This window comes from Granulosicoccus antarcticus IMCC3135 (assembly GCF_002215215.1).
GTDB classification, from domain to species: Bacteria; Pseudomonadota; Gammaproteobacteria; order Granulosicoccales; family Granulosicoccaceae; genus Granulosicoccus; species Granulosicoccus antarcticus.
In genome coordinates, this window is sequence record NZ_CP018632.1 from 7,302,217 (window position 1) to 7,417,559 (window position 115,343).

The following is a 115,343-nucleotide window of genomic DNA, read 5'->3' on the forward strand; positions in this document are numbered from 1 at the left end:
TCGGACGATCAATCCAGAACTGGACTGGAACAGATGGAATTATCGAGATCTACGCAGGCGAAAGACTGGTCAAGCGGTTCATGGAAATCGACAAGATCTCTACTGCCGCAGGCACCGGCAACAATGCGGATCGCCCGTACCGATTTGGCTACGGCGTCATGGATGCGAACTTGAACAACAAGGTGGATAGCGACGAAAAGAAAGTCTATTTCGAATTCAGTGACTACTCAACTTCTTATGTGTTCTTTGAAAATCCCGGTTGAGCAGAAAAACAATGCGTGAAGAAGATCACATTATCGCCTGTTATTTCATGTATTTATTTGACTAATCTCCAGTGACTACTAAAGTCTTCGCACGTGCCCCAATCAACAGTTGGTGTTACGTTCTCACCCCTGAATCGGGCCCGCTTGTCGGGCCCTTTTTTTTGCCTGCACTTCCCGCGCTATACTGCGCACCATAACTGAGGCGAACACTATGCGGATGGACTTTTTCAGCGACCTGGTAGAACAGTCAATTGCTGATTCACAGGCAGAAATTACGGGTGATGGCAGCAAATTCGAGGCAAGAGTCGTCAGCGACTCTTTCGAAGGACTGTCTACATTAAAGCGACACAAGCTCGTCTACGCGATTTTGGATGAACACATCAAATCAGGTGCCATTCATGCACTGAGCATCAAGACATTCACCAAGAAAGAATGGTCTGAATCCAGCCAGGCGAGTTAACAGGGTGCTGGTCCTCACTTGTGAGTGCCAGTACTTATTTGCACCGGTAAATTATGCAATATAAATCATACTAACTCTTGCTGCTCATAAAGTCTGAGCAGTTAGTATTTTATTGCATAACTCCTCCCATTGCAGATGAGAGGATTGAACAACACTCCCCATGCAACTCCGTCGAAGTTTGGCCCGAATATCGCTTTGTTACGGCACATGCAGGCATGGCCCGGTAACCCAGAGCGGCCAACCGATAGCCACAAGGGGAAGCACTCTAAAATATAGCCTCCTCGAGCTAACCAAGAGCTCAGCCTGACGCACAACACGGGAGGCTGAACATCATGACAAGCATTGCGGAGACAAAGCCGGGTACACCCGTCGACGAGCCCCCCTCTCTGGCGACCTCAGACGAGGCAAAACCTGATCGAGCATGGGTTCAAACCTTGGCAGACATCGTCAGTGCATCTGACCTTTCGTTGGAATCACGATTACGGACCAGTTTGTCGTGCGACATCACCGCCCGCCAACCAACGTTTTATTTCCCTCCCAAGATGGCCGAGCTTCAGCCTCGAAACTTTCGCTACCTTCAATGCTTTGCCAAGAAAAATGGTTTCAAGCTACTTGAAGACAGACGAAACAAGGATATTCAGCCGATTCTGGAAAGGCGTGACCGCAAACCCGCCATGGTCGCACTGGGATTAAGTCTGTTGATGAAACAAACCGGCATACCGGGAGCTGCACGAATTCCGTCGGTACCACACCGCTTGAACCCAGATAGCCAGTACATTGGACTTGGAAAGCTCATCAAGATGGCTGCATTTGCGACCCCCAATTCCAAACGCGTCGTAGTGCTCCCCAACCGTATTCTGGTCAATGCTCTCAAGGATACACAGCCCATCTCCGGACATGCCTGCAATATGACTTATGCAGGCAAAACCACGATTCTCAGCCATTTCGACTCGCAGTACTTCCGATCTATCGGATATTCCACCGGTAGTCAGTACGTTACGCATATTTGCCTGGCCGGTGGCCCTCGGGAACTTGCATCGCTATGGACCCAGCTACCCACGCTAACCAACACCGATTTCAAACTCCAGCTTTTTCCCGCCACCCGTGCCTCTGAGGACTTCGGACTCTTCTATATCACGCTGTATCTCAACATGGCAAAAAATCCTTCCCCTTGGTGGCTGGAATCAGACACCCATAAAGGACTGGAATCAGACACCCACAAAATGAAGGCAAGTAACGATTCGCACACTCACAAGCATCGAAAAACAGGCTGAGCGGTATTCTTTTGACTACCGAGCTCTGGCTGAGATCAGAACTATTTCGCCAGAATCGTCCAAACAGCCACACTCCTCTGAACCTCCACTTGTAAATGGATTAAGAAGCGGAATCATCGGAGTTAGCGCAAAATATGGGTGGCCAATTGCTCAGTACTGCAATGATTACCCGTAGGGCTTGATACACTTGCGTAGTTGATGGCCACAGATCTTCGGCCGAGTAGTCAATGTCGGCGAAACCTGGTACCCATTAACAGACACATTCTGCTGCCCTTTGGCAGGTGCGCCGTCTGATCCCTCACATACCGATTAGTCAAAACCCAATCCCATGTCCCTGATTCGCGTTCAAAACGCTTCTATAGCCTTCGGGCCAACTACCGTACTCGATAAGGTCAATCTGACTATCGAACGCGGTGCCCGCATGGCTCTGGTCGGCAGAAATGGGGAAGGCAAGTCCACCCTGCTGAAGATAATTGCCGGAGAGCTGCTTCCCGATAGCGGTGAAATCGTAGGCACCTCTGGGCTCAAGACAGCTTATCTGCCGCAAGCCGTGCCCACCGACTTCGAAGGTACGGCATATGAAGTTGTCGCCTCGGCACTGAGTAAAGTGGGACGGGTGATTGCGGAGTATCACAAGGAATCCCAACGCCTCGCGCTGGGAGAAACCAAAACAGAGAGCGGGAAGTCACTCGTTGACCACCTGGCCCATCTGCAAGATCAAATTGACTCCAACGATGGCTGGTCGTTAGTGCAAAAGGTCGAACAGACACTGTCGAAGATACAGATTGACCCTGAAGTAGATGTAAGTAGCTTGTCTGGCGGTATGAAGCGACGCGTCGTACTAGCTCGCGCGCTGGTGAGCGAACCCGACATCCTGTTACTGGATGAGCCTACCAACCACCTTGATATTGGAGCTGTAGCCTGGCTGGAGAATTATCTGGCCAACCTGAACTGCGCTCTGGTTTTTGTAACCCACGACCGGAAGTTTCTAGATTCCGTCGCCAATCATATCTGTGAGATCGACCGCGGCCTGCTGACCGAGTGGCCCAGTGGCTTTGCCGAATACCGCATTAACAAACAGATAGCGTTAGATGTGGAAGCTCAGCAAAACGCACTATTCGACAAGAAGCTTGCACAGGAAGAGGTCTGGATTCGCCAGGGAATCAAAGCTCGTCGCACCAGGAACGAAGGTCGTGTCAGAGCTTTGAAGAAACTTCGGGAACAGCATTCCTCTCGTCGCTCTGTTGTCGGACAAGCTCGAATGTCAGTCAACCAGGCAGAGAACTCAGGAAAGATCATCTTCGAAACGGAGTCCATGAGTTTTTCTCATGGCGACAGAGAGATCATTTCTGATTTTTCAACCGTTGTCATGCGCGATGACCGAATTGGCATCATCGGACCCAATGGTTGTGGAAAATCCACACTGGTCAAGCTTCTGGTAGGAGAGCTCACACCAACCACGGGAACCGTGAAAAGCGGCACACAGCTAGAGGTGGCTTACTACGATCAGCTGCGCGCTACACTGGACCCCAAGCTTTCTGCGGCTGACAATGTCAGCGGTGGCCGGGATACCGTTGATGTCAACGGCAGCCCGCGACACATCATGAGCTATATGCAGGATTTCCTGTTTGATCCTTCACGCGCACGCGCTCCCATTACTGCCTTGTCTGGTGGCGAAACCGGGCGCCTCATGCTGGCTAAACTTTTTCTCAAGCCCTCAAACCTGATCGTGCTGGATGAGCCTAGTAATGATCTTGACATCGAGACTCTGGAATTGCTGGAAGCCCTGCTAGGTGAATACAAAGGCACTGTGGTTTTGATCAGTCACGACAGACAGCTACTTGAAAACGTTGTCACTCGCAGCCTCGTTTATCAAGGCGATGGAAACTTTATTGACGTTGCTGGTGGTTACGAAGATTTCGAACGCGAAAGACTAACCTCCAACACCTTGAAGCCTGTTTTTGATCAATCCGACCTGAACCAGACACCCACAAAGTCAAAGAAACAACAGAGCAACAAAAGCAGCACTCAAAAAAAAACTCGAGAAAAAAAGCCAGAGCCAAATAAACTCTCCCATGCGGACAGTAAAGAGCTAAAGCAATTACCCCGCAAGATCAACGAGTTGGAATTGTCGCTGGCTAGCCTGCACCAGCGCATGAACGCTTCAGACTTCTACAACGACAAGGTTCAGGCTGACAAAACAATCAAGGATTCACAGGGCATACAAACCGAGCTGGACCTTGCCTATGCACGCTGGGAAGCACTCGAAGCTCTATCCGGATCGTGACTCTCAGCTAGAACAGCAAAAGAGTATCGCGTATCAAATGACCGGGCCCCTTGACGCCATAGCGCGTCAAGGTTAACGTTGCATTTACTACTGCGCAAAGGAATGCACAGATGGCAACTCCAAGACGGCTTGATGCCGCGCTACAACTGACGCCTTATTTTCACTGCACCAGCCGATGCGTGCGTGGCAGCTTTCTTTGTGGCATTGATCGAACTACCGGTCAGGATTTCACCCATCGGCGTCGCTGGCTTCGTAAGCGACTTCTGCAGCTTGCCACTATATTTTCGATAAAACTCGTCGCTTTTGCCATCATGGAAAATCACTTCCATGTCGTTCTGCGAGTTGATCGAGATATAGCGGAAACGTGGTCAGATGACGAGGTCATCCTTCGCTGGCATCAGCTTTTCAAAGGCACCGAGCTTAGCCGCCGCCATAGTGATTCAGAAACACTCGACTCATCTGAACTGAAAATACTATCCGCCAGTGTCCGTCGCTGGCGTAATGCCCTACACGATATCAGCTGGCTCATGCGCTGCGCGAAAGAACCATTGGCTCGCTTGTCGAACAGAGAGGATGATTGTAAAGGCCGTTTCTGGGAAGGGCGATTCCACAGCCAGACATTACTTGATGCCCGAGCGGTCGTTGCTTGCATGGCATATGTGGATTTGAATCCGACTCGTGCACAGATGTGCAGTGTGCCGGAAGAGGACCCTTTTACCTCTCTTCATTGTCGATTCAAAGCTGCATACAATGACACTGCAGCAACAGAGCCACTCCCTCCGGGTCTAATCAATCTGGACGAACAAAGTGAGAACAAACGGTACCCACAATTGCTCGTCAATACGCTTGAATACATCGAACTTGTAGACTTGACAGCTCGATTACACAGACCAGACAAGAGAGGCGCTCTTTCCTCACAAGCCATGCCTGCACTTCAAAGATTAGGCATTAACAAGGCCTCATGGCAAGAGCTCGAAAAATGTTTCAAGCAGCACTTCCATGTGCTGGTCGGAACTAGCGCTTCATTGAAACAAGCTTGCCAGGCGCTAGGTAAAAGATATGCCTGGGGACAGAAAGAATGTCACGACTTTTTCAATGGAGCTCCAATATGAGCTAATTGTTGCTAGTACGGCCCCAACAACAACGAAGAGCCTGTCATGGACTCTGGCTGATCAAGCCCCATGAGTTGTAGTATTGTCGGAGCGATGGAAGGCAGACCGTTACCATTACCCAACTCCCACATGATGGTATCGTGCACGACGCAGGCAACTGGAAATGTCGTATGTTGTGTATGAGGGTCTCCGCTCACGGGATCAAGCAGCATGTCAGCATTGCCGTGATCGGCAGCAAGAACGATTGAATAATCATTCGCTACCGCGCACTCCCACATTCTCCCAACCATTTTGTCCACAGTCTCGACCGCACTTACAACTGCTTCTCTGACTCCTGTGTGACCCACCATGTCGCCATTCGCCAGGTTAACGACTATCAGCCCTGCACTCTGCTCTTCAAGTGCGCGAACGATTCCATCAGTCACTTCAACCGCACTCATCTCTGGCTTCAGGTCATAGGTCGCTACTTTTGGCGAGGCCACCAACAATCGCTCCTCTCCTGCAAGGGGAGCATCCTGACCACCGTTGAAAAAGAACGTAACGTGAGGATATTTCTCGGTCTCTGCGGAACGAATCTGTTTGATTCCAGCATCGGATACCGCTTGCCCAAGAGTCTTGCCAGGCTCGTCACGTGTGAATGCACATGCAAACGGATAGGAGCTCTCATAGCGCGTCATCGTTGTGAGAGTCACCGGCGTGAAGTCCCCTCTATCAAATCCTTCGAACTCAGCAAGCCCCAATGCTTCACTCAACTCCCTGGGTCGATCGTTGCGGAAGTTGAAGAAGAAAACTTCAGATTGAGCGTCTAGAGGTTTGTGGGTGTCTAGAACAGTGGGTGTGATGAACTCATCAGTCTCGCCAGCATCGTAAGCCTTCTGGATAGCATCGTCGACAGAGGCCGCTTTGCGACCTTGGGCACACGCGATAGCTTGCCAGGCTGATTCGACTCTGTCCCAGCGCGTGTCACGGTCCATTGCGAAATAACGACCTGACACGGTTGCAATGTGACCATCAGCCTTCTCCAACGACTGCAATACCCCACCCATAAACTGCCGCACACTGCTCGGTGCAGTATCTCGCCCATCCGAGATGACATGCAACACAGGCGTGACTTGATTCTTTGCGCACAGTTCTATCAACGCGATTAGATGCTCGGTATGACTATGAACACCGCCATCAGATACCAAGCCAAGCAAATGCAGAGGTACACCCTTGCTTTTTGCTCGCTCCAACGCACCGCACACCGCCTCATTTTCAGCGAAAGTACCATCCGCAATCGCATCACCAATCTTCACCAAATCCTGCCGTAGCACCGTTCCTGCGCCTATTGACAGGTGCCCTACTTCAGAATTTCCCATTTGCCCTTCGGGCAGTCCAACCGCACGCCCGGATGCTTCCAGCAAGCACGTTGGATGGGTCGAGTAGATCCGATCAAGATTCTGGGTGTCTGCCAGAGCCACAGCGTTGTTGAGCTTGCACGGGTTTACACCAATGCCATCCATGATGATTAACAGAACTCGTCTGCGTGGAGGTTGCTGGAAGTCATTCATGAATCGCTATTCCTCAATGTGTCGCGGAGCTTGTTTCTAATACAGCTGTTCAGAACGGCACCTGATGTGCCTATAAAGCACAATCCTAGAACTTCCAATGCCAATTGATCACACTGCAGACCCGGGCAACGGTTTACCGTGCCCGGGGTTTTCGCCTCACTCAGCGCTGATCATCGTCAGGATTGTCATCCGAACTGTCGTCGGTTGAATCGGTCAGGCTATTACGGTACTTACCCTGTGCGTCCGGTTTTTCGACCAGCGACGGGTCTACTACATCTGCAGGGCTTGCTTTCTGGGTATCTGACACGACATCACTTTTGCCTTGGGCCGGATGGCTTGACGGTTTATGGGTGTCTTCTGTTGTGTCTGATGCTTTATGGGTGTCTTCTGTTGTAGACGAGTCATCGTTGTAGCGGCGTTCGCGTTCTACGCCAGCGTCAGTTATGCGCTGCTTGTAGGTCCGGGAGAACACAATGCCTACTTCGTACAGCAGCCACATGGGTATGGCCAGTAGGGTCTGTGAAATGATGTCGGGAGGCGTCAGGAACATCCCAATGATGAAGGCAGCCACAAAGACATAAGGTCGAATCTTGACCAGATTTTCCGGCGTGGTGATTCCGACAGCAACGACAAGAACCGTGGCCACAGGGACTTCGAACGCTATGCCAAATGCAAAGAACAGCGTTATGACAAAGTCCAGGTAACGGCCAATATCGGTACTGACCGTGACCCCCTCCGGAGCAACGCTTGTGAAGAAACCGAACACCAGGGGGAAAACCACGAAGTAGGCAAACGCGACACCGAGATAGAAAAGTCCCGTGCTGGACACAAGTAGCGGCACCACAAGCTTCTTCTCATGGGAGTAGAGTCCTGGCGCAACGAAAGACCAAATCTGATACAGCAGGTAGGGCACTGACAGAAAGACGCACAACATGAGCGTCAGTTTGAACGGTATGAAAAACGGTGCCGCTACATCGATAGCGATCATTTGACTATCAGGCAGATGCTTGAGCAGTGGCGCTGCCAGTGCCGTATATATCTTGTCCGAAAACCAGAAGAGACACAGAAAAAGTATCCCGACAGCGAGCAGCATCTTTAACAATCTGTCGCGCAATTCGACAAGATGAGACAGAAAACCTTGTTCTTCTTCTACCACTGAATCTGACGTTGCCATGGGATCGGATGCGCTACCAGTAGGGGGTGAATCAACTACCAGACTCTGTTCCAGCGCGATTCATATCGTCAGAATCGTCAGTGGAACCGCTTGAGCCGGTGCGCATAGTAGATGTTTCTTGACCACCATTGGTACCCGATGAGATCGGCTTCAATGATTGGGGCGATGTGGAGGCATCAATGCTAACTGCGGTGTCCACCGGGGTAGATCCTGCAGAAGAATCGTTGCTATTCGGAGTCTTTGACAAAGTCACAGTATCTGACTCAGCCCGTACGGAATCAGTTGCCAGCGTTTCCAACGATTTCTCGGTCTTCGAAGCGGTACCATCAAGCTCCTTGACGCTGGTTTCCAGCTCGCCCAGACTTTTCTTGGCGCTTTGCATAACGTCACGCGAGTTGTTTTCGAAATCCTTTTTCGCCGAGCTGACCATGTTCTTCAACTCATTGATTTGCTCGCGCTGATCACCGATCAGTTTTTTCAGATCTCCTGACTGCAACTCAGAAGCCAGATCAGTCTTGACCCCACGAACAAATCGCTGGAGCTTGCCGATCCACTGCCCAGCTGTTTTCGCTACAGCAGGCAGGCGCTCAGGACCAATGACAACCAGTGCCACGATCCCGATCAGAATAATCTCTGTAAAGCCGACGTCAAACACGTGTGCTTGATCCGATTAGAGGGCGCGTTGAATCAAACAGACTTTTGATCATCTGTCTTTTGCATGACAGTTTCATTAGCCTGCTTAGTGCCATCTTCCAGCTCTTCAGTTGGCGCAGTCTCTTCTTCCTTCACAGCCTGTTTAAAACCCTTCACAGCCGAACCCAGATCGCCACCCAGATTTTTAAGCCGTTTGGCCCCGAATATCAGCACGACAATAACCAGGATGATTAACAGCTGAGGAACACTTGGCATACCCATAATTTTCTCTATTGTCTAATCGCTGACGCGAGCAGCTTTCTCGGCATGTCCCGAGACACCTTCGCGACGCTGCAATTCGTTCAAAATATCAGCCGGCCCGAGCCCCTTGGCACTCATGAGGACCAGCATGTGAAACCACACATCGGCCGCCTCAGCCACCAGATCAGCCGAATCGTCTCCCTTGGCTGCCAGAATAAACTCGACAGCCTCTTCTCCTACTTTTTGCAATATGGCGTCTTCACCCCGAGCAAACAAGCTCGCTGTGTAAGATTCTGTCGCATTGCTCTGTCGACGACTGTCGATCTGATCGCCCAGCCGCGCAAGAATGTCGCTCATATTGAAATCTCGTTAAAATCCATACCGCCATAGTGTAAGCCGTACCGACGTCCGGTTCATGTCTACTGCCCACACTTTTTCGACAAATTCTTCGTGCCTGTGGCGCTTGTGGCTTATCGCCCTTCAATCCCAAGATCAGAACAAACTCACCACAGGTGCACGCATATTATTGCATCTGAACGCAATTGTTCATTCTTTACCAGATTTCGGCTTATTGTAGATATCGTCTGGCGACTTGATAACAGGTTCGCAATCCTGCCACTCGCCTTGCTCGTCCAGCTTGCGAAAGAAACAATGCTGACGCCCCGTATGACAAGCGATACCTCCCACTTGTTCCACGCTCAGCAGCAGAACATCCCCATCGCAGTCCAATCGAAGCTCTTTGACGCGCTGCACATGACCGGACTCCTCGCCCTTGCGCCAGAGCCGCTGGCGTGAGCGTGAAAAATAAACGGCTCGACCCGAGGCTATCGTCTCGCGCAGTGCCTCTTCATTCATCCATGCAACCATCAGAACCTGACCAGTCTTCTCATCCTGAGCAATGGCTGGCACTAATCCGGCATCATTGAATACGACCGATTCAATCATTTATTTTTCAACAACTTATAAAGAACCTGAATGGAAATTCTAACATGAAGCAATCGACCATATCCTGCGCCGATATCTCCATTCGAACCAGTCTTCAGAACTTGCCAGGCCGATACAAGGTATTTGTCGAAATCGACCCAGACTATGCCTATATGCGCACTTCGATGGATCGTGATGCCATGTGTGCCTTCGCTTCAGCGATCGTATATTCACCGAAGTGAAAGATGCTGGCTGCCAACACCGCATCAGCACCGCCCTTCAGCACTCCATCACTCAAATGCTCTAGCGTGCCGACACCACCGGAAGCAATCACCGGTATTTCCACGGCATCAGTAATGGCCCGAGTCAGTGCCAGATCAAAACCGATCTTCGTACCATCGCGATCCATACTGGTCAACAATAGCTCCCCAGCACCGTACTCAGCCATCCTGATAGCCCACTCGATGGCGTCAAGCCCTGTACTGGTTCGGCCACCGTGTGTAAAAATTTCCCATCGCGGTGCCTCGCCTGGCTTCGAGACAGATTTGGCGTCCAAGGCGACAACGATGCATTGCGAGCCGACCTTGTCGGTGGCTTCACGCACCAGATCCGGACGGTTAACAGCAGCAGTATTGATACCCACCTTGTCTGCCCCGGCGTTCAGCAACCGACGCACGTCTTCAACCGAGCGGATTCCGCCTCCCACGGTCAGAGGAATGAAAACCTCTGAAGCAACCTCTTCCACGACATGCAGAATCGTATCTCGGTTATCGGAGCTTGCGGTGATGTCCAGAAAGGTGATTTCATCGGCACCGGCTTCGTTGTACCCGCGCGCAACACTGACGGGGTCACCCGCGTCGCGGATCTCCAGAAACTTGACACCTTTCACCACACGACCGCCGTCCACATCAAGACACGGAATGATTCGTTTTGCCAAGCCCATGATCAGATCCCCTAGGCGTTATCGGTGTAGCTATCAGCCAACGCCTGAGCTTGCGCCAGGTCGATGGTTTTCTCATACAGTGCCCGGCCCACTATTGCACCCGCGATGCCGCGATGCCGCTGTTTACCCAGCGCATCGATGTCGTCAATATTGGTGACTCCGCCAGAGGCAATGATGGGAATATTGACCGCGTCCGCCAGTGCGGCCGTCGCTTCCGTGTTAACACCTTGCATCATACCGTCCCGACTTATGTCGGTGTACACGATGGCACTGACACCAACATCCTCGAATCGCTTCGCCAGTGACACAGCGGTAACACTCGACGCTTCAGCCCAGCCTTCCGTTGCCACAAAACCTTCATTGGCATCAAGACCAACAATGACGTGACCGGGAAAGCGTTGGCAGAGTTCATCCACGAATTCTGGCTGCTTGACCGCCAATGTGCCGATGATCAGGTACTGGACACCTGCATTGATATAGGCAGTGGCCGTCTCTATCGAGCGAATTCCACCACCGATCTGCACAGGCACATCACCACAAGCCTTGCAAATCTCACTGACAACGGCCGCATTACGCGGTTCGCCAGCAAAAGCCCCGTCAAGGTCGACCAGATGGATGCGTCGAGCTCCCTCTTTCAACCAACGCCTGGCCACATCAACCGGGTTGTCATCAAACACGGTGTCATCGTCCATACGCCCCTGGCGCAGACGTACACATTTTCCATCTTTCAGATCTATGGCTGGAATTATCAGCATCAAATCGATTCCGTTTTCTTGAACGAGAAAGGGGACATTCCAGCAGCACTGCAAAATGCGCTAGCCAGGAATAAGACACCCATAAAGTGACAGGCTTTCTGAAAGCAACAGAAGACACCCATAATTCTAACGGATGCCGTCTGACTCCCGATCTTCTGGACACCCATTAACTCAGACCATCCCAATACGCAAAATTGCGAAGTAGCTGCAGTCCATCAGCAGCACTTTTTTCAGGATGAAACTGACAGGCAAACAGATTGGGAGCCGCAACGGATACCGCGATGTCGTGCCCGTAATGACAAGAGCCGGTTACAACCGATTCGTCATCAGGCACACAGTAATAACTATGGGCAAAGTAGAAACGGCTGTTATCGTCAATGCCCGCCCACATCGGATGCTTTCGCACCTGGCGCACCTGACTCCACCCCATGTGCGGTACTTTCAAGCGCACACCATCGTCCAGCAGCGGATCATCAAATCTGACGACCTTGCCTGGCACCACATTCAGGCACTCGATGCCATTGTTTTCATCGCTGGCACTCAGTAAAACCTGATAGCCCATGCAGATGCCCAGAAATGGTCGGGTTCCAGCAATGCGGGTAATCGTTTGCGCCAGACCACTTTGTTGCAACGCAGCCATGCAGTCCGCTGCAGCCCCCTGACCTGGGCACACGACACGATCGGCAGATTCGATGACGCTGGCATCGGCACTGACAACCACTTCCATATTTTCAGTGACGTGCTCAATAGCCTTGGAAACCGAGCGAAGGTTACCCATGCCGTAGTCAATGACAGCAATTCTCTGCATGATGTTGCTCTGTAATAAATGTCCCCCGCCAATCGCGGGAAGTTGTCACAAACGATCAGTCGACCTGTAAGGAGCTACAAGACGCCTTTGGTTGACGGCATGGCATTAGCTGCTCTGTCGTCAATGGAACAGGCAACTCTCAGCGCACGACCAAATGCCTTGAACAGAGTTTCGATCTTGTGATGATCGTTGACACCTCGTAGCACATCCATATGAATAGTGGCTCTGGCGTTGTTTGCAAAGCCCTGAAAGAACTCAGAAGTCAGATCAACATCGAAATTACCAACGCGAGCACGCTTGAAGTCGGCATTAAAATGCAGGCCTGGACGACCCGAAAAATCGATGACAACTCGCGACAATGATTCGTCTAGTGGAACATAGGCATGTCCGTAACGCACTATGCCCTTGCGATCGCCAAGTGCCTGAGAGAAAGCTTCGCCCATAGCGATACCAATATCCTCGACAGTATGATGATCATCTATATGAGTGTCGCCATTGCACACAACATTCAGATCAAAAAGACCATGTCGAGAAATCTGATCGAGCATGTGCTCCAGAAATGGCACACCAGTCTGAAAATTACTGTTGCCGTGCCCATCCAGCACAAGCTCTACCGCGATACTCGTTTCCAGAGTTTTTCGCTCTACCTTCGCCGTACGACTAGACACTAAAAAACCTCCAGGAAATGTGCGGGAGCATACACCGTCCAACCACTCCTTGACACCCATAAACGTGCAAGATCCAACCAGCAAGCCCCCACCTCGAGAATTGAAGCAGTTGAGCACAACCAGACACCCATAAAGATTTGAAGTGCCACCGAAGACTTCAAATCACCAAAGCCAGGCTCTTGCAACTTCCCCATGCATCTCATGCTTGCTTGGAATTAGTGTGAAATCATATATTTATCAGAAACTTGAAAGACTACTTCAGTAGAAACCTAATCAGACTGCCGAGTTTGCAACCAGAAAGTCACGGGACCGTCGTTAACGAGGCTGACTTTCATATCTGCGCCGAACGTGCCTTGCCCCACGGGAAGGCTCTCGGTAGAGACCACTGAAACAAGAGCCGAAAACAGCTCACAGGCCTGTGCAGGAGGCGCCGCGGAGGAAAATCCGGGACGGCGACCTTTATGGGTGTCTGCTACCAAGGTGAACTGGGGCACCAAAAGCACGCCTCCACCCGACGCACGCACGTCCAGATTCATCTTCCCCTGCTCGTCGGAGAACAGTCGATAGCTGAGAATTCTCTCTGCCAGCTCCGCGACATTTTTATGGGTGTCTGATTTCTCGATGCCGATAAGCGTCAACATACCGGCACCTATATAGGCGCTGATTTGACCTTCGATAGTCACGGAGGCTTCGGTTACGCGCTGTATCAATGCAATCATAAAAGATCAAATAAAAGCAACATAATGCATATTTTAGTGAAAGTAGGAAAATTCCTACAACAAAATCAGTCATTTCCTACGCAAATACGAGGAATTTCCGATGGCAGTTCATCCTCGATATGCCGATAATATGCCGTGTGGTCAGGGAACTACCACAAACAAGGATGTCACACGGACGATACAAGTAAACAAGGAAGTTCAGCTCATGATGAGCTGCAGTTTTGATGACCACGTCAACCTGAGGGGCCAATGGATGGCTCAGCCCGGCCAACGGATGGCCGGGTTTTTGGTGGTTGAGCATCCTATGCTCCCCCAATGCCCTGTCAGGCGACCCTTCACTCCCAGCCAGACCTACCGCCTAGCATTGCTCCCATGGCAAGTCCTCGAAACGCCAGCCAGCCACCGTATTGCGGTGATGAGCGTCATCCAGCGGCCCTTCAAAGCCTCCTTCAATGACGCTGATATCACTCAGGCCATCACTAGCCAGAGCCTCTGCGGCATCCAGAGAACGGTTGCCGCTCCTGCAAATAAGGAAAACCGGTGAAGAACGGCGCCCTTTTGCAGACACCCGCCCCAATAAGGCTTTTCTGACATTCGCAACGAAGTTGACGTTGACGACCCAGTCAGGTGCATCAATCCACGGAACATTGACCGCGCCCCGCGGATGTCCGATCATCAGAAATTCCATATCCGAGCGAACATCAATCAGAGTCACTCCAGGCTCCGATTGCATGATTGCCCAGGCATCGGTTGGTGAAATGGACTCAATCGCCACAGCGCTGTCGCTCATGCAGTACTCCGTTAAACAATGGATTCACTAGTCGAACCAGATTCTAACGACAAGTCACCCTCATTTGCACCAGCTAAACTATTGCTTCGTCTCACACAGGTTTCTCAGATGTCCGTACTGCTCATCCGCACCTTGAGCCGGGCGCTCAGCTGGCTACCCTTCCATGCCAACCAGTCGCTGGGAGCGACACTTGGCCGCCTTGCCTGGCGACTAAACGGCAAACTGCGAAGAATAACCGAGATAAACATCGACCTGTGCTACTCGCAACTGCCCGAACACGAGCGCCGCGAACTGGTGCGTAACAGCCTGATCGAGACCGGCCGTCAGTTAACTGAAAGCGCTTGGATCTGGCATCGCCCTATCGAACAGAGTGACGAAAAAATCGTCGAAATACGAGGCCAGAACTGGCTGGATGAAGCGCAGCAATCCGGCAAAGGCTGCCTCATGGTGTCCCCACACCTGGGAAATTGGGAACTGTGCTCCTTGCCACTGTCCCGCCAGGAGCCGTTCACCTATTTCTACAGAAAACCCCGTCAAGCAGGTATGGACAAGGTTCTGCTGCGTTGGCGAGCTCACCTGCGAGGCCAACCGGCGACTCTCGATGTCTCAGGCATCAAGCAAGGCCTGAAAATTCTGAAGGCGGGAGGACTGGTAGGAATTCTTCCCGACCAGGAACCAGACCGAAACAACGGACACTTCGCCCCCTTTTTCAACAAGCGAACACTGACCATGACTTTGCTGTCACGGCTAGCCAATCGCAGTGGCGCTGTGGTGCTTTTCTGTGTCGTAGAGAGGTTGCCGCGCGGCAAGGGCTGGATTTTTCACATCATTCCGGCTGACAAGGCTGTCGCCAGCCGTGATATCGATGAAGCCACGATAGCCCTGAACCGGGGCGTCGAACGCTGCATTGAGCTCTGTCCTGCGCAATATCTGTGGAGCTACAAGCGCTTCAATACCCCTGAGGATGGCGCGCGCAGCCCCTATCGCTAAAACAACACACGCAGTCCGCCCTCTTGCAAGCAGATCGAACATGCCGCACACTTGCACCCGCGACAACACTGTCGCCATAACCATGATGACTCAACGGGGTGCCGCAAGGCTGAGAGTCCGGCAGATTAAAGCCGGCACAACCCGCAGAACCTGAACCGGCTAGCACCGGCGTAGGGATTGAGTTGCAGTGCCTTCGTCAGGTCATCATTCACAGATTCAACGATGATTATGACAAGCCTGCTTTCTGCGACTTTTTCCAATCCATTCGCCTTCTCGCGTACCGCGCTCGCATCAATGCTGGCTGCAAGCTGTATCGGCATGATGACTCTGCCAACCAGTGCCACGGCAGCCGAACGCACCTTGACCGTCTACACCTACGAATCCTTCACCTCTGAATGGGGTCCTGGCCCAGCCATCAAAGCAGGATTCGAAGAACAATGCGGTGACTGCTCCATCGATTTTGTGGCGCTGGATAGCTCGGCAGGCATTCTTAATCGAGTGCAACTGGAAGGCGATTCAAGTCGTGCCGATGTCGTTCTCGGCCTGGATACCAACCTGATGGCTATCGCAGAAGACAGCGGGCTACTGGCCGACTCTGAGGTGGACACCAGTTCACTCACATTACCCGTCAAATGGGAGTCCGATATTTTCGTCCCGTTCGACTATGGCTATTTCGCCTTCGTCTACGACACCGAAGCACTGGCAACACCACCTACCAGCTTTGAAGAACTGATCAACGCACCGGATGAGGTCAAGATCATCATTCAGGACCCTCGCACCAGCACACCGGGCCTGGGTCTGCTGATGTGGATGAAATCTGTCTACGGCGACAAGGCTGCTGAAAAATGGCAAGCGCTGCAACCACGCATTCTGACGGTCACCAAAGGCTGGAGTGAGTCCTACTTCTCCCTCTTTCTCAATGGCGAAGCCCCTATGGTGCTCAGCTACAGCACCTCGCCCGGCTATCACATGGAAATAGACAAGACGGAACGCTACCAGGCTGCCTCATTCAGCGACGGCCATTACCTTCAAATAGAAGTCGCCGCCTTGCTCAAACGATCTGAAAACCTTGAGCTGGGTCGTGAATTTCTGAGCTACCTGACCAGTAAAGAGGCACAGACAAGCATTCCGCTGGGCAACGTCATGTACCCGGTAGTTGACCTGGGCGATCAGCTACCTGCCTCTTTTGACAAGCTGATCGAGCCTGTCAAAACTCTGCAATTCTCGCCATTGGAAGTCAAAGACAATCGCAAGCAATGGATCAATGAATGGCTGGAGGCATCCACCGCAGGCTGACCGATGTCTATTCGCTGGCCTTGGTGGTCAAGTGGTGCCATTGCATTACTGCTGATTGCCGGCCTTACGCTGCTGCCCATGGCCGCCATGTTTCTGGAGGCCGGCAGCATTGAATGGCGCAGCATTTTCGCTAATAGCTACCTGCAAAGCGTCGTCCGGTTCAGTGTATCTCAGGCAATCCTGTCGACGCTATTGGCCTTGTTGACGGCAATTCCAGTCGCGTTGGCCTTGTCACACAAACCGGCATTTACAGGCCGCTCTCTGATCATCTCGGTGTTCAGCCTGTCTCTGGTCATACCGACCATCGTAGCGATCTACGGCATTGTTGCGGTATTTGGCCGCAGCGGCTGGTTAAATGAGTTGCTTGCATTTCTCTCAATCCAGCCCGTAGGACTCTACGGCTTGCCTGGCATTCTGATAGCGCATGTATTCTTCAACATGCCGCTGGCTACTCGCATTTTTCTAAACAGCCTGGAGACCATTCCAGAGGATAACTGGCGTTTGTGCAAACAGTTGGGCATGAGCCCCTGGGCCATATTCCGATTTGTTGAATGGGACCGCTTGCGCAATCAACTGCCCGGATTGGCGCTACTGATATTTACTCTGTGCTTCACCAGCTTTGCCATCATCATGACTCTGGGCGGTGGACCTCGCTCAACCACTATCGAAGTCGCCATCTACCAGGCACTGCGTTTCGAATTCGATATTACTCAAGCAGTGGCTCTGGCAAGCATCCAATTGGTAATCTGCCTTGCATTAATGGCGTTGAGTACAGTACTGCGCCACAACAGCAGCATGGACTTTCATGCCTACATACCACTGCGTGAGAAGAAATCCGCGTCACAGGTGTACGCGGTAAAGCAAGGATTGTGGCGAGGCACTGCCTGGAACCTCATCCACTGGGGCGTCATCATCACAGCCAGTTCATTCGTTTTTCTGCCATTACTTGCCCTGACACTGTCTGCGCTCAATGGCAAGACCCTCAGCGTGTTAACCGATGCCTCGACCCTGCAGGCCATGAGCAATACCATTATCGTTTCACTATGCGCTGCCGGGCTTTCTGTGTCCCTTGCCCTGAGCCTGCTGGTCAGTACTCGTCACATGCGTATTCGACTCCATCAGGAGCGGCGTGGCCAGTGGCTGCAACTGACTGGCAACATCATCCTCGTGCTACCACCCCTGGTTCTCGGCACTGGTCTCTTTCTACTACTGCGTCCCTTTGCCGATGTCTTCTCCATCGCCCTGGTGCTTGTGGTCATCATCAACAGCCTGATGGCCTTGCCCTTCGTGCTTCGCATACTCGATGGCCCCATGATGAGCGCAGCCAGCCAGCAGGACAGGCTTCTGCAATCTCTGGGTATACACGGCCTGAATCGCTGGCGTTTCATTGACTGGGTACAACTACGCAAACCACTGGCCTTATCACTGGCACTGGCAACGACACTCTCTGCCGGCGATCTGAGCGCTATCGCCCTGTTCGGATCTGAGCGTGTTCGGACTCTACCTTTGCTACTTTATCAACGCATGGGAAGCTATCGACTGGAAGAGGCTGCAGTGACTGCAGGGCTGCTCCTACTACTATGCCTGACCCTGTTTGCAATAATCCAACGACTACTGGGAGGAGGCAATCATGCTGCAGCTTGACCACACAGGCATCGCCTTTGCAGAGCGCGAATGGGAATTCGATCTGACGCTTGCAACGCACGGGGTGCACGCCTTGCTCGGCCGCAGTGGCTCAGGCAAGAGCACCTTGCTGAATCTGATTGCAGGATTCATGCGACCCGATTCAGGTGACATTCGCTGGCAAGGCCAGTCGCTGTTGCCGATGCAGCCCTCTCTCAGGCCAGTAACATCGCTATTTCAACAACAGAACCTGTTCTCCCACCTCACCGTCCGTCAGAATACAGGACTGGGCATAGACCCGGGACTCAAACTCTCCGCAGCCCAGATTCAGTCAATTCAGTCCGTACTTATTGACGTCGGGCTTGAGGGCATGGAACACAAGCTGCCCGGCATGCTCTCCGGCGGCGAGCAACAACGGGTTGCATTGGCCCGATGCCTGCTCAGACGCCGCCCCCTGTTGCTACTGGATGAGCCATTCAGCGCACTCGATGCCACAACGCGTCAGGAAATGATTACGCTGACGCGAACTGTCATTGCTCAATACAAGCCGTGCGTCATCATGGTCACTCACGATGAAGAAGATGCCGTCGCCATGCAGGCCAGCATTCTGCGCATACAGGATGGACGGATCAACCATGAGGCTGGCTGAAGATTTCAATCAAAATCATCAACCAGTCCGAGTCATCGCGACAAGGCTATATCCACCGAACTGACACACTCCAGATGCCGGGGACTTTACCTCTTATCAAAATTCACTTGGCACATCTCAAGATTCACTTAACGCACCGCAGCGCAGCGATGCCAGAAGCGAATCAAGTGCGTTGAATTCTCAGTGCGCGAAGAGCTGCGAATCATCTGCGAATGCCTTGAACTCAAGCGCGTTCCCAGACGGGTCAAGTAGAAACATGGTGTGCTGCTCACCCACTTCACCAGCAAAACGTACACGAGGCTTGATCACCCACCGTGTATCGGCATTAGCTTCCAGGCGCGTACGTAAATCGGCAAATTGCTCAACGGTCAACACCACACCAAAGTGCGGCACTGGCACCGCATCACCATCGACGGCATTGTTGATGGCAGCACTGGCAGCCTGAGATTCATCCAGGTGTGCCACGATCTGGTGACCGAAGAAGTCGTAGTCAATCCAGTGCGAATCTTCACGCCCCTGCGGACAGGCCAGCACCTGCCCATAAAAGGTACGCGCAGCTTCAAGATCATGAACGGGGAACGCTAAGTGAAAGGGTCTGAGTGCAGTCATGGTGATACCTGGGCTGGAAATCGATAGGATATTAAGTCTTCGGGCAATCCAACGAATCAGGCGGTTTTTCAGACCTGTGAATCATCCTCGAAGAAGTCGCTTATGACACTGATCACACGCTCCAGTTCTCCCCTGCCAACATCACAATGGGTAACCAGCCTGCATGTGTTTCCGTAAGCCGACAACAATATATTGCACTCTTTCGCTTTGGCTGACAATGCGGCACCGCAGTCCTGTTCGAAGTCCAGCCAGACCATGTTCGTCTGGGTCCAGCCAGAACGGACAACAAGCCCTTTCACAGAAGCAAGCTGTGTCGCCAGATAATCGGCATTCTGATGATCCTCGTGCAATCTTGCAACACCATCCGTCAGTGCGATTTTACCCGCCGCCGCCAGTATTCCGGCTTGCCGCATGCCGCCGCCTGTCATCTTGCGCCAACGCAAGGCCTGGGCGATAAAAGCCTTGTCGCCGAACAGCAAAGAACCGACTGGCGCCCCTAGCCCCTTCGACAGGCACAGAGACACGCTGTCAAAATGCTGTGCAATGTCCTTCAATGACACACCCAGCTTAACCGCCGCATTCGCCATACGAGCACCATCCAGATGCAGTTGCAAGCCGTGTTGCTGTGTAAAGGTTCTAGCCGACAGCATGCTTGAAACTGGCTGTACTCGGCCATGTTGCGAATTCTCAAGGCACAACAGGCGACTTCTGGCAAAGTGCACATCATCCTCTTTCAATACCGACTTCACGTCAGCCAGATCAATATTGCCATCGACACCAAACGGCACCGTCTGCGGCTGAATACCACCCAGCGCCGCAGCGCCTCCACCCTCATACTTGTAGGTATGGGCATCAGCACCCACGATATATTCGTCCCCACGCTGACAATGCGTCAGCAGAGCCACCAGATTCGACTGCGTCCCGGTAGGCATGAACAGACAGGCTTCGTGCCCAAGCAGATCCGCTGCAAACTCCTGTAACTCGTTAACCGTTGGATCATCTCCGTAGACGTCATCGCCCACTTCAGCGCCCGCCATGGCCGCCCGCATCTTATCGCTGGGGCGGGTCACCGTATCACTGCGCATATCGATTATCGTACTCATTCCAACTCCACTGTTCAGGCTTGCAGGATCGAGGTCCGGCAGCAGACACGTTGATAGATTAATAATTCAGGGGCACTCGACCAGCACCGCAGAAAACGCAGAAAACGCAGAAAACGCAGAAAACGCAGAAAACGCAGAAAACGCAGAAAACGCAGAAAACGCAGAAAACGCAGAAAACTGCAGGCAATCAGGCAATCAGGCAATCAGGCAATTTTATTCACAAGTACCAGCAGCGTACCACTGCCCTGGCGAACGCAAACCTGCTTGTCTTCAGTCACATTACTCAGACCTAACGTACTACCCACTTCAAGCGTTGCATCCTGTAACGGGTATTGTAGTCCGGACGTGGTGACACCGGTGGAGCCTGTCGGGGCCAGCAAACTGATCGTCTGCCCCGGCCTGACCGATATGACACAGCTAGCACTACCCTGCAGAACGTGGCATTGCGTCGTACCATCAATGAGCATCAAAGTGAATGGCCACGCTCGCAGTGCCGGCAGCATCCAGTTGAACAGCATGTGATCTGTGCGCCCACCGGACACACCCAGAATGACGACACTCTCTGGCGGGTCATCTGCCAGAACCTGCAGGGCAAGCTCCAGATCGCTAGCAGCCTTTTTGGCCGGATAAACAGACCGAGGCACTGCCGATAATGACTCTTGCGCCAATACCTCCTCGCTGGCACTGTCGAAATCACCAATCAGTAGCGTCGGCATCAGTCCGGCGGCCAGGCAATGTTCAATGCCGCGATCAACGCAGATAAACTGATCTCCTGCCCTCACCTCATCAAACGGCACATGGTCTGTAGAGAATTCGCCACCGGCAAATACCCAGGCCCTACCCCCCGTCGTCGTCATGCTTATCAGGCTCGACCAGAGTTGAACAGTTCAGATATGCATTCTGCACAGCCATTCCACCCACCGTTGACGCTCATGCGACAGCTCACGAACTACCGTCGCGGATAAAACCATCAGCAAAGGCCATCGCCTTGGTCAACCCAATGAGAGTACCGGTATAACGCTCTCCGGCATCATCATCTACAGAGGCCAGAACTTCCAGAGAAAAGGCAGTTCCTCGTACCAACTTCGGCAAGATTTCCGCGGCAAGATAACCACTGGCAGGTACCAATTGTCGCGTACCGCTCTGATCGACCCGAATCTCGGAACCAACGATATCGCCAAACAACGATGAATCCACCTGCCAGAGAATGCGTGAGGGGGAATCTATTTCACGACCGTCAAACGTCACCTCAAGCGACGTTCTCTGAGCTTTCTCGCGCACTATCGTCATCGCCGCCTTTGGTGCCTGTAGCGGTCCGACCATACGCACATTCAGCTCACAGTTACGGCCAGCGCTCGTTTGAGTGCAATCCACCAACCAGGCTCCGAAGTAGGCCGTCAACTGTTCTTCTGGAAACTCAGCCGAATCAGGATCCGGTGCCACTGGTGAATCTGTGCTGGCGACAGTCGTCGGTGCACTGATTGCCGGCGCAGTGAAGGCCGTTGAAGCAGTTTCCCCGGGCAAACGACAATCGGACTCAGTAGGCACTCGCAACTCGATAATCGCGGCAAGATCAAAGACACCCTGATGACCCTGGGGCGCTTGCGCTTCTGCGTCAACGGTACCGGCAAAAGCCCCGTACAGCACCTGTAGATCACTACTTACTATGTTCAGGTACTGCTGCTGAGCCTGCCCGACCAGCGACGCTTCACCCTCTAGCCAGTAGCGTTCGTCAGAACCGCAGAGCTGAAATGAATTTCGTTCGGCGCCGTACACGTAAAACCCTCGAAGCACCTGCCCTGTGGTGTCCTCTGTCCTGGCCAGTGACTGAAGCTCCTGTAATCGTTGCTGAGACATATGAGCCAGGCAATTCTTGGCTATTTGCTCAGCCTCTTGACGAGGCGAGGAAAAATTCAGATACCAGAGACAATTCTGCCGCCGATAATCCTTGAAAGCCTGCTGTGAGCTCCCCAGCCCCCCCAGAGCTTCACCTGACAACGATTCGGCCAGAAACTCGGTAATGCGCGACATACTGTCATCCATGAGATCAAGGTAGTTATCCATACAGATATGGATATCATCAATCTCGGCAGATAACGCGGTACATTCGACCAGCGCATCGTAACTTTGAGCCTGTGCATTGCCGCTATTAACCAGTAGCAACACAAACACGACCAGGGTCACCAGTAATCCTCTGCCAGCCATGCAAGTCTCTTGAAATCCCGTTGAAGTACTGATCCTACAGAATCACAGCACGAATTGCCTCGCAAGCTGTGGACAGTGACTGAAATCAAGCCCCGTTCGACAAGTTGCAGTCTGTATAATCAGAATTCGATTTATAGCCAGTATCCCTTAAGGATCAGCCTTGAACACGTGAGCACTCGGATATCTCAATTACCACGTAACGGTTCAGCAATCGTCTGGATATTGGTGTGGCTGACAGGTATGGCCATTGTCGTGTGGGGCGGCACGCTATACGCAATCCCCCGTTTCGAGCAAAAATTACAAAACAATGTTGAGAGTTCGATCGACAATCCCGCGATTGGCGTCGTAGTACAAGGACTCGCAGTCACCCTCACAGGACTAGTGTCCGATGACCAGAACAGGGAAGATTTACTGACAACCGCTCGTAATACACTTGGGGTCCGAACCGTTCATGACCAACTGACCCTCAACGGAGAAACCGATATAACCGACGCCATCGTGTCGGACAACGGCTCAAGCCGGACAGTAGAAGACGAGAAGGCTGCCACACTACCTGAGTCCACACTGCCGCCTGAAGACCTGGGTGACGAACCGGACTCCATTGCCACCGCACGCAACGATCTGCCTGCCGAAAATGAGACGAGCGAACCAGACACAATGCCTGCGGGCAGACTGACTATCTCCGACCCTGGCGCAATTCCACCAGAAACGCAGGCGACTGAATTGCCATCCCTGTCTTTACGGGTTTTAGGAGATGTTCTCGCCCTGGAAGGCAGAATGTCACCCGATGACAACGCCGCCAAGCTCATTCGCGAAACCATGAGCATCTTCAAGCTGGACGTCGTCAGCAATGGCATTGAATTCAATGATGAAGTCATGAAAGCCGAATGGCTGGACTCCCTGCAACACGTACTACCGACCATGCAATCGTTAGAGAAACCACAAATTGATGTACAGGAAAGACAGATTACGCTGTCCGGCCTGGCAGAAAATCTGGAATCTCAAGGTGCTATTGTTGATGAGGCGCTTGCCTCGTTGGGCGAATTCTCACTGATAGAGCGAATCGGCGTCCGCAAAGAGGCCACTCCCGCCCCTACAGCCGTCTCACCGCCTGAGCCTGCTGCACCGCCTGAGCCTGCTGCACCGCCTGAGCCTGCTGCACCGCCTGAGCCTGCTGCACCGCCTGAGCCTGCTGCACCGCCTGAGCCTGCTGCACCGCCTGAGCCTGCTGCACCGCCTGAGCCTGCTGCACCGCCTGAGCCTGCTGCACCGCCTGAGCCTGCTGCACCGCCTGAGCTGATCTCCGGTCAGTCGGATGCGCTGGCACAGGCGCTGGCAGAACTCCCCAGCCTGCGCATACTATTCGAGGCGAAAGATAACGTACTCACTTCAGAAAACCTGAACATTCTGGACCAGATTGCCGCAGTCCTTCTCCGCTTTCCGGATAGCAAGGTTGCCATAGAAGGACACACGGATTGGACCGGTGACATTGAGAACAACCTTCAGCTCAGCCTCTTGCGCGCCACCACCGTGCGGGACTACCTGACAGGTAAAGGTGTTTCCGTTTATAACCTGCGCGCGCTGGGGTATGGTGAAGGCAAGCCTATCGCCGACAATGCGACAGCCGAAGGCCGGGCGGCCAATCGTCGAATTGAGTTTACATTTTGATGCAACAGATTTCGATCTACATGAATCAGATAACCCCATTGCTCAGCTTGTATTCTGAAATCATCGCCTGTCTGATTATCGTCAGTCTGCTGAGCCTGATTGTCGGCTGGATGCTGCGCAGATCAAGAGCAAAAAGACAGATGAACGCATTAACGCAGTTCTGGGAAAAGCGCTACAACGCTCTGGAGGACATGTCGCGTCTGGACATCGAAAATCTGGAAGAGCAATTGCAGGGCATGGCCAATGAAACCAAAATCATTCAGGCCACTAACCGGCTTCAAAGCGATTCATTGAAGGCAAATGACAGCAGCGCACAGAAATACCGTGCTGAGGCCATCGAACTGAATCGTCAGCATGCAGAAGCGCAGGAACGTCTGCAGCGCATCATCCAGCAGAAAGACCGAGACATTGTGGAACTGGGCAACCAGCTCAGCCGCTCCAGATCAACGGCAAGCAAGGCAGGATCGGTTGCCATGAGATCATTCTCCAGCGCTGCAGATGACACCGATGCTCTGGGTGATGGCGAATTGACCTATGCTGATACCGTGGCTATCGGCTCCGCCGACTTGCTCGATTCAACTATCCAGATGTCTCCTCAGGAACTAAGAGTGCGTCGTACTGACAAACAGACGGATGATGAACTCGAATCAACCGTTGTGATCAACCACTCCGACGTGATCGATATGGAAGAGGCAACGGTTGCGCTGGATGAAGAGTCGCTGGCTTTTGCACGACGCTCTTCCAAATCGAACCGCAAAAATTAAAGTACCAGGCAGGAACTCCTTACAATGAACAACACACTCTTCCATATACATGACCCCATGTGCAGCTGGTGCTGGGGGTTCAAACCCACTTTGGAAGAACTACTGGAAAGCCTGCCCGCAACTGTTACCGTAAAAAACATTCTGGGAGGCCTGGCTCCGGATAGTGACGCTCCCATGCCTGAAGCGACGCGGCAAATGCTGCAGCAGACATGGCGCGCTATTCAGACATCCATACCCGGCACTGAATTCAACTTCGACTTCTGGACGAAGAACCAGCCAAAGCGATCAACCTGGCCTTCATGTAGGGCCGTACTGGCTGCCGCCCAGCAAAATCCGGAGCTGGAAGTACCCATGATTACGGCTATTCAGAAGGCGTATTATCTGAATGCTCAAAACCCGTCAGAAACTGCCACATTGATAGAACTGGCAGAATCGATAGGATGCGACGCCACACAATTTGCCGATTACCTTCACAGTGCTGCAGCTCATGCTGAGCTTGAGACCCATCGACATGCAGCACATCAACTGGGTGCTCAGGGATTCCCCAGTCTGGTTTTTGTCAATTCACGCAGTGAGGCTCAACCGATTGCCATTGATTACAATAATTCAAGCTCAATGCTTGAACAAATCGAAAGAGCAAACGTAGGCTGATTCACACCTTGCAGCAAGCTTCGCCAACCGCTTCACAGCACATCAAAAGTAAATTCTGATTTATATCGTTCTGCCGTTACATGCCTCGTAGAGGTTGTAGATCACGAGCATGACGATAATAAAAAGAACAATAAGTCTTGCAGGATTACTGTGCGTCCTGACCGGATGTGGAGGTGGCGGTGATGGAGCCGTCGCCTTGCAAACACGGGAACCTGCCAGTGCGCCGGCGCTACCCGCCACCGAGGTTGCCAACGCAGCCCCGGACACGCCCCTGTCTGACCAGGAAGCCTATCGCTTACTCGAGCAGGGCACATTTGGCCCTCGTATCGAGGATATACAACTGGCCAGTGGTCAAAGCCCCGAATCCTGGATCAACCAGCAAATGCAGCTGCCCGCCATTTATCTGAGCGACGGGTTGCACAATGCCGATAGCGAACGCTGGAACGAATACGTCAATGTCTGGTGGCGGCAAGCCATTCAGGCCGATGATCAGTTACGCCAACGCGTCGCTTTTGCACTAAGCCAGATTCTGGTTGTCTCCGCTCATGATGGCCTGGGTGATGAGCAATTCGGCCTGGCAAATTATTACGACATACTGCTGCGCAACGCATTTGGCAATTATCGCGACTTGCTCAGTGAGGTCACTCGAAACCCTCTCATGGGGGAATACCTCAGCATGAAAGGCAATCGCAAGCCAGATCTTGCCGAGAATATCCAGCCAGACGAGAACTATGCACGAGAGATCCTGCAACTCTTCAGTATCGGCCAGGTATTGCTCAATGAGGACGGCACTCCACAAACCGATGCCGAAGGAGTTCCGCTGCCAGCTTACGATCAGACAACCATCGAGAATTTTGCACGGGTATTTACTGGTTGGCATTTCGCAAACGCAGAAGACTTCCGCTGGCCTAAAAACAAGGACTACCTGTCCCCCATGGAGCCCTGGTCCGAGTATCACGACACCGATGCCAAGACTCTGCTGGGCGGAGTCGAATTAGCAGCGGGACAGAGTGCCGAGGCTGATCTGAACGCGGCACTGGACAACATCTTCAATCATCCCAATGTAGGTCCGTTCATATCAAAGCAGTTGATTCAACGTCTGGTCACAAGCAATCCCAGCGATGGCTATGTCCGTGATGTCACCGCGGTGTTCAATCAGAATGCAATCGGGGAACGCGGCTCTCTGGGCAGCGTCATCAAGGCCATTCTCATGCACACAGAAGCGCGACAGGGACACCTGCAAGAGCCTGACACCTTTGGAAAGATGAAGGAGCCGCTGATACGCATGACTCAGCTATGGCGTGCATTTGAACCCGAGACCATTCACTACAACTTCAATTATGGCTGGGCAGGTCATGAGCTGAGGCAAGCCCCTTTGGGGTCTCCGTCTGTTTTCAATTTCTTTCGACCCGACTTCAGTCAACCGGGTGAGATCCGCAGCAATGGTCTCGTATCTCCTGAATTTGAAATACTCGATGAGTCCTCAGTCATAACCATCACCAGTCGTCTGTTGGCCAGCATCCTCTGGTCCCATAACTTCAAGAACGATGCAGACTCCGAACGGATGATTATCGATATCTCCCGTGAGATGGACCTGGAGCCGGACATCGATGCCCTGCTGGATCATCTTGACCTGTTGTTGCTGGGAGGGCGAATGTCCTTCGAACTACGCGCGGAAGTGGAATATCTGATGAGTGAGCGCAGTTACGACGGAGCGGCTTCACAGCGTGTTGTCGAGGCTATCTTTCTGATAGCGACATCGCCAGAAGCAGCCGTCCAGCGTTGACTGGCAGCAGCTTCGCCAGCCGCTGAACACAAAGCAATCGGCATTCGCCTCATAACAAATATAAACCGCGAGCCATCATGAACAATTTTTCCCGCCGCAGATTTCTTGACCTGGGTACACGCACCATCGCCGGCGCCGGACTTGCACTCGGTGTCAACCCGGCCCTGACTCTGGCCCGAGCCGCTGATTCGGCGACCAGCCAGAGCAGTGACTATCGGGCGCTTGTCTGCGTCTACCTGGAAGGTGGTTGTGACGGGTTCAGCCTGATGGTGCCTACAGGCTCCTATGAACATGCAGAACTTGCACAGGCACGAGGCGAGCTGGCCATTCCACAACACCAGCTTATCTCCCTTCAAGGAGGCAATAGTCCTCTTGGTCTGCATCCCAACGCCGCCTCTCTGCAACCCCTCTTTGACGACGGGCATCTGGCAATGATTGCCAATATCGGAACACTCATCGAGCCGACGACTCAAGAGCAGTATCTCAACAATACCGTCGCCCTGCCCGCCCAGCTGTTCTCTCACAGCGATCAATCCATCCAGTGGCAACAACTACAAGGTCGCGACCGTGCGCAGGAAGGCTGGGGCGCAAGAGCTGCCGATTATCTATCGGATTTTCAGGAACGTGACTACCTGACATCAATATCACTTGCAGGCTCCAACTACTGGCAATCCGGATCGGGCCAGAGACCATTCTCACTGACAGGATCTGGCGTTCTTGAATATCAGGGGCTCGATGGCAACAATAACTGGCAGAGCCCACGCAGGGAGGCCTTCGAACGGGTATTGAACCTGCCCAGAGATCATGTGTTCACCACAGCCTACGCTGACCTGCAAAAACGGGCAATTTCTATAACCAGTGAATTAGGTCAGGTTCTGGAAAGCAACGCCAGCTTGTTCACCGATCAGCCAGAAGATAATAGCTTGGCGCAAAAGCTGAACATGGTAGCCCAGTTGATCGCCGCCCAGGAGCAGCTCGGCCTTCAACGCCAGATCTACTATGTCAGCATGAGCGGCTTTGATGTGCACGATAACCAGAGCCTTGAACTGCCCGAGCTGTTCAAGGAACTTACCGAGGCTTTGGCCTTTTTCCAGAACAAGATCGATATGCTGGGCAAGTCTGCCAATGTAACGACATTTACTGCATCGGATTTCGGTCGCTCACTGCTGTCAAACGGCGATGGAACCGATCATGGCTGGGGCAACCATCTGATGGCCATGGGTGGGGCTGTCATGGGTGGCAGCATCTACGGAGAACTTCCCAGCTTCGCCCTCGATGGTCCGGACTCGGTCCACCGCGGGCGGATTCTGCCGACAACCTCGGCATCCCAATATGCATCCACTTTACTGCGCTGGGTAGGCCTTGATGAGGCAGCCGTGTCAGAAGTGCTACCTGATATCGGGAATTTTCAAACCCGGGATCTGGGCTTCATGATCTGATTCAATTCAGACAGGCGGCATGCCTGCGGCGGGTAGGAATGAGGCGTGTAAAGAAGTGGTAATGCACTTTTGAGTCAGCACTACCATCTTGAAATACAATCAGTTGTTTCGAATAAACTGGCTCGGCTGGGTATACTGCCATGCCTCGACATTACCGCACCCAGCACAGAGCCTTGGCCCTTTTGCATCACGGGCCTATCCGTATAGCCATACTGATAAGATGAAAGGCTCCATTTGAGCTGATGATGAACAGTAGCCTTGGCCCACCAGGTTTTGAGACAGGAGATACACATCCTTCTGCTTTACGTATGAGGAATAGACGTAACATATTTGCCATGAACATTCCTTATCTCATTAGCAAGCAGCGGTTACTCTGTGAACTTGGTGCTATCGACGCTGTCGCATATTGAGATGTACTGCACCTTGAGCCCAGCAGTGACATCAGACCTGTCACTTGACTGGATTCAATACATTGAGGTCACCTGATTTTCCGTCCGGTCAGATTGTCGCTGTTGCCTCATCATTTAAAATTGCGTCATCGGTTATTGCAACACCCGTCGCTCACCCATTGATTTCTGAAAAAAGAAAGCATGACTTCTGAAACCCAGCTTCATTTCGCAAGAACTCGACGACAAGCCTGTCGGCTGGCCACAAGAATCGGGTTCGCCCTGCTCATGCTCCTACCAACACTTTCGCATGCACTTGAGTTCCAGTGTGAATTCAATGGAGATGTCAGGCAGCTACGCGTCGACATGCCTGGCAAGACACATTTGTGCGAAGTCACGGTCGAATACGAAAGCACAGGTGAAAGTAAAGTCATGTGGCATGCAGACAATGACTCCCTGTTCTGCTCTGCCAAGGCCTATGAATTGGTTGGAAAATACGAAAACAACTGGAATTTCACCTGTTCAAAATGGCCTGACAGAGATGGAATCGATCAGCTTTCAGACACGCAGCGAGGCATTCTGGACCTGCAACTCAAAGAACGCGTAGCCACTAGCGAGACAGCCTTGGAACCCGTCGAGATCCTCTCCGTCAAAACGGCAGCCAGCACACCACTGGATCATGAGCCGGGGGCACTTGCATTTCAGTATTTTCTATCAGACGGCAGCGATCATACAGAGATCATCGTCGACAACAATTCCTCCTGGTACGTGTTTGCCACCATTGATAATCTGGCAAGCCGAATCACTGGCGACTCCCCTGTTGATACCGCATTGATTTCAACCATCAGCGACAGTGGCGCCCTGGAGATAGTGACGACAATGACGGAAGAGGCCGGTGCACGTGAATGCCACGGCATGCAGGTGCTCGCAGTTGATGAAAACGCTAAAATCAGTGCACGTACGCCGCACCGGGTGATTTGCCAATCGAATGCACGGCTCGATTCTGCGACAAGTCCCGACCAATAACAGCAATTACCGGTTCAGACCAGGCGAGTGCCGTTTGGAACGGGCTCCATGGGTGCCACCAGAACTATGCTTCCGTCGTCACGTGGCATCCCCGTCACCAGACATTCAGACATAAAAGGCCCAATCTGCTTCTTCGGAAAGTTCACTACGGCCATCACCTGACGCCCCACGAGCATGTCCCGGGAATACAAGTCAGTGATCTGCGCACTGGAACGACGCGTGCCGATTTCCGGACCAAAATCGATTGTCAGCTTCCATGCAGGGCGTCTGGCCTCCGGAAACTCCTCCACTTCGATGACAGTGCCAGCGCATAGCTGCACCCGTTCAAAATCAGCCCACTCAATGTATTCCATCGCTCTTCAGTAATCTGTTGCGTGCCAAGGCACATCACAGGCTGAATGATAGCAAGTGCACACAAGTCAGGCGCGAAGTGAAGATTGGCTCATGTTTCGCGTAACCCCTGTGTTGCTTCGCCTCCAAATGCTGCCCCGGATGCCGACAATCATCTTATACAGCAGAGATCTGCTCAATTCACGAATACATGAATTCATCCGTGCGATAGCCCGCGCGACTGCCAGTGCACACACTGCACGGGATGGATTCAGGAACTGGCAACACCTTGCCAGCAATTGACATTTCCCATCAGAAGCAAACAACGAGAACATGATCATGAAAGCACTCAACGTGTCACTGATAGCGGCCACCGCCACACTACTACTGGTTACTGGTTGCGCTACTGATGACCCGAACCGTCGCGCCAAAACAGGCGCCGCTATCGGCGTTGTAGCCGGCGGTGTCATCGGGCATCAGATCAATGACAAGAACGGCCGATATGCCGGTGCCGTGGTCGGTGCTCTGACAGGGGCCGCTGTTGGCAACTATATGGATAAACAACAACGCCAACTGGAGCAGAGCCTGGCGGAAGAGTTGCAAAACAACCAGATTAAAGTCACCCGTATCGATGATGAGACTCTCAAACTGGAAGTACGAAGCGAGGCATCTTTCGACATCAACAGTGCTCGCGTCAATGATGATTTTCGCGGCAGCCTGAAAAGCCTGGCCAAGGTTATCGGCGAATATGACAAGACAGCCGTACACGTCATCGGGCACACCGATAGCACAGGTTCAGATAGCTACAACCAGTCACTCTCTGAAAAGCGTGCTACCTCAGTCACCCGTTATTTCAGTGCCAATGGTGTCGAGCGTTCACGCATGCGTTTCTCGGGGCGTGGCGAGTCCATGCCAATTGACGCCAATACTACAAGCTCAGGTCGCAGCCATAATCGTCGGGTAGAGGTCTTCCTGAAACCGATCGTAGAAGGTCGTGAAGACGATGCCTATATCTCGCCTGTATGATCCTGCTTTCAGCCTGCAGGATACCCAGAGCACACCCTGGTGTCTGTGGCAGGCTGACATGATTCAGCACGAAAAAGTAGACAGCTAGTGGCGCCTGCCTTCCCTGGCCATTGTTATCCCGACAATGGCCAGGCCCATAGAATGGTGGGCACACTGATAATCGTGATCAGTATTTCCAGCGGCAAACCCATACGCCAGTAATCGCTGAACTTGTACCCACCTGGCCCCATGACCAGTGTGTTGCACTGATGTCCGATCGGCGTCAGAAAAGCACAGGATGCCCCCACGGCAACGGCCATCAGAAAAGGGTCAACACTGACTCCCAGAGAATGGGCCATGGCTATTCCCAAAGGCGCCATGACAAGGGCTGTAGCTGCATTGTTTATCACATCTGACAGCAACATGGTCACGACCAGCAGCAATGTCAGAATCATGGGAATTGATAAACCCTGCGTCGCCTGAATCAGGCTATCTGCCACCAGCTGCGTGGTACCCGAGGTTGTCAGTGCGTTGCCAACCGGAATCATAGCGGCTAGCAGCACGATAACAGGCCAGTCGATGTCATCGTATATTTCACGGGTAGAGAGAATGCCGGTGAGAACATAAGCGCCAACAGCCAGAATGAAGGCGATTGGCAGTGTCACAACACCTGCGATACCCAACACGATTGCCAGTGCGAAAATGCCACTGGCCAGCGCGATCTTGCGAGTTCGATTCAGATTGATCTGTCGTCGCATCAAGGGCCACAAGCCCAGCGCTCCGAACTGTTGATCAACCGACTCACTATCGCCGTGCAGTAGCAAAACATCGCCAGCGCGAAAAACCTGTTGGCGCAGCCGCTGAGTCACGGGCCGTCCTTGCCTGGCCAGACCAACAAGAGCCAGGGTCCGACCGGTTTGGCGGCGTATGAACTCCACACCTCGTCCGATCAAGGGCGAATCGTTCCTGACGATCCCTTCGGCCATGACCTCGTTATCAGGGCTTGGCTGAATAAAAGTGGGGGTCGCCGTACTACGCAGCTCCAGACCGTGCCTGTCCAGAAACGATTTCAGATCATCCGAGCGGGCTCGCAGGATAAGAATGTCTTCCTCGGCTATCTGGTATTCCGCACGCACCGCACGGGCAAATCGTCGCTTTCCAGCGACCCCGATAACCTCAACGCTATCCTCATCCAGGCCATCGATCTCGCCCAGCGTCTTGCCGACCAGGCTTGAAGTGGCGGGCACCAGTGCTTCGGTCAGATAGACTCCGGCCGCCAGCAAACTGGCGTCCTCCTTGAATTCCAATCGGGCTCTGGGTATCAATCGCCAACCGATCAAAGTGACAAAGGCAAAACCTACAATCGCAATCGGCAAACCCACCGGCATGAAATCGAACATACCGAACGGCTCACCCGACTCTTTCGCGCGAATGCTGGCAATAATGATATTGGGTGGTGTACCAATCAGAGTCATCATGCCGCCAAGCAGACTACCAAACGCCAACGGCATCAGAATAAGGCTCGGAGAGCGTTTGCGCTCTTGTGCGGTCGACATGGCAATTGGCAGCATCAGCGCCAGCGCGCCGACATTGTTCATGAAGGCTGAGGCCACCGTCACCACTGCGGTCAATGCTGCAATATGCAACAGGGGAGTTTCTGTCAGGTGACTGATACGGCTGGCCACTTCATCCACCACTCCGGCATTCCTGAGTGCGCTGCTGATGATCAGTACGGCGGCGACCGTTATGACGGCCGGGTGGCCAAAACCTTCGAACGCCTGATTGGGTTCAACGATTCCGGCTAGCACCGAGCTGACCAGTGCGAACATGGCCACCAGGTCGTAGCGCCACCGCCCCCAGACGAACGCCAGCAGCGTCATGAGCAGTATGCCGCTGATCAATATTTGTTGGGTGGTCATGGGCCGAGATTATCAATGATGGTGCGAATTGCACAGCAATTGCATTATTCACGAATCGAACCGTTCGCATACGATTTCCTCCCTATGGTAAATCAACAGCCGCCCTCATGACCCAGCCACAAACCCCCTCTCCCACAAACGGGCTCGATCTGGACCTTTCAGACACCCATGAACCCTACGCTCCAAGCTTGCTCGGTGCACAGGACACTCATATGACTCTTGACCCGGCCATGCCGGGCAAGCAGCACGGCCACCTGATATTGCCTTACACCAATCATGCGGGCGCCGCTCAGCTACGCGTTCCCGTGTGCTCCATCAGGGGCCAGCAGCCAGGGCCGACTGTGGTTCTGATCGCTGGCATACACGGAGATGAATACGAAGGACCATTGACCTTGCACCGTATGGCGCAGGAACTGACAGCCGAGATGGTTCATGGGTGTCTGCTGATTGTGCCTGCTGCCAATGGTCCGGGATTAAAGACCGGGCGGCGCTGTTTGCCTGACGGCACACAGGATCTGGATCAATGTTTTCCAGGCTCGGCAACGGGCTCTCTGGGTGATCGTTTGGCCTATGAATTGTTCGAACGGTTGATTCGAGCGGCTGATCTGGTGTTGGACCTGAGATCCGGAGGTCAGAAACTACAATTCAGTCCTCTGGCTGCCGTGCGCTTTATGGGTGTCTCATTGCACCGGAGCCAGGAACGGCAGCAAGCCAGTGAGGCGGCAATGATTGCGTTCGGAGCCCCTAACAGTGTTCGTTTTCAAGCTAGCCGTGCAGGTAGTTGCCTGCAAGCGGCGGTGGAGGCTGCTGGCAAGGCATACGTTCAGAGCGAGCTGGGCGGCGGGGCTGGCTGCAGTGTCGGAACTCTGCAAGTGGCTGAAATCGGGTGTCTGAACGTGCTGAGCTCTATGGGTGTCTTGAAGCGGGAAGTGGAATTGAGGGCGACGCGGATGCTGGAGGTTCCGGATAGTTCGTTTTATGTCTACGCCGACAGGCACGGAATGCTGGAGCCGCAGGCTCGATTGGGACAGGAAGTCTGGCAGGGCGACGTGCTGCTCAGACTGGTGGAGCTGGAGAACAGCGGCTCCCAAGCCCATGAGGTTGCAGTGCCCCGTAATAGCATCCTGCTGGCCCTGCACCATGGCGGCATGGTCCGACCGGGTGATCTGCTGGCCATTCTGGCAGACGAGGTGCAGCGCTAAGCCCCCCTTGCTCTGATTGACAGAGGCTCTCACAGCGCCTTTGTCTTGTCCCGAACTTGAGGCAGGTGCAGCAAATACCGGTGCAGAGCATTACACTGCTCTCCCGGCAGCGCTGCTGCCCCCAATACCAGAGTCCATGGGTTCAACTGCCTCCTACACCGTATCCGTCATCATTCCTGCATATGACCGCCTGGAACGGCTACCAACGGCAATCGATTCTGTACAGTCTCAGAGCTACGCGGCCCATGAACTGATCGTTGTGGATGACGGCTCCACGGATGGCACGGCAGACTGGTTAGCCGAACATCACCCGGAAATCACCTTGATACGCCAGAATAATCACGGCGTCTCTCATGCCCGCAACCGTGCCATCGAACACGCCAGCGGCAACTGGATCGCACTGCTCGACTCTGATGATCGCTGGTATGAAAACAAACTCGCCGAACAGGTAAACGCCCTGCAGCAGGCCCCGCAGATGCGCCTCTGTCACTGTGATGAACATTGGCTGCGCAATGGCAAGCGTGTCAATCCGCGCCACAAGCACCGTAAATACGGTGGTGACATATTCACCCATTGCCTGCCACTGTGCTGTATCTCACCCTCCGCAGTATTGATCCATCGGACACTGCTGGATGAGGTCGGTCTGTTCGACGAATCTCTGCCTGCCTGTGAAGACTATGATCTGTGGCTACGCATCTGTTCTAGAGAAGAGGTCCTGTACCTCGACCAGGCGCTTCTGGAGAAAACCGGCGGCCACGAAGATCAACTCTCTCAACGATACCCCGCCATGGACCAGTTCCGCCTCCAGGCGCTTGCCAAACTTCTGCGCAGTCACACCCTGACGGTTTCCCAGACACAGCAGGCAAGCGAGCTGTTCATCGAGAAGCTGGTCATCTTCTGTAATGGTGCAAGGAAACGCCACCGTCACGATGCTGTCGACACTCTACAAAGTGAATACCGGGACTTGATCGATCCAACCCTTATACTTTAGCGACCCCCTTGGAGCGAACCAGCGCTCCGGCTACCAGATTCTGACACCATGTCCGCACTTGTTTTTCGTTTACGTAATGTTCCTCAGGATGAAGCCGCCGATGTGCGTGCGCTGCTCGATGAGCATGAGATTGAATGGTACGAGACAACCGCTGGCAACTGGGGTGTGGCCATGCCGGGCATCTGGGCCAGCCATGAAGAAGACCTGCCAAAGGCTCGCAATCTGATCAACGACTATCAGAGCAAACGGGGCGAAAATCAACGTCAGCAATACGCAGAGAACCTGCGTAGCGGAGACACTCCGACGCTGCTGCAGCGTATCCGCACCCAGCCATTGCAGATGGGCGGAATCATCGTTTTCTGTCTCTTTATTCTGTACATCATGATCAACCCGTTTCTGCAACTGATCGGGCACGCGTCCTGAACGATATTTTCAAGCCCCTGATAGCCTCTGCAACAAGTCCCTTTCGGGTCTGTAATGGAACTACTTGAGGGCAACGCCTGTGCATTTGCACATGTTCAATCAAGCGCAGAAGATCAACGATTTAACCCCAGCCACAAGTCGTTTTCAGCCGTATATGCGATTCGACAAACCGGTCTGAAACAAGTCGGAAATCCAGGGCTGGCTAAAAATTCAGTTTCATTTCAGGTTCAATAACTAATCTGACCCCCGTCTTGACCGACTCGTGCATGAAGTTGCATGCATCAGCAGTCGAGAATTTTACGGGCCCGTCGGGACGTCTTGACGAGAAACGATTCTGAAGATGACTGCTCGGCACCTGTTTGTGTGGGCGCGGTTGTTCCTATCAATCTGACACCACAAGAGCGCACATGCGAATTACGTTGACAGCTTTGCTCCTTCTTGGTCTGGGCAGCGCGAATGTGCATGCCGACAACCAACGACCATCCACGGTCACCAATGTTCAGGCCAGCACTGTGTCTTCCAGTGCCATCCGAATCAACTGGAGCCAACCCTGGGATGATGTCGGTGTAGACGGCTACAACATCTACCGCAACGGCTCTTACTACAAGACGGTATTCAATACTACGAACTATATTGATGAGGGCGTTAGCGCGAACTCCAGCTACGAATACTCTCTTGTTGCTTTCGACCGTGCCAGAAACTATTCCTCTCAGTCTTCAAGTTCGGCCGCCAGCACCGGTGGCTCAAGTAGCAGCTCAGACAGTAGCTTCTCAGCCCAACCTGCAGCTCAGGCACGCGATGGCAGCCCTGGTGCGCCTTCCGGATTACGTGCACAGGGTGAAGGCTCGGACAAGATTCATCTGTATTGGACAGCACCTTCTGGCACTGTGACTGGCTACAACATTTACCGCGACGGTGGCTATTACTCCACCATCAAGGGCCGCACCGATTACACCGCCTCTTCCTTGAGCTCAGGCCGCGACTATCGCTGGCAGGTGGTCGCTTTCAACGGTAGTCAATACTCCACCAAATCCAGTGAAGTCGTGGCCCGCACGGACAGCTCTTCCTCTAGCAATGCCGTAGCCGTAGTGGCCGCAGCAGCCCCACCGCCACAACAGACTAGTGTCTCAGGCCATGTCCCGAGCGGCTACCACCAGGTCTTCAACGAAGAGTTTCAGTCGAGCAGCCTGAACGGCTCAAAATGGCAAAGCCGCTATCGCTGGGGGCCACACTGGACTATCAACAACGAACAACAGTTCTATGTTGACAACATCAATGATCCCAACTTCGGTCATTCTCCTTTCGAATTTGATGGTGAGAACATGACCATCACGGCAACACGCACGCCGGATCATTTGCGCAGCAAGGCGAACAACAAGGATTACCTCTCTGGCACTCTGACTACCTATGGCAAATTCAAGATGCGCTATGGCTACGTGGAAATGCGTGCACGCATGCCCAAGGGTAAAGGCCTGTGGCCTGCCTTCTGGTTACTGCACAATCAGGAAAATGACAAGCGACCTGAGATCGATGTTGTGGAAATGCTGGGCGACACCAGCAACAAGGTTTACCAGACCTACCACTATTTTGAAAACTGGAATTTGCGCTCAACACCCAGCTATGAATATTGGGGTTCCGACTTTTCACAGGATTTCCATACTTTTGGCATGAAGTGGGAGCCAGGGCGTATCACCTGGTATGTTGATGGCAACGCCACCAACTCACACTCCAGCGGCAACGTCGCTTCAGAAGAGATGTACCTGCTGGTCAACCTGGCGGTCGGCGGCTCCTGGCCTGGCAACCCTGACGGCAGCACCTCTTTTCCTGCACGATTCACGATCGACTATATTCGAGCTTATAGCCCTGACTGAACTGTAGCTGCAAGTTAGGGGTCGTGAAATAATTAACTATACTTTTCGGTTGGTCCTGCGCCTGCCCGGCAAGGCGTGAGGAGGGCGAATAGCGGGCTATTCAACCGACAAACAACGCAGAAGGGCAGGATGCAGGGGCGACTGAAAAGTATAGTTTATTGTTTCACGATCCCTTAGCTTATGATTTACCAAGCGGCCTACGGGCCGCTTTTCAGTTGCCTTCAGAAAACCAACGCCACTTTGTCCAAACACTGCTCAAAGCTCGACTAAAGGCTTGTATTAGACAGGTTTGTGACTTCCATTCGGCTCTTGAGGTACGGTGACGTTACACTGCAAAGAAAAAGACTTTCAACATGCCGTTGCTGCCTTTGCCACTTTCGCACAAACTGCCGGTTTTATCGGTCAACGGTGCACCTGCCCTGCCGGCTCGTCGCACGCCAGACAGAGCCCTGCGCGCTGCTCTGGGACTCTGTGCGCTGCTGCTTCTGACAAGCTGTCAAGCGACCCGCCCTCCTGCTGCCAATGATGCTCGCGTACCAGCGCAGAACACAGCGGCTACATTCGATTCAGAATCTGTTGACCCGAGCTCCATCGATTCGAGAGTCACACAGCAAGGTGCTACTGAGCGAGCCAGAATAACGGGCTTCCCGTTAGCGCATGACAACCTCAAGTCAGTGCCGAAAATTGTCATTGACGACCGTCCATGGCTCGAAAGCATTCATCCACTCTATATCCATGCCCGATCACTGGTTGAGCAGGAACTGAACGCCGATCTGCGAGACATCCGACTACTGCTGGTCGCCGACACCCCGATCAATTCGGAAGTCAATCATGAGACCCGTCGTTTGGTGAACGAGCAGTTTGGCACTTCCGAATTCGCCGACCAATTTCTCGGCCGTGTCATGAAAACCCAATCTGGCACCTACGCAGCTCTGTTCACATCGCGCTTGAAAGCCGTCATGGTCAGTCGCAGCATGCTGGCAAATTATGAACAGTCATTGCCCGCGAACCCGGAAATCCGTACCGCCGCCCTGCTGACCCTGTTGATCCATGAGCTGGTGCACGCAGCTGATGATCAGCGATATCATATACATGAAAATCGGGCGCTCAATTTTCGCGCCTCTTTCGCACAATCGGCAACCTTTGAAGGGCATGCTCAATGGGTGACTCGCCGCATTTGTGCATACAGTCATTGCAGCATCGGTCTGGACGCTCTCGACAACTTCATGTTCAGCCCTGCCGAACAAAGCAACCACCTGACACAACCGGTCGAGGCGATCAGCCGCAATGTGCTCGAATACTCCTATGTTGAAGGTGAACGTTTCATCGCATCTCTGGCTAAACGCCCTGGTGGCTCAAAACTCATCGATGACTTGCTGAGCAGCCCACCCTTTGACCCGATCCAGATCCTGTCGCCTGACAACTATCCTGACCTTAAGCGCGAGCATCTCAACCAGCGGCTGATTCGAGCCAGCCTGGACATTGATCACCCCTGGGTGCGTGACCAGTGGATTGGCGTTGAGACCTCACCACTCAAGGGCGTTAACCTACGCGCTGATCCCGCACGACGACAGGCTGCCGTAGACGGGTTCACACGTCTCATTGAAAGCATGGTTGCCATGCAACTATATAACCGTGCCAGTCCTGATGCAGGTCCTGTCGAGGTGACGCTATTGCAAGCGGAGTCCGCCACGACTGCCAGTCTGTTCGCCCGAACATTGCATCAAAATACGCTGACTGCCGATACTTACACCGATGAGGAACCCTTGCGCATAGATACAGGTGCAGGCAATTCACAATCGGGAATGAGCATGCATATGTACCGTACATCTCAGGATAACGACACTTCATTTCGCACCGCCATCGGAGTTTCTGGCATCTATGTCGTGCAGATAGCAGGGGTCAGCCCCAATTCCGTACTGCTCGACGATTACGCCATTCGAGTCCTGCTCAACCTGCAATTACCCCTGTAGCAGCCATGATTTCTGCAGGAGCCCTTGGCTGGCTGTCAGCCTGATTCAGGAGCCTGCGCGACAGAAAACTTATCGCCTGCGAGAATTTCTACCGCGCAGGCCCCTAGGCGAACACACTGCCATTGGGTGAAAAACGCGCTTTCAAAAATTCCATCTGATCTGCCAGCACATCACGATTGGACAGATAGAAGAACTCATATCGATTGGGGGCGAACGGAACCGCAAGCAATTGCATATTTGCCAGCTCAGGCGTCCGATCACTCTTGCGATTATTACAACGCCGGCAGGCTGTAACACAGTTGGTCCACCGATCCTGGCCGCCTTTGGAAGTGGGGATGACATGATCCCTCGAAAGCTCCTTGACCGGGAATTCAAGACCGCAATACATACACATTTGCTGGTCGCGCGCAAACAGCAGACCGTTGCTCAGAGCCGGGGTAAAGGCATGATTATCCACCTTTCCATCGCAAGCAATAATGCTGGGCAAATCAAGACTTGATCGCCTACCTGTCTTGCTATATCCCCCCTTGACCGTATAAATCGTGTCCCCGATACTCCAGATAACCAGATCCTTGACGAGCAAGGTGGTTGTCTCCTGCCAACTGAGCCAGGCAATGGGAGTACCGGCCTTGTTCAGGCGCAGTACTTTGCTGTTCATGTCGCGTTCTATAGTGGTTGTCCATTCCTCCGTTCATCTTTGTATAACACAATCGTTGTGAACTGGCGATGACCATATTTCGATCAAATAGAGAAAATTCACCCTTCAATACAGCTGAACAGGCCTACTGGAACGAGCTCTGAGTAACTCTGGACTGGCTCTGGAGGCTCTGTCGCAAATCCTGAAACGAGCTCTGGGACAGATCGAGTCCCTGAATCAATCGTACTGAGAACGCCACGGGCGTTGAGAGTCGTTACACAGATCCGAACAAACCTGCTTGCAATCAGAGATAACCGATCAAACATTAGGTTACTTGAGACTATTCAAATGACAATGACTTGACATCAATGCGCCGATAATTCCGATTCAGAGGTGATTCACTTCCAAACGTCGATAAATATCATGCTTTTCCCACACGTTTAGTCGTTCTTCGCTCATCTCTTGTGCCTGTGTCTAGTATGCTAGGGCATTGGTTTCAGGTATCTGCTTGACCTTCATGCTGCATTCCTGATAAAAACAAGCAACTGTGAATTGTAAGCACAAATAAGTATGGATAAATACACTGAAATGTTGGTGTTCTCGAAAGCTGCCGATATGGGTAGCTTTTCTGCTGCGGCACGAGAACTTGACCTGACTCCTTCTGCGGTCAGCAAACTGATCACTCGGCTTGAAGATCGTCTGGGCGCACGACTATTCCAGCGAACAACCCGCAAATTGAGCATGACGGCTGAGGGACACGCCTTCAATGATCGTTGCGGCGCGATTCTGGACGAAATCAAACAAGCAGAAGATGCCGTCATGGCACTGCATGACAAAGTCAGCGGTACTTTGCGCATCACTACCGTTTCCGCATTTGCACGACTGCAGATGATCAAGATGATGCCAGAATTCATGGCCACTTATCCAGATCTGCGAGTCGAGCTGGAACTCACTGAACGTGAAGTCGATCTGGTTGGTGAAGGTGTGGACGTTGCACTGGTACTCAGTGACGGCCTGACCGACGAGTCCCTGGTTGCACGACGTCTCACCGTCAACAAGCGAATCATTTGTGCATCACCAGAATATCTCGCCAAGCATGGTACTCCGCAAACGCCAGAAGACTTGCTCAATCACAATTGCCTGACTCACTCGGCCATTCATCACTTCAATGACTGGGAATTCTCCAGTGCTGAAGGGGTACGTGTTCAGCGAGTCAAAGGGAATTTTCATACCAACAGCGCCTCGGCTCTGCATGAAGCGGTAAAAGCCGGTATCGGTATTGCGCGTCTGGCTTCTTATGTCGTTCAGTCGTCAATAGAAAAAGGTGTTGTCGTACCACTGCTGCAAGAGCATACCGTTGATAATTCAACGATTCAGCTGGTCTATCCGCATCGTCGTCATTTGAGCAACAAGGTTCGCGTCTTCACAGACTTCATGGTTGGCAAGTTCACACCCAATCCACCCTGGGAACGTAAGGCCAGCTAAGAGCCCTTGAAACAAGCATCCCGTATTCTTCATACAGGAACAGATTTCCAGCTCAAATCAAGCCCCCGCAGCAACAAGGATGGCAGCAGGGGGCCTTGGTAAAACGTTTAGCCGCTCTCTATAGAGCCTGTTCGCCCTCTTCGCTGGTGCGAATACGAATAACTCGCTCAACGGAATCCACAAAGATCTTGCCGTCGCCGATCTTTCCTGTATTGGCCGCACGGATGATGCCTTCGATACAGGCATCCAGAATACTTTCACTAACGACAACTTCGATTTTCATCTTGGGGATGAAGTCGATGACATATTCTGCGCCACGGTAAAGCTCGGTGTGGCCCTTCTGTCGGCCGAAGCCTTTTACTTCCGTAACGGTGATGCCGGCAACGCCTGCCGCAGCCAGTTCTTCACGAACTGCATCCAGTTTGAATGGTTTGATGATCGCAGTAATTCGTTTCATTCTTGAGGCCTTGGTTTGAACAGAAATTAATCCCACCTGACAGTGTACCTATTACCGGCATAAAGAATCACTGAGGATTCGGAGACGAGCCCTGACTTTTACGGGTCAGAATCGCACGCTCCAGAGTGTGCAACAGACTGACCAGACGATCGATTTGACTATCAAAATCGGCGAGGTGTTGATCCAGTGTACCGGTCGACTTGCCCTGTTCCAACTGTTGCAGGAATTCCAGTCCACTCGCATGAACCAGTCGCAACGGTTGTTCGATTTCCCGGAACGCCTCAAAGCCTGCAAGTCGTTGTCCAATACCGAAGTACCAGACACCCAGACGCGACAGTGCAACATCGGGTTGCATACCCGGATCAGCAACCGATTGCAGCGCCACTCCGCCACCAAAACGACTGCAAAATGCCGCATCAAGTAGAGCTTTGCGAAAACGCAGCAAGTTCAGACTTGCCTGGTGTACCCGACCGATCTGGGAGCCTTCAAAATCATGCTCCGCGCAGACAAACCCCTTGAAATCGTGAAGCGACATCGGTCGCCCGAGAAAATACCCCTGCCCCTCTTCACAACCATGGGCAATCAGAAAATTATAGACCGATTCGGTCTCGATACCTTCCGCCACCGATGTCATGCCTAACTCACGGGCCATGGAAATTGCCGATCGCACGACATCCAGATTCTGGCGTGACGTTGCCATGCGTTTGACCACGCCCTGATCCAGCTTCAATGAATCAAAGGGCAATTGACTCAGTCGATCAATGGAAGAATATCCTGTGCCGAAGTCGTCCATGAGAATCTTGATTCCCATATTCTTGAGGCGCACCAGATCGTCATAAACTCGATCCACATTACCCATCACCGCACTTTCGGTGATTTCAATCTGCAACTCCGGAGCGCTGATGGTGCCGGCCTGCAACAGCGCGTGAATTTGATTACTGATAGTGCGTGATGCCAGATCATCAGGCGCCACGTTTATTGACAACGCCAGCGAGCGACGATTTTCAAGAGCACCGGGCAAGTGGGCAACCGCCCCCGCCTGAGTGGCGGCAGGCGCGGTATCGCGTAGTGTCACAATCGCTGCCACCAACTGATCGAGCAGTTGCAGAGTCAGGTCATGCAGCAGACCACTACTTTCAACCAACGGCAGAAACTCATCGGGCGACAGCACCACATTACTATTGTCGGTCCAACGAACCAGTGCCTCGGCACCCAGTACATCGCCCGTGAGCAGACAGACCTTCGGTTGATAGAAAAGCACCAACTCGTCATTGCGCATGGCCTGCTCAAGCGCCTCACGCGTAACCTGCCTGCTCATGCCTGAGCGAGCTGTGCGATCGTCGCCACCAGACTCACCAGGCTGATCGCCCTCCTCACTACCGTCGGTACGCCTTCAAAAATCTGGACTGCAACGCATCGTGAATGGCATTCGCAACGGGCCCCGTAGACAGCCATTCCCGTTCCAGCTGTTCAAGCACCTGTCGACTGTCATCCAGTCCCGATGACTGCATACCCTGCTGAAGGTTCTGCAGCTGATATTGCATGCGTCGCGCCTTATCCTCAGCAGGCGTTTCAACACCGGCTGCCACTTCCATCTTGATCAGCAGATTCCGACGAAGCGTCTCATTGGTGGAATAGTCTGGTGTTGTCTTGTTATTCAAGTGCGCCAGAGCTGCATCACGCCGCTTGTCCAGCAGAGCTGCAATTTCCGGAGACACACGCGCATCACTGCTATCCCAGGCATGAGTGACATCATCAACCAATGTGTCACCAGCAGCATCCGGCTGCTCAACAGCACGTTCCAACTGCTCGCACAACGCCAGCAGGCGCAAGCGCTCTTCAACCTCAGCTTGCGCACGTCGACGAGACGCGTTGTCCTGAACCCGTGAACAGGCGTCCAGTGCCTGACGAAAATCGCGCAGCAGAAATTTCTTGTCGCGTTCCGGAAACTCAGCCAGCGCCTGGAATTCCAGAGTCAGCCCCTGTACCTCGGCTTCATCCAGCGAGTCACCCTTGGCCAGCTGCTTGAGGCGCTTGATGATGTCCTTGGCACGGAAAACATGCTCAAGTCCAGCGCGCTGCTTCTCTCGTTCGACCTGATGCTGATGCTTGAAGATAGTACCCAGATGGCCATTGAAGACTTCCCAAAGGGCCTGGTCTTCCTTGCGGCGCATGATGCCGATCAACTTCCAGGCACTGAGCAGACTCTTGGCCTGATTGGCAGTGTGCTGTGTTATTTCACCTTCTGCCAGCGCAGCTACTTTCTCGACCAGCTCCTGCTTTTCCTTGACGTTCTGGTCGTACTGCTCCGCCAGTGATTTTTCAAACGGCTTCAGTGCAGCAGAAAATCGAGCTTCCAGCGCCTTGTCAGGCTTTCTATCAGGAACTCGGTTACGCGACCAGTCACGCTTGGCATTGTTAACCTGGCGTACGATAGCTTTCCAGTCTGGCTCGGCATCGGGTTCTGCGGCTGCAAGCTCAGCTTGTGTTGCCTCCAGCCCTTCGCACAGCAATGCCTTGGCATCAAGCTTCTCTTGTCGTTCCTGCTGCCGACTGTCGAACCACTCTTTGCAGGGCTCGTAGGCAGAATCGCCAGCCGTCTTGAAACGCGTCCACAAATCGTTGGAGGCACGACTGACCCCCATGCCTTTCCAGGCACTTTGCAGCTCACGAACTTCTTTGGCCAATGCTTCAGGGGAAAGCTCTTTGGTAATCAGTGCTTCCATGGATTCGCACAACGCTTCCAGCTTGGGCCGTGCCGCAAAATCCTGCCAGTCAGCCATTTCAGCCAGTTGCTGTTCGGCACGAGCAAGCTTGTCGTCCAGACTGACACGCTCTTCAGCTTCCATCACGCCCAGCTTTTTCTGGAGTCGGCGCATCATGCTATTCGCCGGACCCCACTTGCCTTCCTTGATGATTCCGGACAGTGCTGCAAACTGCCGATGCGTAGCCTTGATTCGGTCACTGGATTCCTGTCGAGCCTTGGCCATGCGATCATTCAGCACATCCAGATGCGCCTGCAACTCACTGACGTAGGCGTGATCGGACAAATCGATGCCTGGTAGTAACTTCGTGATGTCCAGCAACGCCGATACGCGTTTGATCCGGCTTTGCAGTGCACCGGGACGAGCCTTGTTCACCTCATAAGGCGGATCGAACAGAACCGCAACCGACTGACCATGAGCCAATACGCTCTTGACATGGGTCGAGGCGGACAGCTTTTCATCAGCAGCCACCATCGTCTGTGCACTTTCCAGAACGGCTGGAAGCTCGGCGATGGTTGCTGGAGCCAGCACGCTCTGAACTGGAGGCAGGGCTGGGTCTTCAACCTTGGGAATTTCAACGACAACCTCGGCAACAACTTCTTCCGCCGGTACCGCTACATCGTCCTTGTCGGCAGCCTTGTCCGTATCACCACTGGCATGAGCAGTTTCATCAGTTGCCGCCGGAGCGGCAGCAGGCGCCTCATCGGCAGCGACTGGCGCTTCCTGTGCCTTGGTGTAATCAGCCAAGCGTTGCTCGGCGGCGGTCATGGCTGTCGCAAAAGCAGACTCGTATGAGCTACGTTCACCAGCATCCAGACTCGCCCAGCGTTCACGTGCAGCCTGCAATCGACCACCATCCTGAGGTGTCCAGACACCCTCATTGAGGCTCTCGACCTGTTTGAGCGTAGTAGTGACCGCGTGGCGTCTGGCAATCAGAGCCGCCTCTTCGGCAGCCGCTGTATCCAGCTTCTGCTGAAGCTGTTTGGCAACCAGCTTGTCCCGCGAACGAACAGCAGTCAGTGCTGCGCGCATGGAATCGTGCTGCGACAGGCGCATGGCAGCAGCCAGACGAGCATCATGGAGACGTGATTGCTGCACGACTGTCACCAGCGTGGCTTCATCGTCTATTGCCTGAAGCGCCATTTCTCGCTGTTCGCTGACGGTACTGTGCGCCGCAATTGGCAGAGCGAGCCGTGCTCCGTGACTGGCGAGCAGGCCGCGCACCGCATCATCAGTGACCGTGCCGCTGCTGAATCTTTCGATTAGCCTGGATTCTGCTGCAGAGCTGATGGCACCGGCATCGTCGCCGTTGGCATCAAGTAGCTCTCGAAGCGTGTCCAAGTCGTTCAACTTGCCGATTGCTGCGACACGCACGGCCAGATCAACGTCATTCTTGGCCAATTCCGTCAGCGTTTTTTGCGCCTCCGGAGTCTCTGCATTCACATCGTTGATGAACCCCAGCCGTACTTGAGGGTCTTTATGCTGGTGAGTAGCTGATTTCAGGAAATTTTTCACACTGGATATACGCAAAAAACGAACAAAGCCGGTTGGCAAGCACCAGTATACCAATTGCCTCACCCAATCCAGCATCTGGTATGTCCTGTCGGCAATACATATTGATATTTATACCTCTGACGGGCATTTTTATTCGAATTCGCGCAGTTGACCACTCCAATAACGAGATTATTTGTCCCAATCGAGGACTTTTCTCAAGAATTACATCTCAACAACACAAACTGTACGACAGGATTGCCCCCCTGAAACACAGGCTTGGCGCACATCGGCCGATATGCACCATTCACAGACTGCATCAAGCAATATGAACCAGACAGCCACTGCCAACTCGATCGGACAGATCAGAGCCGACGTCACCTCGCTGGATCGACCCGTCAAAGCCGAACTGGACGAAGTGCTGGCTCAGCTGGAACGTATCCTGATGGGCAAACGGGAACAGACCACGCTGGCTCTGGCCTGCCTTCTGGCTCGTGGTCACCTGCTGATCGAAGATGTGCCTGGTGTTGGCAAGACGACCCTGGCGCAGGCACTGGGCGCCTCACTGGGGCTGGACTGGACGCGAGTTCAATTCACCAGTGATTTACTGCCCGCCGATGTGGTCGGTGTCTCCGTCTTCAACAGTCATGAGCAACGGTTCGACTTCAAACCCGGCCCGGTTTTCACAGCCATCCTGTTGGCAGACGAGATCAACCGGGCACCACCAAAGGCTCAGAGTGCTCTACTGGAAGCCATGGAAGAGCGTCAGGTGACCGTTGATGGTGTTACATATGCCCTGGATGAGGATTTTTTTGTCATCGCCACCCAGAACCCGACAGATCAGCTCGGTGCATTCCCGTTACCAGAGTCACAACTGGACCGTTTTCTGGTGGGCATGCAAATCGGTTACCCCGATGCAGCCACCGAACGGGCGTTGCTGGAGCATGGTGACAAACGCGCAGAAATTGCTACTTTGCGCACCTTGCTCGATAAACAGCAGTTGCACGCCTGGCGCGAACAGTGTGATGCAATTCACATTGGTGCTCCGGTATTCGATTATATCCAGGCCCTGCTGCTGGCGACTCGCAACACCGGCACGGGTCTCAGTCCCAGAGCAGGCCTGAGCCTGGTGCGACTGTGTCGCGCTTACGCCTTCACCCAGAAACGACAACATGTACTGCCGGACGATGTGCGTCATGTCTTTCCGGCACTGGCAGGGCATCGGTTAACCGGCCATGTCGGTAGCGGCCAACAGCGAGCTCGCGAATTATTGCAACAGGTTGTCATGCCCTGACCGAGTGCTCGAGAAAATGGCAACCACCGCTGCGACTGAGACACACCCTGAACATGCGCCCATGAACCCGGAGCGCTCGTGAACCTGTCTGGCAACGCCATCCGTCAACGGATCTTTCGCACCCGTGCCGAAGACAAGCTGCCCCACGGCATCACCCACCAACGGATCTACATTGTTCCGACCCGGCGAGGCCTGGCTTTTCTGATGGCCTTGCTGATCATGCTGCTGGCTTCGGTCAACTATTCACTATCACTGGGATACGCCCTGAGCTTTCTGTTGACCGGCCTGTTTGCGGCAACCTTGCTGCACACTTATCGCAATGTGGCAGGACTGCAAGTACTGCACGCCAGCGGCGATACCTGCTTTGCTGGTCAGCTGCTGGACTTCAACATTCAACTAGGCAATCCAGGTACACAAGTTCGCCACGGAATCTGTATTCACACCCGCAGCATTCGTGGCAACGGCAAACGTCTGGAGGCCGAACAGGACAGCACCTTCACAGTACAGCTGCCGACTCACGAACGCGGCATGCTCGAGCTGGGCAGATTGACAGTACAGAGTGACTGGCCGCTGGGCTTGTGGACGTGCTGGAGCTACCTGCATGTACCGTTACGAGGCCTGGTTTTCCCACGGCCCGAGAGTGATCCCCCTCCCGTACCAGCCAGTGGCGAAGGCGTAGCGGGCAACCAGCAGAAAACATCCCAACAGGGCGATGTGTCCGGGCTTCGCGCCTATGTTCCAGGAGACTCCATTGGCAGCATTGCCTGGAAAAGTGCCGCTCGCGGACAGGGTCTTCAAGTACGTACTTTCGATACGCAAACAGCGCCCGCACAGGCCCTGCTCAACTTACAGCAAACCGGCATTCACTCGCTGGAGGAGCAACTATCGCGTCTGTGCGCCTGGGTGCTGGCGGCTGAACAACAACAGGTCGACTATGCCTTGCAACTTCCCGGCGAACAGCTGGCCGCAGGACAAGGCTCTGACCAGCGTAAACAGGCCTTGACAGCCCTGGCCTTACACGGTCAACCGAGCATTCCAGCAGCATGAACCTGACACTGCATCGATTTGGTCGCTGGCTCCCCGAGCTGGGACAAACGCCACAGCGCAGCATGGATGGCAGAACTCTCTACGCCCTGGCTGTATTGCTGGTGTTGGTGCAATTGCCTCACCTGCTACATTTGCCCGTCTGGGTCAGTCTCTACGGCATAGCACTGGTAGCTCTGCGCTTGACCTTGCTACGTTCCCCGGACAAACGCTGGCTGAAAATTCTTTGCTCGCCAGTCAGCGTAACCTTGTTGGCAGCTGTCAGCACCTTGCTGATCAAGCTTGACTACGGCTACTTTATCGGTCGAGATCCCTGCGTTGCCTTCCTCTTCATTCTTGTCGCCGCCAAATTTGCAGAAGTCCGACGCCCGGGTGATGCCACTCTATTATTATGTCTGGCCGCATTTCTGCTCCTGACTCAGTATTTCTATTCTCAAACCATACTGGCCGCCCTGGTAACCTTGCCAGCAGTTCTGGCACTAGCCCATTGCCTGGCCATACTCAGAGACCCTGCCAACCCCGCACCGGCCGCCGAACAATGGAAGCTGGTAAGCACCCTGCTACTACAAGGTATACCCCTCGCCGCAGTGCTTTTTCTGATATTTCCGCGCCTGCCCGGCCCTCTCTGGTCCTTACCAGAGGATTCGATGGCACGCACCGGCCTATCGGACTCCATGTCCCCGGGCGATATCGGTCAGCTATCCCAATCCGACGCTGTCGCTTTTCGAGTCGAGTTTGACGACCATATACCGATTCCTTCCGAACGTTACTGGCGTGGCCCGGTGCTGAACGAATTTGATGGCCGTGAATGGACTGCCGGACCATTGAGATCAGAGGCCAGCCCTCTGTATCAGGGCGAAGCCGAACACGTCGTCAATTACATCGTGACCCTGCAACCGCACCGTCAACGCTGGATGTTCGCGCTGGACGCCGCCATCTCACTACCGCTACCTGCGCATGCCGATAGCGCATCTGCGGCTCTATCAGCCGCCGCACTCGAACCCGGCAATGTGAACCCCACAGGCAATGTACAAAGTTCCTCGCGCCCACTCGGGCGCTTGATGAGTGATGGTCAGATGATTGCCAACAGCCCGGTCAACCAGGTGCTTCGCTACCGACAAAGTTCTGTTTTACTCGACACTATTCCAGCAGCCCGTCAACCGACTGATAACACTCTATTCCTGCCAGGCACCAACAGTCGGACCATTGCCTTCGCCAATCAACTACGGCAATCGGTCGACAGTCATCTGGACTATGCTAATGCAGTCCTGCAACATTTCAACCGGCAAGCCTACTTCTATACCTTGCAGCCCCAATTACTGGGTGATGCACCAGTGGATGAATTCCTGTTTGATACACGAGCAGGCTTTTGTGAACACTATGCCGCTGCATTTGTGGTTTTGATGCGTGGCGCAGGCATACCGGCACGCGTGGTCACCGGTTATCTGGGTGGGGAGATGAACGAGGACTACATGATAGTTCGCCAGTCCGACGCCCACGCCTGGGCCGAGGCGTTCATCGATGGCGCCTGGCGACGCTACGACCCGACCGGCGCCGTGGCACCCTCACGAGTCGAACAGGGTCTCGCTGCAGCCTTGCCAAATGAATCCTCGGTCCCCCGACTGGCACGCCTGAGTGGCGGCTGGTTACGAAGCACGCAGTTACGCTGGGATGCGCTGAACCACCACTGGCAACGACTTGTCGTGGATTACGGTCAGGATTCTCAGGAGAAGCTTTGGGACAGACTCGGCCTGCCCCGGCCCGACCTGTTGAAAGTAACCCTCATTGTCCTTTTTCTGGCAGCTCTGTGGTGCGCAGCTGTTCTCGGCCTGCCTCGCTTCAATCGCAGTCGATTGCCGCCCACAGAACAACTCTGGCGACGCCTGTGCCACTCACTGAACAAGCGAAACCTGCATCGAGCTCCCGCCGAAACACCCTCCGAATACCTGCAACGAGCCCGTCTTCTCTGGCCGACACAGGCTGCCCGCCTTACCGACTTGCAAGAGCAGTTCGAACAGCTGCGTTTCCAAAGCCTGCCGGATCAGGAGCATCGTGTTCGCCAACGCATCGTTCGCAAGGAACTGTGGCAACTCGAATGGGCACTGCTGCTGCGCCGTGGCACCTCGTGAGCCCGGCTAATCGGCTAACTATATTTCTGCTATTCCGGGTTCTGTTAACAGCAAGGCTGTTTAGCAGGTTAATTGCGTTCAGATCTCCACATTTCTTCCACATTGGGCACACACAATACCCGCTGACCTTCCTGTGAGAATTCAGCGTGAAAACCAACAACAAGAAAACCTTAGCAACGATACCGGCACCACGAAAGTTGCTGCCAATACTTAGCCTTGCAATGCTGGCAGCGCTGAGCGCTTGTTCTGATTCCGATACAGATTCGGACACTGATACAGATAACGACACCACAGACAGTGAAACAGTCACCGACACTGAGACCGTCACGGATACTGAAACAATCACGGGCAGTGTCACAGCCACAGAAGGTGTCAATTGCGATTATGTTATCTCCAGCTACAACGATTCGCCTTCCGTACAGGCTGAAAGCAATTCTGAGTGGAGCTGTTCTGATACCGAACGCCTGCTAACTGCCAACGGCATTCCCGAGCATGCAACAGGTACGTTCCCCAATGAAGGCAATCCCAACACCATCTCTGAACAAAGCGTTTCTGCAAGCTTTACGTTGTTGCCAACGACCACCGATACGGCCACAGAACTGGGCGGCCCTCGTGGTTCCACTGGCTACGTTCTCAATGGTGTAAAAATCGATGCCAGCACCGCCGGCTCTTGTGACGACAGTGCGACCAGCTGCAGCCTGATTGATAACTCCGGCAGTTGGAGTATCGAAGCTTTGGGTCAGACCAGCTTCGATTTCGGCACCGATGACAACAATGCACATGTGCAACCCGATGGTGCTTATCACTATCACGGCATGCCCGAAGGTTTCATAACAACCGCCGAAGGCAACAGCAGCACCATGACCATGATCGGTTGGGCGGCAGATGGCTTTCCTATCTACGCACGCTACGGCTACACCGATGCGATGGATGCCAGCTCCGAGCTGAAAGACATGACAGGCAGCTACCAGCTGTATAGCGACGTTCCCTCCAATCGCCCTTCCACTGACACCTACGCTCTGGGCACTTTCCGTCAGGATTGGGAATTCGTGGCAGACTCCGGCGATCTGGATGAATGCAATGGCCGGACTGGTGTGACGCCCGAATTCCCCGCCGGCATCTATCACTACTTCGCTACTGACTCCTACCCTTACTTCCAACGTTGCGTAAAAGGTGAAGTAGAAGCCGGCGGCGATCTGCCCCCAGAAGGTGAGCTGGTTGAGACCCCTTATGACATCACTGCACAATTGATGTACTGATGCCTCTACTAAGCTCCAGTGCGGTAACACGCGCCGCTTTCGCCTTGCTGCTCATTCTGAGCAGCATAGGCTCTGCCAATGCACATCTCATGGTGGCCCAGCAGGGTACCTTGAATATTGTGGAAGGTGGTGCGTTCATGGTCTTGTCATTGCCGACATCTGCATTCAGCAAATTTGATGATAACGGCGATAACAAACTGTCCAGAGAGGAATTCAGCACCCACCAGGCAAGTCTGAACAGTGCTGTAGAAGACGGCATTAACCTGCGTCAAGGTGGTCAGTCAAAAGAGCTGCAAGGCCTGATGCTGACTCCCGTATTCGATGAACAGAAGCCTCAGGAACCTGCTAGCCAGATGATCGCGATGGGACGATTTGTCCTCTCAGAGACCGCAGCCCCGCTGGAATTTGACCTACAGATTTTCGGCACAGGCAGTACCGAAAGCACACAGCAGGTTACGGTCAGTCGCCCTGCGGATGGCCGCAGACAATTACTGGTCTTTTCTGCCAAGAGCCCAACTCATGCACTGATGGCTTCGGGTTGGTCGACCTTTACCGACTACGTGACTCTGGGTGCCGAGCATATCGTGTTCGGTTTCGACCATCTGCTATTCCTTCTCGTGGTCCTGGTCACTGGCTGGGGTTGGCGTCATATCCTGCTTGCACTGAGTATATTTACACTCGGTCACGCATTGACACTGACAATCACCAGCTTCTACAACCTCTCACTGAACCCGGCCTTGATCGAACCTGCCATTGCGGCAACGATAGTCGGTATGGCGGCCCTTGATCTGTTCAATCGTCATCGAAATCGCAAGGCATCAGCCTGGATTCGACTCTCCGCAGTTTTCATCTGTGCCTTGATACACGGACTGGGCCTGGCCTCAGCGCTGAGCGATCGCGGCCTGAATAGTGAGTATCTGCTGAGCAGCCTGGCAGGCTTCAACCTGGGCATAGAAGCCGGACAGCTTATGGTTGCATCACTTCTGGCGCTTGTTGCCGTTGCCATTGTGCGACTGCGTGGCAATGCCGGACTTGAACTGGCACGCCATTCCGCATCCTTACTGGCGATCGTCATGGGTAGTTTCTGGTTTGTACAACGGGTGATCTGAAGCCGCTCCAGCGATGTTCTTGCTCAAACCGATCAGCCACAGGGCTCGTGAAATCAGCAATTGATTCACGAGCCCTCAGCCATTAAATTGGGTAGACGTGATTATCCCATTGCAGAGTGTGCATCGCCAGACTGGTCATGCCTTCAGCATCCAGTCGCACAATCTCACCGGTACCGCTGGTAACCAGTGCACCATCAAGCCCCGATACCAATCGAGGTGTTACCCCACTACAATCTCTGATCGATATGGTTTCATCGATCTGCGAGGTTCGCCGGTTCACCTGAAAAACCACACCGCCTTTGGATGAAGTAAACAGCGCATAGTCTCCGGCAACCGCCACCGATGAGACGTAGTGGGTCATACGCGCCTGCAAAGCTGCCGGCACCTCCACCAGTGTCAGCCCCTTGCCAGACACGCCAGCGTGAAAACTCTGCATGCTCTGTTCAATCGAGATGGATCCAGCCAGGCCGGCAATAGCCACCTCCTCACCCTCGTACTGAGCTGCAAACCACACCACGCCATCATCGGCACAGGCCAGATGCCGAATCGAGACCTGGTGTAATTCGGCAGGCAAAACATGACGAGCCAGCAGCTTGCCATCACGAGAGTCGATGAGTGCCAGGTTAGGCTCCATGGTCTCGATATTCAGCTTGTCCCGGCCACTGTCCGGATGCGTGTGAATGCCGCCATTGGCCACCAGCAATAGTGAGGTGCCGGGCACACGAAGTACCTCATGCGGCCCCACCCCTGCAGTATCAAGTTCGCCGATACGCTCGTAATGCCGACTGGCATCATAGATCCCCAGCACCCCACGCATGCCATCAAAGTCGTTTTCTGTGGCAAAAAGCAATTTGCCATTTTGCGAGTAGGCACCATGGCCGTAAAAGTGGCGACCACCGACAGGCTCTGTCACCGCATGCACTCCCGGAGTACGACGGTCGAAAGTATTCATGAACATACCCGGACGTCGTGCAAACAGACAGGCTCGCTGACTTTGCAGATGACTGGCGGCACCATGTGCGCGAGCGCCGATAGGTACTGACGCAACAATTTTCGCTTGATCATCAAACACTACAGCCACGTACTCATCAACACCACTGCGTGCGCCACTGCGTGCGCCACTGATAAAGAGCGAGGCTGGTTCGGCTAATCTGGCAGGTTCAATTGAAACCGGCTCACTGGATAATGCAAGTGCTGGCACTGGCAACAAACTTGCCAGTGCAGCTTGCAGCAGAGCACGTCGTGAAAATACAGGCTCACGCGGCATTCTCAATCGCCATCTTCACTATTGAAACCGGCTGTAATACCCAACGCGGCCGTAAAGCGATCATTCAAGGTGTATTTGATACCACCAACCACCGCGCTTAATGAACGCAGTAGTGATTCAGCAGGTTCGGTCAATTTGCCCTGATCCGTACTCAGGCTGGGTAAATCCTGCAGTTTCTGCAGCATTTTGTCGGCACTGCGAAATTCAAATGCCAGCTCATTGTCCAGCTCGCCAACACCGGCCAGCCCTGTATCCACACTCAAGGCTCGCACAGAATCCAGGTTGGCTCGAATCATGGACAGCGTCTGCCCACTACGCCACAACGGAGCTAGCCGCAGCTGACTCTCCTCATCTGTCAATGCCGCTATCTTGCGATCCAGCACAATATCTACAGCCACGATAATCTGAGTCACAAGACTGCGCAATACCTCATCACCCGTACGGAAGTAGTCAGAATTCGGCTCGGGCAAAAGCATGCTTTTCACCAGAGCAGACTCTGCTTGCCACCCCTCATTCAGGGCAAGAGCCATGTTGTGAATATTGTCGACGATCGCCACGACTACCTGACAATCAGGTGTATCACTGACAGCACCCAGATGTTGCTCTGAGTTTTTCGAATACAACAGTCGCTCCAGTGTTGGCAAACCCTGCAGGGCGACGCTCTTGCCAGCGACATCAGCCGCCGTTAACGTCGGTGCAGTGGCATCTGCCAATAGCTCACGTAATTGCCGCTCTCCAACACGCCGCTTGTCCGGCCAGTAGAACAATCGGTTCTGCCGGTTATCTTCCAGCATGGGACCTATCCGGTAGAGCTCTACTGCGGAAAAAGCCACCACTGTCGCAGCAAAACCGTCTCTCAACTCAGCCAGAGATCCAGACGAAGGACTTTGGCAAGCACGTTCTGCATCCGCGACAAATTGCTCGCTGGCCTGCAAAAATTGCTGAAAGCCGGGTTGATAAACCGCCTCTACCGCCTGACTGGCAAATACAGTCTCATCCGGCTCGGCGGCTCGCGCATCATGGCCCGACGCAACAACAGTCAACGACAACACCACTGCCACACTGGCCAGTGTCTTTGCACCCAGCTGCTTACTCTGCATCAACATAAATAGTCTACTTCGCTTGACGAACATCTGGCTGACTGACTTCCTGAACATGAACGTATCTTCCGAATGGAACACCTAGAGTGACTCCAGAAAACTGACCAGCGCATCGCGCTCTGTCTTGCTCATTTCCAGCACCTTATCCAACGAAGACTGTGCTTCGCCACCGTGCCACAACACAGCATCCAGAACTGTCTTGGCACGACCATCATGCAAAAAGCTGGTATTCGGATTGACCGCCTGAGCCAAACCGATCCCCCACAAAGGTGCCGTTCGCCATTCGCGACCATCAGCGTCACCTTCGCTGGCATCATCAGCCAGCTCTTCACCCATGTCATGCAGCAGTAAATCGGTGTAAGGCCAGATCAACTGAAACTGCAGCTCTTCTTGTACCGTATCTCTGGAGGTCACATGTTTGGGCACATGACAGCCACTGCAACCACTGTCATAAAACAACTGTTTACCTTGCAGAACATCAGGCTCTGACACATCGCGTCGTGCAGGAACGGCCAGATTGTGGGTATAGAAGGTAATCAGATCCACGACGTCATCTGTCGCCTCGCCTTTACCCAAACGTAACTGCTCACCGTGCGCCAGCGTTTCGCACACGCTTTGGAAAACGGTACAGTCACCCTGTGGATTACTCAATGAGGCTCCGGCACTGGACAAACCCATGTCGTTGAACATGGCGTGCACGTTCTGTTCTCGAATGCTCGACATGGCAGCCTTGTGAGCAAAGCGCCCCAGAACACGCTGGCCATCATCCAGCACTTGCCAGTTCGGGCGCCCCGAAATACCGTCTCCGTCTTTGTCCTCTGGATCAGCATAGGCCAGAATGTCGCTGGCATCGATCGCCTCCAGCAAGCCTAATCCCGGCATGGAAGGCGCCAGGCGGGGTGAAATTTTTGTATCAGCATGCATATCCCCATAAGCCAGATCTTCAATCGTATAGATCGGTTTTTGCAGAACGTGCTTGCTGCCATCGTTGAATGTGCGGGTCACCGACTCTGTCGTGATACGCACTTGCCCTTCTGCCTCAACACCCGGTACGGCAAAGGCGTGTAACTGCCCCCCATACACCGGATCCGGCCCTCTTTTACCATCCAGCTCGTTCTTCAACAGCAGCAGGAAGGAGGAGGTTTTTTCGCCGGCAACCGGCAGCTGTCCACGACCGTCCTTGATATGGCAGGACTGACAGGCGCGTGCGTTGTAGAAGGGCCCCAGGCCATCAGAGGCCTGTGTCGAAGAGGGTGATGACACCCAGAGTTTGTTGAACAGTGCATTACCCAGCTTGAAGGTCTGCAGGTTCTTGAAACTCAGCGTGCCCGTCTCTTGCGAATAGGCGTTGCGGCCGATGTTAGTGCTTTGAGTACCAGCACCACCCTGCATCACCTCGAACGACTCAGCCTTGCTGAAATCGCTCGTCGGTTGCAATACCTTGCGTACTCTCTCATTACCTGCCCACACCTGGGAGGGTAGTTGGGGGCTAGAAATGTCGCTGGTCGCTGCCACTGAGAGCTGCATGACCATCACCCCAATACTGGCGATGGACAGACAGGCAAGCAGCAGTGGCTTTGCAACCAAGCGGATTACATCGATATTCAGGTACTGCTTTGTCATTTACTGAAACACTGAATTAGGATTGTCCAGACTATCAGAACCTTCAAATTCAATACCACTCACACCCAAAGCCGTTACAGCACGATTGATGTTACTGGTTTGATCAACCAGCGCATCGATAGCCACTTGCACCAAGGCATTACCTTCAGCATTGCCTTCTGAAATCAGCTGATCATAAGCCTGGCCTTCGTTCTGACTGACAACCAGCACCTGCAGCGCATCAACACTGGCTTGCAGGTCAGTAGCGAGCTCCTTGGCCAGAGCCGCATCCTTGGCAGCAACCAGTTCCATCAGAGACGGCCCCGTCACTAACTCACCATTCAGATCCTTGTACTGGCCGGTGTAGACGTTCTGGATTCCCAGACCATCATAGTAATGAGAGACTGACGTGTTATCTGAAAAGCAGTCATGCTCCTCTTCAGGGTCATGCAGCATCAGGCCCAGTTGCATGCGCTCACCGCCCAATTCACCGTAGCTCAGAGAACCCATACCGGTCAGCATGGCCGTCACAGCACCTTCTTCTCCCATAGCTTCCAGTGCCATACGAGCATCACCACCGGTTTCCCAGGCAGCGGCCATATAACCCAGATCGGTAACCAGCAACTCGCTGACAGCCTTCAGGTAGTCGGCACGTCGATCGCAATTGCCATTAGTGCAATTTTCCAGATCGTAGTCGGTATAGGCGCGAGTACCGGCGCCAGCCTCACCACCGTTCAGATCCTGCCCCCATAACAGGAACTCGATGGCGTGATAACCGATCGCCACGTTGGATTCGATACCACCGGCTTCATGCAGCTCTTCGCCGAGCAGCTCCGGAGTAATGGTGCTGGCGTCGATCGTCTGGCCGTTTATTGCAATACTTGGACTACCCACGATATTGGCGGTGTAGAACTCATTCGCCTCCGACTCGTTGCCATAGCTGGCATCCACGTAGTCGATCAGGCCCTCATCCAGAGGCCAGGCATTGACTCGCCCTTCCCAGTCATCAACGATCGGATTGCCAAAGCGATAAACCTCTGTCTGCTGGTAGGGAACACGGGCGGCATGCCAGGCCTCACGAGCATTGTTCAATGCCTGCTCAGAAGGCGCTTCTGTCAGCTGCACAACCGAGTCGTGCAACTTCATGGCCGTGGTCAGTGCATCGGTATAACCAGCCTGGGCGATATTGCCGTAGGTCTCGATTACAGAAGATGGGCTGACCGAATCTGCCTGGGCCACGCTTGCCGCAGCCAGCAAAAATCCGGGAACGATCTGTCTGGAGAAAGACATAGGCTAATTCCTTACAACTTGAGTGGTAATAAGAATGATTCGTATTACGATATGTTATCAGACTTTGACATACCTTTAAACCTGTGGGCTGCGCTAATTTGGCCTGATCCTGACGCACGTCAAAGAAGACGCAGCAAGAAAGCTGCTTCAACCCTGACTTGCTGAACAGACCGTAAGAGGTCGTGAAACAATCAAGTATCCATTTCAGTCGCCCCTTAGACGATTTACCCCAAAATCAAGGCGCAAATGTAGCGGCCGCAGCACTGATAAGCTGCGGATCAACATTGCCTCCCGTTACCACACAGATAACCGCATCACCTTCCACATTGCAGGGCTCCAGTGCGGCTGCCAACGCCACAGCACCACCAGGCTCAACCACCAGTTTGAGGCGCATCAGGGCCTGCCCCATGGCAATCAGCACAGCCTGATCCTCTACCCGCAGGCCAGGACCTGCCAATTGCTGCAAAACCGGAAACGTCAGCTCACCGGGCATCGGCGTCACGATTGCATCGCAGAAAGAATCCGGATTACCCTCATTGGACAGCCGTTTGCCTGCAATCAGCGAACGACAGGTGTCATCGGCAACTGCAGGCTCAACCGGACGCACCCGCAGTCCTGGCGCCACCGAATGCAAGGCAATCGCGACACCGGATGTCAGACCGCCACCACCACAACACACCAGAACGTCTGCCTCTGACACACCTGCAGCCTTGGCCTGTTCAGCAATCTCCAGCCCCACGGTTCCCTGACCGGCCATGACCATAGGTTCATCATAAGGACGTATCAACGTCAGTCCGCGCTCTGCTGCCAGCGCTTCACCTACCGCTTCGCGAGATTCACCACCGGCCCGATCGTAGGTCACCACACTGGCCCCCAGCGCACGTGTGTTGGCAAGCTTCAACGCTGGTGAGTCTTCCGGCATGACAATGATCGAAGGCACCCCGAAGAGACTGGCAGCGTGCGCGATGCCCTGTGCATGGTTACCCGATGAATAGGCAATGACACCCCGCGCCCGCACCTTTTCGTCCAGAGCACTGATGGCCGTCCAGGCCCCTCGGAATTTGAAAGAGCCCGTACGCTGCAGCACTTCAGCCTTGACCAGCACACGCCGCCCTGCAATCTCATTCAGATAGGGGCTTTCCAGCAACGGTGTACGTACCGCCACCGGTGCAAGATATTCAGCGGCTTTACGAATATCGGTAATGCTAATGGGAAAATCTGGAGTATCGCTAATCATTGGATGGAAACTCTGTACCTGTAATTGATGGCCGTGCCACACAGCCGGGCTTTAGCTGAACGATGTACCATGCAGAAATACAGACTCACACAACCAGACCATCATGATCAGGCACATAGTGCTATTCACTGCACGCGAAAAACAACACAGACAAACAATACTCGAAGGTTTGTCACTGCTGAAGAATATACCCGACTGCCTGCACCTGGAGATCGGAGTGAATACCCGCCATGATCCCGTCTCCGAGATAACTCCTGATTTTGTTGTCTACGGAGAATTCGAATCAGATGAACAACTGGCAGCATTCAAACTTCATGACTTGTATCAGAGGTCTATCGATATTGTCCGTCCACTTCGAGACAAGCGTATCGCGGCTGATTTTGATTCACCCACGGACCCTACTGACATCGCGTTAGAAGAACACTGAGATTCATCGATAACACCATGCTTAACCTATCCGAATTTTCGATTCTTGACATTGTGGCACTGGCCTTGTTCTTTGTCGTCTGGATAGGTCACTTTTATATCGTCAATCATTCTCGCTTTCGCCATCACACGATCACCGCCGCCATGGTCACCATGCGTGAGCGCTGGATGCTCAATATGGTCAAGCGCGATCGCTCACCATTTGATGCCCTTATTCAGAATGGATTGCAACAAGGCGTGCTGTTCTTTGGCTCCACCAGTGTGCTGCTGATCGGCGGCCTGGTAGCAGGGCTAGGTGCTGGCGATCAAGCCGTTGCCGTTCTAAAGGAATTGCCACTTTCCACAACACGCTCCAGCTTTCAGTGGGAGATCAAGATCCTGTTGATGATCTTCATATTCGTCTTTGCGTTTTTCAAATTCGCCTGGAGCTACCGGCTCTACAACTACATACTGATCATGATTGGCGCCGCACCTCATCAGGATGAAGAGGAAGAAGTACTGAAGCAATATGCAAAGAAGCTCTCACTGCTGCACGCCCTCGCAGCCATGCATTTTACAACGGGCTTGAATTCCTATTTTTTTGCATTGTCAGCATTCACCTGGTTTCTCAATGCCTGGCTTTTCATTGTCTCGACATTATGGGTCGCCCTGGTGCTTTACCGCCGTGCATTCCGTTCAAATTTTCTGGTAATTTTCAAAACCAAAGTGCATCCACTCAGCCCCGATTGACGGTCTGTTCCTCGTTATCAACACCTCGTCAATAATCTAACCTTCCATCCGTCAGGTTGCAGGAGTAGCTGTCGATAGAGGTTACATGACAGCTGCTTCCCATACAGAATCCCCGATTCGCGCAGGCCCGACCTTCGATCTTGAGTTATTCAAATCGCAGCAAGCCAAATTGCGTCACCACGCAAAGTTGAACTGGATCCACTGGTTTATCCTCGGTTTGTCGCTGGCAATTACTGTATTTGCCTGGAAAACGTCAGAATCAGCATTGATCAAGCGAGATCAGATCCGCTTCGAGCGCGAAGCTGAGCGCGCCGTCAGCATGATGCAAGAACGTATCCGACACTACGAAGATGCCTTGTTGTCGGGGGTGGCTGCCATGCAGACTCACGATGGTGTCATGACTCGTGAAGAGTGGCGCAATTACAGCGAATTCCTGCAACTGAATGAACGCTACCCGGGCATCAACGGTATCGGTGTGATTCATTACGTCGACACTCAGGAGCTGCCGCGATTTATTGCCCGAATCAGGAAAACTGTGCCTGACTTCACGATATTCCCGGAGCACGAATTTGATCTTTCGATGCCCATCACCTTCGTCGAACCAGAGGCTACCAACAAATCAGCCCTCGGTCTGGACGTGGCGTTCGAACTGAACCGGCGTACTGCGGCCTTGAAAGCTCGATTAACCGGCACGACTCAGATCAGTGGCCCCATCACTCTGGTGCAGGATCAGACCAAAACCGCCGGCTTTCTGTTCTATGCACCTTACTACGAAGGCAATGCCACTGAATCCCGGGCATGGAATGCGTTGGAACGAGAAGAGCATTTTAGAGGACTTATTTACGCCCCTCTGATTGTGCGCAACCTGGTGCAAGGCGTATTGAAAACAGAAGATCCGCTCGTCAATATCATTTTGTACGATCAGGAAACGGTCCTTTATAACGACGAGACACTCGCCCGAACCGATAAACCGACTTTCACGATGGAAGAAGAGGTGCGGATGAATGGCCGGATATGGACGTTCAACATCACCAGCACCCCCGCCTTCGAGCTGGGCTCAGTTACAGACCAGCCGGTGCTGGTTCTGCTCAGTGGCTTATGTCTGGACATCATGCTGCTGGGACTGTTCCTGGTCATGAGCAGGTCCAACAGACATGTTCTTGTACTGGCAGAAGAGATGACCGACAATCTTTCCAATCAGACTCGGCAACTTCAGGAAAACAACCGGGATCTGGAAAGCTTTGCCCATATTGTGTCACACGACCTGAAAACACCTATACGCAATATCTACAGCCTGACTCAGATACTCGAAGATGACCTCTCCGAGTACATAGCCAGCAATGATAGCAACACCGATATAAGGCATCGGCTTGACAGTCTGAGAGATCAGGCCACACGCAGTCAGAGCCTCATCACCGGCATTTTGGAATATTCGGTTCTGGATAACCAGGAGGCACCTTCGGCACTGGTGAATACGCGAGAGATGGTCACCACAATCGGCACGCAACTGAGTCTGGGCGACCATCAGTTCACCCTCCAGGGTGACTTCCCGACGCTACATACAAACGGAATTTTGCTCGAACAGGTACTCACCAATCTGGTTGACAATGCTGTCAAGTACAACAATACGCAAAACACGCCAACCGTGGAAATATCGATCACTGAGAACGACGACTTCTATCAGTTTTCAGTAAGCGATAACGGACCGGGGATAGCAGAACGCTTCCACCAACGAATATTCAAACCTTTCACAACGCTGGAATCCATTACCGATATCCACAGTAGCGGTATTGGACTATCCATCGTTCAACGTGCAGTTGAACGACAGGGCGGGCAGATAGAAGTCATATCACCCGATAATTCAGGTAGCACTTTTCGATTTACATGGCCTAAAACCGATGACGCAGCAAACTCAAACCACGGCAGGCGATATGCCTAATCCGAATCTGAAACTTTTACTGGTCGAAGACAACGACCTTGATGTGTTCATGGTGCAACGCCTGATGCGGCGTCTGAATCTTGATTTCCCGATCATTCATGCAAAAAATGGTGAAGAAGCGCTGGCGATTCTACGCCCCGATCCGAATGCCTGCACTCTGGTGCCCCCATTCGTCATGATTCTGGATATCAACATGCCTCGCATGAATGGTTTCGAGCTGCTGGACGAGCTGGGCGATGACCCCATGCTGGCCCAGATCCCGATCTATATCGTGTCGACATCTACACGCCAGAAAGACAAGGACAAGGCCATGACGTACAGCATACGCGGGTATGTCGTCAAGCCGGTTACCCAAACAGTCTTGCTGGAAATACTGGATAGTACAGACGAGATGACAGACACACCAATTTCCCGGCAAGGTTAGGAATCGCTGATTATCTCACGAGACATTACTCAGACACTGACCTGCCCGGTCGTCAAAGAGGGTGCAGAATGCCCGGCATTCACACCGACAAATGGATGATGAGCTGCAACACCTGCTTGCGACACAGTAGAATGCACAAAACCTGACACTCAAGGAAATCTCAGTGACGTTCATTCTATCCGTGCTGGCGCTGCTCCTGATTCTAGCGACCGCTTTGCCGCTCTCCATCCGTCGGGAATGGTGGATTCGGGCCCTGGATTTCCCCCGCCTCCAGATTGCAATTCTGGCAGCGCTGTGGCTAGTGAGCTGGTGGGTGATTATGCCCCATGAGGGCACTTGGCTGAATATTCTCGCACTGGCAGTGGCGATCGTCACGCTCTACCAGTTCAAGTGGATCTACCCGAATACCGAGATGCACCGTCAGGAGGTTGAACGTTACGATTCGTCCGTGGATGGCAACTGTCCACACTTCAAGATGATTACCAGCAACGTGCTGATGACTAATCGCGATAGTGCTCCCCTGCTTTCCCTGATCAAAAAACACCAGCCGGATATACTCGTTACGCTGGAATCGGACCAGTGGTGGCAGGATAAACTGGACACTCTCCAGAGCTATGAATATCGTATGGCCTGCCCACTGGACAACCTCTATGGTATGCATGTGTACTCTCGGCTACCCTTGAGTAATACGCAAACCAGCTATCTGGTGGAAGACGACAAGCCTTCCATGAACGCAACTGTTCAAATCAGCCCAGGTGTGGACATTCGACTGCATATCGTGCACCCCGCGCCACCGGCACCGGGCGAAAATGATGAATCCACCGAGCGTGACGTCGAACTGTTACTGCTGGCCAATGCCATCGCTGAGAAGCGCGACGGCGCACGCGACGGCGCACGCGACGGCGAACGCATTGTCGTGGCAGGAGATCTTAACGATGTCGCCTGGTCCGCTACCACTCGCCTGTTTCGCCAGCTGAGCGGATTGCTCGACCCTCGCATAGGACGCGGATTATTCAACACCTTCAGTGCTGAGCATTGGTACGCCCGCTGGCCACTGGACCATGTCTTTGTATCCAGACACTTCAAAGTGACAAATATCCAGCGCCTGCCCAACATTGGCTCGGACCATTTTCCCCTTATGGTAGAACTGGCCATTACCGATAGCGCACAGCAGAGTAGCGAGATGGAAGACGAGGAGGTCGATGAAGAGCGACTGGACAGCATAATGAATTCTACCGCTGCACAAAATGCACAGATGCCAGTGATCTGACACTGGCAGAAAGATGGTTTGTTCACTACCCGTCCGGGCTGCGGCACAGAAATGTAACGTATCGTCAAATATGGATTTTCCGATTTCAGTGATCCTTGAGGTGGCCGATAACGCTTTTAACTGACTGACCCTTTTGCGTACCCAAGGTACCCCCTAACTGATCGGGCCCTAACTGTGGCAAACCTGCCGAACTCAAGCACCGAGCATCCGCCACAGAGTCAGGGCGGGCGTATCCAGCCAATTACGCCACTCCATTGGGTTGTCTTGGCCATCTCCCTGCTCGCCACTCTGGCGGCCTGGCAGATGTCGCTCACCGGAGTGAAAGACCGCACCAGTATCCAGTTCGATCGCCAGGCCGATTACGCCATCAATCTATTCGAAGAACAGATGCGTCGCTACGCCGATGTGTTGCACGCAAGCCTGGGCTTCATCGCCGGCAGTGAGGACATAGGGCCCGATGACTGGCTCGAATTCGCCGAAAAGATAAAGCTGGAAGAACGGCATCCCGCCATCAGTGGACTGGGCATCCTCCGGCGCCTGGGCCCGGATGACTTGGCCTCCTTTACACAGGAGCAACGCAAACTGCGCCCCGAGTTTGCAATCAAACCCGCGGTACACCCGCAACCTGGCAAGACCCAACCCTACTATCTACCCGTAACGCATATCGCCCCACAGCGACTTGAAAATGTCTTGTTGGGACTGGATGTTGCCCGCGAATCTCGCCGTCGTGATGCGATTGAGCACGCGGTAGAATCCGCAGATGTACAGATCACCGCACCGATAGAGCTCGGCAATGCAGAGGCCGCAGGCTTCCTGCTGATTGCGCCGATATACAACTCCGTCACTCTAAACACTAAGAACGAACGGCAAGCGGCATTCAGTGGTGCCGTCGTAGCCTCCGTTATCACCAAAAACCTTGCACAAAGCACTCTGGAGAATGAACTACGTCAGGTCGCAATCAAGGTCTCCGATGGTGGCAAGGTGATATACAACGAACAGCTGCCTGAATATGACAATATTGACCCTCTGCCCTTGCTGGCTCGATCTCAGGTGGTGTCCTTCTTCGGGCGCGTCTGGAAATTCGAAATTCAGAGTACTCAGGCTTTCCGTACGGCGCAATACAGTCTCGAACCAAACCTGGTCCTGTTCGGTGGATTAACTATCAACCTCTTGCTGCTCTACCTGTTCAGTCAGATGACAACAGCCAACCGAAGAGCGATCGCGTACGGAAAAAAAATATCCGACAAATACAATCAGCAATCAGAAGAGCTGCTCCAGATCAATACCGTTCTGGAGGAGCGCAATGAAGAACTGCAGTCATTCTCGTATGTAGTATCACATGATCTCAAATCCCCTCTGAAAGGTATCGAGATGCTTGCCGAGTGTCTCGAAGAAGATCTTGTCGAACAGTTAACCGACCTGGAACTACGCACTGAATTCACCACCAATCTCAGACTGATAAAAAAACAGGTGACACTCTCTCAAGGCCTGATCAAGGGTGTTCTGGAATATTCCGGCCTCAGCTCAGATATAGAGATCGCAGAAACTGTTGATGTTCGCGAACTACTGAACAGCATCCAGATCATGCTGGCCGTAGAAGAAGAGCAACTGCAACTACCCGAAGAGCTTCCGATACTTGAAACCTATCAAACACAGCTATTTCAAGTGTTCATGAACTTGATTAGCAATGGTTACAAGTACCATGAAGGTGAGCAAACCGCAGTGGTCACAATCAGAGTCGGTACAAGTCCGCTATCAGGCTTCCACCGTTTTGAGGTGGCCGACAACGGACCGGGAATCGACCCCAGGTACCACCAGAAGATATTCGACGTGTTCTCCACCCTGCAGCCTAAAGATCACTCCATGAGCTCAGGTGTCGGTCTTGCGATCGTCAAGAAGCTGGTTTGCCAGCACAATGGACATATTCTGATTGAGTCCGAGCCTGGTCAAGGTTCAACGTTCCTGTTCGACTGGCCCTGTGAGACTGAACAATTGAAGCTCAGCGGCACAGAAGAGCAAGACAAAGCAGCCTGAACGACGCCGATGGCTGATTAGAAGTCATGCCCGTATAGGCTCCAACTATCCAGACATTAAATAACGTACATACTTATGCTTTGCAATTGATATCTTTTGTATATACACTATGCTCTGTATTCCGACTAACCACATAGAGAAAAACAGAACATGTCTAAGTTATCCAGCAAAAAAGCCAAGGCCATCGCCACTAAACTTGCACGTAAAGCTGTCAAGCGTGCAGGTGTGAACTCAAAGAAAAAGAAAGTTGTTAAAAAAGCAGCCAAAGCAGCTCTGAAGCCTATTAAAAAGGGCAAGAAAGGCAAAGCTCGCAAAGCGGCCCGCAAGGTTGCAAAGAAAGCGGCTTGAGCTCAGCCTCTGTTAGATAGATCTGACAGAATTACGAGTAGAGAGGCCTGAAAACTTCTTCAGAAGATCTATCAGGTCGATCAGAACCGATTCGGTGTTCCGACACCGAATCGGTAGCCTCACATCCCGTACACTATCAAGTCCCACCCTCTCCACACTCGCAAGACCCGAGATAAAACCATGCCCGACGAGTCGAAAGACAAGAAACGTAAGGGCAAGAAGGAAGCCCAACTGGTCATCCGGCTGGACAAGGACTTGCGGGACAGCTTCGTAGCCGCTTGCCAGGACGTGGACACCTCAGCTTCCCGCGAAATCCGGCGTTTCATGAAGCAGTTTCTGGTTCGCTATGAGAAAGGCGAAATCGAATAACTGTATATCCAGTGGGTCAGTTCACATGCGCAACGATGCATAAAGGACCACCAGAGCCGCCCTCGATCTTCATCGGCAAGGCAATGATCGCACTTCCTGTGGCCGGAAGCTCAGACATAACGGAAAAGGAATTGATGCTCCATCAAAAACAATGGATTTCTTGTTACTGTGTTTCGCAGGAATCTCCACAGTGCCATTGAGATCATCAGAGTAATCAACATCGTCAAGTTCTATTTGCCAATTGTCGCGTAACGAAATTTGATATCAATTATCGAACAAGCGACCACGGTTAACCGTCAACACATCAACAACGTCATCCAGCATAACGTCGTCCGCATCGGCGTTAGCCACGACTACCGCATCCATACAGATCGTTTTGAGTTCGGTGTCGAACACCAGCCCCTTGGCAACGTCCGGCTTTTCAAATCGGTAGATGGCACGGCCCAGCTCAGGATGTTTGTCATTCAGATCCCAATCCGTGATGTCGACCAGTTTCAGATTATCGTTCTCCAGCACTGTCTTGAGGTAGCGCTGATCCAGATTGCCAGGATCACTCACCCATAAAAAGGCATTGAGTTCGCCATCAGGGTTATTGGCAATCTCGTTCAGCAGCTGTAAGCCACCTTTGAAAAAGGTATTACCCTTGGCGAACTCTGGCTCCAGATCCTGCATATAGGACCAGCTGACCGCCGAGCCGGAATCACGATTCTGCACTGCCACATTCGCATTGCTGCTCTGCAGATCACCCTCGTCACCAATAGCCCCCTTCTTGTTGACCGCCACGTATACGCACTCCGTATAGAGATTGCCCAGCACTTTCAGATTAGCGGCGCCATCCGGATTCCGATCCATCCACCAGGCCAGGGCATCAAGCTGAGTAAATCCGAGCGTTGCCTCTCCCGTTGCCACACGTTCAATATTCTCGATGGAACCATTACTTTTCAAAGTCTTTGCAGGGTAATCGTACTCCGCCAGAATTTCACCCAGCTTTTCACCCGTGCTGAAATAGGATCCACCACGGCCACCGGTGCTGATGACAACCTCCTCTGCCAGCACAGGCAAGGAGATGGCAGAGATAACGAATGCGGCGATCAGTTTTTTCATGGAGCTAGTCCTTCCTTTCACGTTGGATTCTTCCAATAGTTTGCACTCTCATGAGGTGCGAGTGGGGAGATTTTCCGTGTTTGGATTACGACTCAAAACAATCACTATGTTGCGGATTTTCCAGCAAATCTGTAAATATCAGGAGGGCCCCTTTTCTCAAGCTGGCTCATCGTTGCGCTCAGGCTGAGCACTTCTGACATCTGACTTGCAGACAGAGACGCTACTTGCGCATCAACAGATTCGGCGCGCATGCCACTCCTTGTGTACCATCAATCCCTAGAGAAATGGTGACATATCAATTTTATGAGTAAAGAGCAATCGAAAGATCCACTACACGGCGTGACGCTTGCCACAATTGTTACCGACCTGGTGGATCACTATGGCTGGGATGGACTGGCTGAGAGAATCAATATCAATTGCTTCAAGAGTGACCCATCGGTCAAATCGTCATTGAAGTATTTGCGCAAAACGCAGTGGGCCAGAGATAAGGTAGAGGCGCTTTATATTTCAACAAAAAGGTGAGCAAAGGCAGCTCAAATGTCTGTGAGCTGCCTCTGATCTGAGCTATTCGCTCAACAACTTCAAACCAGACCATTCTCAGCGTTATACCTTACACGCCGCCACTTGTAGCCTGCCAGCAATAGCAGCAGAAAAACACCGGCCGAACCGCCTTCGCTATCACTATCAAACGGAAACAATGACGAATCATCATCATCAGGATTGAATGTCGAGGATCCGTCATCATCTTCGGGAGCGGACACAGCGATCGAAAAGCTGGAATCTTCGTAGCCGAAAATCGCGGCAAACAGTCGCTCACCAGTCTGCCCGACGGAACAGCTATCCAATTCGCTCACTTCTTGAGAGATGCAAATCACGTCATCTTCAGTAAATGTGGTGCCTTTGAAAACAAATAGATCAGCATCGCCCGACAAGGTTGTCAGCTCAACTCTGACATTACCGGTAACCTCATACAGTCTCACTTCACCACTCAACAATGAGTCCAGGCGCTCGTCTGCTGGAGTACTGTTTGTCAACAAAGGTATGTCTATATTGCCGGTCTCGCCACCTGTTTCACCCGAATCAGTTTCAGAAGTTATGACAACAGCATCGCTCACTATCCCTGTGATCCAATTTGTATAGTTTGTAACACGGGCATAGGCGCCGGGGATACCAGGCCTTGCGCAGCCTTGCCCGAAGCTGACAACGCCAGCCTGGACATAAAGACCATCGCGAACCACGAACAACGGCCCACCACTATCTCCCTGACAGGAATCACTACCGCCTGTTGCTCCGCCGCCAGCACAGACATTGGAATCAATATCAAGATTGCTGGGATAATAGGGTAGACACTGGACGTGAGACAATATGGGTAACGAGACTTCCAGCAAAACCGGCGACTGATCCCCTCCCTCACTGGTCAAGCCCCAACCCGCGACAACAGCGGTTTCATCTACGAGCGGTACAGTACTTTGTGAAGAAGGTAGTGCGATCACACTTCCTGGTGCGGTGCTAGACAATTCAATCAGAGCGACATCCGAAGTAAGTGTCGTAGGGTTGTACTCTGGGTGGACAAAAATATTACGCGACAGGATGAGCTCTTTAGCGTCTGACCTTAAATCATTGACACCGATAATCACTCCGACCGTAGATGGGGCTTTGACGACACCTGAATTAGCGTCATAGACACAGTGTGCCGCTGTCAGTACCCAGCGATCTGCAATCAGGGAACCACCGCAACGAGGGTCATAATTGCCATCACCGTTGGAATCAAAATAGAGCGATGCCATAAATGGGTACCGTCCTTCAGCTACCAACGTACCACCGACGATACGTGTCGTGATATTGAGCTCTGCTGAACTGGCATTGGTAAAAAACAAAGCCGACAGTATCAAGACTGCAAGTTGAATAGTGCTGAATTTCGAGATGCTAATTTTCATTTGGAGTCCTTGTTTCCATGATTTTATTTCTGCGTTATTGAGTCGGTTTTTTTGGCATAACAACCCGTACATCACTATTTTTTACCTTCAAGGCAGGATTCATGAATTCCAGATCAGCTTCATTACATTCCAGGGGTTTTTCCCACGCAATCGAAACTTCAATACTTTCTGGAACCTTGCGGCACATGTCCTGCCTATCACGCACAATGGTAATTTGACAGATATTATCTTTTACTATGTGCTCGATATGGAAATCCTTGTCCATAGTGCATCCCGTGCTCATGACGCGAGCTGAAATCAAGCCATCGCTGTAACTCATGTCACTCGCAGGCTCCAGCGCATCAGCTCCATCACTCGGCTTACCGGCGACAGTCAGGTCGTTTTTCGTTGTATTGTCTTCCATAATCTTGATCACCTTGTCTTGTGGCTCTTGCATGTCCTGCTGACAATCATCAGTCACGCATTCGTTATAAGAGCAGCTGCTCAGTAAGGTAATTGCGCCGACCATCAGAAAGCACCGGAGTGGCGAAATTCCTTTAACAGATCCCTTCACGTGTAAAATTTCCTTTTTATTTGACAGGGTGGTAGCGAAATTGCGATTGCACGATACAACAGTTCTCACGGTTGCCGGAAAGGCAGGGCTAAATAATTGATGTAAAAGCATGACAATCAGGCTCAGACACAAACTTTTGTCTGACAAAAATATGCTAACCAAACACCGAAGTGACTAGAACCGCCTTTCCCTGCTCAACACACAACAGCGACAAAACAAGGGCGACTTTGCTGCCCTTATATTGCCCTGGCATTATCAAGCGAATTGGCAGGGATCAGAACAGGCAGCTCCCGCCCCTGATTTCAGTAGGAACGCAGTTCCTCGGTCAGTCGGGTTCTTGCAGCATTGAACTCACGGGCCAGACGATCGACCAGTTCGGCCGTTGTCACCACACTGTCGACGGCACCGATACCTTGGCCAGAGCCCCAGATCTCTTTCCAGCTTTTTGGTTTTTCACGATTTTCCGCGAAATTCATTTTGGTCGAATCCGAATGTTCGAGCTCATCCGGATCAAGCCCTGCCGCTCTGATTGATGACTTTAAATAATTGCCATGCACACCAGAGAAGAGGTTGGTGTATACGATGTCATCCGCGCCACTGTCAGCGATCATGCGTTTATAGCTTGCCTCAGCGTTGGCCTCTTCGGTGGCAATAAAAGCGGACCCTGCATACCCACCGTCAGCGCCCATGGCCATCGCTGCAAGAATAGAATCTCCGCGTGCAATGGCACCCGACAGGAACAGCGGTCCATCAAACCAGCTTCTGATTTCCTGAACAAGCGCCAGCGGCGACAAAGTTCCTGCATGGCCACCGGCACCTGCGGCAACAGCCACTAATCCATCAGCACCTTTTTCAATAGCCTTGTGCGCAAAGCGATTGTTGATGACATCGTGCAAAACCACACCATTGCTAGCATGTGCAGCCTCGTAGACCTCTTCGCGCGCACCCAGGGAGGTGATCCAGATCGGAACCTCATGACGTGCGCAAATCTCTACATCACGCTCAAGCCGTGTATTGGAACGATGCACAATCTGATTCACCGCATAAGGTGCAGCTGGTTTGTCCGGATTCGATTGGTTGTATCGATCGAGTTCCTCTTTGATTTGCGTGAGCCATGCGTCAAGGCTCTCTCCATCCTTCTCCCGGGCATTGAGTGCCGGAAAGGAACCAACAATCCCCGCCTTGCATTGTGCGATCACCAGTTCAGGACGCGATATGATAAACATGGGGCTGCCTATCAATGGCAGGCGCAAGCCCTGAAGTATTGCAGGTAGTGTCATCGTGCTTTCTCCGATTCTTTTCTCATGTCGCCAACTACGGCCTCTGCTCAAACAAGCCTTGAACCCAGCAGCGCACACACCAAGGCACACTGCCGTCCAGCTTGCTCGTGCCGCACGCACTTTACCACTACCCAGCCGCCCACAAGCCATCGGTGAACGTCATTGACATAGCGATGCCCTCACAAGCGATGCTTGATATGTAATTGTGTGGCTCACTGGCTTAACCAGCGCTGAACATACGCTGCAACCTTACACGACAAAGTGCCGAGCACAGGCCGGAGCTTTACCCCTCACTAACCAGATAGGGCAATCGGATCACTAGATACCAACACCTTTGAACAGGCACCTTTGATCGAGTTCCTGATGCTTGTTTGGCTGATCGTAAAATCCATCTACCGCAGAGTGGAAGTCACCACTAATCGACCTTTTGCGGATCTTCCTGGACTCAATCAATTCGTTACCGGCATCATTGGAAAACTTGTTGCCGTAGATGACCGGACCACCACGGGTCATCGATACCTTGAGCTCGTAAATTTTTCTCTTCTTCTGAGTGAATACAATCAGGTCCTGCTGATCTCGAAGCTCAGCCCTCTTGGTCCGAACTTCTGAAGAAAACGCTCCACATTCATTTCGAATGAGACTCCCCTCATTCTCATACGTTTTACTGTCAGGCGCCACGCAGGAACTGATCAGCAGAACAGTTGTCAACATTGCGACAGCTAACGTAAATTTATTCATTGAGGTGTCCTGACTTTTCTATCTCGGTAATTCGCACTGCTTCCGGCAATACTTCACGACTCGGCATTTGTTGCCATTCTCAGCTTCCATACACATCTTTTGATTGGTTTCGTCAAGCTCGGCTATCGCCAGTTCGGATTTAGTATCAAGGCCATGCACGGCAGCCGGATTGCCAGTAGCCAATGTAAATGTAACGCGGCTACGCCTCAAAAGTAAGGGATTTTTCCACTAAACAGATTTTTGCAGTGCCAGTGCCAACACCAAAACCCGCCCCGTATTTCAGGCAGCCTGGTAATTCAAAAGCGTATATTGGGCTGGCAGATATCCGCATGAAAGCAAGACCAGTCACAAGTAAAGCTTGATGAATGACTGAACACACCAAGTGTCTATAAAAACCCATCTGAAAATATAAACGTTTCAGATTGAGAGGCCAACTATTATTGCGTTGACCTACGCATCAGCTCTCAAAAAGGCTTTGAGAACTGGCTCATGCCGAAGCGCGGTTACCGCCAATACTTTCAACAAGAATGAATAACTTCATTGAATTTAATATCAGAAGATGAATGTGATCTGTCGATCAACGCTCACCTATTGTTCACTTCCCATATCGACGATCTCAACCAAACGACTGCTCTTCTTGATCGTCCAGACGACTCCCAGGGCAAAGCCAGTAGATGAAGTGGTTTCAAACAAGGGGCTTTTTTCATTACGGGCGCCCTCGTACAGTCCTGTGAAGACCCCCATGAAGGCTCTGACTTTCTTGTGCAAACGGAAACCCAGGCCACCGAAAATACGGGTAGACAGATAGCCACCTTGTGCATCGTAAACAGGACGGTTTTCAGTGGCAAATTCCGTATCCACCTCGTAGAAGAAATCCTGCAATCGTTCATTGCCGTAGCTGCTGCTGATGGCGCTCAGCAAATCCACGCCAGAGCTCCTGAAATTTCGATAGCTGATACCCAGCCCCAGCTCGGCTATCAGGCCACGACTGTTGATCTTGCGAAAATCGGATTCCATTACCGCCCGTAATTCGGCATTCAAACGCACCTGCACCCGCCCACCACTCTGCATTTTTCGATCAAGAATATTCAGTTCCAGCTTGGGACCAAGTTCGAACAGAAAGTCCAGATCTTCCATACCTTCGCGCACACTGTTACCTTCTGAACGTGCGTTCAATGAGCCTGCTACCGCCAGGTCCAACTTCAACCTGGGGCGTTCAATAGCAACCGCTCGTAAACCTCCATCACCGATTCGAAATAGCGGCGAGCGATAAATGAAGTACGGCAAAGTCAATAAACGTTGATTGGCATCCTTCGAGGCTGGATAGTCGAAACCTGAAAAATAACCGAGACCGAGTCCAATCTCCCAAACAGGCTTGCGCTGCACCAGAGCAGCCGTCGGCTCTGCTGCGGATGCAGTTTCGAGCGAGGTTTCAGATGTGATTTCAGATGTGGATACAGATTCGATGGCAGGCACAAACGTCGGCTGCTCGGATGCGGCAGTCGCCGCGGTATCAGTCGCAGCAACAACCAGCTCTGTCGACTGCACCTCACTATCTGACCAGGCCGAACCGGAAATCTGCAGACAAACGAGCATGATCAGGCATTGAAACTGCCTCAGTAAACGCGGCTCCACAAGATTGGGGTCCATCAATTTCATCATCATGCTCATCAGAAAAGTACCTGTTGAAACGAGCCGAAACCGACGAATCCGCTCACAAGCCCGCATGGGCACGTATACTGCCCGGCAACAGTACGAGACCCCCCCTTACATGTTCTATACCCATAGCACTCTGGATCGTGCTGACCATCTACGCAAAGACGATGCGCAGATAGAATCCTTGCGAGCGCATCGTGATGCACGTCTGGTGCCTGTTTGGCATCTGCAGACGATGGTGGCCAAAGTATCGGACACGATACTGCCCCAGGCGCTGCTGCTATCTGCCGACTGCCCCCTGCCTGAAGGCCAGACGGTATTTTTAGGCCTGCAGGGCACCTCACCCATCTTTGCCGTTGATGTTTCCACTCTGGACGAGAACCAACGGGATGCTTTGGCTGACAAATCGATCACCCGCAGCGGGCAAGCCCTGCCTGGCGTATTTGCCGACCTGCGACTCGCCGGACCCAGCTTGCCAGAGGATGACGGCTCACTATTAGCTTATGCCCGTGGACTGATGTACTGGAACAGCACCGCACGGTTTTGCGAAAGCTGTGGTAACGCACTGGTATCCAGCAATGCCGGACATACCCGAACATGCAGCAACCATGACTGCACCTTTATTGCCTTTCCCCGGACTGACCCTGCCGTCATCATGCTGGTCAGCCATACGCCGGACGGCGACGGCGAACCGGTGTGCCTGCTGGGTAGAAGCCCGGCTTGGCCTGAAGGTGTTTTCTCGACGTTGGCAGGCTTTGTCGAAGCCGGTGAAAGCCTGGAGAATGCCGTGCGCCGGGAAGTCATGGAAGAGGCATCGATCAAGGTCGGCGAAGTGCGATACATCGCCTCCCAGCCCTGGCCCTTTCCGCGCTCCATCATGCTCGGCTTTGAAGCTGTTGCCACCAGCACAGAAATCAATTGCGACACGCTGGAGCTCGCCGACGCTCAATGGTTTACACGCAAGCAACTAGCTGGTTTTGATAATTGGGGCGATGAGAGCGACAACTTCAAACTGCCTCGCAAGGATTCCATCGCCCGGTTTCTGATTGATCGCTGGATGAAGGATGCGAATCACTAAGGCAGAGCCAAGCTTCGGTTTACAAACCTCCAGAGTGTAACCAGAGTTTGAAATCAGCAGGCAAGGGGGTCACCTCGCCTGTTGTCTGCCAACCATTCTCTGCAGCTATTCTAGCGATACTGCCGGTTCGATCCTCATCGCGAGGGTGCGTACTGAAGAAGCGTTCCACCCAGGCAGGGCTGGCTTTGCTGGCACTCTCGCCGCGAGCCTCGCTGAACAGTTCGAACAAGGTAGACGCACCATTGAGGTGGCCGTAGAGAGCGTTGACACCCGCCAGAGCTTGCTTGTCGGCAGCCACTTCCATCTTGCGGGTGAACTGCACACTCGTCAGCATGCCCGCATTACTCAGAACCTGCCCGGCCATGCCTGTTCCGGCATTGCCGGTCAGGCCCAGTAGCGCAATAGCACTGACGACACCGCCGCCAAGAGAGGCGACCGGATCACGATGCAGCACATGTGAAATCTCATGTGCCATGACCATCGCCAGAGTATTCTCGTCAGGCATGCGCTCCAGCAGCCCACGATAGAACAACAGATTGCCACCGACCGTTGCGAAGGCATTGAAGACCTCTTCACTGTCGTAATGGACCGTCACGCTCATGTCTTCCGGCATAGGCAGCTGAGCACTGACACGCGCTGCCAGAGAATTCAGATAGGCGGTCATTTGCGGGGATTTTTGCGGCTCCCCCATCGGTATGTCCAGCTGTGCCATGACCGCCCGCTCGAACGAAAAGGGGATACGACGGGCCAGAAAGGAGCCACTGAACTGCAAAAACATGACCAGTATCACCACCAGCACTATCGAGCCGATGGCCAGCTGTCCAAACTGTTTTAGCGGATGTACCTGAGTGGTATTGATACCCTCCGGTGGCAACCGGTTCTCATACCTCATGAGCGATCTCGGGTCTGACGGCCTCCTCGCTTGTGGGAATCATGGCGGTGCCGTAAGCCAGCACTTCCATGGCTGCAACCTTACCAGTGGCAATTCTTGACGTTTCGAATTTGATATTGAATACATAGGTGGCACCCAGCGCAATGGCCGCATCTTTCATCCGTAAAACGGATTCCCGACGAGCACGATCCAGCATTGATTCAAAGGGGGTGACACGGCCGCCGAAGATGTTGATCAGGCCAGCCAGAAACGCCTTGAAGTAGTCCGAGGCAATAACCACATTGCCGCTGACCAGCTGCTGATCGTAGGCGCGGTCCTCGGGAGGATAGCGTGTTGCAACAACCGGCACATGCTGTGTCGCAGCCTCGCGCTCAATCAGCTTCTTGAAGTGTCGCTTTTCAGCCAGGCGACCGAATAGATACCCCAGCACTAGCAGAACAACCGCAACCCCCGCCTGAATCATCAGACTATTCAACCTGCAACTCCACAGCGGTACCGTAAACAAAGATCTCGGCAGCGCCTGCGGCAATGCTGGAGGTGCTATAACGCACATTGAGTACCGCATTGGCACCCATCGACTCGGCCTGCTTCAGCATGCGCTCCGTTGCCTCTTCGCGGGAATCACTCAGCAATTCCGTATAGCCACGAAGCTCTCCACCAAAAAAGTTCTTCAACGAGGCGGCGATATCGCGGCCCACGTGCTTGGAACGTACCGAACTGCCCTGCACCAGGCCCAAGTGCCTTTCGACGGTGCGACCGGGCAGGAATTCAAGATTGGATACGAGCATGGTCCTTCCATTGTTTTTTCTGTGTCACCAGTCTACTCCAGCAAACTGCGAACCAGACCTTTGTATTACTTCAGACATCACTCGCTCAACTTGTTCCGTGCACGTTTCGATACACTAACGCCATGAGCCTTGTCTGCATTATCACAGCCCTTCCCGCCGAATCCCGAATCTTCATCGATGCACTGAAACTTCGACATGTGCAGATGCGAGGACTCAGGCTTTATGCCAGTGAACAATACTTGTTATTGCAGACCGGTCTGGGGAAGCTGAGAGCCGCGACCGCCACAGGCGCCCTGCTTCATGCACGCCCTGACATCACTGCCGTGATCAACACCGGTATTGCAGGAGCTGCCGCAGATCTGGGCTCGGTATTCCTGGCACACCAGGTTGTAGACGCTGCCACCGGCGTGCAGTGGTTCCCTCATCTGCCCCCGCAGCGCCAGGTTGGCAGAGTACCGACAGCCCGACTACTGACCGTCGATCAACCGGCCAGTGAATACCGTGAGGGGACTTTGTTCGATATGGAGGCATCCGGGATCTTCATGGCTGCCAGCAATTGGCTTTCCAACGATTCCATGCACAGCGTCAAGGTGGTATCAGACAATGCCAAGCAACCGCTCACCGCTTTTGAACCAGCTCAGGCTAACGCCTTGATGCAGGCTTGCCTGCCGGTTGTCATGCAACTGGCCGACTGGCATCACCAATCCGAAAAAGGTGAGGCGAACACGCAAAGCCGGGATGCATGCTGCGATGCCATTCATGCAAAGGTCCGCCATACGGTCAGCGATCGCCATCAGCTGGATCGACTGGTGCAGCAATATACGACCCTGCTCGGACAAGTGCCGGATCTGGCAACTCTACAGCAGCTGTCCAGTGCCAGTGATGTGCGCAAGCATCTGCAAAACGCGTTGCAAAAAGCGCCCCTGACCTACGGTAGCTAACGTTCAATGGATACGCTTTACATCGAAAGAGAAGTACGGGAGCACCCGCGCACACAAAGAATCTGCGCAAGGTACCCCAACGCTCGACATATCGTCATTGAACGGCATTCAGATCTGTTTAATGCACGTTCGCAGGATTTCAGGCAACAGAAACAGAACCCTGCCTTGATCCTTGCGCACAAGGCCGGCAAACGTGTACATGCCACACCACCGGGCTATCACGTCGGTGGAGCGCACAACTACTACTTCTCGCATATGCTCAACTGCATATACGATTGCCGCTACTGCTTTCTGCAGGGCATGTACCAGTCCGCCAACCATGTCGTCTATGTCAACAGCGAAGACTTCATGAGCGACATCACCGACACAGCACAACAGCATGAGGCCGATAGCTGGTTTTTCTCTGGCTACGATTGCGATTCTCTGGCGCTGGACCCGGTGACGCATTTTGTCGACGACTGCCTGGACCATTTCAGCACACTGCCCAATGCCTGGCTGGAGCTTCGTACCAAGAGCACTCAGATACGCCCCTTGCTCGCCCGCGAGGCGCTGCCCAATGTGGTTATTGCCTACAGCCTGTCACCACAGGCAATTGTTGCAGCCGAAGAACATGGCACCCCCTCACTGAGCAAGCGGCTGGATGCCTTACGCAGCCTGCAGTCAAAGGGCTGGAAGGTCGGTCTGCGGTTTGACCCTTTACTGTATGCCGACAATTTCGAAAGCCTGTACGGCGAAATGTTTGATCAGGTATTCGACACTCTGGACCTGCCGGCAATCCATTCTGTCAGCCTGGGCGTGTTCCGGCTTCCCAAGGGGTTTCACAAGAAGCTGGTTCGCCTGTATCCCGACGCCAGGTTGCTGGCAGCGCCCATTGAACAACGCGGTGGCATGATGAGTTATCCGCCTGAAACTGAAAACGCCATGCGTAGCTTCTGCCAGAGGCGACTGGAAACAGCCATTCAACCTGAACAATTCTTCCCATGCAGCTGACAACCTACTCACAAGACAGCACCTGGGAGAATTTATGAGCAGCAAAGGTTGTGTACTGATAACCGGCGGTAGTCGTGGCATTGGGCGCGCCTGTTGTCGAGCGCTGGGAGAGGCAGACTATGAGACGGTCTCACTTTCACGCCAGGCACCTGCCACGCCATTGCCTACGGATACGCACTACTGTGTGGACCTTGCAGAGCTTGATGAGACCACACGTCTCATCAAGACAGTATTGTCGAATCATGCAATCACAGGGCTGGTCTGTAATGCCGGACGTGGTGATATCGGCTCGCTGGAAAATTTCTCTCCCCTGCAGATTCAGCAAAGTATTACATTGAACCTGATCAGTCCATTGAGTATTGCGCGACTTTGCCTGCCAAGTCTTCGCAGCCGGCCTCGCAGTGATCTGGTATTCATCGGCTCCACCAGTGCCTTGCAAGGCGCCCGCTATGGCAGCTTGTACAGTGCCGCCAAGTTCGCTCTGCGTGGAGTTGCTCAGGCACTGTCGCACGAAGTAGCCGGTGCCAACTGTCATGTAGGCATTGTGCAGCCGGGCATGGTTCGCACTGATTTTTTCGATCAGCTGGATTTCGAACCCGGACCTGACGATGCTCATGCCTTGCAGGACACCGATGTGGCCAACGCGGTTCTGAGCATGGTGAATTCTCCTGACAACGCTGTCATCAATGAGCTGGTGGTGCAACCTCGACAACACGTTGTGCAGAAACGCAAACGCTGATTTGGTCATGATTCAAAGGAATTCACACAAAATTGCGCTTCCTGGCACAACGATCAGGGCCGGATAACGTTATAAGATTTACTTCATTTCCTGTTCTGGCAAACCCATGAATCAAACCACCCTCTTGCTGGCTGTCGCCTGTCTGGTAACCGGACTGGCAACCGGCTATGCAAGCGCTCGGGTACTGGGACAGCCTGAGCAAAGTCGCCCGCCAGCAGGATCATCACCCACGCAGGACAGACTTGCGCAAACAGAACAAAGCAAGGCAGCGGCAAGGAATTCGCCCTTTGCCGTTATTGGCAGCACAGACTCCGACACCCCATTCAGCCATCTTGCACATCCGCAGAAGAAAACAGATTCATCTTCGAGCGGCATGCCATTGGGTGATGCAACGCTTTCTGATTACCGAGTCATGCTCGCCGTTCTGCAGGACATCGATAGTGCAGATAGCGAGCAGATTCGAAACTGGATTTCCACAACAAGCACTCTGTCAGGCGATGACCCGGATCGCCGAATCGTCGAACGTGCCCTTTTTCAACGCTGGTCACAACTGGCTCCCGATGCGGTGGTGCAGTGGTTGAAACAACAGAGCGACTATGTTTCCGCCTATTCTCAGCATAACTTGCTGCGCAGTGCTGTAGCCGGCTATGCGCTGCAATGGCCCGAGGCAGCTGGCAAGTGGCTACTCGATCTGGATTCAAGCGATCCTGACACGGCGTTGCTACTGCAATTCATGGCTGAAAGCATCGGACGCATCGATCCGGCAGATATCCTCGATAAACTGAAAGATGTGGATGAGAACGGCTACATCCACACAGTCATGTACGAATGGGCACAACAAGATCCAGAAGCCGCACTGGAGTGGACCGAGAACAATGGCAGCACCGAACAGCAATCCATGTTTAAGGACATGATCCTGACTACTCTGCTGGATCGTGACCCCGAGGCGGCACTGGCTCACATCAATGCCCTGCCCGAAACATCTCAGCACCGGTGGATATTGTCGCAGTACGCCAGTCGAGTCGCGCAAACAGATCCGGACAAGGCCATCCAGTGGGTCATGTCACAGAACGACCTTGACGTCCAGGAACAGGCACTGATGGAGATCTCATGGATGTGGCCGCAAGACGACATGGCCGGCTTGCAGTTCTACCTCGATAGTGTGCAAGATTCTGAACAACGAGACAGGCTCTACAGTGCCGTGGCCGAACAGATGGTCAGCGCCATGGCCAACGATGATCCTGCAGCGGCCATGATATGGCTCGATGAACTTGCCCCGGAGGTCCAGCGGCGCGCGCGGCCTGTTGCTTTTGATCGATGGCTCGCCAGTGACTCAACCAGCGCCCTCGCCTGGCTCAAACAGCAACCAGAGTCGGACGAAAAGCGCGCGATACTGGATATGTCGATCTGGTCTTTGCCTGAGCAAGACCTGGATTTTACTCTCGACAACTTCTCACAACTGTCCCGCAACGTGAAGGTGTCGGTAGCGGCTCAGATAATCAATGCACTGGATAATCAGCGCCCGGCATATCTTGAACAATGGGTTGCACAGATCGATGACACTGAGGTGCAACAAGCGGCACAGGCAGCACTGCAAGATCGAATCGCAGTTCGTGACGTAGATGGCTTTCTTGCAACACTGGAGACGGCCAGTGGCGATGATCGCGCCGAGCGTCTTGCTGTGCTTTTCCGCTCATTGAATACCTCGAACTCTGAGCGCCTGCAGACATGGCTGATTGAAAATCCCTTGAGCATGCAGGACGAGCGTGCCCTGCAGCGGCAGCAAGAAAAAGTGATGTCAGCGATGAGTAGCCACTGTTAACAGTTCGTCCGGCAAGCAGGCTGCATCCAGTGCGATCGCTATCTTCGAATAGCCCTTCAGGCACAATGTTTCACGCACTCATTTTTCAACTCGTGATGGAATACCGGCATTGTCAGTCAGCTTGGCGGCATAATGCCGGAATATTGATAACAACTGCTGCTGCATGAAAATACAGACGCCGCTGTTCCTCCTGACCCGCTTCCTTTTGTTTGTTGCAATATCGTGACGTTCTTCAGGAGGCTACGTAGTTGTAATTTAAGCTCTTTGAGGTGCTGATCTCCATAAAAATCAATATCCTATGAAAAATTCGGAACAAAAAAAATTTTCCGGATCAACAATATTTCCATGGAGTCATTGAAAGAGTTCTACTTATACGTCAGCTTATTATGCCCCAGCTCAAAATTATTGAAGAGCATGGCAAAAGCAAGAACACCAGAAAGTACGACATGAGTATATTTTGCGCTCGTGTCCCGAGCAATCCCAGAACTGCGATTCTGGACGAGGCCGGATTCCGAATAATTACAGAGACCTAGACATCAGTGTTCAAGATCGACCGCGCATCATGGATTATCATCAGCCTTGTCGGCGCACTGTTGCTGTCGATGTGGGCGATATTCAACCGGCCCGACGAAGCACCCTCTTGGCCTGACACTATAGAAGGAGTGTCCTTCTCGCCTTTTCGTGCTGGTCAGTCACCCCAGAAGACCGACTACCCCAGTGAAGAACAGATCTCGCGCGATTTGCTGCTGCTCTCCGATCGTGTCAAGGGCGTACGTACTTATTCAATGGAGGAGACACTCAGCGCCATACCCAGACTGGCCGCGCCACTGGGTATGAAAGTCACGGTCGGCGTCTGGATTTCGGCGGACATTGATCGCAACTGGAAAGAGATCGGCACACTGCGCCGGGTATTGGCCGAAGACACCAACAATATCACCGGCATTGTGGTTGGCAACGAGGTTCTGCTGCGTAACGAGATTACCGCCAGACAGCTGAGCAACTATGTAGACATCGTTCGCAGCATGGCCAATGGCATACCGGTAACAGTGGCCGAGACCTGGGATGTCTGGCTCAAGAATCCGGAACTTGCAGATCACGTCGACTATGTCACAGCTCACGTGCTGCCGTACTGGGAAGGTATTCCTGTCGGCATTGCGCACGACTATGTGTTTGAGCGCTACGACAATCTACGCAAGACTTTCCCCTACAAGCCACTGGTTTTGGGTGAAGTTGGCTGGCCCTCCGAAGGTCGGCAACGAGGTGGCGCCATACCCTCCATGCAGAATCAGGCCAAATTTCTACGCAAATTCCTGCAAGGTGCAGAATCTCGTGGCGCCAACTACTTTGTGCTGGAAGCGTTTGACCAGATATGGAAAACCGACGAAGGTGCCGTTGGTCGCTACTGGGGTATTTTCAACGCTGAACGTGAACCGAAGTTTCCTTTTGCAGACCCTGTACGCCCTGTTCCCGAATGGCGTGCCATTGCAGGCTTTTCGCTGGCTTTCACCGTCCTGATACTGGCTCTACTGCTACGCGATAGCCGGGGTCTTGTACACGGCGGACGCGGCTTTCTTGTCATTGTTTCCTATGCCATTTCCATGGCTGTTGTCTGGATGGTGTACGACTACTCTCAGAAGTACATGACCTGGGAGCAGGTTCTGGTGGGCGCAGGTCTACTACTAGCCGCATTCTGCATCACCATCGTGCTGCTGGCCGAAGCCCATGAATGGGCAGAAACCATCTGGAGCCGCAGTCACAGAAGGGTCGAAGGTCATCCGGAAGGTGTAGAGGGTTCATCCCCCAAGGTCTCCATCCATGTGCCTATTCATAATGAGCCACCTGATATGGTCATCGAGACCCTGGCAGCTTTGCGTGACCTGAACTACAGCAACTATGAAGTCATTGTCGTTGACAACAACACCAACGATGATGACTGCTGGCAACCCGTACAACAGTGGTGCGAACAGCAGGAAGGCTCGTTCTTCTTCCATCATGTCAATCCGCTTTCAGGCTTCAAGGCAGGTGCACTCAATTATGCAATGCGCCACACCGCCACTGATGCAGAACTGATCGCTGTTATCGACAGTGATTACATCGTTGATCCGGACTGGTTGAAAGACTGCACCATTGCATTTGAAGATAATGAAATCGCCATCGTGCAAGCCCCTCAGGATTATCGGGATGCGGGTGATAGCCTGTTCAAGTCCATGATCTATGCTGAATATGCGGGATTTTTCGGCATCGGCATGGTCAATCGTGATGCTCGTAACGCCATCATTCAGCACGGTACCATGACGATAGTGCGCCGCTCCGTACTGGAGAACGTAGACGGCTGGTCAGAGTGGTGCATTACCGAAGATGCAGAGCTGGGACTACGCATACTGGAGCAAGGCCACCGCACCGCCTATCTTCCTCACTCCTACGGGCGTGGTGTCATGCCTGACAACTTTCTGGACTACAAGAAGCAGCGTTTTCGCTGGGCCTATGGTTCCGTGCTGATCCTGCGTCATCACATGCGCTACTTTCTGTCTCTGTCTCGCTCCAAGCTGACGTCAGGACAACGCTATCACTTTGTTGCGGGCTGGTTACCGTGGATGGCAGATGGCCTGTGCCTGATGTTCAACATCGTGGCACTTGCCTACTCGGTGCTGATGGTCATGTTTCCCTATGTGTTCAATCCGCCTGAAGTCATCATGACGTTGCTGCCTATCGGCTTTTTCGTCTTCAAACTGTCCAAGATGATGGTTCTGTACCGATGGCGTCTACGTGCCAATATCATGCAAAGCCTGGGCGCCGGTCTGGCCGGACTTTCAGTGTCGCATACCATTGCGCGTGCCATGCTGGCAGGACTGCACACGACCAGTATCGGTTTTTTCAGAACACCAAAAATGGCCGATGGACACTCGTTGTGGCAAGCCATACTCGATGTACGTGAAGAGGCGCTGATAGGCCTTGCATTGATTCTGGCAGCAATCACTATCGGTGCACGTGATGATGCCTATCTGACAGATACCAAATTATGGATAGCACTGCTTCTGATTCAGAGCATCCCTTATGTCTCTGCCGTTGCAATTTCCATGATCAGCACCTTCGAGAAACTACCGACTCGTCTGTTCAACGACAAGCCGGAAGACTCCCTGTTGGGCCGTCTGTCTGAAACAGTCGCTCGAGCTGACCGTTAAGTTAAAATCCAGCATGCAACGAGTGAACACTGATTTGGCCCCAACCGGTACAGATGATGAACCGGTTGGCCCTTTCGCGCAGCAGAACAAAACCTTTCTGCAAAAGAGCTTGCGAATGCTGGCTCGAGTGCTTTCAGTAGCCCTGTTTACGCTGCTCATAACCATGGCCTGTCGCTATGCGCTTGAGAGTGTTTTCGGATTGAAGCTGTACTCTGCTTTCTGGTTGCGCGACTACCTGGGTAATCTGGGCATTGCACTACTGGCATTTATTCTAGTGCAATCGCGCGACAAAGCCATGATCCTGACCAGTGTCGTGGTGATTGCTTTCCAGATGGCCAATGGCGCCAAGCTCTCGGTGCTGGGCACGCCACTCAGCCCTGATGATCTGATCAATATCAAGAATCTGTTCTACCTGACCGATGGCTGGAAACGATACGCGCTGATGCTGGTGGCGGCGACCCCATTGCTCGCAACCCTGTTGCTGATTCCGCTCAAACGACGTTCCGCCTGGGTTGTTCTGGCAACGCTGGCAGGCATATCGTTTCTGATCACTCAGTACAGTGAGCCTCTACGAGTCCGTCTGGATGAGCGCTTTGGCAACTCTGTCTGGAATCAACCCGATAATTTCAAACGACGCGGCCTGGCACTTCACATTGCCCAGGAATCAATCCGGACCCTGGCCAAAGTGGGCAAGAACCCTGATCAGGCAACCATCATGGCGATTACCAGCTCTCTGCCCGTGTCTCCATTGATACTGCAGGCGAGCAGCACAAATACCGAACTTGGTCCTGATACCGGAAACACATCAAACCCGGCTTCGACTGTGATCGAACCAGCGGGTGAGACTGAGCCGCGCAACGTACATCTCATTGTGCTCGAATCCTTCTTCGATCCCATGTCGCTTGGCCCTGAATGGGTTTCGGAAGATCCGTTTCCAGCCTCTTTTCGCGAACTCTGGGCCCAGACCGGCAATACCCACGCCCTGTCACCTGTATTTGGTGGCTATACGGCCAATGCCGAGTTCGAGACGCTCTGTGGTTTTCCGGTTACTGAAAACGCTGTGTTCTTCGAAGGCTGGTTACGTCGTCAAGTACCCTGCCTGCCTGCAGTACTGGCAAAAGCCGGCTACCAGAGTGTCGCCTCACATCCCAACGTCCCGGGTTTCTGGAACCGTACACTTGCCTACAAGCTGGTCGGTTTTGAAAACTACCTTAGCAAGAGTAATTTCGATCTGAAAGATTCGGTGGAAGGGTTGTTGCTGGATCACAGTTTCTATACACAAGTGGATGAGCAGCTCGCCAAGATCGATACCGACCGGCCGTTTCTGAACTATATGCTCACCTACCATGGGCACCTGCCTTACCCAAGCAATGAAAACTATCCGGATCAGATCAAGCCTGGCCCCGCTGGCAAGGATGCTATTTTGCTCAATGGCTATCTGAATCAGATCTGGTACAAATCTCGCGACCTGATGGCTCGTCTGGAAAAACTCAGAGCCGATGATCCAAACGCACTGATTGTGATGTTCGGCGACCATCTTCCGTTCCTGGGACCCAATTATGGTGTCTACACGGAGGCCATGAATCTACCCGCCGACCGGGCACAATTTACGGGTGATATGCTCGAATACCTGGTCAGCACTCCGCTTATCGTCATAGACGGCGAGAAAGGCCCGCTGCAGCTGGGCAAATTGCCGCTGTATCGTCTGCCTTCCCTGATACTCGAACTGCTGGGTAAAAAGGCCGATGCAGGCATGCTCGACTGGGCTCAAAATCCTGAAGGCCAACTGATTCGTCCGGTTTATGGCATGCACATCGATTTACAGGACGGAACTGCCACGGCATGCCCGGACGACGCCACAGCCCCCGCCAGCTGTGAAACATCTGCCAACTGGCTGGCCCGTACACGTCTGCTGATCAAGGATCTGTTCTCGGGCAAGCAGTTCAGTTTGAGCCATTCCCCATCAGCTTCACCGCTCAACGAGAGTTGAGGCTTTCTCCTCGGCTCGCTGTTCCTGTTCACTTTCAAGCAGCCGCTGCTTGCGATCAACGCCCCAGCGGTAGCCGGTCAGTTTTCCACTGCTACCCACCACCCGGTGACAAGGCACAATGACAGCGACCGGGTTGGCACCACAGGCTCGTGCAACCGCTCGGGCAGCCGTTGGTTGCCCAATGGCGGCAGCAACTTGTGAGTAGCTGGCAGTCTCTCCGGGAGCAATCTGGCGCAGTGCCGTCCAGACTTTTTCCTGAAAGGCCGTGCCCTGCACATCCAGCGGCAGCTTTTCTGCCAGCAACGGATTCTCGATACCTTCTATGGCATCGGCGACCAGCTGCTGCATGGTCTCATTGTCCCTGATCAGGGTCGCTTTCCGGAACCGGGCAGTCAGCTCTTCACTCAATTCCTTCTGTGAATCCCCGAACAGGATGCAACACACACCTTTGGAACTGGCCGCCACCACTATCTTGCCAAACTGACTCTTGCCGAAAGCATATCGAATGCTCAGACCTTCGCCCAGTCGCCGATAAGTATGCGCCGACATGCCGATACGCACGGCGCCATCGGCATAATACGCCGAGGAGCTATCGTATCCGGCAGACAAAAGGGCATCGGTGACGGTTGATGAACTGGCTAATGCCTGATCAACATTCCGGGCGCGTACCGCCTTGATGTATGACTTGGGGCTCATGCCCAGAAACTGCTGAAAGAGTTTCTGTAGATGAAAACGACTCATACCCAACTGCTCTGCCAGAGCCTCTACTTTGATCCCTTCAGAGGCAGCCTGGATAAGCTTGCAGGCCTGCTCGACCAGTAGGCGCTGACGCACTTTTAGCGGCGGCTCATCAGAACGGCAGCGTTTACAGGGCCGTAAGCCCGCTGTCTGGGCCTGCTCACGCGTCGAGTAGAAACAGGTGTTCTTTCTCAACGCAGCTCTGGACGGACAGGAGGGGTAACAGAAGACGCCCGTGGTGGTGACACCATACAAAAAGCTTTCGTCGGCGGCAGCATCCCTTGCCTGAACCGCTTGCCAGCGCAATTCATCGGTTTCGTAGATGGATGTCATGGTGGGCTCTTCCTGTAACTGCTAGCAGCAAAGATAACAGCCTAAAACGTCAGGCCTGGCCTGTCGTCTGGAAATGTGTTTTCGAATCAGCTTGCCCGACTATGCAACAAGGTTATGTTTGGTGGTGCTGAGGGAAGCGGAAAACAGGCCACTGAATTTTTGCCATGTGTCTTTGCATAGTACATGGCGACATCAGCATTCTTGATCAGTTGTCGCGAACTATCAGCATGTCCGGGAAAAAGTGCGCAACCAATGCTGACCGATATCTGATGTGTCAATGAATCGATGAGGTAAGGTCGTGCCAGCTCGAGCAGTAACTGCTCCGCCATTTCGATGACCCTGTCAATATTTTCATGACCTATCAGGATCAGGGTAAATTCGTCGCCGCCAAGGCGCGCCAGTCGACCCTGCCCATCCGACATTTTTGCAACGCTGTCACGCAGCCTCTGAGCCACTTGTTGCAACAGTTGATCACCGGCATCATGCCCCGCCGAATCATTCACAAATTTGAAGCCATCCAGGTCCATGAACATCAGGGCCAGTGGTGTGTTTTTCATGCACAACTTGTCGAGCTCAGACTGAAAATGGCCGCGATTGGGCAAGTTGGTCAGCGAGTCGAAATGAGCCAGCTTCTGCAGCCGTTGGTTGGCAGCCGTCAGACGCTCAGTTTGATATTCGAGTTTGCCTATATTGAAATGATTGCGCATCGCATTACCGATACTGTTCGCTGCACTGTTCAGATCAAGATGTTCGATTCCAGTCGGATCTATCAGCAAATACCCGAACTGCTGATTACCAGCATAGATAGGGTTCAGGACGAAGGTTCTTCTAGCCAGTTCTGACAAATGCTCATCCGGCAGCAACTGACTGATCGGGAACTCTGCTGATTCAGAGCTTGATACCAGACCTCCCAGGTAGCTGTGCACGAGTGTGGCCCGCGTATCAGGCTGCGTACCAGCATTGCAGTATCGCACCAGAAAGAGACGTGCAGGCTCCAGAGCCTGCATCCACCACGACATGGTTTCAAGCAAGCCGGCCTGATCCGAGCAGGAACTCATGCGTAGCTGCATGGCTGCCCGCAAACCTTGCTGCCGCCGCACCTGGTATTCCCGTTCCACGCTCAGCGCCCATATTCGTTCACGCGCTTTTGCCAGAGCAAACAGTATTCTCATACTCGCCTGGGCAGAGCTTTCTTGTGCAGACAAGGCGATTGTCAGCGTCTCGATACGATCGCAGACATTGTTCCACCAGTGGTTATTATGATAACCAGAACCTCGCTCCAGCATGCCTTCGATGCACTCAGAGACAGCCAGCGAACCGGTGTCCATGGTCTCCCAGAGTGCCGTACACAGCTTCTCCAGATCCAGTGTTTCAGGTGTTGGCAAACCCGTCATTGCCGAATGTAACCAAGCTGATATCGAGGCTTGATCCGACAGTTGCAGCCGCACCGCTCTGATGACTTTCGATTGGGTAGAGGCCCGTGGAATGAATTCGCTGTCCACCCACTGGTGACTAACACCCTTCACGCTCTGTGTCGGCACATCCTGGTCCGAATCGGCGATCCGATCCAGTAGCTGACTCACGGATACTCTGACCAGTTCGTCAAATGGCTGCCTGACCGTACTGATGGCAGGTGAATTTCTGGTTGCATCCTGTGTATCGTCAAATCCTGTTATGGCGATATCCTCTGGAATGACAAAGCCTGCCACCATGACGGCTCTGGCGGCGCTCAATGCCATGATGTCATTGGCAGCCACAAAGGTATCAACATCAGGGCGTAGCCGTAGCAATGCCGAGACAGCCCGATAAGTATCGAATGCATCAAAGTTACCTTCGATCATCAATTCTTCGTCCACAACATGACCATGCTGCTTCAACATCGTACGAAAGATATTTTCACGATGCAGCGAATACGGATCGCCTGCAAATCCTCTTATGAATGCAAGGCGACGGCAATCTCGATGGCTTAGCAGATGCTGCATGAGCTTGGTCATACCCGTTGCATCATTGACCATTACGCTGTCAAAACCTTCAACCTGCAGACCAAGACTGACCATTGGTACAGGGAAACTTGCCAGGAATTCTCTCAGTTCATCATCCTTCAACCGCTGTCCGAGGGTACCGGAAAGACAGATGACGCCTTTGATTTCCAGACGATTAGCCAGCGAATAGATGGAGTTGCAGACCGACGCTATACCCAGCTGCTGTCCGGCAATGCACAGCGTGCCATAGCCATACTCGACCAACCGCTCTGCAACCGAGTCAACCAGACCTTTGCGATAATCCACGTATTCGTCCGTCAACAGGACAATTGTCCCACAGGCCGGATGGATTGAAGATTTCATGGGCAACTAATCGACCCGGGGTTTCTGTCTGTTCATCGTTTATAGCTAGCGGCACATTCGTGAAAGGGTTGAGAAACAAGGCCCGTCTGCCATACCAATCGACATGTAATTTCTACAAGCTGACGACTCATTACGAAGCTGCCTTAGAAAACTTCGACTTCCAGGTTGATACTGAAGGCTGCCTCCACCCCATCATCAAACGAATTCCAGGGATTGACGACTTTACTGTTAACGCTGGCCTCGTATTTGAACTTGAGGGCGACAGGTCCCCGCACTCGCCAGGACAGGGATGTCTCGGCCTCGGAAAACCGATTCTCACCACCAAAGTCTGAATCCAGTGCAAGCGCCACAGACACCGTCTCACTCAGTGTGCGCTTCAAACGTAAACCGAAATAACCGATCGCGCCCTCCTCCGAAGCTGCAGCTACCTGATCAAGTTTTTTACGTCCTATGCCAAATGCTGCGCTGAGATAGTGAGTCCGTGTCTTCCACAACTTATAACCCAATCCCGCCACCTGACGGCTTGCCAACTTGATGCCGGCCGGCTCGTTGATATCCGCATCCACAAGGGCGAACGCATAATATATTGGAGAAAAGAACCAGCGAGGTTGCGCACTGATGAATCGTCGATTGTTGGTCGTCGTCCTGACCTCATCAGTGACCGGAACACCCTGGCTATTAAGAACCTCCTTGCCCTCGGCATCGCGTCGTGACACCCGCGCCGTGTTGGCGCTGTGATGCAATCGTGCGCTCACTTCATGCTCTGCGTGCTTGCCTCGATAGGTAAAATCGGTACGCACCGATACGGCACTCGAATCGGTTGCCCCGAAAGAGGCTTCCGCACCCAGTTGTACCTGGCCATCCCAACCTTGTTCAAGGTCCTTGGGAATGTAATACGATTGCGCTGCCGCACCGTGCATGAGGACACAGAACAACACTCCGGCCAGACTGGCGGCAAGACGGCTACAGGGTCGAGACATTGAGCCCCCTGGATTGTGGGTATCGAGCAGGCGACTTCATGTGTTGGCAAAATCACCGACAATTGCTATTGCCGAATAAGTAACAATTTCCACGCCATGCCCGTGCGAGCAAGTGACCGATATCGGCCAAATTACCTGCTCTCAGATCACATTTTCGATACCTGGCTGACGTTCTCAGCCATTCGAGCCCAGCAGGCGCGCATGATCGATTTTGGTACAACGATCCATAACCACTTGCAAGCCTGCAGCCTCTGCCATGTCTCGGGCTTTCTCATTGACTACACCCAGCTGCATCCACAGAACGCGGGCCCGGATTGCGATAGCTTCGACCGCCAACGCTTCCATCTCCTCAGAGCGGCGGAAACAGTCGACCATATCGACCGTCACGGGGATATCGCTGAGTGTGGGATAGCTTTGTTGCCCCAGCACTTCATCAATGGTCGGGTTAACGGGGATGATGGTGTAACCGTGATGCAGCAGATAACTGGCAACACCATAACTGGCACGATGCGGCTTGTTCGACAAACCGACGACAGCAATGGTTCTGCAGCTTTCAAGAATTTCCTGCAGCCTGTTCGTATCGTTCATCCCTCTTTTCTCCTGCCTGCACTTTCAGGCATCAAATCAATCGTGGCCACGGAGGATTCCTCAACTTGCTGTGCCAGCACCACCTGCGCCTGCCTGCCGACGAACCAGGCCACGGCAATGGTTGCCAGTAAACCACCCAATACCAACACCCACTGCAGGCCTCCGGTGCCGCTGGTACCAACCGCCTGCCCCAGGGATCCGATATAGACGTATAACGCCGTTGCCGGCATGATGCCGATCATGGTGGCCAGAGTGAAGGGCACAAAACGGATACTGGTAACTGAAAACAGGTAATTCTGTACGCCATAGGGAAGTATGGGACTCAATCGCAACAACCCGACCACACGCCAGCCCTGCAGACTGATGACTGTATTCAGAGCGCTCAGACGAGCATCTCTGGCAATCCATTGATTGACTCGCTCATGGGCCACATAGCGGCCTAGCAAAAAGGCGACACAGGCCGCCAGAGTGGCTGAAATAATCACCAGCGGGAAGCCCCAGGCGCCATACGCCAGGCCCGCGCTCAGGGTCAATGCGGAGGCCGGCCCCAGCAGAGCAGTTACCAAAACGTACAGCAAGACAAAAGCGACGATCCCGAGCATCCCCAGGCCTAATATCCAGAGGCGAAACTGCGCTATCCATTCTGCCATGGGCAGTTGCAGCCATAAAAACAGAACCAGGCCCAGCAGTACAAGTGCGAAAACAATCTTCCAGCCGATTTTCACGATGCAAAGGCAATCAGTGTTAATACCCGTAACCGGTCAGGCTGCGTTATGGTTAGACAAGCCTCCAGAGAGTTGCGCGCGGACATGTCGATGTGCATGATCAGGAATAAACTCTGTTGTAAACAGTGTGAAGAATCATTGATTCTGCGTAAAACCGAATACGATACCTGCATTCGGTATTTCCAGGGAACGAACTGTCATTTGCGCACACTATACTCACGCTATGCATGACAAATTGACACAGCTTATTCCACACAACGATGCTGCACTGCATCATGATTCCGACCTGCCTGTAATAAACCCCGGCACCAATCTGCGGCAGGCAGCGGTTTTGATCCCACTCGTTCATTACAATCACCACTGGCAGGTTCTGTTCATTCGTCGTGCGCACAATGAGCGTGATCGTCACAGCGGTCAGGTAGCCTTCCCCGGCGGCCGACTGGAAACCTTCGATGCCTCCCATGAAGCCGCAGCCCTGCGTGAAACTCATGAGGAGATCGGAGTGGCTGCCAACCATATCAAGCTAGTCGGCCGCATTGGTCCTTATATGACTATCAGCCACTATCAGGTAACCCCTGTGATCGGCATCATGTCATGGCCAACACCCTTGAAACTGCAATCCTCTGAAGTCGCCCGGGCTTTTCTGATTCCGCTGAGCTGGTTACGCGACCAACAGAACTTCACCATGCGGGCACGTTCCGAACTGGATGCCAAAAGTGCGCAACGACACCCGATTATCGTCTACAACGAATTCGATGGCGAAACGCTCTGGGGAGCGTCCGCACGCATGACCCTTAATTTTCTCAAAGCTCTCGACGATGGCAACATAGCGTTGCCACTGCACGAAAGTTAAAGGTCCGTGAAATAATCACCTAATCATTTCACGGACTCTGCAGAATCGTGATTCAGTCAGTTTTGAGACTGGCCACAGCCGCCTTCATACGCCTGAGACCCTCTTCCAGCGTCGCCCTGGGGCAGGCAAAGTTCAGCCGAATGTATTGTGACTGACCGAACTGCTCGCCGGGGGACAAGCCGACTCCGTGCTCTTCGAAAAAACCAGCCGTGTCGTTCAATCTCAGACCGGTGGCATCGATCCATGCCAGATAGGTTGCCTGAATGGGCTCCACCACCAGACCCTCTATCGCATTCAGCTCCTCGCACACATAGGCATAGTTAGCCGCCAGATAATCCAGCAACTCGGCACGCCAGGGCCCGCCATCGCGATAAGCGGCCAGCGTTGCACAATACGCCAATGGTGGCACCCCGGTAACCATCGATTGTGAACTCGTTACAAAACGCTTGCGCAGCTCAGGGTTACTGATGATGGCGAAGGAACAGTTGAGCCCGGCAATATTCCAGGTTTTGCTGCCGCTCATGAGCGTGACAATGTTATCGGCCATGGCAGGACAGGCGAGCGCCGTCGGATAGTGCTTCGAGTTCTTGTCGATAACCAGATCGCAGTGGATTTCGTCAGAGACCATGATGACATCGTGACGCGCACACAGTTCGGCTACCTGGTTCAACTCTTCGGGTGTAAAGACAACGCCTACAGGGTTATGCGGTGAGCACATCATCAGCAAACGAGTCTTGTCGTTGAAGGCCGCCTCCATGGCCTGCATGTCAAAGGTCCAGCGCCCTTCGTGCTTATGCAAAGGTACCCGCACCAGCTCCTGTCGATCAGCATCATGCGAGTCAAAGAAGTGATGATAGATAGGCGGATTAACAACGACCTCATCGCCATCGGCACAGAATGCCCGGCAACTGATGGCAAGTCCGGTGACCACTCCTGGCAACCAGACGATCCATTCCGGATCAACATGCCAGTTATATTCATTCTCCAGATGAGCAATCACGACATCTGGCAGCTCCTTCGGCGTGAGGGTATAGCCATAGAGTGGATGCTTGATTCGCTCTTCCAGAGCTTGCTGGATTGGCGGTGCCACCATGAAATCCATATCAGCCACCCAGAATGGCAAAACATCCCGACCATTGTAGATATCCCACTTCAGGCTGTCCGTTCCTTGACGGGGAGTTACCGTATCAAAATCATTCATAGTGCTCATTGTCTGATTAGCTCAACTTTATATAATGGGTAAATCATTCAAGCTTTGGAAAAATCTGCAGCACAGGATAGCAGTTCAGGCCACGGCCACACGTCGGCGCCAACGCGCACCCAGGCCACGACCAACCACCATGAGATTACCCAGCAGCACCAACGCGATGCCAGCCAGCGCCATGGATGTCCACTGAAAGTCTTCGAACACACTGCTGATAGCCAGTGCCACGAGCGGGAATAAAACGGTTGCATAAGCAGCACGATCGGCGCCGATGCGGCCGACCAGGGTCAGATAGGCACCGAAGGCGATAATGGAACCAAAGATGCTCAGGTACAGAAGCGAACCAATATAGTTGGCAGTCCACTCGATATCGAAAGGCACTCCGGAAAACAGGGCAAAAAGCGCCATCAGCAGCGTACCGTAAGCCATCCCAAAGGCGTTGGTCTGGAGTATTGGCAACCCCTTGGACTGATTTCTGGCCGACAGGATATTGCCCAGAGAAGCCATGAAGGTGGCCACCAGGCCAATTCCCAAACCCTTCAATACATTACCAGAGGCCGCGGCGGACTCTGCCTGGGAGGCGATGATTTCATGCCAGAAAACCAGCGTGATACCGCACAGACCCACCAGAGCACCCAGCAGCACGATGCCTTCCACACGACGTTTAAGGAAGATGGCACCGTTGATGATATTCATGACGATGACCGAGGAGAAAATGATGGCAACCAGCCCGGAGGTGATCAGGCCTGTACACCAGTAAAACAACAGGTAGTTGGTGCTGAACAGACAGGCTCCCTGAGCGGCCATAGCCAGGTGCTCCGAGGATGTGAACGACAGGCGGACGCGACGCAATAGACACCAGGCCAGCAATAACAGGGCGGCCAGACCAAAGCGGTAGACCAGCGACACCGAAGGATCGACAACCCCTAACTGGAATTTGATGGCAAACCAGGTAGACCCCCAGATGAGGACAGTCAACAGATAGAAAGTAGCGCCTTGCATGAGTGTGACCTGCATTTCGGTATGGACAACGAGGGGGCCATCATGGATGATGCAAACCGACAATAACAGATACACATTTTTGAAAATACAACCATAACAGTTGAGTGAAATGGCCAATAATCGACAGTTTCTCTACGAAGACGTCGCTCAGTCCGTCACCTGCATGATTAACGATGGCACTCTGAGCCCCGGCGACAAGGCCCCTTCTCTGCGCATGCTGGGCAAACAGCTGAACGTCAGTGTCGCCACCATCATGCAAGCCTACGAGGAGCTGGAGAAAAACGGCCTGCTCAAGGCTCGCCCGCAATCGGGCTTCTATGTACAGGCAAGCGCCCCCTTGCCCGACAGCGCGCCGCGCTGGCGCAGTACACAGGCGGCTGCACGCAAAGTCCAGATCGGTGCACACATGAATGAGGTACTGGCCAGTGCCCGAGTACCGGGCGTCCTGAATCTGGCTATCGCGAACCCTGCCACCGAGTTGCTACCGGTCAAGGCCTTGAATCGTTCTCTCAAACGAGTCTGTTCTGCACGCGCCACCGAAGCGTTGAGCTATGCCCCTATAGAAGGTATGCCAGAGTTGCGCAGCAGCATCGCCCGACGCTCGATTCATCTGGAACATCCGGTTAATCCCGACTCGGTATTGATTACCACCGGTGCAACCGAAGCGTTATCGCTGTGTCTGCGGGCCGTGGCCAAGGCCGGGGATATTATCGCGGTCGAATCACCTGCCTATTTCGGGGTACTGCAAATGATCGAAAGCCTGGGGATGCTGGCACTGGAGATCGATACGGACCCGGTCGATGGGCTGCGACCCGATGCGTTGGAAACGGTGGTGGAACGAGAACAGATTGCAGCGGTGGTCTCAGTTGGTACATTCAACAATCCGACCGGTAGCGTGGTGCCACGGGCGGCACGCGAACAGATAGTCACGCTACTTGCCGAACACAACATTCCACTGATTGAAGATGATATCTATGGCGAACTGTATCTGGGACAACAGAAACCGCTACCGTACAAGGCATTTGACAAGACTGGCCAGGTCATGACCTGCAGCGGGTTTTCCAAAACCATCGCCCCTGGCTATCGGGTTGGCTGGATTGTCGCTGATCGTTATCTACCCGAATTGAAAGATCTGAAGCTGATCAGCTCGTCGTCAACACCCACACTGACCCAGATGACGATGGCCGATTTTCTGGCCGATGGACGCTACGATCGTCATCTGACCCGCCTGCGACGCGCCTGCCGGGAACAGTTGCAGGTTACCCGGCGTGCGGTGCAGACACACTTCCCTGTGGGCACGCGTATCAGTGAACCTACCGGTGGCTACGTTCTGTGGATACAGCTGCCACGCGGCATGGACGCCAATCAACTTTATCGCGATGCCATTGCCGAGAACATCAGTATCACGCCCGGCGCTCTGTTCTCCAGCACTGGCAAGTTTCGCAATTTTCTGCGACTCTGCGCAGGCCAGCCCTTCAGCGATGAAATCGCCCGTGGCATACAACGTCTGGGCCAACTTGCCGAGCGGCAACGAACCCTGAAAAACCCGATACAATAAACCGCTTGTACTGACCCTGGGGAAAAGCCTGTGATCTCGACCGCAAACCTCACCATCCAGTTTGGCGCAAAGCCGCTGTTTGACAATGTCTCGATCAAATTCGGCGAAGGAAATCGCTACGGTTTGATCGGCGCCAATGGTAGTGGCAAGTCCACGTTAATGAAGATTCTCGGTGGCGACCTTGAACCCACCTCCGGCAATGTCACCCTGCTACCGGGCGTGCGCATGGCCACGCTGCAACAAAATCAATTCGGTTTCGAGCAATTCACGGTTATCGACACCGTGATCATGGGTCATCAGGAGCTGTGGACCATCAAGGAGGAGCGTGACAAGATCTACGCCATGCCTGATATGAGTGAAGATGACGGCATGCGGGTGGCAGAGCTGGAGGTGCAATTTGCCGAGCTGGACGGTTATACAGCCGAATCACGAGCGGGCGAGTTGCTGCTCGGTGCAGCCATTCCACTGGAACAGCACACGGCACTGATGAGTAAGGTCGCTCCCGGCGACAAACTGCGTGTCTTGCTGGCGCAGGCTCTGTTTGCCGACCCGGATCTGCTGTTGCTTGATGAGCCGACCAACAACCTGGATATCGACACTATTCGCTGGCTGGAGGGTGTGCTGGACGGGCGCAACAGCACCATGATCATCATCTCGCACGATCGTCATTTTCTGAACAGTATCTGCACTCATATGGCCGACCTTGATTATGGCGAAATCAAGATCTATCCCGGCAATTACGACGACTTCATGTTTGCCTCAACCCAGGCGCGCGAACGCCAGTATGCAAACAATGCCAAGAAGAAGGCACAGATTGCTGACTTGCAAGCCTTTGTTCAACGCTTCAAGGCCAACAAGTCCAAGGCGCGTCAGGCGACCTCTCGACAAAAGCAGATCGACAAACTGGCTATCGAGAAAATGAAGCCATCGAGTCGCGTGAATCCCTATATCCGTTTCGAACTGGAGAAGAAGCTGTTCCGCAATGCCGCTGAACTGGAAAGTATTACTGCCGGTTATCAGGACAACAAGGTTCTCGACAATCTCAGCCTCATGATCGAGGCCGGCGAAAAGGTTGCCATCATCGGTCCCAACGGGATCGGCAAAACAACCTTCGTAAAAATGCTGGCAGGCGAACTCGCCCCTATGAAAGGCAACCTCAAGTGGGCCGAAAACGCCACACTAGGCTACTTTGCACAGGATCACGAAGAGGACTTCGAGAGCACCACCACTGTTCTTGAATGGATGAGCCAGTGGGCCCATGGTGAGACTCTCGATGAACAGGAAATTCGCGGCATTCTGGGCCGTCTGCTATTTGGCAAGGATGACATCAACAAGCCTGTCAACGTGCTATCGGGAGGCGAGAAGGGTCGCCTGCTGTTTGGCAAACTGATGATGCTGTCACCCAATGTGATGATCATGGATGAACCGACCAACCATCTGGATATGGAATCGATCGAATCGCTGAACCTGGCGATGGACCTGTATCCGGGTACCGTGATCTTTGTCAGTCATGACCGCGAATTTGTCAGCTCTCTGGCAACCCGTATCATCGAACTGAAGGGCAAGTCATTCACCGACTATCAGGGCAACTACGAGGATTATCTGGAAAGTCAGGGTATCAGCTAGGAAGACGTCAGTTTGTTGCTTTATCAGTCCTGACTATCGCTGGCGGGTTTTAACAAAGCCTGCCAGCTTTGCCCTCTACCAGCAGTCCGTATCAGTCCCACCGACATTCTTTCTGACACCCTTGTCATTGATGGTAAAGGCTTCGCATTCGGCATCACCCGCCTGTTTTCCGCCAGCCACAGGCGTGGCGGTCAACACAAAGGTACTCATGTCAGCAGGAGTGGTGACACCCACGCGGTAATAGCCTTCGGGAGTATCAAAAGTGGCTGCGTCGCCATATCCCAGCTCTTCCATATCATCGGCATACTGATTGTTATCCGAAAAATACCGTATTTGCTCGCCAGCAGCCTCGGACAGAAAAGTGATGGCATCAGTACGCCGTCCATCTATCATAAAGCTTGAATAGTTGGGCACTGCAATAGCTGCAAGGATGCCAACAATAGCAACCACAATGAGCATTTCGATTAACGTGAAGCCAGTTTGCGGCTCTTGTCGGGACATGATTCTTTGCTCTTTCATGGGGCAGGGCAATTGCCGGTTCGACTAGTCTTGACCGAGGTAACGGCACCACGTTGCACATGGTCCGCTCGCGTACTGGAATTGGCCACCCGGGCGACACTGTTGACATCGATCAACATGAATATCAACTGCACATCGGACTCATCCGCACTCAGATCGCTACCCACATTGGTGGTTTCACCACAGTACTGAACACTCACAGTACCTTCGATATTGACGCCCTTGCCATCGCTCAGCTGATCAAAATCACCGATCAAGCCCGTGTCCGCATCGTCACTGAAGATGGCTGCCGGGTCATCACCTTTGTCTGCGGCATCAGATGTCACCGCACCAGTCAGGTAGGCCTTGCTCCACACCGAGGAGATCCCCGATTCTGCCACTTCAAAGGCGATCGACTTCTGCTGCGCGTTAGCGGTGCGTTTCTCATTGAGCCGGGTACCAGACAATGTCGCCACACCCAGAATTGTCATGGTCACCAGCAACACCAGGCTGATGACCAGTGCCACCCCCTGTTGCCGACCTGGTGTCTGGCAGCGTGCTCTGCTTGCATTGATCATCGACGATTTCTCAGTTTGACCGTGCTACTGAAAACCTCACGTGCCTTGCGATCTTCGAGTGCATACGTTGTATCAAGCACCGTAAAGCTGCTACTGACATTGCGTGTACGTATGGCCTCGCCCGAATTGACCAGTAAGGCAAAACGCAAGGCCACCACCTCTTCCGGATTGATATCTGCTGCGTAGGGAATGTATTGCTGAGGCTGGTCGGAAGTAGAATCACCATCCGCATCGATCCCGTACAAAACACGAAAGGCTTCCACACCTTCAACGATGGCCATGGCATCACCGCCTTGATTCCCCTGACACGTCAGCTGCTCGGCCACAGCGTCAAGTCGATAAACATTCACCGCTACACCCGATGTTGCCGAAGTCTCCAGACCATTACAGTCATAGGCTTGCTCGGATCTGATCGCGATGCTGGAGTGACCACTGTCGGATATACCACTGCTGGCAATATCAATACCTTCAAAACTGGACACCGGCAACGGATTACTGGTGAACCCTGCCAGACGTAATCCACGCTGCAGGACTGACACGCCGTAGCGACCATTTTCCTGCATGGCCTGCAAGCCCTCAGTGAACTTTGCCGAGCGGCTACTGCCTGCATACATGTTGAATACTGCGGCGATGACAATCAACCCCAGCACCATGCTGATCATCAATTCGATCAGAGACAGGCCGCGCTGGTTACGCTCAAGGCAGCAACGTCCCATGCGGCGACGCCCGCCAAGGGGCTGCTGACGACTATTCATGGCCGTAACCTCATCTGAACCCGCTTGAGCACCGCCTCTTTCTCTGACGAGGCTGTCTGCCCCTCAGGCCAGCTGACACTCAGCGTATAGGTCGATTCAACGGCACAGGGTGAGTCATCACAGACAACCTCCAGCTTTGCGCCACTGGGGAGCATACCTTGCACACCGGCCGTAGCACCATCGGGGCCCCAGTCGCCACAGGCCACAGAAAACAGATCGAATTCAGCCAGTTCATCGACGCTACAACTCTGCGCGGCAATACCTTTGGAAGCCTGGCAGTAAGGCACGGGCTTGACCTTGCACAAATTGGCGTCCTTACTGGAATCAAAGCCGGCATAGTCACCATCAAGCACACCCGCGGAATTGATACGCATCCGGGTCGCAATATTCTCGGTCAGAATCAGCGCCTTGGAACGGTTGAAACCGTTGGTGCTGTGCTTCATGCCGGTCAGTTGCAGACCCGCCATGCCCAGAACACCAAAGGAGACAACGACCAGCGCTACCAGGACCTCGATGAGACCGACGCCCTGTTGCTTGTGTGCAGTCGATGACATCACTTGACCAGCACCGCTTCTGGAGTCACGGTTGTTATCCGGCCATTGGCCGCCACTCTGACCGTGCGCTGTTCAGCACCGTCGGCATAGTCGATACCGATGACTCCGGACAGTGGTACACCCGCCGGATTGGTACTGGTACCCGATGCACCGAAGTAGACTCTTTCCTCAAATGCCTTGTCGGCGGTAAAGCTGAACGTGGATACACGCTCGGCGACCTGCAGAATGACCTCTTCATCATTCTGACGCGAACCATTGCCATTGGCATCAAAGAAAACGATCCAGCCGCTGCCGTAGTCATCACCACCGCAGACAGGCGCATCGGCCTGAGAGTCTGCACTGGGACACAGGGCAACCGGCCCGGCGCGCTTGATGGCTTCGGAGCGGGCGGTTTGCAGGCTATAGACAAACTCGTTGCTGGTCGCCGCCATTTCCGAATCGCCCATGATGGACTGCATGGAGGGCACGGCGAACCCGAGCAGTATGGCGGCAATCGCCAACGTTATGAGCAGCTCCAACAATGTGAAGCCTGATTGTGCTTGGCGCTTAAACATGCGTGCGTGGTCACCTTCAGCGTTGTGCAAGATCGGCAGTTCCAATCTCACAGCTATCAACGCCTGTTAGCGACCACGCAACTCAGTGGTTGACCTGCAGGTGATATCAGGTCATGTACAAACCTACCGGAGTGTGACTAACTCCTCACTACTGGTGGGATGAATGGCAATAGTGTCATCAAAATCGCGCTTGGTTGCACCCATGCGCATGGCCACAGCAAAACCCTGCAACATCTCGTCAGAGGCCAGTCCGATCATGTGAATACCGATCACCTTTTCTTCGGTTCCGGTAACAATCAACTTCATGCCAGTCTTTGTCTTGTGCGGTGTGAATGAGTTGTACATGGCGGTGAAATTGCTCTGGTACACCTTTACCGCATCACCATACTGCTCGCGTGCCTGTGCTTCTGTCAGACCTACTGTCGCCATGGGTGGGTGACTGAACACCGCGGTGGGAATCAGGCTGTAATCCAGATGTCGACCTTCCTGGTTGTCATAAATGCGATCCGCCAGGCGTCGCCCAGCCGCAATGGCAACCGGCGTCAGCTCGGCTTGTCCGGTAACATCTCCGATGGCAAAGATGCTGGGTACATTGGTCTGTTGATATTTATCCACAGGAATGTAGCCACGCTTGTCTACCTCGACACCAGCGGCCTCAAGACCCAGGTCGGAAGTTGAAGGCGAACGACCCACGGCAAAGATCACCGCATCATAATCCTCCAGTCTTTCACCATCCTCACCCACAGCCGTGATCAGATCGCCTTTGCGCTCCAGACTTGCGGCTGTGAAATGAGTCTTGATTTCAACACCGTCACTGAGCATTTCTTCGGTGAGACGCTCCTGCAGCATCAGGTCGAATTCACGCAGGAAAGAACCGTGACGAATTCCCAGAGTCACCTTCGTACCCATGGCATTGAGCATGCCGGCCAACTCAACGGCAATATAGCCTGCACCCAGAACCAGCACGCGAGAAGGTTGTGTCTTGAATTCGAAGAAGCCATCGGAGGTGACACCAAGCTCGCTGCCAGGAATCTCTGGCACCCGCGCATAACCACCGGGAGCCAGCACAATACGTTCGGCACTGTATTTCTTGCCTTTGACTTCCACGGTATGCGCATCCACCAGTTTGGCGCGACCGGAGAGAATCTCAACATTGTTCTTGCCCAGGTAATTGGCATAGGCATTGTTGATATTGGAAATATACTGCTCGCGTTTTTCAACCAGAGCACTCCAGTCAAAGCCGTTGACAGTGACATCGAAGCCGTAACCAACCGCATCTCGTAACGAATGCGCCATGGCTCCGCCATACCACATGACTTTCTTGGGCACACAACCACGGTTGACACAGGTCCCTCCCAGCACTTCGTCACTTTCGATCACCAGAGCGCGCGCGCCATAGCTGCCAGCGCGATTGGCTGTGGCGATACCGCCGCTACCGCCACCAATGGCGATCAGGTCAAAATCGTAGTTGTGGGACATATCGGATTCCTAGACTATGGATGGGTAAATGATTGCATTCATCGGACCAGAGCGAGAGTCCGGCCACACAGGCTGTAATCAAGCTACTATACCGAGGCTCAAACTTGACCGGAGCTGCGTGGCCGTGAATATCACCGAGGTCGGACAAAAATTACCGCATTTCGTTGCATTGACGCGATTGAATCGCCCTATCGGCATTTATTTGCTGATGTGGCCGATGCTATGGGCTTTGTGGTTCGCTGCCAAGGGAGTACCGCGCCTGGATGTGCTGTTTATCTTCATTGTTGGCACTGTGCTGACGCGCTCAGCGGGCTGCGCCATCAACGACTATGCCGATAGAGACATAGACGGGCATGTGGCCAGAACTCATCAACGACCTCTCGCCACCGGCGCTCTGACAGCAAAAGAGGCCCTGTTGGCAACAGGTGTTCTGCTGCTCACAGCCTTTATACTGGTGCTGTTCACCAATGCCCTGACCATCAAATTGTCCCTGATTGCCGCCGCCTTGGCCATCGCCTACCCTTTTGCCAAACGCCATACGCATTGGCCACAAGTCGTATTGGGAGCCGCTTTCGGCTTTGCCATCCCCATGGCCTATGCAGCACAGACCAACCAGGTGCCGCCACAGGCCTGGTGGCTGTTCATCAGCGCTGTCCTCTGGGCGGTAGCCTATGACACCCTCTACGCCATGGCTGATCGTGAAGATGACCTGAAGATCGGGGTCAAATCGACCGCTATTCTGTTTGGCCGCTTCGATTTGATCATTGTTGTGGCTCTACAGCTCATCGTGCTGTGTATCCTTGCCCTCATTGGCTTGCAGGCGGGCCGTGGAATGTTCTATTTTATCGCTCTGGCACTCTCGTGTGGTTTCATTGTCTATCAACAATCTCTGGTCCGTGAACGCGACCCCGCTCGCTGTGTACAGGCCTTTCTCAACAACAACTGGCTTGGCATGACCGTCTTCATCGGCCTGGCCCTGGACTACGCCCTGCACCCCTGATGAGTGAGACAACCCAGTGGGTAACCCAGCTACTAGAGCGCCACGCCAGAGTAGCCACCGGACAAACCGCCCCAGCACCCGATGCTCTCAAGGCGCTCAACAGCCTGCAACTGGCTGACGCCATCGTCGACAAAGGCCAGCTGAACAGCGCCTACCCCGACCATGCCTTGCAAGTGGCCATCATCGGCCCGACCCAGTCGGGCAAGAGCACGCTGGTCAATCTGCTGCTGGATAGTCAGGCCGCCACCATCAGCGCTCTGGCAGGTTTCACCGTGCATGCCCAGGGCTATGCCAGTGGCTACGAAGAGGATCAGCTTCAGCTACTGACCACCATGATGGAACCTCTGCAAAGGGTTCCGGCGGCCGAGCTGAACGCCGCCGATCTGGAAACCTACGTGCTGGAACCGGCTGTGCCAGGCCCGCAAGCGTTGCTGAACCCGGCCGTCGTCTGGGATACCCCCGATTTCGACTCCATTGATGCAGGCACCTATAAACGGGCGGTCATGAATACCGTTGCCATTGCCGACATCGTCGTACTGATGGTCAGCAAGGATAAATACGGCGACAAGAGCGTATGGGACATATTGCAACTGATTCATCCGCTGCAACAGCCCTTGCTGGTATGCATCAACAAGCTTGATCCACAGGACGAACAGGCCGTACTACAGGCTTTCAGCTCGCGCTATCAGCAACAGTTCGAAACGCCGGTACCACCTGTCATTCTGCTGCCGTTTGTTCGCAGAAACAGCCCCGGGCAACGAGTGAGCATGCCGCATGAGACGCGGCAAGCCTTGGGCGCGGCACTTGCCGCTGCACGAGCACAGGTGAATAGAGGCGCGGCCATCCAGACCGGGCAAGCTTTCATCACCCAGCACCGTGATCAATGGCTCGCCCCTCTGGTACAAGAGCAGAGCGCCGCTTCCAGCTGGTCAGATCTTGTCACCTCGGCCATGTCGCGGGCAGAGGATCAATACGCGCGTGACTACCTGAACAATCCGGACAAGTACGAAACATTCAACCGCGCACTGGCCGAGTTGCTCACACTGCTCGAAGTACCAGGACTGGCTGCGGTCTTTACGCGTACCCGACAACTGGTGACCTGGCCTGCCCGCAAATTGCTGGGTGTTGGCAGAGACGCACTGGGCAGCCGATTTGAAGGTGCCAGATCGAAAACGCCTGTCGATCAGGATGCCGAGACGCTGGAACGGGTGCTTGACAGCACACTGGTTTCGTTGCAAGGCTCACTGCTCGATCAGCCACAACAGCAGGCTTTCTGGGCAGCCATGACTCAGGCCTTCAGAAAGCGTGAACCTGACATCCGCCAGAGCTTTCTGACACAAAGTGAACGGGTCCGCAAGGAATTCGAACCCCAGATAGACGAGGCGGCCCGCCGACTTTATGAACAACTACAGGCACAACCGGCGCTACTCAACACTTTGCGTGCCGCACGCGTCACGGCAGATGCTGCCGGTATTGCCCTGGCACTGAAATCCGGCGGCATTGCACCAGCGGATCTGGTACTGGCACCGGCCATGCTTTCAGTCACCACCTTGCTGACCGAAAGCGCACTGGGCAAATATCTGGATACCATCAAGGCCGAACTCAAGGAACGTCAGCGACAACACATCAATGATCGCCTGCTGCAAGGCTTGCTGGCAACCGAGCTACGGCAGTTGAGTGCGACACTGCCAGAGGATGCACTGTTTGCACAGGGGCTTGAGCCGGAGCTGCACAGTGAGCTACTCAAGCAGCTCACTGGGAAAGGGTCACGAAGGTAGCAGACAATGCTGAGGCTCATCGTTCATCAGCAGGCTTGAGGCCAGGTTGTTTGTTGTAGATTAATCAAGACGTTGCAAATGCGCTCTTGGCCCCGCCACTACTTTGCGTCTGAAATATCGAAGACGCATCCTTTGGTGGCGGCAGTGGCATCAGCACCGGGACATCCCTCAATCGAGGCGTAACACTCTGCACGCCACAGACCATGTTGTCATTGAAGTAATCCCACAGCTCCTGCTGGCTCATACCGACGAATACACTCAAGGCACCACCAATAGGCCATGCATCAGCCGCTGCAAGTTCGTATAACAACAACAAACGCGGATTATTGCCCAGATTAGGCGCACTGCCATGAGTGGTTCGAACATGATGAATGCTTAGTGAACCGGCTTTGCCCGTTATGCTCACGGCATCTTTTAGACGAGCAGCCGGATCGTTCGGATTGATAGCACCGCAAAACACGCCATCGTTGAAATGCGACAAGATCGGTTCTTTGTGGCTACCTGGAATCATTTGCAGGGGACCATCCTCTTCACCGATATCGCTAAGCATGATGCCGATAGCCAACAAGTCATCATTGGTATGCGGATAGAACGACCAATCCTGATGCCACTCTACTGGCGCGCCACCCTGGGCCGCTTTCGTGTTCAGCTTGGAGTTGTTCATCCGAATATGTTCGCCAAGCAGCGGCTGAACGAGCTCCAGTAAAGCATCGCTGCGCAAATACTCTTTGTAAGCAGCATGCACATTGTGCGGTGTTTTGATTCGGTTGATCCTGGGGTTGTCTTTACTGTGGCCTTTGTCCAGATCGTACACATCATTATTTTGCGTCACTGAACGAGACTGTTCAACAAGATCTCTTGTGACAGACTGCAAGTGGCTTAGCACATTCGGAGGGACTGCATCCTCGACAAGGATAAAGCCGTCTCGCTCATAGTCAGACTTCTGCTGACTGGTTAATGTCGACATAGTGGTGCCCCAGGTGATCAAGAGTCAATATGCCACCTGAGGCCTGTTTTGACAACTCAATTCAAGCTGTACTCCAGCGTCATGGGCAGAGCAAGCCAGATACACTGATTCCAAGTAGAAATACTCGCTATAGCCCACTATAAAACTAACCAAACTGGCGTCGAAACCGCCATAACCCCAGTGAGAAGTTAAGTCCGCCCAGCACAGACATACCCAGAATCTGCGGCGCCAGGCTGGTGAACGTAGCGCCCTTGAGCAGCACGGCATAGCCTGCATCAATAAAATAATGCAATGGCGACACCAGCATCAACCAACGCATCACCGTCGGCATGGCTTCAGGTGGCGTCCAGGCCCCGGACAGGAAAATCATGGGCGCAATCAGCAGGATGATCAGCATGCCTGCCTGCGCCATGTTGCGGGAGAAGGTTGCAATCACCAAGCCCAGTCCTGAGGTGGTAAACACATACAAGGTGGCCAATCCCAGAAACAACCAGGGGCTTCCCTTGAACGGTACGCCGAAGACACCACCGATGACAAGAAACAGACTGATGGCTGTCAACAAGACAATAACCAGGGTCATTGCCAACACCTTTGAGAACATGACCTGAAAAGCACTCAAGGGCGACACCAGCAACTGTTCGATGGTGCCACGCTCTTTTTCACGAACCATGGCAGCAGCAGGCAGCATCATGGAAAACACGGTAATGATCGTCAGCAATTCTGCGATTGACATGAACCAGCTGTCTTTCTGATTGGGGTTGAACCAGATCCGATGCCGATCATCCAGCACCGGACCTGAAATGCCCCCGTCGGGAGACAGGCCCTGCTGCTTCATGGCCACTTCCATCCCATAACGTCCGGCAATCTGCTGCCCATAGGAACTGGCCAGCAAGCCGAGCACCGTATTGGTGGTGTCCACTTGCATCTGCACCGTACTCTGCTCGCCGCGTAACAGAGATTGCTCAAACCCCTCCGGAATATCCAGCGTCACCATGGCCTTGCCACTGTCCAGATTCTCAATGGTTTCTGAAGAGCGATTCAATGTGCCGACGTTCTGGAAATAGGGCTCGCGAAAACGGCTTGTCAATTCCCGCGAGGCGTAGCTTGAGTCGCCATCGAAAACCATCAACGAGGCATTGTTCAAAGACAGGCTGACGCCTGAGCCTGCCCAATAGATGTCGAAGGTAAAGGCATAGATGGTGAAGATAATGAGAATCGTGTCTCTGAGAAGCTGCATCAGCTCCTTGGAGGTCATGACTCGCATGCGAGTAAACCAGACGCGAGTCGTATTCATGATTTTGGCCGCTTGCTGAAAAGACTATAACCCAGCGCAAACAGCGCCGCCGCATAAAGCGTCAGAATGAGCAGGTCCTGCCACAAGTCAATCATGCCTGTGCCCTTCAGAAAGGTGCCTGTCACAATATCGGCGTAGTACATGGCAGGTAGAGCATGTGCGATCACCTGAGCCTGCCCGGACAGTGAAGGTATGGGCACCAGCACACCTGAATACAAAGCAGCGGGCACCACAGTGGCAATCGCGGTGACAACCATCGCCGCCACCTGTGTCTCAACCAGTACGGATATCACAAGTCCGATACCGGTAGTGCACATAACATAGATGCTCGTGGCCAGCAGAAAGAAGACAAAATCGCCCTTGAAGGGTGCTTCAAACAGGAAGGTTGCCAGCAACCACAGAATAATGGAATTCACCACAGACATGAGCACATAGGGTGTGACCTTGCCAATCAGGAACTCTGCCCGCGATACGGTGGATGCATAGATGTTGTAGATCGAGCCACGCTCTTTTTCGCGCACCACGCCCAGGGCGGTCAGAAAGGGTGGGGACACCATCAGGATCACCATGATCAGTTTGGGCGCAATGGACCAGGTGCTCAACAAACTCTGGTTGTACAGATAGCGCACGCTGACAACCACCGGAGCCAGGGCTTTTGCCGCAAATTCTGCACTGACCCCTTTGGCATTACTCAGATAGTTGGCGAGCAACTCCGAAGAATAAGCCGAGTTGATGGCACTGATATAACCCTTGGTCGTCGATGCCCTGGAGGGAAAGGTACCATCCAGCATGCTCTGTACCGGCGCCGATTTTCCGGCCAGCAGATTCTCTTCGAAGTGTTCGGGAATGACAATGAAGGCTCGCAGTTCATTGGTGGACAACTTCTCTGCCAGCAATGCTTCATCGCGGGAGTAGCCTTTGAAATCGAAATACCGCGAGCTGGTGTAACGAGAAGCGTAGTCGCGGCTGAGCTGGGAATTGTCATAGTCGACGATAGCAAACGGGATGTCCTCGACGTCCAGCGAAAGCCCGTAGCCAAACAACAGCATCAGCATGGCGGGCACCACGAAGGCGAGCACCAGAAACAGACGATCGCGCACAATCTCGCGCCACTCCTTGGAGATGACAGCCTGGATTCGATAGATATTCATGCCGCATTCTGCTCGGTGGCTTTCTCTTCCTGTAATACCCGGTAGACGAATACATCCTCCATCGACAGAGCGCGTGCCTGCATGCCCAGCACCTGTATACCGGCATTGCCCAACAACGATTCAATTCTTGCCCGGCTCTGCTGAGAGTCAGCGGACCACAAATGAATCTTTCGACCGAACAGGGCTGCCCCTTTGTACTCGGCTTCTTCGAGTACACCCAGAGCGACAATGGGATTGTCCACAGACACTTCCAGCAAACCGCCCGCCTCTGCTGTTACCGCACTTTTCATGTTGTCGGGCGTGTCATCAGCCACGACACGTCCGGCATACATCAGCGCCAGGTGGTCACAATGTTCTGCTTCACTCATGTAGTGCGTGGTCACCAGAATGGTGACGTTCTGAACACGCGAAAGATTGAAGAGAATTTCCCAGAAACGCCTACGGCCCAGTGGATCCACACCGGATGTAGGCTCATCCAGAAACAGGATTTGTGGCTTGTGTACCAAAGCACAACCCAGCGCCAGGCGCTGACGCAAGCCCATCGGCAAGCTACCTGCCAATTCCTTTTCATGACCTTGCAAACCTGCCAGCTCAATGATCCAGGCTCCTCGCTCGCGTCGTGTTTTCGGATCCAGGCCATAGACACCGGCAAACAGGTTGATGTTTTCACTCACGGATAAATCCAGATACAAGGAAAACGCCTGCGACATATAGCCGATGCGCTGTTTGATCAATTGCGCTGCAGTAGCCATGCTGGCCCCGGCAACCGTGCCTTCACCACTGCTGGGCAATTGAATACCTGTCAGCATCTTGATGGCCGTCGTCTTGCCGGCACCATTGGCTCCCAGCAATCCGAATATTTCGCCTTTGGGCACCGTGAAGGAAATCTTGTCGACCGCTGTAAAATCGTTGAAACGCTTGCTCAATTCATGCGCTTCGATGGCCACACCGTCGCTGTTATCGGTGGTTGGTTCGAAAACGGGTAGTGCGGCAACCACATCACCTTCCTGGCGCAACTTGGCAACAAAGACATCCTCCAGTCCTGGCGACTCACATTCCAGATGACGGATGGTGAAGTCCGACAGAAAGTCACGCAGACGCTTTTCCGCTTTCGGCGCGTCGGCCTCATCCACCCAGATTCGAATACGAGTACCTACCGCTTCTATCTGTTCGAACTGTTTCCCCAGCGCAAGTAGCGCCCGGGCTTGTGATTCCACCTCAATGGTAATCATCGTGCCTTGTGCCAGATTGCCAATGACATCCGGTTCGCCTTCCGCCAGAACCTTGCCTTGATACATCAAGGCGGCACGCTGAAAACGGGTAGCCTCATCCATATAGGCGGTCGAGACCAGAGCTGTAATACCTTGCTCGCGTAGCAGCTTGGCCAGAATACTCCAGAAATCGCGGCGTGAAACCGGATCGACACCGGTAGTCGGCTCATCCAGGATGATCAGCTCCGGTTCATGAATCAGCGTACACACCAGACCCAGTTTCTGTTTCATGCCGCCCGACAGATTCTTCATGGGCCTGTCACGAAATTTCTCCAGTCGTGTCATGCCCAGCAAACGATTCTTGCGGCGGGTCAGTTCATCTTCTGGAACCAGCCTCAAGCGTGCGAAAAAATCAATATTTTCCTCAACCGACAAGTCTGGATACATATTCAGGCCCAGGCCCTGCGGCATGAAACCAATGCGCTGCTTGACCTTCTCCGCGCTGGCTTCCGAGTCAACCATCGTGTCAAATACCTGCAGTGTTCCTGCCTCGAAAGACAACACACCGGCCACAGCCTTCATGAAACTGCTCTTGCCGGCGCCATCAGGGCCGATCAGACCGTAGATCTCACCCTTGCGAATGTTGATATCGATAGAGTTGACCGCCACGGTTTTGCCATAGCGCTTGCAGAAACCCTTGGCGCTGACAGCGATAGCTGCAGACTCGCCAAGCTCGCTGTTGTGGACCTGTTCAGTCATTGCCATTTCTCTGCTGTCCGTTTCAACCGGCCTACCAGCGTGGCTTTGCCCATTCGACAGACTCATCCCATCGTATGACCGCATCAGCAGGGATACCCGGGCTCAGGCGATGTTCGGCATTGTCAGTGACTGCCAGCTTCACCGCATAGACCAGCTTGACGCGTTCATCAGGTGTCTGAACTTCCTTGGGGGTGAACTCCGCCCGGCTGGAGATATAGCTGACAGTTGCGTCATAAGGTTGATCAGGAAAGGCATCCGAGTAGATCTTTGCCGGCAGACCCAGGCGCAGTTGACCAATCCGATTCTCTGGCACATAGACCTTCAGGTGCAACTTGTCCATATTGACCAGTGTCAGTACCGGAGAGCCCGCTGCGATAATCACACCCGGTTCATGCAGGCGATTGGTAACAATGCCATCAGAAGGTGCTGTCAAAGTCATTTCATCCTGCGCCACACAGGCCTCGTCATAGGCCGCCTCTGCCTGATTCAACTGAGCCTCGGCTGCTGTTCGCTTTTCCTGCGCCACCGTGTCAGCCAATTGAGCCTGTTCCGCTTCACGTTTTGTGGCCGTACCTTCAGCGTACAGTTCCTCGTAACGTTTGGCATCACGTTCTGTCTGCTCGCACTGACTACTGACGGCTTCCACTTCATGCCTTACAGCTTCGGCAGCCTGTTCAGCCTGGCGCACCTTGGCCTCTATCTCGCCCGCTTCCAGCTCTACCAGTACATCACCGGTACTCACCGAATCACCTTCTTCAACAGTGATTCTGGCAATGCGTCCCGGATACTTGCTGGACACAGACACCATGTCACCTTCGATTCGGCCATTGGCCTGCACCAGCCCATCGGGCAAGGGGTCGACTTCCACAAATTGGGTGTAAGCCCACCAGGAACCGATGGCGATTACAATCAGGGCGAACAGAGGGATAAGCTTTTTCATCATGATTTCCAGATTTGATATCAGGGCCGGAGCTACAGCACACCCAGTGATCGCGCCAGCTTGAGCCGAGCCAATGCCGCGTCATAGCGGGCATCGTTGTTATTGAGTTGACTGACTGAACGCAATGCTTCTGCATCGAGCACTTCGGTATTGGTGCCGATTCCGTTCTGGTAGCGATCTTTGGCTACTTTCAGATTCTGCTCGGCCTGCGCAACGGCCTTCTGTGCCACATCCATACGGCGTCGAGCCTCGTTGATGGACAGCCATGCACTACGCACTTGCAATCGAATGCCGGAGTCCAGATCGGCATTCAGATCGCGCGCAGATTGCGCCTGTTGCTCAAGCGCACTGGCACGATGCTTCGCCAGACCACCATCGTAGAGCGCCCAGGAAACACCCAGCGCCACCGATGCAAGATTCTGATCATCGAGCGTCTCGTTTTCCAGATAACGATAGGTCGCGTTCAAGCCCACGGTTGGCAGCGTGCTTCCCCGCTCAGCTTTTCCTTGCAGGGACAAAGCGGATGACTTGTTGAGCAGCGCTGACAACTCACTGCGATTATCCAGTGCAGTCGTCGTCAATTGATCCAGCTCGTCTACGCGCGCCAGTGGATCTACCTGCGGCATGACTTCATCCAGAGACACCTCGGCCTCCAGGGCACGTCCCAATTGCCGGTTATAAGCGGCTTTGGCGATATCCAGACCGTTTGCTGTCTGCAGGGCCTTTTGCTGTGCGTTGGCCAGTGATACCTGGACGGCGAGCAAATCGTTCTGGGGCACTAGACCCTTGTTGAAGAAATTTTCGACATCCGTTGCGTGGCCCTGAAGAGAGTCAACGTTCGCGTTCGCCACCTCAACCGCATGTGTAGCCCGCAGTACCAGCACGAAGGCATCAGCAACAGCCAGTTTCAGATTCTGTACGGCGGCTACCTCCTGATCGCGATTAGCCTCCAGAGCTGCATTGGCAGCACTGATACCGTTGCTGATCTGGCCGCCAGTGTACAAAGGCAGGTTGAGCTGCGCGCTGGCGGCAAGAAAGTTGTCATGACTGACAGCATCAGGCAGTGTCAGACCCAGTGCGCTCAGATCCAGACCCGGCGTATCGTCCAGCTGCGTGAACGCTGCATCCACATTCACCGTGGGCAATCGGCGCGCCTTGGCAGCCGAGACGCTCGCTGCAGCCGCCTGTGTCTGGGATTTCATAGCCTGTAGTGACTGGTCCGAGGACAATGCCACGCCCCATGCCTCTTCCAGAGTCTCAGCGTGGCTGACAGACAGCGGCAGTGCCAAACAGGACAGCACAATGATGATTTGATAAGGGTTCACAAGAATCCATCCAGCCAAGGTTCATGACGAAAAAACACATTCGACACATATGCTCACCCAACTCCCTCGCGCGCACCACCCGCAATATCCGACACCACCCTGTGGAAACTACCTACTTTTTCACCTTATTCGCTCTTGCTCCTAATGCCGATGAACCAGAATCACATTTCGGAATGCAGCATTTCAGTTAACATTCAAAGAATCACGAAGCAATTCGTCTACCCCGCAATGAAGCCAAACTGACGTGCCAGGCACCTCCCACACTCTGACACCACGCTGGCGCCGCTGGACGCCGTTGCTGACGGGGATTTGTCTGGTAGGACTGACACTCATCGGCTGGCAAGCTCTGGAACGACATAGGCAAAACGAACTCAGCAATGCTGCATCCGTAGCCGGCGGATGGATGGCAGTTGCCGTCACCAGAGACCTGCAAGCACGCATTGCCACCCTGGAAAAGCTGGCTGAGCGATGGCCAGCTGGCTATACACCGGACAAAAATCGCCCGGGGATCGATTCCTTGATAGCACTACCCGGCTTTCAAACCCTTGGATGGGTCGATGAATCCCATACCGTCCTGCAACTGAACCCGGTGACGAGCGATGGGGCCACGCCACCTCGCGCTC

At 53.3% G+C, this 115,343-nt stretch carries 104 protein-coding genes and 1 riboswitch (2 of these 105 only partly in view); of the genes, 49 read left to right on the top strand and 55 right to left on the bottom strand.

The window, feature by feature from the left end; genetic code table 11:
• From IMCC3135_RS31685 to IMCC3135_RS31705, 5 genes are all read left to right on the top strand, one after another.
• A protein-coding gene (locus IMCC3135_RS31685; protein WP_088921234.1) for a hypothetical protein crosses the window boundary here: on the top strand, window positions 1-263 show its 3' portion. 82 nt of this gene lie to the left of the window's left edge; the window shows 263 of its 345 coding nt (coding positions 83-345); its start codon lies beyond the left edge, outside the window; its stop codon occupies window positions 261-263.
• 211 nt (window positions 264-474) lie between these two features.
• The gene (locus IMCC3135_RS31690) at window positions 475-723 is read left to right on the top strand and encodes a BolA family protein (RefSeq protein ID WP_088921235.1); all 249 of its coding nucleotides are present in this window, start codon (window positions 475-477) and stop codon (window positions 721-723) included.
• Between the two features lie 332 nt (window positions 724-1,055).
• Window positions 1,056-1,997, top strand: coding sequence for a hypothetical protein (locus IMCC3135_RS31695; RefSeq protein ID WP_088921236.1), 942 nt, complete (start codon window positions 1,056-1,058; stop codon window positions 1,995-1,997).
• A gap of 328 nt (window positions 1,998-2,325) precedes the next feature.
• Window positions 2,326-4,284, top strand: coding sequence for an ATP-binding cassette domain-containing protein (locus tag IMCC3135_RS31700; protein ID WP_088921237.1), 1,959 nt, complete (start codon window positions 2,326-2,328; stop codon window positions 4,282-4,284).
• A gap of 110 nt (window positions 4,285-4,394) precedes the next feature.
• Complete coding sequence (locus IMCC3135_RS31705) at window positions 4,395-5,396, top strand: transposase (protein WP_157736469.1); 1,002 nt, start codon at window positions 4,395-4,397, stop codon at window positions 5,394-5,396.
• An 11-nt stretch (window positions 5,397-5,407) separates the two neighbouring features.
• On the opposite strand, the gene gpmI is transcribed toward IMCC3135_RS31705, so the two are convergent.
• From gpmI to IMCC3135_RS31765, 12 genes are all read right to left on the bottom strand, one after another.
• The gene (gene gpmI, locus IMCC3135_RS31710) at window positions 5,408-6,946 is read right to left on the bottom strand and encodes a 2,3-bisphosphoglycerate-independent phosphoglycerate mutase (RefSeq protein ID WP_088921239.1); all 1,539 of its coding nucleotides are present in this window, start codon (window positions 6,944-6,946) and stop codon (window positions 5,408-5,410) included.
• 160 nt (window positions 6,947-7,106) lie between these two features.
• Window positions 7,107-8,120, bottom strand: a complete 1,014-nt coding sequence (gene tatC / locus IMCC3135_RS31715) for a twin-arginine translocase subunit TatC (protein WP_088921240.1) — start codon at window positions 8,118-8,120, stop codon at window positions 7,107-7,109.
• A gap of 31 nt (window positions 8,121-8,151) precedes the next feature.
• Window positions 8,152-8,775 carry a Sec-independent protein translocase protein TatB gene (tatB, locus tag IMCC3135_RS31720; protein ID WP_088921241.1) on the bottom strand — a complete coding sequence of 208 codons (624 nt, stop codon included), beginning with the start codon at window positions 8,773-8,775 and terminating at the stop codon, window positions 8,152-8,154.
• A gap of 32 nt (window positions 8,776-8,807) precedes the next feature.
• On the bottom strand, window positions 8,808-9,035 hold the full coding sequence (tatA, locus tag IMCC3135_RS31725; protein ID WP_205737810.1) for a twin-arginine translocase TatA/TatE family subunit: 228 nt from the start codon (window positions 9,033-9,035) through the stop codon (window positions 8,808-8,810).
• Window positions 9,036-9,050: 15 nt separating this feature from the next.
• Window positions 9,051-9,371 (bottom strand): phosphoribosyl-ATP diphosphatase, encoded by a 321-nt coding sequence (locus IMCC3135_RS31730; protein ID WP_088921243.1) that lies wholly within the window; start codon window positions 9,369-9,371, stop codon window positions 9,051-9,053.
• A 189-nt stretch (window positions 9,372-9,560) separates the two neighbouring features.
• Window positions 9,561-9,959: a phosphoribosyl-AMP cyclohydrolase gene (gene hisI, locus IMCC3135_RS31735; protein WP_088921244.1), complete on the bottom strand. Its 399-nt coding sequence runs from the start codon at window positions 9,957-9,959 to the stop codon at window positions 9,561-9,563.
• Window positions 9,960-10,107: 148 nt separating this feature from the next.
• Window positions 10,108-10,881, bottom strand: a complete 774-nt coding sequence (gene hisF / locus IMCC3135_RS31740) for an imidazole glycerol phosphate synthase subunit HisF (RefSeq protein ID WP_088921245.1) — start codon at window positions 10,879-10,881, stop codon at window positions 10,108-10,110.
• Window positions 10,882-10,892: 11 nt separating this feature from the next.
• A complete protein-coding gene (gene hisA / locus IMCC3135_RS31745) occupies window positions 10,893-11,636 on the bottom strand; it encodes a 1-(5-phosphoribosyl)-5-[(5-phosphoribosylamino)methylideneamino]imidazole-4-carboxamide isomerase (RefSeq protein WP_088921246.1) in 744 nt (247 codons plus the stop codon).
• 166 nt (window positions 11,637-11,802) lie between these two features.
• The gene (gene hisH, locus IMCC3135_RS31750) at window positions 11,803-12,444 is read right to left on the bottom strand and encodes an imidazole glycerol phosphate synthase subunit HisH (RefSeq protein WP_088921247.1); all 642 of its coding nucleotides are present in this window, start codon (window positions 12,442-12,444) and stop codon (window positions 11,803-11,805) included.
• Window positions 12,445-12,518: 74 nt separating this feature from the next.
• Window positions 12,519-13,112, bottom strand: a complete 594-nt coding sequence (gene hisB, locus IMCC3135_RS31755; RefSeq protein ID WP_088922189.1) for an imidazoleglycerol-phosphate dehydratase HisB — start codon at window positions 13,110-13,112, stop codon at window positions 12,519-12,521.
• A gap of 269 nt (window positions 13,113-13,381) precedes the next feature.
• On the bottom strand, window positions 13,382-13,831 hold the full coding sequence (dtd, locus tag IMCC3135_RS31760; RefSeq protein WP_088921248.1) for a D-aminoacyl-tRNA deacylase: 450 nt from the start codon (window positions 13,829-13,831) through the stop codon (window positions 13,382-13,384).
• A gap of 358 nt (window positions 13,832-14,189) precedes the next feature.
• Window positions 14,190-14,621: a rhodanese-like domain-containing protein gene (locus IMCC3135_RS31765; protein WP_088921249.1), complete on the bottom strand. Its 432-nt coding sequence runs from the start codon at window positions 14,619-14,621 to the stop codon at window positions 14,190-14,192.
• 108 nt (window positions 14,622-14,729) lie between these two features.
• Here IMCC3135_RS31765 and IMCC3135_RS31770 point away from each other — a divergent pair, with 108 nt between their 5' ends.
• From IMCC3135_RS31770 to IMCC3135_RS31785, 4 genes are all read left to right on the top strand, one after another.
• Window positions 14,730-15,611 (top strand): lysophospholipid acyltransferase family protein, encoded by an 882-nt coding sequence (locus IMCC3135_RS31770; RefSeq protein WP_205737811.1) that lies wholly within the window; start codon window positions 14,730-14,732, stop codon window positions 15,609-15,611.
• Between the two features lie 84 nt (window positions 15,612-15,695).
• Window positions 15,696-15,805, top strand: a riboswitch (TPP riboswitch).
• A gap of 28 nt (window positions 15,806-15,833) precedes the next feature.
• Window positions 15,834-16,907, top strand: a complete 1,074-nt coding sequence (thiB, locus tag IMCC3135_RS31775) for a thiamine ABC transporter substrate binding subunit (protein ID WP_205737812.1) — start codon at window positions 15,834-15,836, stop codon at window positions 16,905-16,907.
• Between the two features lie 3 nt (window positions 16,908-16,910).
• Window positions 16,911-18,551 carry a thiamine/thiamine pyrophosphate ABC transporter permease gene (thiP, locus tag IMCC3135_RS31780; protein WP_088921251.1) on the top strand — a complete coding sequence of 547 codons (1,641 nt, stop codon included), beginning with the start codon at window positions 16,911-16,913 and terminating at the stop codon, window positions 18,549-18,551.
• Window positions 18,538-19,179, top strand: coding sequence for an ATP-binding cassette domain-containing protein (locus tag IMCC3135_RS31785; RefSeq protein ID WP_088921252.1), 642 nt, complete (start codon window positions 18,538-18,540; stop codon window positions 19,177-19,179). The genes thiP and IMCC3135_RS31785 overlap by 14 nt, the downstream gene beginning before the upstream one ends.
• A gap of 180 nt (window positions 19,180-19,359) precedes the next feature.
• On the opposite strand, the gene IMCC3135_RS34870 is transcribed toward IMCC3135_RS31785, so the two are convergent.
• From IMCC3135_RS34870 to IMCC3135_RS31810, 4 genes are all read right to left on the bottom strand, one after another.
• Window positions 19,360-19,788: a VOC family protein gene (locus IMCC3135_RS34870; RefSeq protein ID WP_088921253.1), complete on the bottom strand. Its 429-nt coding sequence runs from the start codon at window positions 19,786-19,788 to the stop codon at window positions 19,360-19,362.
• Window positions 19,789-19,856: 68 nt separating this feature from the next.
• On the bottom strand, window positions 19,857-20,891 hold the full coding sequence (gene ltaE, locus IMCC3135_RS31795) for a low-specificity L-threonine aldolase (protein ID WP_088921254.1): 1,035 nt from the start codon (window positions 20,889-20,891) through the stop codon (window positions 19,857-19,859).
• 203 nt (window positions 20,892-21,094) lie between these two features.
• A complete protein-coding gene (locus IMCC3135_RS31805) occupies window positions 21,095-21,748 on the bottom strand; it encodes a thiamine diphosphokinase (protein WP_088921256.1) in 654 nt (217 codons plus the stop codon).
• Window positions 21,749-21,833: 85 nt separating this feature from the next.
• Window positions 21,834-23,096, bottom strand: coding sequence for a lysozyme inhibitor LprI family protein (locus IMCC3135_RS31810; RefSeq protein WP_088921257.1), 1,263 nt, complete (start codon window positions 23,094-23,096; stop codon window positions 21,834-21,836).
• Between the two features lie 168 nt (window positions 23,097-23,264).
• Here IMCC3135_RS31810 and IMCC3135_RS31815 point away from each other — a divergent pair, with 168 nt between their 5' ends.
• The 6 genes from IMCC3135_RS31815 to IMCC3135_RS31840 all read left to right on the top strand — a co-directional run bounded on the left by IMCC3135_RS31815 (window position 23,265) and on the right by IMCC3135_RS31840 (window position 30,816).
• The gene (locus IMCC3135_RS31815) at window positions 23,265-24,764 is read left to right on the top strand and encodes an OmpA family protein (protein WP_157736470.1); all 1,500 of its coding nucleotides are present in this window, start codon (window positions 23,265-23,267) and stop codon (window positions 24,762-24,764) included.
• A gap of 20 nt (window positions 24,765-24,784) precedes the next feature.
• On the top strand, window positions 24,785-25,528 hold the full coding sequence (locus tag IMCC3135_RS31820; protein WP_157736471.1) for a hypothetical protein: 744 nt from the start codon (window positions 24,785-24,787) through the stop codon (window positions 25,526-25,528).
• A 24-nt stretch (window positions 25,529-25,552) separates the two neighbouring features.
• Window positions 25,553-26,179 carry a DsbA family protein gene (locus IMCC3135_RS31825; RefSeq protein ID WP_088921260.1) on the top strand — a complete coding sequence of 209 codons (627 nt, stop codon included), beginning with the start codon at window positions 25,553-25,555 and terminating at the stop codon, window positions 26,177-26,179.
• Between the two features lie 109 nt (window positions 26,180-26,288).
• Entirely contained in the window at window positions 26,289-27,965 is a 1,677-nt protein-coding gene (locus IMCC3135_RS31830; RefSeq protein ID WP_088921261.1) for a DUF1800 domain-containing protein, read from the top strand.
• Between the two features lie 77 nt (window positions 27,966-28,042).
• Window positions 28,043-29,404 (top strand): DUF1501 domain-containing protein, encoded by a 1,362-nt coding sequence (locus IMCC3135_RS31835; RefSeq protein ID WP_088921262.1) that lies wholly within the window; start codon window positions 28,043-28,045, stop codon window positions 29,402-29,404.
• Window positions 29,405-29,994: 590 nt separating this feature from the next.
• Complete coding sequence (locus IMCC3135_RS31840) at window positions 29,995-30,816, top strand: hypothetical protein (protein ID WP_088921263.1); 822 nt, start codon at window positions 29,995-29,997, stop codon at window positions 30,814-30,816.
• Between the two features lie 14 nt (window positions 30,817-30,830).
• On the opposite strand, the gene IMCC3135_RS31845 is transcribed toward IMCC3135_RS31840, so the two are convergent.
• Entirely contained in the window at window positions 30,831-31,169 is a 339-nt protein-coding gene (locus IMCC3135_RS31845) for a tRNA-binding protein (protein WP_088921264.1), read from the bottom strand.
• Window positions 31,170-31,485: 316 nt separating this feature from the next.
• On the opposite strand from IMCC3135_RS31845, the gene IMCC3135_RS31850 reads away from it, so the two are divergent.
• Window positions 31,486-32,172: a YiaD family glycine zipper/OmpA-like lipoprotein gene (locus IMCC3135_RS31850; RefSeq protein WP_088922191.1), complete on the top strand. Its 687-nt coding sequence runs from the start codon at window positions 31,486-31,488 to the stop codon at window positions 32,170-32,172.
• A gap of 113 nt (window positions 32,173-32,285) precedes the next feature.
• On the opposite strand, the gene IMCC3135_RS31855 is transcribed toward IMCC3135_RS31850, so the two are convergent.
• The gene (locus IMCC3135_RS31855; protein WP_088921265.1) at window positions 32,286-34,070 is read right to left on the bottom strand and encodes an SLC13 family permease; all 1,785 of its coding nucleotides are present in this window, start codon (window positions 34,068-34,070) and stop codon (window positions 32,286-32,288) included.
• A gap of 107 nt (window positions 34,071-34,177) precedes the next feature.
• Here IMCC3135_RS31855 and IMCC3135_RS31860 point away from each other — a divergent pair, with 107 nt between their 5' ends.
• From IMCC3135_RS31860 to IMCC3135_RS31885, 5 genes are all read left to right on the top strand, one after another.
• Window positions 34,178-35,272 (top strand): succinylglutamate desuccinylase/aspartoacylase family protein, encoded by a 1,095-nt coding sequence (locus tag IMCC3135_RS31860; RefSeq protein ID WP_088921266.1) that lies wholly within the window; start codon window positions 34,178-34,180, stop codon window positions 35,270-35,272.
• A gap of 136 nt (window positions 35,273-35,408) precedes the next feature.
• Window positions 35,409-36,263, top strand: a complete 855-nt coding sequence (locus IMCC3135_RS31865; RefSeq protein ID WP_157736472.1) for a glycosyltransferase family 2 protein — start codon at window positions 35,409-35,411, stop codon at window positions 36,261-36,263.
• A gap of 48 nt (window positions 36,264-36,311) precedes the next feature.
• A complete protein-coding gene (locus IMCC3135_RS31870) occupies window positions 36,312-36,686 on the top strand; it encodes a DUF6164 family protein (RefSeq protein WP_088921268.1) in 375 nt (124 codons plus the stop codon).
• A 407-nt stretch (window positions 36,687-37,093) separates the two neighbouring features.
• Window positions 37,094-38,557: a family 16 glycosylhydrolase gene (locus IMCC3135_RS31880; RefSeq protein WP_088921270.1), complete on the top strand. Its 1,464-nt coding sequence runs from the start codon at window positions 37,094-37,096 to the stop codon at window positions 38,555-38,557.
• Window positions 38,558-38,910: 353 nt separating this feature from the next.
• Window positions 38,911-40,530 (top strand): hypothetical protein, encoded by a 1,620-nt coding sequence (locus tag IMCC3135_RS31885; protein WP_088921271.1) that lies wholly within the window; start codon window positions 38,911-38,913, stop codon window positions 40,528-40,530.
• 103 nt (window positions 40,531-40,633) lie between these two features.
• On the opposite strand, the gene IMCC3135_RS31890 is transcribed toward IMCC3135_RS31885, so the two are convergent.
• A complete protein-coding gene (locus IMCC3135_RS31890) occupies window positions 40,634-41,188 on the bottom strand; it encodes an HNH endonuclease (RefSeq protein WP_088921272.1) in 555 nt (184 codons plus the stop codon).
• A 549-nt stretch (window positions 41,189-41,737) separates the two neighbouring features.
• On the opposite strand from IMCC3135_RS31890, the gene IMCC3135_RS31895 reads away from it, so the two are divergent.
• Window positions 41,738-42,652, top strand: coding sequence for a LysR family transcriptional regulator (locus IMCC3135_RS31895; protein ID WP_088921273.1), 915 nt, complete (start codon window positions 41,738-41,740; stop codon window positions 42,650-42,652).
• 118 nt (window positions 42,653-42,770) lie between these two features.
• Here the strand turns inward: IMCC3135_RS31895 and IMCC3135_RS31900 are convergent, their stop codons facing one another.
• The 3 genes from IMCC3135_RS31900 to IMCC3135_RS31910 form a co-directional block, all read right to left on the bottom strand.
• Entirely contained in the window at window positions 42,771-43,109 is a 339-nt protein-coding gene (locus IMCC3135_RS31900; protein ID WP_088921274.1) for a P-II family nitrogen regulator, read from the bottom strand.
• A 67-nt stretch (window positions 43,110-43,176) separates the two neighbouring features.
• Window positions 43,177-44,427 (bottom strand): EAL domain-containing protein, encoded by a 1,251-nt coding sequence (locus tag IMCC3135_RS31905; RefSeq protein ID WP_088921275.1) that lies wholly within the window; start codon window positions 44,425-44,427, stop codon window positions 43,177-43,179.
• Window positions 44,428-44,485: 58 nt separating this feature from the next.
• Window positions 44,486-47,389, bottom strand: a complete 2,904-nt coding sequence (locus IMCC3135_RS31910; protein ID WP_169727554.1) for a DUF349 domain-containing protein — start codon at window positions 47,387-47,389, stop codon at window positions 44,486-44,488.
• Window positions 47,390-47,810: 421 nt separating this feature from the next.
• Between IMCC3135_RS31910 and IMCC3135_RS31915 the strand changes: the two genes are divergently transcribed.
• From IMCC3135_RS31915 to IMCC3135_RS31935, 5 genes are all read left to right on the top strand, one after another.
• Complete coding sequence (locus IMCC3135_RS31915) at window positions 47,811-48,659, top strand: AAA family ATPase (protein ID WP_236994852.1); 849 nt, start codon at window positions 47,811-47,813, stop codon at window positions 48,657-48,659.
• Between the two features lie 78 nt (window positions 48,660-48,737).
• Entirely contained in the window at window positions 48,738-49,706 is a 969-nt protein-coding gene (locus IMCC3135_RS31920) for a DUF58 domain-containing protein (RefSeq protein ID WP_088921277.1), read from the top strand.
• Window positions 49,703-51,832 carry a transglutaminase TgpA family protein gene (locus IMCC3135_RS31925; protein ID WP_088921278.1) on the top strand — a complete coding sequence of 710 codons (2,130 nt, stop codon included), beginning with the start codon at window positions 49,703-49,705 and terminating at the stop codon, window positions 51,830-51,832. Before IMCC3135_RS31920 ends, IMCC3135_RS31925 begins: the two co-directional genes overlap by 4 nt.
• A gap of 146 nt (window positions 51,833-51,978) precedes the next feature.
• Complete coding sequence (locus IMCC3135_RS31930; RefSeq protein WP_205737813.1) at window positions 51,979-53,091, top strand: YHYH protein; 1,113 nt, start codon at window positions 51,979-51,981, stop codon at window positions 53,089-53,091.
• Window positions 53,091-54,200, top strand: a complete 1,110-nt coding sequence (locus IMCC3135_RS31935) for a HupE/UreJ family protein (RefSeq protein WP_088921279.1) — start codon at window positions 53,091-53,093, stop codon at window positions 54,198-54,200. Before IMCC3135_RS31930 ends, IMCC3135_RS31935 begins: the two co-directional genes overlap by 1 nt.
• Window positions 54,201-54,282: 82 nt before the next feature.
• Here IMCC3135_RS31935 and IMCC3135_RS31940 read toward each other — a convergent pair whose 3' ends face one another.
• The 5 genes from IMCC3135_RS31940 to IMCC3135_RS31960 all read right to left on the bottom strand — a co-directional run bounded on the left by IMCC3135_RS31940 (window position 54,283) and on the right by IMCC3135_RS31960 (window position 60,696).
• Window positions 54,283-55,467, bottom strand: a complete 1,185-nt coding sequence (locus IMCC3135_RS31940) for a DUF1513 domain-containing protein (protein ID WP_088921280.1) — start codon at window positions 55,465-55,467, stop codon at window positions 54,283-54,285.
• Between the two features lie 2 nt (window positions 55,468-55,469).
• Window positions 55,470-56,573, bottom strand: a complete 1,104-nt coding sequence (locus IMCC3135_RS31945) for an imelysin family protein (protein ID WP_157736473.1) — start codon at window positions 56,571-56,573, stop codon at window positions 55,470-55,472.
• 75 nt (window positions 56,574-56,648) lie between these two features.
• Window positions 56,649-58,190, bottom strand: a complete 1,542-nt coding sequence (locus IMCC3135_RS31950; RefSeq protein ID WP_205737814.1) for a di-heme oxidoreductase family protein — start codon at window positions 58,188-58,190, stop codon at window positions 56,649-56,651.
• The gene (locus IMCC3135_RS31955) at window positions 58,191-59,459 is read right to left on the bottom strand and encodes an imelysin family protein (protein ID WP_088921282.1); all 1,269 of its coding nucleotides are present in this window, start codon (window positions 59,457-59,459) and stop codon (window positions 58,191-58,193) included. It abuts the gene before it with no gap.
• A 235-nt stretch (window positions 59,460-59,694) separates the two neighbouring features.
• A complete protein-coding gene (locus IMCC3135_RS31960) occupies window positions 59,695-60,696 on the bottom strand; it encodes a threonine ammonia-lyase (RefSeq protein ID WP_088921283.1) in 1,002 nt (333 codons plus the stop codon).
• A 103-nt stretch (window positions 60,697-60,799) separates the two neighbouring features.
• Here IMCC3135_RS31960 and IMCC3135_RS31965 point away from each other — a divergent pair, with 103 nt between their 5' ends.
• From IMCC3135_RS31965 to IMCC3135_RS32000, 8 genes are all read left to right on the top strand, one after another.
• A complete protein-coding gene (locus IMCC3135_RS31965; protein WP_088921284.1) occupies window positions 60,800-61,123 on the top strand; it encodes a Dabb family protein in 324 nt (107 codons plus the stop codon).
• A gap of 17 nt (window positions 61,124-61,140) precedes the next feature.
• Entirely contained in the window at window positions 61,141-61,851 is a 711-nt protein-coding gene (locus tag IMCC3135_RS31970; RefSeq protein ID WP_088921285.1) for a DUF599 domain-containing protein, read from the top strand.
• A gap of 85 nt (window positions 61,852-61,936) precedes the next feature.
• A complete protein-coding gene (locus IMCC3135_RS31975) occupies window positions 61,937-63,790 on the top strand; it encodes a CHASE domain-containing protein (protein ID WP_088921286.1) in 1,854 nt (617 codons plus the stop codon).
• Window positions 63,750-64,214 carry a response regulator gene (locus IMCC3135_RS31980; RefSeq protein ID WP_088921287.1) on the top strand — a complete coding sequence of 155 codons (465 nt, stop codon included), beginning with the start codon at window positions 63,750-63,752 and terminating at the stop codon, window positions 64,212-64,214. The genes IMCC3135_RS31975 and IMCC3135_RS31980 overlap by 41 nt, the downstream gene beginning before the upstream one ends.
• Window positions 64,215-64,377: 163 nt before the next feature.
• Window positions 64,378-65,484: an endonuclease/exonuclease/phosphatase family protein gene (locus IMCC3135_RS31985; RefSeq protein WP_205737815.1), complete on the top strand. Its 1,107-nt coding sequence runs from the start codon at window positions 64,378-64,380 to the stop codon at window positions 65,482-65,484.
• 174 nt (window positions 65,485-65,658) lie between these two features.
• On the top strand, window positions 65,659-67,518 hold the full coding sequence (locus IMCC3135_RS31990; RefSeq protein WP_088921289.1) for a CHASE domain-containing protein: 1,860 nt from the start codon (window positions 65,659-65,661) through the stop codon (window positions 67,516-67,518).
• A gap of 150 nt (window positions 67,519-67,668) precedes the next feature.
• Window positions 67,669-67,866 carry a hypothetical protein gene (locus tag IMCC3135_RS31995; RefSeq protein ID WP_088921290.1) on the top strand — a complete coding sequence of 66 codons (198 nt, stop codon included), beginning with the start codon at window positions 67,669-67,671 and terminating at the stop codon, window positions 67,864-67,866.
• Window positions 67,867-68,046: 180 nt separating this feature from the next.
• A complete protein-coding gene (locus tag IMCC3135_RS32000) occupies window positions 68,047-68,235 on the top strand; it encodes a hypothetical protein (protein WP_088921291.1) in 189 nt (62 codons plus the stop codon).
• Between the two features lie 264 nt (window positions 68,236-68,499).
• On the opposite strand, the gene IMCC3135_RS32005 is transcribed toward IMCC3135_RS32000, so the two are convergent.
• Window positions 68,500-69,339, bottom strand: coding sequence for a TAXI family TRAP transporter solute-binding subunit (locus IMCC3135_RS32005; RefSeq protein WP_088921292.1), 840 nt, complete (start codon window positions 69,337-69,339; stop codon window positions 68,500-68,502).
• Window positions 69,340-69,642: 303 nt separating this feature from the next.
• Between IMCC3135_RS32005 and IMCC3135_RS32010 the strand changes: the two genes are divergently transcribed.
• Window positions 69,643-69,861 (top strand): VF530 family protein, encoded by a 219-nt coding sequence (locus IMCC3135_RS32010; RefSeq protein WP_088921293.1) that lies wholly within the window; start codon window positions 69,643-69,645, stop codon window positions 69,859-69,861.
• A gap of 59 nt (window positions 69,862-69,920) precedes the next feature.
• On the opposite strand, the gene IMCC3135_RS32015 is transcribed toward IMCC3135_RS32010, so the two are convergent.
• From IMCC3135_RS32015 to IMCC3135_RS32035, 5 genes are all read right to left on the bottom strand, one after another.
• Window positions 69,921-71,276, bottom strand: coding sequence for a S1 family peptidase (locus IMCC3135_RS32015; RefSeq protein ID WP_157736474.1), 1,356 nt, complete (start codon window positions 71,274-71,276; stop codon window positions 69,921-69,923).
• A gap of 34 nt (window positions 71,277-71,310) precedes the next feature.
• Window positions 71,311-71,940 (bottom strand): hypothetical protein, encoded by a 630-nt coding sequence (locus IMCC3135_RS32020; RefSeq protein WP_157736475.1) that lies wholly within the window; start codon window positions 71,938-71,940, stop codon window positions 71,311-71,313.
• Window positions 71,941-72,131: 191 nt separating this feature from the next.
• Window positions 72,132-73,109, bottom strand: coding sequence for an NAD(P)H-dependent flavin oxidoreductase (locus IMCC3135_RS32025; protein WP_088921296.1), 978 nt, complete (start codon window positions 73,107-73,109; stop codon window positions 72,132-72,134).
• A 318-nt stretch (window positions 73,110-73,427) separates the two neighbouring features.
• On the bottom strand, window positions 73,428-73,847 hold the full coding sequence (locus IMCC3135_RS32030) for a hypothetical protein (protein ID WP_157736476.1): 420 nt from the start codon (window positions 73,845-73,847) through the stop codon (window positions 73,428-73,430).
• Between the two features lie 588 nt (window positions 73,848-74,435).
• Window positions 74,436-75,518 (bottom strand): MipA/OmpV family protein, encoded by a 1,083-nt coding sequence (locus tag IMCC3135_RS32035; protein WP_157736477.1) that lies wholly within the window; start codon window positions 75,516-75,518, stop codon window positions 74,436-74,438.
• Between IMCC3135_RS32035 and nudC the strand changes: the two genes are divergently transcribed.
• Complete coding sequence (gene nudC / locus IMCC3135_RS32040; RefSeq protein ID WP_205737816.1) at window positions 75,511-76,581, top strand: NAD(+) diphosphatase; 1,071 nt, start codon at window positions 75,511-75,513, stop codon at window positions 76,579-76,581. The genes IMCC3135_RS32035 and nudC overlap by 8 nt on opposite strands.
• Window positions 76,582-76,600: 19 nt before the next feature.
• On the opposite strand, the gene IMCC3135_RS32045 is transcribed toward nudC, so the two are convergent.
• From IMCC3135_RS32045 to IMCC3135_RS32055, 3 genes are read right to left on the bottom strand one after another with little or no spacing between them, the layout of a single operon-like run.
• A complete protein-coding gene (locus IMCC3135_RS32045) occupies window positions 76,601-77,473 on the bottom strand; it encodes a M48 family metallopeptidase (protein WP_088921300.1) in 873 nt (290 codons plus the stop codon).
• On the bottom strand, window positions 77,463-77,948 hold the full coding sequence (locus IMCC3135_RS32050; protein ID WP_205737817.1) for a YbjQ family protein: 486 nt from the start codon (window positions 77,946-77,948) through the stop codon (window positions 77,463-77,465). The genes IMCC3135_RS32045 and IMCC3135_RS32050 overlap by 11 nt, the downstream gene beginning before the upstream one ends.
• On the bottom strand, window positions 77,941-78,261 hold the full coding sequence (locus IMCC3135_RS32055; protein ID WP_088921302.1) for a YbjQ family protein: 321 nt from the start codon (window positions 78,259-78,261) through the stop codon (window positions 77,941-77,943). The genes IMCC3135_RS32050 and IMCC3135_RS32055 overlap by 8 nt, the downstream gene beginning before the upstream one ends.
• A 122-nt stretch (window positions 78,262-78,383) precedes the next feature.
• Between IMCC3135_RS32055 and IMCC3135_RS32060 the strand changes: the two genes are divergently transcribed.
• The 6 genes from IMCC3135_RS32060 (at window position 78,384) to IMCC3135_RS32085 (ending at window position 87,925) form a co-directional block, all read left to right on the top strand.
• Window positions 78,384-79,202, top strand: coding sequence for a 5'-methylthioadenosine/S-adenosylhomocysteine nucleosidase family protein (locus IMCC3135_RS32060; RefSeq protein WP_088921303.1), 819 nt, complete (start codon window positions 78,384-78,386; stop codon window positions 79,200-79,202).
• A gap of 6 nt (window positions 79,203-79,208) precedes the next feature.
• Entirely contained in the window at window positions 79,209-80,192 is a 984-nt protein-coding gene (locus IMCC3135_RS32065; RefSeq protein ID WP_088921304.1) for an SPL family radical SAM protein, read from the top strand.
• A 34-nt stretch (window positions 80,193-80,226) separates the two neighbouring features.
• The gene (locus IMCC3135_RS32070; protein ID WP_088921305.1) at window positions 80,227-80,931 is read left to right on the top strand and encodes an SDR family oxidoreductase; all 705 of its coding nucleotides are present in this window, start codon (window positions 80,227-80,229) and stop codon (window positions 80,929-80,931) included.
• A 106-nt stretch (window positions 80,932-81,037) separates the two neighbouring features.
• Window positions 81,038-82,753 (top strand): hypothetical protein, encoded by a 1,716-nt coding sequence (locus IMCC3135_RS32075; RefSeq protein WP_088921306.1) that lies wholly within the window; start codon window positions 81,038-81,040, stop codon window positions 82,751-82,753.
• A 539-nt stretch (window positions 82,754-83,292) separates the two neighbouring features.
• Window positions 83,293-85,935: a glycosyltransferase gene (locus IMCC3135_RS32080; RefSeq protein ID WP_236994701.1), complete on the top strand. Its 2,643-nt coding sequence runs from the start codon at window positions 83,293-83,295 to the stop codon at window positions 85,933-85,935.
• Window positions 85,936-85,957: 22 nt separating this feature from the next.
• On the top strand, window positions 85,958-87,925 hold the full coding sequence (locus tag IMCC3135_RS32085; protein ID WP_157736478.1) for an LTA synthase family protein: 1,968 nt from the start codon (window positions 85,958-85,960) through the stop codon (window positions 87,923-87,925).
• Here IMCC3135_RS32085 and ada read toward each other — a convergent pair.
• The 5 genes from ada to IMCC3135_RS32110 all read right to left on the bottom strand — a co-directional run bounded on the left by ada (window position 87,905) and on the right by IMCC3135_RS32110 (window position 93,634).
• Window positions 87,905-88,996, bottom strand: a complete 1,092-nt coding sequence (gene ada, locus IMCC3135_RS32090; protein ID WP_088921308.1) for a bifunctional DNA-binding transcriptional regulator/O6-methylguanine-DNA methyltransferase Ada — start codon at window positions 88,994-88,996, stop codon at window positions 87,905-87,907. The genes IMCC3135_RS32085 and ada overlap by 21 nt on opposite strands.
• Window positions 88,997-89,082: 86 nt before the next feature.
• Window positions 89,083-91,341 carry a substrate-binding and GGDEF domain-containing protein gene (locus IMCC3135_RS32095; protein WP_088921309.1) on the bottom strand — a complete coding sequence of 753 codons (2,259 nt, stop codon included), beginning with the start codon at window positions 91,339-91,341 and terminating at the stop codon, window positions 89,083-89,085.
• A gap of 143 nt (window positions 91,342-91,484) precedes the next feature.
• Complete coding sequence (locus tag IMCC3135_RS32100; RefSeq protein ID WP_088921310.1) at window positions 91,485-92,321, bottom strand: DUF481 domain-containing protein; 837 nt, start codon at window positions 92,319-92,321, stop codon at window positions 91,485-91,487.
• Between the two features lie 174 nt (window positions 92,322-92,495).
• Window positions 92,496-92,909, bottom strand: coding sequence for a CoA-binding protein (locus tag IMCC3135_RS32105; protein WP_088921311.1), 414 nt, complete (start codon window positions 92,907-92,909; stop codon window positions 92,496-92,498).
• Complete coding sequence (locus IMCC3135_RS32110; protein WP_088921312.1) at window positions 92,906-93,634, bottom strand: TVP38/TMEM64 family protein; 729 nt, start codon at window positions 93,632-93,634, stop codon at window positions 92,906-92,908. Before IMCC3135_RS32110 ends, IMCC3135_RS32105 begins: the two co-directional genes overlap by 4 nt.
• A 223-nt stretch (window positions 93,635-93,857) precedes the next feature.
• Between IMCC3135_RS32110 and IMCC3135_RS32115 the strand changes: the two genes are divergently transcribed.
• The gene (locus IMCC3135_RS32115; protein WP_088921313.1) at window positions 93,858-94,487 is read left to right on the top strand and encodes an NUDIX hydrolase; all 630 of its coding nucleotides are present in this window, start codon (window positions 93,858-93,860) and stop codon (window positions 94,485-94,487) included.
• 52 nt (window positions 94,488-94,539) lie between these two features.
• Here the strand turns inward: IMCC3135_RS32115 and IMCC3135_RS32120 are convergent, their stop codons facing one another.
• Window positions 94,540-95,688: a MalY/PatB family protein gene (locus IMCC3135_RS32120; RefSeq protein ID WP_157736479.1), complete on the bottom strand. Its 1,149-nt coding sequence runs from the start codon at window positions 95,686-95,688 to the stop codon at window positions 94,540-94,542.
• Window positions 95,689-95,772: 84 nt separating this feature from the next.
• The gene (locus IMCC3135_RS32125; protein ID WP_088922196.1) at window positions 95,773-96,693 is read right to left on the bottom strand and encodes a DMT family transporter; all 921 of its coding nucleotides are present in this window, start codon (window positions 96,691-96,693) and stop codon (window positions 95,773-95,775) included.
• Between the two features lie 109 nt (window positions 96,694-96,802).
• Between IMCC3135_RS32125 and IMCC3135_RS32130 the strand changes: the two genes are divergently transcribed.
• Both IMCC3135_RS32130 and IMCC3135_RS32135 read left to right on the top strand, forming a co-directional pair.
• Window positions 96,803-98,251 carry an aminotransferase-like domain-containing protein gene (locus IMCC3135_RS32130; RefSeq protein ID WP_088921315.1) on the top strand — a complete coding sequence of 483 codons (1,449 nt, stop codon included), beginning with the start codon at window positions 96,803-96,805 and terminating at the stop codon, window positions 98,249-98,251.
• A gap of 30 nt (window positions 98,252-98,281) precedes the next feature.
• The gene (locus IMCC3135_RS32135) at window positions 98,282-99,877 is read left to right on the top strand and encodes an ABC-F family ATPase (RefSeq protein WP_088921316.1); all 1,596 of its coding nucleotides are present in this window, start codon (window positions 98,282-98,284) and stop codon (window positions 99,875-99,877) included.
• A gap of 75 nt (window positions 99,878-99,952) precedes the next feature.
• Here the strand turns inward: IMCC3135_RS32135 and IMCC3135_RS32140 are convergent, their stop codons facing one another.
• The 6 genes from IMCC3135_RS32140 to gorA form a co-directional block, all read right to left on the bottom strand.
• The gene (locus tag IMCC3135_RS32140; protein WP_088921317.1) at window positions 99,953-100,378 is read right to left on the bottom strand and encodes a type IV pilin protein; all 426 of its coding nucleotides are present in this window, start codon (window positions 100,376-100,378) and stop codon (window positions 99,953-99,955) included.
• Window positions 100,379-100,392: 14 nt separating this feature from the next.
• The gene (locus IMCC3135_RS32145; RefSeq protein ID WP_088921318.1) at window positions 100,393-100,953 is read right to left on the bottom strand and encodes a pilus assembly PilX family protein; all 561 of its coding nucleotides are present in this window, start codon (window positions 100,951-100,953) and stop codon (window positions 100,393-100,395) included.
• Window positions 100,950-101,708: a PilW family protein gene (locus IMCC3135_RS32150; protein ID WP_088921319.1), complete on the bottom strand. Its 759-nt coding sequence runs from the start codon at window positions 101,706-101,708 to the stop codon at window positions 100,950-100,952. Before IMCC3135_RS32150 ends, IMCC3135_RS32145 begins: the two co-directional genes overlap by 4 nt.
• Window positions 101,705-102,262, bottom strand: a complete 558-nt coding sequence (gene pilV / locus IMCC3135_RS32155; protein ID WP_088921320.1) for a type IV pilus modification protein PilV — start codon at window positions 102,260-102,262, stop codon at window positions 101,705-101,707. Before pilV ends, IMCC3135_RS32150 begins: the two co-directional genes overlap by 4 nt.
• A complete protein-coding gene (locus IMCC3135_RS32160) occupies window positions 102,262-102,816 on the bottom strand; it encodes a GspH/FimT family pseudopilin (protein WP_157736541.1) in 555 nt (184 codons plus the stop codon). The genes pilV and IMCC3135_RS32160 overlap by 1 nt, the downstream gene beginning before the upstream one ends.
• 123 nt (window positions 102,817-102,939) lie before the next feature.
• Window positions 102,940-104,295, bottom strand: a complete 1,356-nt coding sequence (gorA, locus tag IMCC3135_RS32165) for a glutathione-disulfide reductase (RefSeq protein ID WP_088921322.1) — start codon at window positions 104,293-104,295, stop codon at window positions 102,940-102,942.
• 124 nt (window positions 104,296-104,419) lie between these two features.
• Here gorA and ubiA point away from each other — a divergent pair, with 124 nt between their 5' ends.
• Both ubiA and IMCC3135_RS32175 read left to right on the top strand, forming a co-directional pair.
• Window positions 104,420-105,295: a 4-hydroxybenzoate octaprenyltransferase gene (gene ubiA / locus IMCC3135_RS32170; protein WP_236994702.1), complete on the top strand. Its 876-nt coding sequence runs from the start codon at window positions 104,420-104,422 to the stop codon at window positions 105,293-105,295.
• A complete protein-coding gene (locus IMCC3135_RS32175; protein WP_088921324.1) occupies window positions 105,295-107,073 on the top strand; it encodes a GTPase in 1,779 nt (592 codons plus the stop codon). Before ubiA ends, IMCC3135_RS32175 begins: the two co-directional genes overlap by 1 nt.
• Window positions 107,074-107,137: 64 nt before the next feature.
• Here IMCC3135_RS32175 and IMCC3135_RS32180 read toward each other — a convergent pair whose 3' ends face one another.
• The 6 genes from IMCC3135_RS32180 to IMCC3135_RS32205 all read right to left on the bottom strand — a co-directional run bounded on the left by IMCC3135_RS32180 (window position 107,138) and on the right by IMCC3135_RS32205 (window position 114,720).
• Window positions 107,138-108,040 (bottom strand): phytanoyl-CoA dioxygenase family protein, encoded by a 903-nt coding sequence (locus IMCC3135_RS32180; RefSeq protein WP_088921325.1) that lies wholly within the window; start codon window positions 108,038-108,040, stop codon window positions 107,138-107,140.
• Window positions 108,041-108,185: 145 nt separating this feature from the next.
• Window positions 108,186-109,334: an ABC transporter permease gene (locus tag IMCC3135_RS32185; RefSeq protein ID WP_088921326.1), complete on the bottom strand. Its 1,149-nt coding sequence runs from the start codon at window positions 109,332-109,334 to the stop codon at window positions 108,186-108,188.
• Window positions 109,331-110,485, bottom strand: coding sequence for an ABC transporter permease (locus tag IMCC3135_RS32190; RefSeq protein WP_088921327.1), 1,155 nt, complete (start codon window positions 110,483-110,485; stop codon window positions 109,331-109,333). Before IMCC3135_RS32190 ends, IMCC3135_RS32185 begins: the two co-directional genes overlap by 4 nt.
• Window positions 110,482-112,455 carry an ATP-binding cassette domain-containing protein gene (locus IMCC3135_RS32195; RefSeq protein WP_088922197.1) on the bottom strand — a complete coding sequence of 658 codons (1,974 nt, stop codon included), beginning with the start codon at window positions 112,453-112,455 and terminating at the stop codon, window positions 110,482-110,484. Before IMCC3135_RS32195 ends, IMCC3135_RS32190 begins: the two co-directional genes overlap by 4 nt.
• 31 nt (window positions 112,456-112,486) lie before the next feature.
• Entirely contained in the window at window positions 112,487-113,398 is a 912-nt protein-coding gene (locus IMCC3135_RS32200) for an HlyD family secretion protein (protein ID WP_088921328.1), read from the bottom strand.
• 29 nt (window positions 113,399-113,427) lie between these two features.
• Window positions 113,428-114,720 carry a TolC family protein gene (locus IMCC3135_RS32205; RefSeq protein ID WP_169727555.1) on the bottom strand — a complete coding sequence of 431 codons (1,293 nt, stop codon included), beginning with the start codon at window positions 114,718-114,720 and terminating at the stop codon, window positions 113,428-113,430.
• Window positions 114,721-114,964: 244 nt separating this feature from the next.
• Here IMCC3135_RS32205 and IMCC3135_RS32210 point away from each other — a divergent pair, with 244 nt between their 5' ends.
• A protein-coding gene (locus tag IMCC3135_RS32210; protein WP_088921330.1) for a PAS domain-containing sensor histidine kinase crosses the window boundary here: on the top strand, window positions 114,965-115,343 show its 5' end (the start). Its footprint extends 1,979 nt past the window's final position; 379 of the gene's 2,358 nt are visible here — the first part of the coding sequence; it begins with the start codon at window positions 114,965-114,967; its stop codon lies beyond the right edge, outside the window.

What these genes read in the sequence shown, in the direction of transcription:
- IMCC3135_RS31690 (WP_088921235.1), top strand. Translation starts at nt 475, where the DNA reads ATGCGGATGGACTTTTTCAGCGACCTGGTAGAACAGTCAATTGCTGAT.
- IMCC3135_RS31695 (WP_088921236.1), top strand. Translation starts at nt 1,056, where the DNA reads ATGACAAGCATTGCGGAGACAAAGCCGGGTACACCCGTCGACGAGCCC.
- IMCC3135_RS31700 (WP_088921237.1), top strand. Translation starts at nt 2,326, where the DNA reads ATGTCCCTGATTCGCGTTCAAAACGCTTCTATAGCCTTCGGGCCAACT.
- IMCC3135_RS31705 (WP_157736469.1), top strand. Translation starts at nt 4,395, where the DNA reads ATGGCAACTCCAAGACGGCTTGATGCCGCGCTACAACTGACGCCTTAT.
- gpmI (WP_088921239.1), bottom strand. Translation starts at nt 6,946, where the DNA reads ATGAATGACTTCCAGCAACCTCCACGCAGACGAGTTCTGTTAATCATC.
- tatC (WP_088921240.1), bottom strand. Translation starts at nt 8,120, where the DNA reads ATGGCAACGTCAGATTCAGTGGTAGAAGAAGAACAAGGTTTTCTGTCT.
- tatA (WP_205737810.1), bottom strand. Translation starts at nt 9,035, where the DNA reads ATGGGTATGCCAAGTGTTCCTCAGCTGTTAATCATCCTGGTTATTGTC.
- IMCC3135_RS31730 (WP_088921243.1), bottom strand. Translation starts at nt 9,371, where the DNA reads ATGAGCGACATTCTTGCGCGGCTGGGCGATCAGATCGACAGTCGTCGA.
- hisI (WP_088921244.1), bottom strand. Translation starts at nt 9,959, where the DNA reads ATGATTGAATCGGTCGTATTCAATGATGCCGGATTAGTGCCAGCCATT.
- hisF (WP_088921245.1), bottom strand. Translation starts at nt 10,881, where the DNA reads ATGGGCTTGGCAAAACGAATCATTCCGTGTCTTGATGTGGACGGCGGT.
- hisA (WP_088921246.1), bottom strand. Translation starts at nt 11,636, where the DNA reads ATGCTGATAATTCCAGCCATAGATCTGAAAGATGGAAAATGTGTACGT.
- hisH (WP_088921247.1), bottom strand. Translation starts at nt 12,444, where the DNA reads ATGCAGAGAATTGCTGTCATTGACTACGGCATGGGTAACCTTCGCTCG.
- dtd (WP_088921248.1), bottom strand. Translation starts at nt 13,831, where the DNA reads ATGATTGCATTGATACAGCGCGTAACCGAAGCCTCCGTGACTATCGAA.
- IMCC3135_RS31765 (WP_088921249.1), bottom strand. Translation starts at nt 14,621, where the DNA reads ATGAGCGACAGCGCTGTGGCGATTGAGTCCATTTCACCAACCGATGCC.
- IMCC3135_RS31770 (WP_205737811.1), top strand. Translation starts at nt 14,730, where the DNA reads ATGTCCGTACTGCTCATCCGCACCTTGAGCCGGGCGCTCAGCTGGCTA.
- thiB (WP_205737812.1), top strand. Translation starts at nt 15,834, where the DNA reads ATGATTATGACAAGCCTGCTTTCTGCGACTTTTTCCAATCCATTCGCC.
- thiP (WP_088921251.1), top strand. Translation starts at nt 16,911, where the DNA reads ATGTCTATTCGCTGGCCTTGGTGGTCAAGTGGTGCCATTGCATTACTG.
- IMCC3135_RS31785 (WP_088921252.1), top strand. Translation starts at nt 18,538, where the DNA reads ATGCTGCAGCTTGACCACACAGGCATCGCCTTTGCAGAGCGCGAATGG.
- IMCC3135_RS34870 (WP_088921253.1), bottom strand. Translation starts at nt 19,788, where the DNA reads ATGACTGCACTCAGACCCTTTCACTTAGCGTTCCCCGTTCATGATCTT.
- ltaE (WP_088921254.1), bottom strand. Translation starts at nt 20,891, where the DNA reads ATGAGTACGATAATCGATATGCGCAGTGATACGGTGACCCGCCCCAGC.
- IMCC3135_RS31805 (WP_088921256.1), bottom strand. Translation starts at nt 21,748, where the DNA reads ATGACGACGACGGGGGGTAGGGCCTGGGTATTTGCCGGTGGCGAATTC.
- IMCC3135_RS31810 (WP_088921257.1), bottom strand. Translation starts at nt 23,096, where the DNA reads ATGGCTGGCAGAGGATTACTGGTGACCCTGGTCGTGTTTGTGTTGCTA.
- IMCC3135_RS31820 (WP_157736471.1), top strand. Translation starts at nt 24,785, where the DNA reads ATGAATCAGATAACCCCATTGCTCAGCTTGTATTCTGAAATCATCGCC.
- IMCC3135_RS31825 (WP_088921260.1), top strand. Translation starts at nt 25,553, where the DNA reads ATGAACAACACACTCTTCCATATACATGACCCCATGTGCAGCTGGTGC.
- IMCC3135_RS31830 (WP_088921261.1), top strand. Translation starts at nt 26,289, where the DNA reads ATGACGATAATAAAAAGAACAATAAGTCTTGCAGGATTACTGTGCGTC.
- IMCC3135_RS31835 (WP_088921262.1), top strand. Translation starts at nt 28,043, where the DNA reads ATGAACAATTTTTCCCGCCGCAGATTTCTTGACCTGGGTACACGCACC.
- IMCC3135_RS31840 (WP_088921263.1), top strand. Translation starts at nt 29,995, where the DNA reads ATGACTTCTGAAACCCAGCTTCATTTCGCAAGAACTCGACGACAAGCC.
- IMCC3135_RS31845 (WP_088921264.1), bottom strand. Translation starts at nt 31,169, where the DNA reads ATGGAATACATTGAGTGGGCTGATTTTGAACGGGTGCAGCTATGCGCT.
- IMCC3135_RS31850 (WP_088922191.1), top strand. Translation starts at nt 31,486, where the DNA reads ATGAAAGCACTCAACGTGTCACTGATAGCGGCCACCGCCACACTACTA.
- IMCC3135_RS31855 (WP_088921265.1), bottom strand. Translation starts at nt 34,070, where the DNA reads ATGACCACCCAACAAATATTGATCAGCGGCATACTGCTCATGACGCTG.
- IMCC3135_RS31860 (WP_088921266.1), top strand. Translation starts at nt 34,178, where the DNA reads ATGACCCAGCCACAAACCCCCTCTCCCACAAACGGGCTCGATCTGGAC.
- IMCC3135_RS31865 (WP_157736472.1), top strand. Translation starts at nt 35,409, where the DNA reads ATGGGTTCAACTGCCTCCTACACCGTATCCGTCATCATTCCTGCATAT.
- IMCC3135_RS31870 (WP_088921268.1), top strand. Translation starts at nt 36,312, where the DNA reads ATGTCCGCACTTGTTTTTCGTTTACGTAATGTTCCTCAGGATGAAGCC.
- IMCC3135_RS31880 (WP_088921270.1), top strand. Translation starts at nt 37,094, where the DNA reads ATGCGAATTACGTTGACAGCTTTGCTCCTTCTTGGTCTGGGCAGCGCG.
- IMCC3135_RS31885 (WP_088921271.1), top strand. Translation starts at nt 38,911, where the DNA reads ATGCCGTTGCTGCCTTTGCCACTTTCGCACAAACTGCCGGTTTTATCG.
- IMCC3135_RS31890 (WP_088921272.1), bottom strand. Translation starts at nt 41,188, where the DNA reads ATGAACAGCAAAGTACTGCGCCTGAACAAGGCCGGTACTCCCATTGCC.
- IMCC3135_RS31895 (WP_088921273.1), top strand. Translation starts at nt 41,738, where the DNA reads ATGGATAAATACACTGAAATGTTGGTGTTCTCGAAAGCTGCCGATATG.
- IMCC3135_RS31900 (WP_088921274.1), bottom strand. Translation starts at nt 43,109, where the DNA reads ATGAAACGAATTACTGCGATCATCAAACCATTCAAACTGGATGCAGTT.
- IMCC3135_RS31905 (WP_088921275.1), bottom strand. Translation starts at nt 44,427, where the DNA reads ATGAGCAGGCAGGTTACGCGTGAGGCGCTTGAGCAGGCCATGCGCAAT.
- IMCC3135_RS31915 (WP_236994852.1), top strand. Translation starts at nt 47,811, where the DNA reads ATGGGCAAACGGGAACAGACCACGCTGGCTCTGGCCTGCCTTCTGGCT.
- IMCC3135_RS31925 (WP_088921278.1), top strand. Translation starts at nt 49,703, where the DNA reads ATGAACCTGACACTGCATCGATTTGGTCGCTGGCTCCCCGAGCTGGGA.
- IMCC3135_RS31935 (WP_088921279.1), top strand. Translation starts at nt 53,091, where the DNA reads ATGCCTCTACTAAGCTCCAGTGCGGTAACACGCGCCGCTTTCGCCTTG.
- IMCC3135_RS31940 (WP_088921280.1), bottom strand. Translation starts at nt 55,467, where the DNA reads ATGCCGCGTGAGCCTGTATTTTCACGACGTGCTCTGCTGCAAGCTGCA.
- IMCC3135_RS31945 (WP_157736473.1), bottom strand. Translation starts at nt 56,573, where the DNA reads ATGTTGATGCAGAGTAAGCAGCTGGGTGCAAAGACACTGGCCAGTGTG.
- IMCC3135_RS31950 (WP_205737814.1), bottom strand. Translation starts at nt 58,190, where the DNA reads ATGACAAAGCAGTACCTGAATATCGATGTAATCCGCTTGGTTGCAAAG.
- IMCC3135_RS31955 (WP_088921282.1), bottom strand. Translation starts at nt 59,459, where the DNA reads ATGTCTTTCTCCAGACAGATCGTTCCCGGATTTTTGCTGGCTGCGGCA.
- IMCC3135_RS31960 (WP_088921283.1), bottom strand. Translation starts at nt 60,696, where the DNA reads ATGATTAGCGATACTCCAGATTTTCCCATTAGCATTACCGATATTCGT.
- IMCC3135_RS31965 (WP_088921284.1), top strand. Translation starts at nt 60,800, where the DNA reads ATGATCAGGCACATAGTGCTATTCACTGCACGCGAAAAACAACACAGA.
- IMCC3135_RS31970 (WP_088921285.1), top strand. Translation starts at nt 61,141, where the DNA reads ATGCTTAACCTATCCGAATTTTCGATTCTTGACATTGTGGCACTGGCC.
- IMCC3135_RS31975 (WP_088921286.1), top strand. Translation starts at nt 61,937, where the DNA reads ATGACAGCTGCTTCCCATACAGAATCCCCGATTCGCGCAGGCCCGACC.
- IMCC3135_RS31980 (WP_088921287.1), top strand. Translation starts at nt 63,750, where the DNA reads ATGACGCAGCAAACTCAAACCACGGCAGGCGATATGCCTAATCCGAAT.
- IMCC3135_RS31995 (WP_088921290.1), top strand. Translation starts at nt 67,669, where the DNA reads ATGTCTAAGTTATCCAGCAAAAAAGCCAAGGCCATCGCCACTAAACTT.
- IMCC3135_RS32000 (WP_088921291.1), top strand. Translation starts at nt 68,047, where the DNA reads ATGCCCGACGAGTCGAAAGACAAGAAACGTAAGGGCAAGAAGGAAGCC.
- IMCC3135_RS32005 (WP_088921292.1), bottom strand. Translation starts at nt 69,339, where the DNA reads ATGAAAAAACTGATCGCCGCATTCGTTATCTCTGCCATCTCCTTGCCT.
- IMCC3135_RS32010 (WP_088921293.1), top strand. Translation starts at nt 69,643, where the DNA reads ATGAGTAAAGAGCAATCGAAAGATCCACTACACGGCGTGACGCTTGCC.
- IMCC3135_RS32015 (WP_157736474.1), bottom strand. Translation starts at nt 71,276, where the DNA reads ATGAAAATTAGCATCTCGAAATTCAGCACTATTCAACTTGCAGTCTTG.
- IMCC3135_RS32020 (WP_157736475.1), bottom strand. Translation starts at nt 71,940, where the DNA reads ATGCTTTTACATCAATTATTTAGCCCTGCCTTTCCGGCAACCGTGAGA.
- IMCC3135_RS32025 (WP_088921296.1), bottom strand. Translation starts at nt 73,109, where the DNA reads ATGACACTACCTGCAATACTTCAGGGCTTGCGCCTGCCATTGATAGGC.
- IMCC3135_RS32030 (WP_157736476.1), bottom strand. Translation starts at nt 73,847, where the DNA reads ATGAATAAATTTACGTTAGCTGTCGCAATGTTGACAACTGTTCTGCTG.
- nudC (WP_205737816.1), top strand. Translation starts at nt 75,511, where the DNA reads ATGCTCATCAGAAAAGTACCTGTTGAAACGAGCCGAAACCGACGAATC.
- IMCC3135_RS32035 (WP_157736477.1), bottom strand. Translation starts at nt 75,518, where the DNA reads ATGAGCATGATGATGAAATTGATGGACCCCAATCTTGTGGAGCCGCGT.
- IMCC3135_RS32045 (WP_088921300.1), bottom strand. Translation starts at nt 77,473, where the DNA reads ATGAGGTATGAGAACCGGTTGCCACCGGAGGGTATCAATACCACTCAG.
- IMCC3135_RS32055 (WP_088921302.1), bottom strand. Translation starts at nt 78,261, where the DNA reads ATGCTCGTATCCAATCTTGAATTCCTGCCCGGTCGCACCGTCGAAAGG.
- IMCC3135_RS32060 (WP_088921303.1), top strand. Translation starts at nt 78,384, where the DNA reads ATGAGCCTTGTCTGCATTATCACAGCCCTTCCCGCCGAATCCCGAATC.
- IMCC3135_RS32065 (WP_088921304.1), top strand. Translation starts at nt 79,209, where the DNA reads ATGGATACGCTTTACATCGAAAGAGAAGTACGGGAGCACCCGCGCACA.
- IMCC3135_RS32070 (WP_088921305.1), top strand. Translation starts at nt 80,227, where the DNA reads ATGAGCAGCAAAGGTTGTGTACTGATAACCGGCGGTAGTCGTGGCATT.
- IMCC3135_RS32075 (WP_088921306.1), top strand. Translation starts at nt 81,038, where the DNA reads ATGAATCAAACCACCCTCTTGCTGGCTGTCGCCTGTCTGGTAACCGGA.
- ada (WP_088921308.1), bottom strand. Translation starts at nt 88,996, where the DNA reads ATGACATCCATCTACGAAACCGATGAATTGCGCTGGCAAGCGGTTCAG.
- IMCC3135_RS32095 (WP_088921309.1), bottom strand. Translation starts at nt 91,341, where the DNA reads ATGAAATCTTCAATCCATCCGGCCTGTGGGACAATTGTCCTGTTGACG.
- IMCC3135_RS32100 (WP_088921310.1), bottom strand. Translation starts at nt 92,321, where the DNA reads ATGTCTCGACCCTGTAGCCGTCTTGCCGCCAGTCTGGCCGGAGTGTTG.
- IMCC3135_RS32105 (WP_088921311.1), bottom strand. Translation starts at nt 92,909, where the DNA reads ATGAACGATACGAACAGGCTGCAGGAAATTCTTGAAAGCTGCAGAACC.
- IMCC3135_RS32115 (WP_088921313.1), top strand. Translation starts at nt 93,858, where the DNA reads ATGCATGACAAATTGACACAGCTTATTCCACACAACGATGCTGCACTG.
- IMCC3135_RS32120 (WP_157736479.1), bottom strand. Translation starts at nt 95,688, where the DNA reads ATGAATGATTTTGATACGGTAACTCCCCGTCAAGGAACGGACAGCCTG.
- IMCC3135_RS32125 (WP_088922196.1), bottom strand. Translation starts at nt 96,693, where the DNA reads ATGCAAGGCGCTACTTTCTATCTGTTGACTGTCCTCATCTGGGGGTCT.
- IMCC3135_RS32130 (WP_088921315.1), top strand. Translation starts at nt 96,803, where the DNA reads ATGGCCAATAATCGACAGTTTCTCTACGAAGACGTCGCTCAGTCCGTC.
- IMCC3135_RS32140 (WP_088921317.1), bottom strand. Translation starts at nt 100,378, where the DNA reads ATGTCCCGACAAGAGCCGCAAACTGGCTTCACGTTAATCGAAATGCTC.
- IMCC3135_RS32145 (WP_088921318.1), bottom strand. Translation starts at nt 100,953, where the DNA reads ATGATCAATGCAAGCAGAGCACGCTGCCAGACACCAGGTCGGCAACAG.
- IMCC3135_RS32150 (WP_088921319.1), bottom strand. Translation starts at nt 101,708, where the DNA reads ATGAATAGTCGTCAGCAGCCCCTTGGCGGGCGTCGCCGCATGGGACGT.
- pilV (WP_088921320.1), bottom strand. Translation starts at nt 102,262, where the DNA reads ATGTCATCGACTGCACACAAGCAACAGGGCGTCGGTCTCATCGAGGTC.
- IMCC3135_RS32160 (WP_157736541.1), bottom strand. Translation starts at nt 102,816, where the DNA reads ATGTTTAAGCGCCAAGCACAATCAGGCTTCACATTGTTGGAGCTGCTC.
- gorA (WP_088921322.1), bottom strand. Translation starts at nt 104,295, where the DNA reads ATGTCCCACAACTACGATTTTGACCTGATCGCCATTGGTGGCGGTAGC.
- IMCC3135_RS32175 (WP_088921324.1), top strand. Translation starts at nt 105,295, where the DNA reads ATGAGTGAGACAACCCAGTGGGTAACCCAGCTACTAGAGCGCCACGCC.
- IMCC3135_RS32180 (WP_088921325.1), bottom strand. Translation starts at nt 108,040, where the DNA reads ATGTCGACATTAACCAGTCAGCAGAAGTCTGACTATGAGCGAGACGGC.
- IMCC3135_RS32185 (WP_088921326.1), bottom strand. Translation starts at nt 109,334, where the DNA reads ATGAATACGACTCGCGTCTGGTTTACTCGCATGCGAGTCATGACCTCC.
- IMCC3135_RS32190 (WP_088921327.1), bottom strand. Translation starts at nt 110,485, where the DNA reads ATGAATATCTATCGAATCCAGGCTGTCATCTCCAAGGAGTGGCGCGAG.
- IMCC3135_RS32195 (WP_088922197.1), bottom strand. Translation starts at nt 112,455, where the DNA reads ATGACTGAACAGGTCCACAACAGCGAGCTTGGCGAGTCTGCAGCTATC.
- IMCC3135_RS32200 (WP_088921328.1), bottom strand. Translation starts at nt 113,398, where the DNA reads ATGATGAAAAAGCTTATCCCTCTGTTCGCCCTGATTGTAATCGCCATC.